The sequence below is a fragment of the Streptomyces sp. NPDC090022 genome (genome assembly GCF_044748145.1).
Taxonomy (GTDB): Bacteria; Actinomycetota; Actinomycetes; order Streptomycetales; family Streptomycetaceae; genus Streptomyces.
Genome location: NZ_JBIVFN010000015.1, coordinates 1 through 112421, shown reverse-complemented (window position 1 = coordinate 112421; position 112421 = coordinate 1). Strand labels below are relative to the sequence as shown.

The window sequence follows — 112421 nt, the reverse complement described above, 5'->3', positions numbered from 1 at the left end:
CGTCCCACACGTCGAGGCCGAGCGCGTACGGCAGGTAGGTGAGCGTGACCACGGCCGACCGCGCGTGCGCGTGCCGTGCGACATTGGCCAGCGCGCCCTGGGCGGCGTGCAGGGCCGCCGCCTCCACCGGCGCCGCCAGCGGCCGCGGATCACCCTCCAAACGGAACCGGACGCTTTCCGTCCGCGAGCCATTCGTCCGCAGGCCTTCCGTCCGTCCGCCCTCCGCCCGTACGCAGAGGGCGTGGACCGCGTCCGCCAGCGTGCCGTGTTCCAGCGCGGGCGGCGCGAGGTCGTGGATGAGCCGGCGTGCCTCGGCGAGGTGCTCGCGCGCCGCCAGCGCGGCCTGCCGCACCAGCAGCCGCGCCTGCCCCGGCGCTTGCGTCCACTGCCGGTCCGCCGCGTCCAGCAGCAGGTGCAGGCCGGTCAGGCCCTGCGCCACGGTGTCGTGGAGTTCGGCGGCCAGCCGGGTGCGCTCCTGGAGCACCCCGGCCGCCACCGCTCGCGTCTGTCCCCCCGGTCGCGCCACTCGTCCCCTCCCCCTCCCCCGGCTCCCCGCTTCCCGTGGGCCCGCCGGACGGGGCCGAGCTTAGGGCGGCGCCTCAGCGCACGCGACAGCCGTCGCCGGGCCGCCGGCCCTCGAAGAGCTCCGCCTGCCGCCCCGGATCGAGGTTGCCGAGGGAGATCAGGTGGGGCGCGTGCGCCAGCGCCTGGGTGCGCGCGGCCTCCTTCGCGGCCCACAGCGCGCGGACGGTGCCCTGGACGGCGGCCGTCGGCTGGCTCGCGAGGATCTCCGCGCACGCCACCGCCGCGGGGAGCGTTTGCGCAGGTGGCGCCAGTTCCGAGACCAGCCCGATCTGGTGGGCGCGGTGGGCGGAGAGCCGCTCGGCGGTGCCCATGAGGGACATCCGCGCGACCTCGCCGAAGGGCATGCGCATCGCCATGTGGATCGCCTCGTACGCGCTCACCATGCCGTAGGTGGTGTGCGGGTCGAAGAAGGTGGCGGTCTCGGAGGCGATCAGGAACTCTGATTCGCCGAGCAGGTAGAACGCGCCCCCGCACGCCATCCCGTTCACGGCGGCGACCACCGGCTTCCACAGGTCGTTCGCCTTGGGCCCGATCGCGATCAGCGGATCGTCGACGGAGTAGGGGGAGGCCGGCTGTGGCACGTGCGCGGCGCGGTCGATGCCGGTGCAGAACGCCCGCTCGCCCGCCCCCGTGATCACCACCGCCCGTACGCCGTCGTCGAAGCGGAACTCCCGCCAGGCGGCGGTGAGGGCGGCCGCCATCTCCAGAGTGATCGCGTTGTGCCTGGCCGCCCGGTCCAGGGTCACCACGGCCACCCCGGTCGCCTTGTCGCGGTCGACCCGGATGCCGTCCCCTTCCCGTTCCACTTCCCCGTCCCCGTCCCCTGCCCGCGTGCCGGTCACGCCTTCTCCAGCAGCCAGCGCGGCACGGTGACCCCGCCCACCTCGGTGAAGGCCACCTGCACGCGCGCCCCGATCCGCAGGCGCGCCGGGTCCACCGAGTCCAGGGGCGCGTCGGGGGCCGCCACCAGGTTGCCCGCCAGCCGGATGCGGGGGGCGTCGGCGAGCTCGACGAGGATCGCGTTGTACGGCGCCATGGCCGCGTACGCCGGCAGCAGCGGCGGGTGGGGCACGACGTACGACCAGATCCGGCCGCGGCCGCTCATCGGCCGCCAGGCGGAGGCGAAGGAGTGGCAGTGCGGGCAGCAGGGGCGCGGCGGGAAGCGCAGCCGGCCGCAGTCCTCGCAGGCCTGGATGCGCAGTTCGCCGCGGGCGGCGTACTCCCAGAAGGGGGCGCCGTCCTCGTCGGGGACGGGGAGCAGGAGGCCGTCGTCGGTGGCAGCTGTGGACATGTGGGTCGACTCCTCAGGCTCGCAGCAGGATCGCGGACGTGGGGACCCCCTCGCCCGCCGTCACCAGGCAGGTCGCGGCGTCCGGCACCTGGGCGGTGGAGATCCCGCGCAGCTGCTTGACGCCCTCGTTGATCAGGTTGAAGCCGTGCACGTACGCCTCGGAGAGGCCGCCGCCCCCGGTGTTGATGGGCAGCCGGCCGCCGATCTCCAGCGCGCCGCCCTCGGTGAAGGCCGCGCCCTCGCCGCGCCCGCAGAAGCCGTAGCCCTCCAGAGAGAGCGGGATCAGGGGGGTGAAGGCGTCGTAGATCTGGGCCACGTCCACGTCGGCGGGGCCGAAGTCGGCCTGCTTCCACAGGTGCCGGGCAGCCGTCCAGGCGGGACCGGAGAGCGGGTCGTCGTTCCAGTAGTTGACCATGCCGTGGTGCTGGGCGGGCAGGCCCTGGGCGACGGAGTGGACGTAGACGGGCTTGTGGCGGCAGTCGCGGGCCCGCTCGGCGCTGACGATCACGCAGGCCAGCGCGCCGTCGGTCTCCAGGCAGTTGTCGAACAGGCAGAGCGGCTCGCTGATCCAGCGTGCGGTCATGTACATCTCGCGGGTCAGCGGGCGTTCGTACATCATCGCGGCCGGGTTCTGGTTGGCGCGGTTGCGGCAGGCCAGGGCCACGTTGAAGAGGTGGTCGCGGGTGGCGCCGTACTCGTGCATGTAGCGGCGGGCCAGCATGCCGATCTCGTCGGCGGGGCGGAGCAGGCCGAAGGGGCGGGTCCACTGGCCGGGGGTGGGCAGCTGCACGGCGGTGTTCTTCCAGGGCCGGGGCCCGCTGCCGCGTTTGCGCGAGCGCCAGGCGACGCCGACGGAGGCCTGGCCGGTGGCGATAGCGGCGGCGAGGTGGCCGACGGTGGCACAGGAACCGCCGCCTCCGTAGCCGACCTTGGAGAAGAACGTGACGTCACCGGCCCCGATGGCCTTGGCGACCTCGACCTCGTCGGTCTCCTCCATGGTGTACGAGGCGAACGCGTCGACCTCGGAGGGCTCGATTCCTGCGTCCGCGAGGGCATCGAGGATGGCCCGGCAGGCCAATTCCTTCTCGCTTCGGGGCAGTTGTCTGGCGAAGGGGGTCTGGCCGATTCCCGCTATCGCTGTAGCGTCCTTGAGCGTCGCCGCCATCGCCACCTCCGGGGTGCGTGCACCAGTGCTGACAGCGGCGAAGGCTACAGCTAATCTGACGGATAGTCAGCTAGTCGGCTGGTCGGCTCGTGGTGGTTCCGGGCTCGCGGAGAGGGGCGTGCGATGGTCGAGGGCGGTCGCGTGGACGGCGATGCGGTGACGGGCGCGGTGGCCGATGCGGTGGCCGATGCGGTGGCCGATGCGGTGCCGGGCGCGGGGGAGGAGGACGTCCGGGGGGACCTGCGCTGGGGCAGCGTCCCCGGCCTGGTCCGCGCCGCGGCCGACCGGTACGCCACCCGCGAGGCGGTCGTCGACGGCCGCGTCCGCATCACCTACGCGCAGCTCGGGAGGCGCGTCGAGCGGGCCGCCGCCGCCTGCATCGCGGCCGGCGTCGAGGCGGGCGACCGGGTCGCCGTCTGGGCGCCCAACACCCTGGACTGGATCGTCTCCGCCCTCGGCGCGGTCTCGGCCGGGGCGGTGCTGGTCCCGCTCAACACCCGTTTCAAGGGCGCGGAGGCGGCGTACGTGCTGGGCCGCAGCCGGGCGCGGCTGCTGTTCGTCACCGGCACCTTCCTGGGCACCTCGTACGTCGCCTCACTGCGCCGCGCGGCCGCCGAGGGCACCGGCGCGGGCCCGCTGCCCGGCCTGCCGCACCTGCGCGAGGTCGTGGTCCTCGCCGAGGACGCGCCGGAGTCCTTCCGTACGTGGAAGGACTTCCTGGCGGGCGGCGACCACGTCACGGCGGCGGCCGTGCGCGAGCGCGCCGACGCCGTACGCCCCGACCAGCCCTCGGACATCATCTTCACCTCGGGCACCACCGGCAGCCCCAAGGGGGCCGTCATCACGCACGCGCAGACGCTGCGCTGCTACGACGTGTGGAGCGAGCTCGCCGGGCTGCGCGAGGGCGACCGCTACCTGATCGTGAACCCCTTCTTCCACACCTTCGGCTACAAGGCGGGCGTCATCGCCTGCCTGATGCGCGGCGCGACGATGGTGCCGCAGCCGGTCTTCAACGTCGACACGGTCCTCGCCAACATCGCCGCCGAGCGGATCTCGGTCCTGCCCGGGCCGCCCACCCTGCACCAGTCGCTCCTGGACCACCCGGCCCGCGCCCAGCACGACCTGTCCGCGCTGCGGCTGGTCGTCACCGGCGCGGCCGTGGTCCCGCTGCGGCTGGTGGAGCGGCTGCGCGGCGAGCTGCGGATCACGACCGTGCTGACGGCGTACGGCCTGTCGGAGGCGAGCGGCATCGTCACCATGTGCCGCCGCGGCGACCCGGCCGAGATCGTCTCGGCCACCTCGGGCCGCGCCATCCCGGGCACGGAGGTCCGGATCACGGCCCCGGACGGCAGCCCCCTGGCCCCCGGCGAGGCGGGCGAGATCCTCGTCCGCGGCCACCACGTGATGCGCGGCTACTACGAGGACCCGGAGGAGACGGCGCGCGCGATCACGCCGGAGGGCTGGCTGCGTACGGGCGACATCGGCGTCCTGGACGAGGCGGGCAACCTGCGGATCACGGACCGGATCAAGGACATGTTCATCGTCGGCGGCTTCAATGCCTACCCGGCCGAGATCGAACGCCTGCTGGGCCTGCACCCGGACATCGCGGACGTCGCGGTGGTCGGCGTCCCCGACCCGCGCCTGGGCGAGGTCGGCAAGGCCTACGCGGTCCGCCGCCCCGGCTCCACCCTGACGGCGGACGACCTGATCGCCTGGTCCCGCCGCGAGATGGCCAACTACAAGGTCCCGCGCGAGGTCGAGTTCGTCCCGGACCTCCCGCGCAACGCGAGCGGCAAGGTCCTGAAGACCCAGCTGCGGGCGCGGGGGGCGGCGGGCTGACGGACCCCGGGCGGCACCCGGCCCCTGCGGCGCCGCCCCGATCAGGCCGGCGTACCCGGGACGATGAACCCCCGCCCGGGCCGCCGCAACCGGGCGACGGCCGCGGCTTCGAGCGTGTCGGCGGTGCCCGTGCGTGACGAGGCCCCCGGTGAGGGCTTCGATCACGTCGTCGTCGGGTTTCAGGTTGTAGGAGACGAGGGTCCGGCCGATCAGCCGGGTGACCTCGTCCGGATCGCTGTTCATCGGCCGCATGCCGGTGCTCCCTACCGTCGTCAGCGGGTGGTGGGACGACGGTAGGGGCGGTCTGCGGGCGGCAGGGGTACAGAACGTACCCCCACCCTCAGGTCGTCAGCAGGCCTATGCGCTGGGCGAGTTCCGAGGCGCGGCGGCGCCGGGCCGGGCTCTTGGACTCGGTCTCCTCCAGGACGATCCGCTTCGCGTACCCGTTGTACTGGACGGTTTCCGGTGCGGCCGCGTACGCCTGGGCGAGCGTCGCCAGCGCCGCGTCGGGCTGGGCGTCGAGGTGATAGCCGCGGGCCTGCTCGATCCGGTGCCGGGCCCGGCGCGGCCGCGACGGGATCGCTTCGGCCTCAGCGCGGGCTGCCTGCCGCGCGGACTCGGGGCCGGCGTGCAGCTCGACCGCCACGGTGACCGCGTGAGCGCCGATGACCGCGCGCGAGAACGAGGTGACCGGGTGGAAGTACCCGGCGGGCAGGCCCTCGGCCAGGCCGCGGGCCTCGTCCCAGTACCGCCAGGCCGTGCCGGTCTCGCCACGGCGAGCGGCCGTCAGTCCGGCCTCGACCGTGAGAGCACCGGCCACCGCCCGGACGTCGGGGCCGGCGTCCGGGAGGAGCGCTTCCAGATAGCGGAGCGTCTCCAGGGTCACGGCGTCCGCCGCGTCGAGATGGGCGCTGTCGCGGTGCGCCTGGACGGTGAGCCACGCGGCGAGGCCGATCGCGTGCGGATCCTCGGAGTCCTGGGCCGCCATCATGCCGCGCTCCGCGACGCGCCAGACGAGCGAGGCGTCAGGCTGGTAGGCGCAGAAGAACTGGGCCAGGAAGTACACCTCGGCCAGCCGGGCCTGGGCGGCCTTGCGGTCGGCGATCGTCCCGGCGTGCCGCACGGCGGCCTGGGCGTCCCGGATCAGGTCCGGCAGCAGCGCACCGACCACCTCGCGGTGGTTCGGGGCGGAGTGCCTGGCCGACCACGCCCGCGCCAGGCGCGCCGAGAAGTGCGCGGCCGGGGGGGCCTCCCGGTCCCCGGCGAGGTGAGGCGAGTTGACGGCCTCGCGGACCGCGGCGAACCGCGGGTGCCCCGGGCCGGTGAACAGCGCGACGCGCATGGACTGATCGCCCGTGAGGTCGGACAGGTCCCGGACGCGCAGCACCTCCGCGACACGGAGGATCATCTCCAGCTTCGGCACCCTGAGGCGGCCTGTCTCAACTGCCTTGACCCACTCGCCGGACCGGCCGACGAGGCCGCCGAGCTGGATGCGGGTAAGACCTCGGCGTGTGCGGAGGATCTGCATTCTCTGGCCGAACACCAGCGGGTCCGTGTACGGGTCCGGGGTAGCATCAGGTGACATGGGCCTTGCCCCTCTCCTTGCAGCTCGACACTGCCAGGGTATGGGGCGGGGCCAGGCGACGCAGCGGCTCAAGACCTGTCGACTGGCCTCAGGTTTGCGTCAGTTGACTTCGACTGGTCGCCCGGTGTCGCCTCGCGGCTGTCCGGACTTCTGTCAGGGCGCGCTCACGGTCGACCGGTGGAGGCTGGAACCGGCCCGGCGCCAGCCGGACGTGTTCCTGCCAGGAGTCCTGCCAGAACTCGACGGTCCAGCCGGGCCATCGCTTGGGCATCTCGTATGCCTCGGCCGACGCCCCGAGCACCCACCAGCCGACCCGGCGCCGCGACGCATCGATGTGGATGCCGGCATCGGCGGACACTCGGCACGTTCCGTGTTCGGGGCCGCCCGACAGCCGGTCGAGCAGGGCAGCCCCCTCCCGGATCGGGTGGTCGGCGATGTTCGCCACCACGTAGCAGCGGTCCGAGCCGACGGTCACCACTGCGGCCATCGGCTCGGGGTCGGCCAGCTCCTCGTCCTCCGGTTCCAGCAACGGTCCGAGGGAAGTGCCGCGCCCGCGATCACGCACGTACTCCGGGTCCAGTCCCAGGTAGGTCCGCAGCTCGGCGGGGCCGTCGTACGCCCACCGCAGGTCCCACCCCGGCCAGGCCTCCCGCAGCAGTTCCAGAGTCGCGGCCCGGTACCGCATCACGGTGCTCGGCCCCTCCCAGGCGAACAGCAGCAGCACCTTCCGGCCGAGGTCGATCAGGGCCGCTCCCTGGCAGTACACGTCGTCGAGCCACCGGTCGACCGCTTCGAGGCGCTGGATCACGGAGAGCGTTTCGGCAGGTCCCGCCAGCAGGTCGAGGTCGAGGCCCACCGCGCCCCAGCGGGAGAGGTACAGCTCGTACTCGCCGCTCTCGCGGACAACGATGAAGTTCGCACGATCGGCCACGCGGCCAGAATGGCGGGCGCCGGCAGCCGGACGCCACCCAAATTGACACCCTCGGTGGGTGCTACTCGTTCTCGCTGCCCTTGTGGCGGGCGGCGCGGCGGTGGGCGGAGGCGCGGTGGTTGCCGGGGTGGCAGTCCGGGTGGGCGTGGGCGTCCGGGCGGGCGGCGGAGGCCGAGTGGATCGTGATCCGGGTTGCCGCGACGGCGGGCACGGGCTGGTCGCAGTGGAGGCAGTATGCGACGGCGCTCATCCGCCGGGGTGCCTGTCCGCCCGGAAGCCCACGGTTCCGGTCAGGACGCGGTCGGGCCGGGACGGGGGGAGGGCCGGGTCGAGGCAGACGCCGATGTGGGCGGCGCGGTACGTCTGTGTACGAAGGGCCCAGGCGGGCGGCGGTTCGGGGAGCCTGAGGAGGGTGTCGGGGTGGCCGTAGTCGAGGGCCCACGTCCCCCGGGCGTGGTAGAGGAGGTGCTGGGTGGGTGGGTAGGTCTCGCCCTGGTGCAGCCCGAGGCCGGCGGCGATCCCGCGCAGGTGGCGCTCGACGCTGGTGGCGCGCCGGGCGTGGGCCTCGGGGTGGCCCAGCATCGCGTACGCGCGGCCGTCGGTTCCGAGGGCGTACGACACGGCCACCTCGGCGAGGAACGCGGGCCCGGGGGTGACGGCGCGGGGCAGGAGGATCGTCACGCCGTCACCGCCACCCGGGCCTCGTGGAGGGTGCGCAGGACGCGGGCGAGGGAACGGGCGTGGTTCCACCGCGCCAGCGGCTCGGGGCCGGGGCCGCGGGTGGTCAGCGAGTCCCAGTCGGCGAGGGCGTGCGCAACCCGGGGGGTTGCGGCCTCCGCCCGGCGGGCCATGGCCACGTACCGCTGCCCGTGCGCGACGAGGCCCTCGGTGAGGGCTTCGATCACGTCGTCGTCGGGTTTCAGGTTGTAGGAGACGAGGGTCCGGCCGATCAGCCTCGTGATCTCGTCCGTCGCGTCGTCCGTCGGCCGCATGCCGGTGCTCCCTACCGTCGTCAGCGGGTGGAGTACTCAGCATGGTGGCCTCCGAGGGCCGGAACACTCACAGATTTGTGAGTGCTACATACCGATCCAACGGGCCATGCTGGCCAGGCCGTCCGGCGCTCGCCGCGACATGTGCACGAGTCCACGGACCGTCGCTCGGGTACCCGGCAGGTGGCGGGTCTGCTCCGGTGCCGCCCGCCGCGCTCGTATCAGATACTTCAGAGACGTCTCCGGACTACCGGCCTCCATCTCCACCAGCGCCCTGTCCACCATGTACCGGGCCCGCCGGGAGGTCACCGTCGAGTCCGGCATCTTCAGCGCGCGGGCCTGGACGAGTGCCTCGTCGTAGCTGCGTAGGGTGACGGCCGCACCCAGCTCGTGAAGTGCCACATTCACCATGCCGAACGACAGCCAGTGAACGTCTCCGGCTTCTCCGTTGACACGGGCCGCCAGCTCGCGAGCTGCGGCGATGTGCGTTTCGACGCCCGCACTGTCGTTGCGACGCGCGGCCACGGTAGCGGCGCCGAGGTGAAGCTGCCCGGCCACGGCGAGTCCCTCCCGAGTTGCGTCGCCGGCCAGCAGGCTGTGACCGGACTCGATCAGTCGCAGGCTCGTCGCGCTGCGCAGCAGGATGGCCCGCTTGTACCGCTGAACCGCGCTAAGGCCCGGGTCGGAGGCGCCGCGCGCCGCCCACTCCATCCGGTCCAGTGCGACGCGCGACAGGTCGGGATGCCCTAGCTTCAGCGCCACGTCGTGCGCGGTCCGGTACGCCGAAGCGAGGGCCTGCCACACTGCTGTTGTCGGGGCCGTGGAAGCGATCTGCGTCAGTTCGACGATCAGATCGGGAAGGGCTTCGGCGGCCGCGCGCAAGTGCGTGGCCCGCACCTGTCGGCACACCGTGTCGGCCGCCGAGACCAGCGCAGGTGCGGGGCGACACGCAACGAGATCGGGATTTGTGCCAAGGTCGTAGACGTCGAGGGCCTCCCGGATCGGGACGACCAGCGCACTCAGCCGGTCGGGGGGAAGGGCGTTCAGGGACGTCGGTCCCGTCAGCTTGGACGTGTCCACCCGCAGCACGCGCGCTGCCGCCGCCACCAGGCCCGCACTCGCGGGGCGGGCCCCGCACTCGACCTGGCTCAGCAGGCTGAGGCTGTACCCGGTCTGCTCGGCCAGCGCCCGCTGCGAAAGGTGGGCGAGGCGCCGCTGTTCGCGGATCCGGGCACCCGTGTGATCATCGTCAGGTCGCGGCACGCTGTCCTCCGTCTCCGACTCCTCGATCTGGACGGTACCCGAGGGCGGCGGTTCCGGGCCCCAACCGCCCATGACTTCACACGGATCAGGGGCCGTTGCATAGGCTCGGATGCCATGACGACGAGGACGCTCTACCTGCTCTGCTCGGCCGCCCCGCCCGTGTTCGACGTGGCGCGCGTGATCGAGGACGCACAGGCCCGCGGCTGGGACGTCTGCCTGGGGCTCACGCCGACGGCGGCCGAGTGGCTGGAGGAGAGCCTGCCGGGACTGGCCGCGCTGACCGGTCACCCGGTTCGGTCACGGTACAAGCGGCCGGGACAGCCGGACGTCTGGCCGGCGGCGGACGCCGTTCTCGTCGCCCCGGCGACGACGAACACGATCAACCGGTGGGCGCTGGGGATCACCGACACGTTCGTCGTCGGGTTCGTGGCCGAGGCGCTCGGCAAGGCCATTCCGCTGACGGTGATGCCATGCGTGAACGCGGCCTACGCCCAGCACCCGCAGCTGCCGTTGTCGCTGGAGACGCTGCGGGGTGCCGGGGTGCGTGTCCTGTACGGCGAGGGCGGCTTCGTACCGAACCCTCCCGGCGAGAAACGGCCCTACCCCTGGGCGCTGGCGCTCGACGCGGTGGACGGGCTCGCTCCGTAAGCGAAGGGCTGACCGCTACCGCCGGTGGGCCAGGAGGAGGCGCCAGCGGGGGGTGCCGTCGTGGCGGTGGCCGAAGGTGGGGAGGGGGAGCGTTTCGACCTCGAAGCCCGCTGCCGTCAGGTCGGCGCGGACGCCGGGGAGCGGGAACGTGCGGTAGTACATGACGAACGGGGGGCGCCACACCGCGTTGCGGACGCGCATCGCCGTGTCGAAGCCCGCCGTCAGCCACCAGGCCGCCGAGGTCAGCGGCAGCGGGGCGCCGATCGGGAAGGCGAAGATCCCGCCGGGGCGCAGGGCGCGGTGGACCCCCGCGAAGAGCGCCGGGCGTTCGGCGGGGAGGAAGTGGCCGAACGCGCCGAAGCTCACCGTCAGGTCGTAGGAAGAGGAAAGGGCGGGTGGGAGGGTGCGGGCGTCCGACTGGATGAAGTCCACCGGGGGAGTGGCGGCGCGGTGCGCGGCCGCCGCCTGCGCCAGCATGCCCGCGCTGAGGTCGACGCCCGTCACCCGGTCCCGGCAGCGCCTGGTCAGGAGGGGGATCGCGGCGCCCGTGCCGCAGCACAGGTCCAGGCCGGCGCCCACCGGGCCGGGGAGGTACTGGGCCAGGGCCTCCTCGACCGCGTCCAGCATCCGGTCCGGGGTGCGGAACGGCGTGTGGTCGAACTTCGGCGCCAGCAGGTCGTAGCCGCGCTCGACGGACGACAGGGCCTGGACGGCCAGCTCGCGGACGGTGGGTCCCTCGGAGGTGAACACGGCATCCAGCCTAGTGACCCGTGGGCACGGGCGGCGGAGAAATGGGGCGGGACATGACAAAGAGACGGTCGCGGTGGCACCCCCTCCGGGCCACCGCGACCGTCTTCCCCCTTGCCCCTCGGGTCCCCCCGGACCCTCGTGGCGTTCCCCCGTGGTTCTCCCCCCGGGGTCCCCGTGACTGGGTTCCCCTCGTGCTTCCCCCGTACGTCCCGCGTGGTCGTCACGTCCCCCGTGGCCCCGCGGGTCCCCCGTACGTCCCCCCGTACGTCCCCCCGTGCGTCCCGCGCCGCCTTCACGTCCCCCGTGGCCGGCTCGGGTCCCCCGTACGTTCTCCGGGCCTGCGGTCCTTACGGACGCGGGCCCGTCGCGTGGTTGTCCATCGGCTTGATCTCATCGCCAGGAGCGACCGGGGCGACCGGGGCGGTCGGCTTGGCCGGGTTGGCCGGGGCCGTGCCCGTGCCCGACAGGTCCGGACCGTTCATCGGCTGGCCCGTCGCGTGGTTGTCCATCGACCTGATGTCGACGCCCGTGGCGTGGTTGTCGAACGGCTTGATGTCACCGTCGTCGGACGGGATCTGGGCAGCGCTGTCGGTCGTCATCGTCACTCCTGAAGGTGGCCGGGCCCGTTCGGCGATTCCCCCGCGGACCGCCGAACGGGTCGATGCGTCCATGGTTGCGCGGGACGATAAACGAACGATGAACGTCCCGTTCAGCAGCCGAGGTCCGCGGAACGCCGCAGCTCAGGCGGCGATCTCGGATGCTAGCAAGCCCCGCGCCTCGGCGAGTTCGTGGGAACCCAGCTGCGCGAAGACCGCCTCCGCGTCCCGCCAGCACGCCCGCGCCCGGTCGGTCTGCCCCAGCCGGTGCAGCGCCCGCCCCAGCACCATCACCACGCACGCCCGCCGCCACTCGCCGCCCATCACCCGCAGGGCGATGGCCTGTTCGGCGTGTGAGGCCGCCAGCGCCGCCCGCCCCGCGGCCAGCTGCGACTCCGCCAGCCGGTAGTGGGTGATGCCCTCCCACAGCGGCTGCCGGTTGTCGCGGAACAGCGACAGCGCCTCCGTCAGCTGCTCCTGCGCCTCCCGCAGCCGGCCCGCCTGGGCCAGTACGGTGCCCAGCGCGTACCGCCCGTTGGCCAGCCGCAGCGAGAGCCCCATCCGGTCGTAGATGGCGATGCCCTGCTCCGCCAGCTCGATCGCGGACGGCAGCCGGCCCAACTGGGCCTGGATCCGGGAGAGGTTGCAGAGCGCGCTGGCCTCGCCGACGTTGTTGCCGTCCGCGCGGAAGCTGTCGATGGCCTCCATCAGATAGCGCTCGCCGTCGGTGTAGCGGCTCTCGTAGAGGGCGATGATGCCCCGGTCGTTGGGCGCCCAGCACAGCGGCAGCGGATCCCCGGCCGCCCGCGCCAGCGCGGTGGCCTGCCGGGCCTCGTCGTCGGCCTGCGCGAACCGGCCCGCGACCAGGTGCACGTTGGTCAGCGTGGTGCGCGCCCGGCCCTCGGCGTGCGGGTCGCCCGACGCCTGGGCCGCGTCCCGCAGCGCGATGGCCGCCGACTCGTACTGCTTGGAGTTGGCGCCGGACTCCAGCAGGTCCTTCGCCGCCCACAGCAGGTCCACGGCCCGCCGCAGGACGCCCACCGACGCGTCCGCGCGGGCCGACGCCTGCCGTACGCACGCCTGCCGTACGCACGCCTGCCGTACGCACGCCAGCAGCGGGTCCGCCTCGGCGTAGATCCAGTCCAGTGCGGCGTGCCGGTCGGCGAAGACCAGCCCGGGGTAGCTGGTGGCCGCCAGGTGCGCGGGCAGCCGGTCGCCGGGGCGCTCCAGCGAGTACACCCGGGCCGCGGTGGCCAGGTAGAAGTCCAGCAGCCGCGACATCGCGTGGTCGCGCTCGCTCGGCGGCAGCTCGTCGCGCTCGGCGCAGGCACGCGCGTAGAGCCGTACGAGGTCGTGGAAGCGGTAGCGGCCGGGAGCCGCCGATTCCAGCAGGGAGCAGTCGACGAGTGCCTCCAGGAGGTCCTCGGTGTCGTGCTCGGGGAGGTCCAGTACGGCGGCCGCGGCCGCCAGGGAGATGTCCGGGCCGTCGGCGAGGCCGAGGAGGCGGAAGGCGCGCTGCTGGGCGGGCTCCAGCTGGCCGTAGCCGAGCTCGAAGGTGGCCTTGACGGCGAGGTCGCCGGCCTGGAGCTCGTCCAGCCGGCGCCGCTCGTCGGCGAGCTTGGCGGCGAGGACGGAGACGGTCCAGGTCCGCCGGGCGGCCAGGCGGGACGCGGCGATACGGATGGCCAGCGGCAGGAAGCCGCAGGCGCCGACCACGTCGAGGGCGGCCTGCCGTTCGGCGCCCACCCGTTCCTCGCCGACGATCCGGGTGAACAGCTGAAGGGCCTCCTCGGGGCTCATCACGTCGAGATCGACCAGATGGGCCCCGGCGAGGCCCGCCATGCGGACCCGGCTGGTGACGAGGGCCGCGCAGCCTGCCGTACCGGGCAGCAGCGGGCGGACCTGGGCGGCGTCGCGGGCGTTGTCCAGGAGGACCAGGACGCGGCGCCCGTCGAGGGTGGAACGGTAGAGCGCGGCCCGCTCGGCGGGGGAGTCGGGGATGGCCGAGTCGGGGGTGCCCAGGGCGCGCAGGAACGAGCCGAGGACGGCCTCGGGCTCGGCGGGCCGGGCCTCGGTGCCCTGGAGGTCGACGTACAGCTGGCCGTCGGGGAAGTGCGGGCGGGCGGCGTGCGCGACGTGCACGGCGAGCGTGGTCTTGCCGACGCCGCCGATGCCGGCGAGCGCGGAGACGGCCATGACCTGGCCCTCGGCGCCCGCGAGCACCTCGCCGAGCTCGGTGACGAAGGCCGCCCGGCCGGTGAAGTCCGGGACGGTCGCCGGGAGCTGGGCGGGGCGCACCTGGACGGCGGCGGCGGCCGGGGCCGGCGCCTCGGACAGCGCGAGCTCGGCGTCCGCGCGCAGGATCCGCTGCTGGAGGGCGGCGAGTTCGGGCCGCGGGTCGACGCCGAGTTCGTCGGCGAGCAGGCGGCGGGTGTCGGCGTACACGGCGAGGGCCTCGGCCTGCCGGCCGCTGCGGTAGAGGGCGAGCATGAGCAGCTCGCGCAGCCGTTCGCGCAGCGGGTGGGCGGCGGTCAGCGCGGTGAGCTCGGAGACCGCCTCGGCGTGGTGGCCGATCTCCAGGTCGAGGTCGAGGCGGGTCTCCACCAGCTGCAGGCGCCATTCGGCGAGCCGGGTCCGCTCGGTCTCGGCGTACGGTCCGGGGACGCCGGCCAGCGGCTCGCCGTCCCACAGGTCCAGGGCGCGGCCCAGCAGCGTACGGGCGAGGGCGCGGTCGCCGGACTCGCGGGCCTGCTCGGCGTCGGCGGCCAGGGTGCGGGCGATGCCGAGGTCGAGGTGGGTGGGGCGGGTGCGGATGGCGTACCCGCCGGCGTCGCTGACCAGCAGCCCGGGGTCGAGGACCTTGCGCAGCCGGGAGGCGTACGTGCGGATGGTGGCCAGGGCCTGCTGGGGCGGGTCCTCGCCCCAGATCGCGTCGATCAGCTCGGGCGCGGTGGCGGTACGGCCGTCGCGCAGCAGCAGGGCGGCGAGCAGGGCGCGCTGCTGGGGGCTGCCGGAGGCGAGCGGCTCACTGCCGCGCCAGGCGCGGATGGGCCCGAGTACGGCGAACCGCGCGCCGCCGGGGGCGGCCGCGCCCGGGGTCGTGTGCGGGGCCGCAGCCGGGGCCCTGTCCGGGGTCGCGTTCCGCTTCCCGCCGGGCGCCGCCGGGTCCGGGGTCTCGGCGCGGGGTCCGGCCGGGGCCGGGAGGCGGTCGGCGCCGTCCGTCCGTCCGGCTTCGGAGCCGGTTGCTCCGGATGGTGCCGCCCCGGGGTGGTTCCGCTGGTGCGGGATGGCCGGTATGCCGTCCATCTGTCGTCCCCCCTGCCTTCGGTCGGTGTAGTGGCCAGTCTGCCCTGTCTTGCGCGGAGACGTCAGCCCGCGGCCGTGCGTGGCTGGTTGATCACCTCCCAACTAGCTGACGGTTCGTCAGATCAACGCTACCGTGGAGGGCATGGAGACCTTCCCGAAGATCATCTCGGTGGACGACCACACGGTGGAGCCTCCCCACGTCTGGCGGGACCGGCTCCCGTCCAGGTACCGGGACTCCGGCCCCCGCATCGTCCGGGCCCCCCTGAAGGAAATGACCTTCATGGGAGGCAAGTTCGCGCCCGTCATGGGCGCCCCCGGCACCGACGGCCCGATCGGGGACTGGTGGGTCTACGAAGACCTGCACCGCCCCCTCACCCGCCTCGACACCGCCGTCGGATACGACCGCGACGAGATCCGCCTGGAAGTCATCACGTACGAGCAGATGCGCCCCGGCTCCTTCTCGGTTCCGGAGCGATTGGCCGACATGGACGTCAACCACGTCCAGTCCGCCCTGTGCTTCCCCACGTTCCCGCGCTTCTGCGGCCAGACCTTCACCGAGGCCAAGGACCGCGAACTCGGGCTGCTGGGTGTACGGGCGTACAACGACTGGATGGTGGAGGAGTGGTGCGGCCCCGAGGCCCACGGCCGCCTCATCCCGCTCACGCTCATCCCGCTGTGGGACGCGGAGCTGGCCGCCGCCGAGGTCCGGCGCAACGCCGCCCGGGGCGTGCGCGCGGTCGCCTTCTCCGAGATCCCGCCGCACCTCGGGCTGCCCTCGATCCACACGGACGCGTGGGACCCGTTCCTGAGGGCGTGCGACGAGACCGGCACGGTCATCGCCATGCACATCGGGTCCTCCTCGCGGATGCCCTCCACCTCGGCGGACGCCCCGCCAGCGGTCGGCTCCACGATCACCTTCGCCAACTGCTGCTTCTCGATGGTCGACTGGCTGATGAGCGGCAAGTTCGAGCGGTTCCCGAACCTGCGGATCATGTACGCCGAGGGCCAGATCGGCTGGATCCCGTACATCCTGGAGCGCGCGGACGTCGTCTGGGAGGAGAACCGCGCCTGGGGCGGGGTCGCCGACAAGGTCACCCGGCCGCCGTCGGAGCTGTTCGCCGGGCACGTCTACGGCTGCTTCTTCGACGACGCCTTCGGGCTGAAGAACCTGGACGCGATCGGCGTCGGCAACGTCCTGTACGAGACGGACTACCCGCACTCGGACTCGACCTGGCCCAAGTCCCGGGAGGTGGGCGAGGCGCAGATGGGCCACCTGGCGCCGGACGTGGTGGACCGCATCGTCCGCCGCAACGCGATCGACCTGCTGGGCCTGACCCCCGACGGCCTGTGGGCGGGCGCCTGACGGCCACCGCCCCTCCGGCGCCGGGCGGTCCGGCCCGAGGGCGACAATGCCGGCATGGAGCGAGATGCGGGCGGGGCGGTCGAGGCGGGCGAGGCGGTCGAGGTGCACGAGATACACGAGGCCGACGAGGCGGCCGTCGCCGCGGCGGTCGAGGGCGAGCTGCGGCTGATGGACCCGGCGGTGCGGGTCTCCCGTGAGCTGGCGCGGGAGTTGCTCGATCCCGCGTTCGTGGAGGTCGGCACCTCCGGGCGGCGCTGGACGTACGAGGAGATGCTGTCCGCGCTGCCCGCGCTGGCGGGCGGGGCCGCCGACGGGCCCCGGTACGAGCCGTCGGGGATGACCGGCGTCCGGCTGGCCGCCGACCTCGTGCACCTCACCTACGAGACGGTCATCAGCGGGGTGCGCGCCCGGCGCAGCTCGCTGTGGCGGCGCGGGCCGGACGGGGCCCGGTGGCGGATGTACTACCACCAGGCGACCCCGGTCCCGCGGGACCTCCCGTAGCCGCCGGGCCCTACCGGCGGGCGGGGGCGAGGCCGTACTCCGGGAGTTCGATGTTCTCGGCCTTGGCGAACTGCGCGGCCAGGACGTTCTTCATCGGCCAGCGGCTCATGCAGCGCCTCCTCGACGGGCTCGCCGTCCACCTGGGAGAAGCCCCCGCCCCACCGCCGACCACCATGGGGGGTAGCACACCGGGCCTGGCAGCCCTCAGCCCGCGGTGAAGCGCGTCGCCGCGAACGCCGAGAGGTCGAGGTCCGTACGGCCGTCCAGCGCGAGCTGGGCCAGGCACGCGCCGATCGCCGGGGCGAACTTGAACCCGTGCCCCGAGCAGGCGGCCGCGTAGACGACGCGGGGCATGGTGCGCAGCCGGTCGACGATGAAGCTGCCGTCCGGGGTCATCGTGTAGAGGCAGGTCCGCGCCCGGACCGGCTCCGGAGACAGGCCCGTCAGGAAGCGCGCGGCCGCCCCGGCCAGCTCCGCCGCGTCCGCGTCGGAGACCGCGCCCGCCGCCGGGGCGGCCGGATCCGCCGTGGCCCGCTGCCGGTTGTGGAAGCCGACCTTCACCTCCCGGCCCCCGCGCCCCCACTCGGGACAGCCGTAGACGATGTCGCCGCCCGCCGACTCGTGAACGAACGAGGGCCACCCCTCGTTCCCCTCCGGCGCCAGCGTCCGGAACCAGTACACCGCGACCCGCTGCGGCCGCAGCACCCCCGGCAGTTCGTCCCCCACGAAGTCGTTCAGCCACGGCCCCGCCGTCACCACGACCGCGCCGCACGCCACCGTCTCCCCGGACGCCAGGCGTACGACGGCGCCCGCGCCCCCGCCGACGACGTCCAGCGCCCGTTCGCCGTACCGCAGCACCGCACCGTCGCGCACGGCCGCGTCGGCGAGCGCGAACCGGGCCCGGTCGGCGAGCAGGGTGTACGCGCCCGGCTCGTACAGGACCACCGTGTCCTTGGCCGGCGCCAGCCACGGGTAGCGCTCGCCCGCCCGCTCCGCGTCCCACACCTCGTGCGGGATCCCGCCCGCCGCCGCCGTCCGCCGGCACCCCTCGACCAGCCCGTCCCGCTCGCTGCCGATGAACAGGGCGCCGGTGCGCCGCGCGAGCACATCGCCGTGGCCGTCCTCCAGCTCGCTCCACAGCGCGTCCGCCCGCTCCAGGAGCGGCAGATAGGCCGCACCCTCCCAGTAGGCGCGCCGGAAGATCCGGCTCTCGCCGTGCGAGGACCCGTAGCGGTGCGTCGGCCCGTGCGCGTCGACGGCCAGGACGCGTACGCCGCGGGCCGCCAGCGCGCGGGCGGCGGCGCAGCCGTGCACGCCCAGGCCGATGACGACGACGTCGTAGCGGTTCAACACCACTCACTTCCTCCCTGTCAGCCCGTCAGCCCGTCAGCCGTCGGTTCGTACAGTCCGTCAGTCGGCGCGGGGCACTGTGACCGCCCCTCCCTCCAGGGTGGGCGCCCGCCGGTGGCCCGGCCATCACGCGCGCCGGTGTCGTCCGGAATCCGCCGCTGCCGCCCGTGCGCCGGGCCGCGGCCTTGCGGCCGCCCCCGCGCGCAAGGCATGCTTCGCCGCAGCAAAGCGAGAGGGGTGGGGCCTGTGGTGGACCGGCAGCAGGTGGTGACGGGAGTGCTGTGCGCCGTGGCGGCCGTCGCCGCGTCCGCCGTCGTGGCCACACTCGCACCGCCGCCCGAGGCGCAGGCCGGTGGCCGGCCCGCGGCCGCGCACGCCTCCGCCACGCCGAAGTCCTCGGCCCCGACGGCCGGTTCGTCTTCGCGGCCGCAACTCAACGGCGGGGCCGCGCAGCAGAGCCCGGGCCAGCTCCCGAGCCGGCCCGGCCCGAGCCCGAGCCAGTCGCCCGGCCGCCCGGCCGGCTCTCCGGCCCCCGGCGCCGGACCGGCCGCCGCACCCGTCGCGGGTGTGCTGTTCCAGGGTGCCGACCCCGGCAGCCACTTCTGCACGGCCACCGTGGTGCACAGCGCCGGGCGGAACCTGATCGTCACCGCCGGGCACTGCCTGGCCGACAGCCTGTCCGGGGCGGACGGTGCGTACTTCGCACCCGCATACGCCCATGGCGTCGCGCCGTACGGTTCGTGGCGGCTCGAGCAGGTCTTCGAGGACAACCGCTGGGCCGACGACGGCGACGACGACTACGACCTGGCCTTCGCCCGCCTCGCGCCCAACGCGGCCGGAGTGAACGTCGAGTCCGCGGTCGGCGGCGCCCCGCTCGACACCACCGGCCGGTCCGACGAGGACGTCACCATCACCGGCTTCCCCTCGGGCCGCGAGGAGCCCCGCGTGTGCACCTCGCGCGCCGTGCGCGAGAGCCCCACCCTGCAGCGCTTCGACTGCGCGGACTTCCCCGGCGGGACCAGCGGCAGCGCCTGGATCGGCAAGGACGGCAAGATCATCGGAGTCCTGACGGGCGGCGACACCGACGACGTCTCCACCAGCACCGTGCTGGACACGTACGCCGCCGAGCTCTACCGCAAGGCCTCGGGCCTGGTCCGCTGATACGCGGTCCGGCGGCCCGCCGCCCCCCGGACCCTCGGCCCTCGATCCCCGCGGGCCCTCAGGTCACCAGACCCAGGTCCACCGGCGCGGCCTGCGGACCGCCCGCCAGCAGGTCGTGGAGCCGCGGCGGCCACACCGGCTCGCCCAGCCGCCCCAGGTCCACGGGGGACAGCCAGCGCCAGTGCGCGTCCGCGGACTCCGGGACCGGATCGCGCTCGGGGCCGCGGGTGACGTAGATGTGCTCGTGCTGGCGGACCGGCACGCCCTGGTGCGTGAAGTCGTGCTCCCACGTGCACAGCAGGCGCTGCGGCGCGAGATCCGTCCAGCCGGTCTCCTCGCGCAGCTCGCGCCGCACGCACTCCTCGGGCGTCTCGCCGGGGTCGATCCCGCCGCCGGGCGGCAGCCAGTGGACGCCCACCTCCACGTTGTTCTCGCGGAAGAGGAACACCGATCCGGCGGGGGACACGATCACGACGCGCGCCGCCCGTCGCGGGGTACGGGCGGCACCGGTCCGGCTGCTTCGTCTGAGTCCACGGATGCGCATCCGGCCAGGTTACGGCGTCCAACTCGGCCCGTGCTCGGGAGTTTTGCAGCAGGGCGAGCGGCCGGCGGCGACCGGTGATCAGAGCGCCAGGGCCCGCAGCGCCTCGGCGGATCGGATCGGGCCCTGCTCCCGCAGATGGACGTCCAGGGGCCGGCCGTCCAGCAGCTCCATGACCAGGTACGGCCGTCGGCCGTCCACCCCGCCGTCGAGCACCCGGGCGTTGTGGGCACCGGGGACCATGCCCAGCTCCTCCGCCTCACGCTCGAAGCGGCGCAGGAGTTCGGCGTTGCCGAGCAGTTCGAGGTTGATGGTCTTCAGCGCCACGGTGACGATGAAGATCAGGCCGACCAGGACCGCCAGAAGGACCGGCTCCATGCGGCCCACCCTGGGGCGTTTGCGGCAACTCCCGCCAGGCGTACGCCAGTGCCCCGGCGGTGCGGCGGGAGGAAGCCGGCGCACCGCCGGACGCGCCACGCGCCCTCAGTGGGCCGCGCGGCAGGCCCCGCCCGAGATGTCGGCGGAGAGGCCGACCGCCTCCAGGCTCGAGACGCAGCTGGTCTGGTTGCCGATCGAACCCTGGTAGCAGGCCTGCGTGACGCCCTCCGTGACCTGCTTTCCGTGCTTGACGATGTACTGCTGGCAGTCCTGGATGCTGGTGGGGGCGGCGGCGGTGGCGGCCGGGGCGGCGATGAGGGTGCTGCCGGCGGCGAGGACCAGGCCGGCCAGGATGCTGGGGATACGGGCCGACGGACGCATGCGGATGCACCTGCTCTCTCGGTCGGTCACGCGATCCGCGGGTGCGCCGGACCGCGGGCGCAGGGCGGCGCACTCTCGCGGGCGACCTGCTCGCGCGGTGCCCACCCCCGCCCTTTCGACGCTAGAGCACCCCACCGCCGCCCGCACCTCCGCCCGCCCCGGCCCCACCACCCCGAACCCGCGCCCACCCCGGCCCCACCACCCCGCACCCGCGCCGACTCCGAGCCCGCGCGCACCCCGACACCGGACGGGCCGTCACCCTCCGCTGCCCGCGTGACACCGCACCCAGGGAGGTTCATACCTGAACGACCCGAAACATCCACTGATGTACGGTCGGTCCAATGAGCAAGCACGCCCGGAGCACGCCCGCCCGCTTCCGCTTCCGCACGCCCCGGTGCCTGGCCCTCACGGCGGGCATCGGCCTGCTGACGTTCACTGCCGGCTGGATCTACGCCGCCCAGGAACCGGCGGGGACCCCCTCCGTACAGGCCGCGCGCGACGACCGGCCGCCCGCGCAGCCCGCCGCGCCCCACGCCGGGCGCGGCGAGCACCGCGACCCGGCCCGGGGCCTGGCGGGCGTCAGCGAGCACACCCGGGCCAGGATCCCGGCCGACTCCCGCCAGCTCGTCCTCGTCGCGGGCACGGACCGGACGTCCTCGGAGAGCGTCGCGACCCTCTACACGCGCCCCGGCCCGGACGCCGACTGGCGTCCGGTCGGCAGCTGGCCCGCCCGCAACGGCGCCCGGGGCTGGACCGACGCGGCCCGCCGCTCGTACGGCGACCTGACCTCCCCCGAGGGGGTCTTCTCGCTGACCGACGCGGGCGGCCTGCTGCCCGAACCGCCGGGCACCAGGCTTCCGTACGACCGTGACGACCTGTTCGTCCCCTCGGGCCGCGGGGTGAACGGCGAGTCCCTGCGGGGCTCCTTCGACTACGTCGTGGCCATCGACTTCAACCGCAGGCCCGGCACCTCCCCGCTCGACCCCGCCAAGCCCGAGGGCGCGGAGCGGGGCGGCAACATCTGGCTGCACGTGGACCACGACGGTCCCTCCCAGGGCTGCGTGGGCATCCCGAGGGAAGCCATGAAAACGGTCCTGCAGACCCTGGACCCGGCGGCGAAGCCGGTCATCGTGATGGGCCCGAAGGGCTTCTGACGGCGCCGGCGCCCCGCCCCCGCCCACCGCCTCCGCCCCGCTGGCGGGTGCCCGTACCCGGTGGCAGCCTGGGAGGGATGCCCTCGCCGGACGTACGGCGGCCCGTTCCCGTACGGCGTCCGGCGTCCGTCCGTCTGCGGGAGGTGGAACCTCCGTGAGAAGACAACCCCGGCACGCCTCGCGCACCCCGCGCACCCCGCATGCTCCGCACCGCACGGCCCTCGTGGGCCTCGCCATGGCCGGCGTCCTGTCGGCCGGCCTCATTCCCGTCACCGCCTCCACGGCCGCGGCCGACCCGCAGGCGCGGGACGCCGTGATCCGCCTCATCAACGCCGAGCGCACCCAGCGCGGGCTGCCCGCCCTCACCGTCAACGCGTCCCTGACGGCCGCCGCGCAGCGGCACGCCATGGACGCCGTACGGCTGAAGTGGTGGGGGCCGGGCAAGGACTCGCACACCAACCCGCAGACCGGCTCGACACCGCAGAGCCGGATCATGGCCGCGGGCTACTGCCCCAACCCCCGTTCCTGGAGCGTCGCCGAGATCACCTACACCGGCTGGGGCGGCTCGGGGACCCCGAAGGCGGCCGTCAACTGGTGGACGAACGTCAGCACCTACGGCCACCGGCAGCGGGTCCTCGACCCCGCCATGCGCGAGATCGGCGCCGCGGCCGTGGCCGGTGCCGCCGACCGGGCGGGCGCCGGTGCGAGCGGCGCCGGTACGTACGTCGTGACCTTCGGACGCTGCGTGCGCTGATCCGAGGTCGCCCCGCCCCCTGAACCGAGGTCGCCCCGCTCCGCCTCTTGCCTGACGGACCGTCAGCCAAGACGATGTCCCCGCATCGATATGACGGTTCGTCAGACGAAGGCGGGGCGGTGTCGCTATGGCGCGCGTGTTCGAGGAGGGCCGACTGGCCTACGGGATGCAGCTCCCGGTCCAGTCGCAGAGCACCATCTACGCCGAACCCTGGGAGGCCGCGGCCGGCGTCGCGGACCTCGTGGCGGTGGCCCGGGCCGCCGACCGGGCCGGTTTCGGGTACCTGGCGACCTGCGACCACGTCGCCATCCCGCGCCGCCTCGCCGGACCCATGGGCACCGTCTGGTACGACCCGGTGGCCACCCTCGCCCACCTGGCGGCCGTCACCGAGCACGTCCGGCTGCTGAGCCACGTCGCCATCGTGGCACTGCGCCACCCGCTGCTGAGCGCCAAGCAGTACGCGACCCTCGACCACCTCAGCGGCGGCCGCCTGATCCTCGGGGTCGGGGCCGGCCACGTCACCGAGGAGTTCGAGGCCCTCGGTGTGGACTTCGCGCGCCGCGGAGCCCTGCTCGACGAGACCCTCGACGCCCTGCGCGCGGCCCTCGGGCCCGAGGAGTACCCGGAGTTCGAGGGCGAGCACGTCCGCTTCCGGGACCTCGGCCAGCTGCCGCGCCCCGCCCAGGAGCGGATCCCGGTCTGGGTCGGCGGCTCCTCGCCCGCCGCCGTGCGCCGCGCCGCGCTGCGCGGGGACGGCTGGCTCCCGCAGGGCGACCCGCGCGAGAAGCTGCCCGCCCAGATCGCCCGGCTGCGCGAGCTGCGCGAGGCCGCCGGGGTCACCGGCCCGCTGGAGATCGGTGCCATCACCGAGGCCCTGTACGTCGGCGAGCCCGCCTGGGACACCGGCCGGCGGACCCTCACCGGCAAGCCCGAGGCGCTCGCCGAGTCGCTGCGCGCCTACAGGGAGATCGGCGTCGACCAGATCCAGGTCCGCTTCCGCAGCCGCGACCGGGCCGAACTCGTGGACCAGATCACCGCATTCGGGGCCGAAGTGGCCCCCCACCTCGACGAGGCGTGACATGACGGCACGCGAAGGAGTACAGGGCATGGGGAAGCTGGACGGGCGGGTCGTCATCATCACCGGGGCGGCACGCGGCCAGGGCGAGCAGGAGGCCCGGCTCTTCGCCGCCGAGGGCGCGAAGGTGCTGCTGGGCGACGTACTGGACGAACAGGGCGAGGCGGTCGCCAAGGAGCTGGGCGGCGACCGCGCCCGCTACGTGCACATGGACGTCGGCCGGGAGGAGGACTGGGCCGCGGCCGTCGCCGCCGCCAAGGAGTCCTTCGGCCCCGTCGACGGGCTGGTCAACAACGCCGGCATCCTGCGCTTCAACGAGCTCACCGCGACCCCGCTGGCGGAGTTCCAGCAGCTCGTGCAGGTCAACCAGATCGGCGCCTTCCTGGGCATCAAGCACGTCGCCCCGGAGATCGAGGCGGCCGGCGGCGGCACGATCGTCAACACCTCCTCGTACACGGGGCTGACGGGGATGGCCTTCGTCGGCGCGTACGCGGCCACCAAGGCCGCCATCGTCGGGCTGACCCGGGTCGCGGCCCTGGAGCTGGCGGCCAAACGGATCCGGGTCAACGCGATGTGCCCGGGCGCCGTGGACACGCCCATGGCCAACCCGGCGCTGCTGGATCCGGCCGGTCCCTCGCCGGAGGCCACCGAGGCGATGGACGAGCTCTACCGGCGGGTGGTGCCGCTGGGCCGGGCCGGGCTGCCGGCCGAGGTCGCGCGCCTGGCCCTGTTCCTGACCAGCGAGGACTCCTCGTACATCACCGGCCAGCCGTTCGTGATCGACGGCGGCTGGATGGCGGGCGTCAGCATTCTCTGACGCATCGTCAGGTATTGACGTCGCACGGCACCGGTGGAACAGTCGGACGCATCGATCGATCTGACGATGTGTCAGAAATCAGAGGACGGTGAACCCCCTTGGAATTCGGGCTCTTCGTGCAGGGATACGTGCCCAAGGCGCGTTCCGAGGTCGACCCCGAGGCAGAGCACAAGGCGCTGATCGAGGAGACCGAATACGTCATCCAGGCCGACCGGTCGGGCTTCAAGTACGCCTGGGCCTCGGAGCACCACTTCCTGGAGGAGTACTCGCACCTGTCGGCGAACGAGGTCTTCCTCGGGTACCTCGCCCACGCCACCGAGCGCATCCACCTCGGCTCGGGCATCTTCAACCCGCTCGCTCCCGTGAACCACCCGGTCAAGGTGGCCGAGAAGGTCACGATGCTGGACCACCTCTCCAAGGGGCGCTTCGAGTTCGGCACCGGGCGCGGTGCCGGCAGCCACGAGATCCTCGGGTTCATGCCCGGCATCGAGGACATGAACCACACCAAGGAGATCTGGGAGGAGACCATCGCGGAATTCCCCAAGATGTTCCTCCAGGAGGAGTACGAGGGGTTCCAGGGCAAGCACTGGTCGCTGCCGCCGCGCAAGGTCTTCCCCAAGCCGTACGGCAAGGCCCACCCGGCGATGTGGTACGCCGCCGGCTCGCCCTCCTCGTACGCCATGGCGGCGAAGAAGGGCCTGGGCGTCCTCGGCTTCAGTGTCCAGAAGGTCTCGGACATGGAGTGGGTCCTGGAGCAGTACAAGACGGCCATCCAGGAGGCGAAGGCCATCGGCGCCTTCGTCAACGACAACGTGATGGTCACCTCCACCGCCATCTGCGCCGAGACCCACGACAAGGCCGTGGAGATCGCCGTCAACGGCGGCCTCAACCGCCTGCAGTCGCTGGTCTTCCGCTACCACGACACCTTCCCGCGGCCCGAGGGCATCCCCGAGTGGCCCGAACTCCTCCCCGAGTACAGCGCCGAGATCATCGAGCTGCTGATCGCGGAGGAGCTGATGATCTGCGGCGACCCCTCGGAGGTCCTGGCCCAGTGCAAGCGCTGGGAACAGGCCGGCGCCGACCAGCTGTCGTTCGGGCTGCCGATCGGGGTGCCGTACGAGGACACGATGAACACGATCAAGCTGATCGGCGAGCACGTGATCCCGAAGATCGACACCGATCCGGTGCACCGCACGACGCGGTTCCGCGAGGCGTCGTAGCCGGTGGGCGGACCTGGGCGGCGTCTTCCCGGACCGCCGCCCCGGCCGGGGCCCCGGCCCCGCGAGCGGCCGGCCGGAGCGGTGGGGCGGCGGCCCACCCCGCCCTCCGGCCGCCGCCCCTCCACCCCGTGCGGGGCCCGGGACCACCCGCGGCCCCCGCGGACGCCCTCCCCGGCCCCCGGCCCCCGGCCCTCGGCCGGGCCGGGCCGGCACGTACGTCAACGGAAGAAGGGACGCCATGCTCGACCACCTGATCAAGGGCGCCACCGTCGTGGACGGGACCGGTGCCCCCGCGTACGTCGCCGACGTGGGGCTGCGCGACGGCCGCATCGCCGTCATCGCCGCCCCCGGCACCGTCACCGAGGCGGCCCGCACCGCCGAGGACGCCACCGGCCTCGTCCTGACCCCCGGCTTCGTCGACCCGCACACGCACTACGACGCCCAGCTGTTCTGGGACCCGTACGCGACCCCCTCCATGAACCACGGCGTCACCACGGTCGCCGGCGGCAACTGCGGCTTCACCCTCGCACCCCTGAACCCCGCCCGCCCCGAGGACGCCGACTACACGCGCCGCATGATGAGCAAGGTCGAGGGCATGGCCCTGAAGGCCCTCGAGGAAGGCGTCGACTGGTCCTGGTCCACCTTCGGCGAGTACCTCGACGCCCTCGAGGGCCGCATCGCCGTCAACGCCGGCTTCATGGTCGGCCACTGCGCGCTGCGCCGCCACGTCATGGGCGAGGCGGCCGTCGGCGGGCAGCCCACCCCCGAGCAGCTCCAGCAGATGCTCGACCTCTTCCACGAGGCCATGGACGCCGGCGCCTGGGGCCTGTCCACCACCCAGTCCGCCACCCACTCCGACGGCGACGGCGCCCCCGTCGCCTCCCGCCACGCCACCCCCGCCGAGCTGATCGCGCTGTCGAAGGCCGTCGCCGACCACGAGGGCACCCAGCTCGAGGCGATCGTGGCCGGCTGCCTGGACCAGTTCTCCGACGACGAGATCGACCTCTTCGTCGAGATGAGCGCCGCCGCCGGGCGGCCGCTGAACTGGAACGTCCTCACCATCGACGCCGCCGTCCCCGAACGGGTGCCGCGCCAGCTGATCCCCAGCGAGCGCGCCCGCAAGGCAGGCGGCCGGATCGTGGCCCTGACCATGCCGATCCTCACCCCCATGAACATGTCGCTGGGCACCTTCTGCGCGCTCAACCTGATCCCCGGCTGGGGCGAGGTCCTGGGCCTGCCCGTCCCCGAACGCATCGAGCGGCTGCGCGACGCCGGCGTCCGCGCCGAGATGCTGCGCCGCGCCGACAGCAAGGAGGCCGGCGTCTTCCGGCGGCTGGCCAACTTCGGGCGCTACGTCATCGGCGACACGTACAGCGCGGCGAACGCGGGCCTGTCCGGCCGGGTGGTGGGCGACATCGCCGCCGAGCGCGGCCAGGACCCCTTCCACTGCCTGGTCGAGATCTGCGCCAACGACGACCTGCGCACCGTCCTGTGGCCCATGCCCACCGACAACGACCCGGCGAGCTGGGCGCTGCGCGCCGAGACCTGGCAGCACGAGGACGTCCTGCTCGGCGGCTCCGACGCCGGCGCGCACCTGGACCGGATGTGCGGGGCGCCGTACACCACGCGCTTCCTCGGCGACTGCCTGCGCGGGCGCAAGCTGGTCCCGCTGGAGCAGGCGGTACGGATGCTCACCGACGACCCGGCCCAGCTGTTCGGCCTGCGCGAGCGCGGCCGGATCGCCGAGGGCTTCCACGCCGACCTCGTCCTCTTCGACCCCGAGCGCATCGAGGCGGGCCCGGCGACCCTGGTCCACGACCTGCCCGGCGACAGCCCGCGGCTGGACTCGCGGGCGATCGGGATCGTCTCCGTGCGGGTCAACGGCGTCGAGACCATCCGCGACGACGAGGTGACCGGCGCCGTACCGGGGACCGTGCTGCGCTCGGGCCGCGACACCAGGACGGTGAGCACCCGGTGAGCGACGAGGCGGCGAAGCTGTACATCGGCGGCGAGTGGGTCGAGCCGGCCGGCGGCCACTACGAGGTGGTCGACCCGGCGGACGAGTCGGTGGTGGGCCTGGCCCCGGAGGCCTCGCGCGCGCAGGTCGAGGACGCCGCGCGGGCGGCCCGCGAGGCGTTCGCCACCTGGTCGCGGACCGCCCCGGAGGAACGCGCGGCGATCCTGGACCGGGCCGCGGACATCATGCAGCGCGAGTTCGAGCCGTGGACGGCGCTGGCGCAGGCGGAGACGGGCGCCCCGGTGCCGATCGCGCGCGGCATGCAGGTCGGCGTGGGCGTGGCCCGCTTCCGCCGGTACGCGCGCGGGGCCCTCGAACCCGTCGAGCGCGGCCTGCCCCCGCAGGTCACCGAGGCCGGACCGATGGGCGCGGCGAGCGTGCTGGGCGCCCTGGAGGTACGCCAGCCGGTGGGCGTGGTCACCTGCATCACCTCGTACAACAACCCGTGGGCCAACCCGGCGGGCAAGGTCGCCCCGGCGCTGGCGATGGGCAACACGGTGGTGGTCAAACCGGCCCCGCAGGATCCGCTGTCGGTGTTCAAGATGGCGGCGGCGCTCGCGGAGGCGGGCGCCCCGGCGGGCGTGGTGAACGTCGTGAGCGGCCGGTCGGTGGAGGTCGGGGAGGCGGCCGTCGACTCGCCGGACGTCGACATGGTCTCCTTCACCGGCTCCACGGCGGTCGGCCAGCGGATCGCCGAGGTCTGCGGCCGCTCGATGAAGCGCCAGCTGATGGAGCTGGGCGGCAAGGGCGCGGCGATCGTCTTCGACGACGCGGACCTCGACGCGGCGATGACGGGCATCGGCACCACCTTCTCCTTCTACAGCGGCCAGATCTGCACGGCGCCCACCCGGGTGCTGGTGCACCGGCCGGTGCACGACGCCCTGCTGGCGAAACTGACCGGCTACCTCTCGTACCTGAAGGTCGGCGACCCGGCGGAGCGGGGCACGGTGGTCGGCCCGGTGATCTCCGCGGCCCACCGGGACCGGGTGGAGTCGTACGTCGAGCTGGGCCGCAAGGAGGGCGCCCGGATCGTCGCGGGCGGCGAGCGGCCGGCGGTCCGCGCGGACGGCAAGGGCTTCTACGTGGCCCCGACGCTGCTCGCGGACTGCACCAACGACATGCGGGTCGTGCGCGAGGAGATCTTCGGCCCGGTCGTCGTGGTGGTCCCCTTCGACACGGAGGAGGAGGCGGTGGCGCTGGCCAACGACAGCGACTACGGCCTGCTCAGCTACGTCTGGTCGGGCGACGTCGCCCGCGCCTTCCGGGTGGCCCGGGGGCTGCGGGCGGGCGGGGTCGGGGTCAACACGATCGGCCGCAACATGGAGGCGCCGTTCGGCGGCTTCAAGAAGTCGGGCGTCGGCCGCGACGTCGGCTCGTACGCCCTGCACGCGTACAGCGAGATCCAGTCGATCGTCTGGACGACGTGACGGCTGGACGTGGGCGGTCCGGTATCCGCGGAGCGCGGCCCCGGCGGTGGTGCGCCGGGGCCGGAGTGACCGGCGGCGCCCGCTTTGGGGTGGCGTGAAAAAATCGCATGGGAAAGTTTTGAATGGGACAAAACGGGCATGGCTGCGGTTTCCGCATCCCGGAACCCTCGCCGCGCCTCCACTGAAACCCCGACTGAATCCCCCGTGAACCTTTCATTGCGAGAGTGTCAAGTCTCCCGGCCTCAATGTTCCAAGGGATTTGGGTCCAGATGGATCCGGACTGAAGCCCTCCGGATATGGAAACCGCAGCATCTAACGTCCTGACCCATGACACAGCTGGACGTTCGGCCCCCGGCCGGAGACACGGTAGGCGGCGTGGCCGGAGGCGACGTCCGAGGCAAGGGACTCGGCAAGGGGTCCGTCGGCCTCGTCGGCAGTGCCGTCATCGGCATCTCCACCGTCGCCCCGGTCTACTGCCTCACCTCGACCCTCGGCTCCACCGCCGGCGAGGTCGGCGTACAGATGCCGGCGGTCTTCCTGGCCGGCTTCCTCCCGATGCTCCTGGTCGCCTTCGCGTACCGCGAGCTCAACAAGGTCATGCCGGACTGCGGCACCTCCTTCACCTGGACCGTGAAGGCCTTCGGGCCCCGCATCGGCTGGATGTGCGGCTGGGGCCTGGTGATCGCCACGATCATCGTGCTCTCCAACCTCGCCGGTGTCGCGACCTCCTACTTCTGGCTGCTGGCCGGAGAGATCAGCGGAAGTCCCTCCGTCGCGGCCCTCGACGACAACAAGCTCGTCCACATCCTCACGTGCCTCACCCTGATCGCCGTCGCCACCGCGATCAGCTACCGCGGCATGACGGCCACCAAGGGCGTCCAGTACGCGCTCGTCGGCCTCCAGCTCGCCGTCCTCGCCATCTTCGTGGCCATGGCCTTCCAGAAGGCGTCCGCCGGCACCTTCGACACCGGCCTGGACTTCTCCTGGTCCTGGATGAACCCCTTCGCGGTCGAGTCCTTCGCGGCCTTCACCGCCGGCCTCTCCCTGTCGATCTTCATGTACTGGGGCTGGGACGCCTGCCTGGCCACGAACGAGGAGACCACCGGCTCCACCAGGACCCCCGGCCGTGCCGCGCTCGTCGCGATGGTCGTCCTGGTCGGCTCCTACCTCGCCACCGGCATCGCCGCGCAGATGGCCGTCGGCTCCGGCGGCGAAGGCCTGGGCCTGGCCAACGAGGAGACCTCCGACAACGTCTTCGCCGCCCTCGCCGGCCCGGTCATGGGCCCGGTCCTCGGCATCCTGCTCTTCGTCGCCGTCCTCGCCTCCGCGGCGGCCTCCCTGCAGACCACCTTCATCCCGGTGGCCCGTACGGTCCTGGCGATGTCGACGTACGAGGCGCTGCCGCCCTCGTACGCCAAGGTCCACCCGCGCTTCAAGACCCCGGGCCGCGCGACGGTCATGGCGGGTGCCGCCACCGGCGCGTTCTACACGATCATGACCCTGCTCAGCGAGAACGTCCTCACGGACACGATCTTCGCCCTCGGTCTGATGATCTGCTTCTACTACTCGCTGACGGCCTTCGCCTGCGCCTGGTACTTCCGCAAGGAGCTCCGCTCCTCCGGCCGCGACCTGCTCTTCAAGGGCGTCTTCCCGCTCCTGGGCGGCCTGCTGCTGGCCACCGTCTTCGTCAAGACCCTGATCGACATGGTGGACCCGTCCTACGGTTCCGGAGCCACCGTCTTCGGCGTCGGCACGGTGTTCGTCATCGGCGTCGGCCTGCTGGTCCTGGGCCTGGTCATCATGGTGATCACCGAACGCCGCAGCCCGGCCTTCTTCCGCGGCGAGATCCTCACCAAGTCCACCCCGTCCCTGGTGGTCAAGGACTGACCCACCCCCCCGAACAACCCCGCTGTGTCACCCCGCGGCCCCGGATCACCCTCCTCCCGATCCGGGGCCGCGGCGTACCCCGTCCGGGGCGGGGGAGGGGGCTGGGGTGACCGGTCGGGGGCGGGGTCGTTGGGGAGGGCATGAATGCCATGAAGCGCACCCTCGCGGCCCTCGTGCTCTCCGGCGGCGCGGCCGCCGTCCTGACCCCCGTCGCCGCCCACGCCGACGGCATGCCGGAGGCGCCGCCGCTGACCAAGCGGCTCGGCACGATCGCCGAGAACCCCCAGCAGACCGTCGAGGAGACCCGTACCGCTCTCGGCGTGGCCGCCGCCACCACCGGCGGGGCCACGCAGTCCACCCTCGCCGGTACGACCGGCGCCCTCGGCGGCGGCCTGCCGCACGCCCCCAGCGTGGGCTGACCGCCCCCGCGCCCCCGCCCCCGTCCGGCCGGGCCGCCGCGCGCACCGCGCGCCGACCCTGCCGCGACGCCTCGCCGGGGCACCGGCGCCCCCGGCCCCGTCCTCAGAGGTACTGCGCGAAGTCGTCCAGGACCCGCAGGATCTCCGCCTCCGGTGCCGACGGCAGCTGCGCCACGACCTCCTCGATCCCGAGGGAGGCGAAGTGCGCCAGCTTCCCCGGGGTCGGGTGCACGGCGTACGGCACCACCTGGAGCGCCTTCGGATCGCGGCCGGCGGTCTCCCACACCGCGCGCAGCACCGGCAGGGACTCCGTCAGGCCGCCGCCGCCGATCGGCATCCAGCCGTCCGCGTGGTCGGCGACGGCGGCGAACAGCTTCGGCCCGGCCGCGCCCCCGATCAGGGTCCGCGGCCCGTGCAGCGGGACCCCGGCGGCCAGTTCCCGGGGTGCCTGCACCGGCTTGGGGTACGCCGAGCTGGCCCGCACCGAGCAGAACTGGCCGACGTACGCCGTCGGCTGCGGCGCCCACAGCGCCCGCATCAGAGCCATCCGGTCGCGCACCAGCTCCCGCCGCGTGGCCCACTCGACACCGTGGTCGGCGGCCTCCTCGACGTTCCAGCCGTACCCCAGGCCCAGCGTGAACCGCCCGCCGCTGAGGTGGTCGAGGGTCGCGACCTGCTTGGCCAGCCCGATCGGATCGTGCTGCGCCACCAGGGTGATCCCCGTCCCCAGGTGCAGCCGCTCGGTGACGGCGGCGGCCTGCCCGAGCGCGACGAACGGATCGAGCGTGCGCCCGTACATCTCGGGCAGCTCCCCGCCCATCGGCGCGGGGGTGTCCCGGTCGACGGGGATATGGGTGTGCTCGGGCAGGTAGAGCCCCCCGAACCCACGCTCCTCCAGGGCCCGGGCGAGCCGGACGGGCGTGACCGTCCGGTCGGTCAGGAAGATGGTTGTGGCGATCCGCATATGCGCTGACACCTCCGTCACGTAGGGGGCACACGGTAGGGCCTGTGGCCTAAGGGCGGCAGGGGGCGCCGACGTCGAGATCGCTCAGATAGCGGTCGTACTCGTTTTGGGGGAGTGGGTCGGGGACGAGGGCGCAGAGGGCTGTGCGCCAGTTCGCCACGTCGATCGATCGATGGGTCAGGGCCGCGCCTGGCTCGAAAGCCAGGACGCCTCCGCCGGAACTCGCCACGATTCGGATGGGCCCTTCGTCCTCGGCCCGGCTCACGTCCGGGGAGCCGGTCTTCCCGGTGCCGATCGGCCAGCTGCCGAGCGCGTCCCCGGTCGTGGTGTCCCAGAACTGCAGGCGAGTTCCGGTCACCCGGCGGACGGCGTGCACAAGGTGCCGGGCGTCCGGGCTGAAGACGAGGTCGTTCTCCGAGGTCGGGACAGCCACGGAATGTGTGGTGAGCCGACCCGTGTCCACCTGAAGGATCGAGACGCGCCGATTGCGGTCCATTACACCGACTCTCGATCCCTCGGGACTTACCGCGAGCGTCATTGTGACCTCCGGCTGAGCCGCTCTCCGTACTCGTTCGAGCCGGCCGTTTCCGGCCCATCGCCATACGGTGAGGTCTTCGCCGACGGTTCCCGCGACGGCCAAAGTGCTGAGGTCCTCGCTCACCGTACCGAGCATGACCTGGCCGTCGGACGGCAGGATGGTCTGGCGTACCTCACCTGTCCGGATGTCGATGAGTAGCAGGCCGCGTTCCCAGCCACCGACGACGTGGAAGCCGTCACCGACGAACATCAGCGGGCCCCGTCCGATACCACCGTCGTACCGGTGCGGACCACTGGTCCGCTGTCCCGTGCGGGGGTCCCACAACGAGAGCTCGCCCTCGTGGATCAGAGCGATGCGGCTGCCGTCCTTCGATGCGGCGACGCTGTCCCATTCGCGGTCGACGGCCACGGGGATCCGCCCCAGCTGACGAGGCCCCGTCCGTGCGTCCGCCACCACCCACACAACGGTGCCCTCCGGCCCCGTCCTAAGACCGAGCCGACCGTCCGGGGTGAGCTCTCCGCTCTTCAACCGGTCACCATTGGGGACCGTCGCGCCGCCGGGGTCCCGCGTGAGGAACACGGATACGGCCCCGTCCTGCGACGCGGCGGCCACCCACTTTCCGTCGTCCGAGACGGCCATGCTGTGGACGGGCCAGCTGAAGGAGCCCAGAGTCTGCAGCTTGCGCAGGGCGGGGTCGTACAGCGAGATCCTTTCCTCCTCAGCGCCGACGATCAGCTCGGTGTTGTCCCGGGGGAAAACGACCGTGCCCGGCTGACCCGCCACCGCGGCGACGGCGGTTCGCCGGCCCTGCGAGATGCTCCATAATTCGGCCTTCTGCGAGCCGCGACCGCCGACGAAGAGCCGGTCGGCGGAGAGCGTCGCAGAGCGTTCCCCGAACGGGTAGGCGGACAATTGACGCCGGGCGCTCCACGCCTTGGTCCCCGGAGTGAAAGTGCGCGTCTCGCCCGTGTCCGTGGCGAGGGCGGTCAGCCGGTTAGTGGTGTCGAAGGAGAGCGTGATGCTCTCGGGGGCGAAGCCGCCCTCGGTGTGCACCGGTGTTCCGCTGGTCAGGTCCCATACGGTCAGGCGCATCCCTTCCTCTTGCGGAACGTAGAAGGTCGCGGCGAGCCAGTGCCCGTCGCGGGACAGCGCGGTGGCGTCCAGCCCCGTGCGGGCGTTGCTCAATTGACGGGCGTCACTGGCGACCAGCGACCTGATGACCCGGCCGCTGCGCACGTCCCAAACGTCGATCTGATTGAAGGCGGTCTCCACGACGAGCAGGCCGCCGTCGGAGCTGATCTGGAGCATGCCGGTCTGGGCCCAACTACGGCTGATGAGGGTTCGTAGGGGTGTGCCCGTGCGCACGTCGAAGAGATGAATGTGGCGGCCGTCCGGCGGTCCCGGGAATTCGGCGTCTGGGACATCGGCGTCGAATTCCGAGTAGTAGGCGAGCACGCTGCCGTCCCCACTCAGAGCGACGCGTGTCTCGGGCTCATGACTGGCGCCGACGTACTGGCCGAACCGTTCGGCGCCCTTCTGCACGTGCCGGAACACGCTTTCGTTGGCCAGCACCGCTGCCGCCAGGCCTTGCGACGCCTCACTCGTGGACCGGACCTGCTCGGCGTAGAGGGCGAACTGGGCCGCCTTGCGGGGGTCGGTGTCGGCCATCTCCAGGGCACGGGCCGCCAAGGCCTGGGACGCTGAGGTGCGGGCGCGGGCGAGGGCCTCGTCGCGCTGTCGCACGGCGAGGAGGCCCGCTACCAGTGCGACGATCAGGGCAACGGCGAGGCCGGCCGCGAGCCCCCGGAAGATGCGTGCGGCTTTCCGCTGCCGCCGGAGATCCTCGCTGTCCAGGGTGTCCTTGCTGACGCCGTGGATCGCGGCGGCAAGGGTGACGATCCTGTCGCGAAACTCACCCGGGTCCATTGAGTGGTGCGAGGCGTCGCGGTGTGCCCGCAGGTCCACCCACAGGGGCTCGGCGGTGAAGGCGCCGACGAGTCCTTCCGGTAGGGCGGTCGTACGGTCCCAGTCGAAATCGTCGCGGTCCTCGTCCCAGACGATCTCGCCGGCGGCCAGCGCGATAAGGAAGTGATCCATGGAGTGGTTGTCACGCCAGAACGCGATCTCCTCGCGGACCCAGCGAGACGCTGCCGCCTCGGGGGAAGCCAAGTAGACGAAGTACCGCGAGCTCCCGAGAGCTGCCTTGATGGCGCTGCCGAGGTCGCTGTTAGCGGCGAGGCTGGTCGTGTCCCGGAACACCTTGAGCGCGGGCCGGCGCGTCCACGGCTGGGCCAGCCGGGTCAGTGCCCGCTCCAGCGCCTGTGCGAGCAGGACGTCACGACGGTGGCTGTAGGAGATGAAGGCGTCGCGCTCCACGGACTCATCCTTTGCTGTCGCGGCGACACGGTGGGGAAACATTCAAGCCGCTGAGATAGCGGACGTACTCGGACCTGGGCAGTTCCCCCGGCGCGAGTTGGCAGAGGAGGGTCCGCCAGGCGGTCACGTCGACGGTCCGGCGCACGAGAGCGCCGTCCATGGCCAGCGCGAGGATGCTTCCGTCGTCGCCCTCGAAGAGGTGCGTGATCGCACTGTCCTTGCCCGACCCGCTGATCGGCAGCGCCCAACTGCCACGGGACTCGCCGGTGGCGGGATCCCAGAACTGCAAGGCGGGTTCCTGGCCGGAGCCGGAGGACTGGACGAGCAAGGACGCGTCGCTGCTGAACGCGAGGGCCGGCCCGCCGGTCGACGCGTAGGTGCTGTGCACGATCCGCCCGGTGGTGACGTCCAGTATCGAGAGGAGCCCGTCGAAATTGAGCACGGCCACCTGCCTCCCGTCAGCACTGACGGTGACACTGTGGCCGTACACGGTCCAGACGGGCTTCAGAGATACCGTGCGCTCCTGCTGAAGGACGTTCTTCGCGGTCCACTCCCAGACGGCCAACTGCTCCTCATGCACCAAGGCGAGGGTGGAGCCGTCCGCACTGATCCCGACTGCGTCCGGAGGCGCCGCGCCGTACGGTACGGACTGCCGGACCTCCCAGGTGCGGCTGTCGACGACCTGAACCGCCTCGCCCGTGGTGCCCACCACATGGTGACCGTCGGGAAGGAAGGACATCGGAGCGAAGGCGGCGCCGCCCGACATGGGACCGTTCACGCCGGTTCCCGAACGCAGGTCCCAGAGCGACACTTTGCCGTCCTGCGCCACCACGGCACGGCTGCCATCGGGGGACGCGATCACGGTGTCGACGCGCAGTCCGGACCTGACGAGCTGGAGGGGAACACGCCCCAGTGACCGGACGCCCTTGCCGGTGACGGTCCACACGTCCGTGCCGGTGTCGCCGCTACGGAAGGCGGTCCGCTTGTCGTCAGCCAGGGCGGCAGACTTGAACTGCTCATCGATGGGCAGGGGCGTCCCGCCCCGGTAGCTGGTGGTCGAGAAGAGGGACACGGCTCCGTCCTGTGAACCGGCGGCCACCCAGCGGCCGTCACCGGATGCCGAGACGCTGCGGACCGGCCAGGTGAAGGTGCCGAGGACGCGCCCGCGGCGCAGCGATGTGTCGAGGACGGACACGGCCTTGTCATCGGCTGCGAATACGGTGCCGTCCATACCACCGGGCAGGGTCACTGCCATGGAGCCCTGGCCTACGGCCTTGCCCAGCCGACGGCCCTCGACCAGGTCCCAGAGTTCGTTCGTGCCCTCGCCGAGATATGCCTTCGTCCCGTCGTCGGACAGCTTTACCTGGATCCGCTCCTGCCGGGGGAAGCCGGGGATCGTGCGCTTCGCGCTCCAGGAGGTGGCCTCGCGGGCGAGAGTGCGGACAGTGCCGGCCTGATGGTCGAGGGCGTGGAGGCGGTTCGCGGTGTCGAATCCCAGGGTGAGGCTGTCCGCAGCGGCAGGTGACTTGCTTATCTCCCGCCCGGTTGCCGTCTCCCAGACGGCGACGTAGTAGTCGCTTCCGGCGGCGGTGGGAGAGTGGAAGGCAGCTGCCAGCCGCTGCCCGTCCGAGGAGAAGGCGAAGGAGCGCAGCCGCTTGAAGGCGCCGGCCAGGTTCTCCCCGTCGCTCGCTGTGATCGTCCTGAGAACCTTCTGACGGGGCACGTCCCAGATCTCGACCTGGTTGAAGGGGGTTTCCACCGCGAGAATCGTGCCATCCGCGCTGAACGCCATTCCCCCGCCGTCCTGCGGCCAGGCTTTGCCCTTGAGGTGCGGAAGGGCTTTGCCCGCCCTGATGTCGTAGAGGTGGATGTGGCCGTCCGTGTCGATGTCGTGGTCGGGGTCGAAGTCCGAGTAGTACGCGAGCATGCCGCCGTCCCGGCTGATCGCCACTTGTGTCGCGTTCACGTGACCGAGGCCGCGGAAGTTGTTCACTTCCTCGTTTCCAACCTGGAGGTGACGCGACACGCCGTCATTGGCCACGACCGCTTGTGCGAGCGCCTGCGTGGCCTCGCTCGTGGGCTTGACGGCGTACGCGTACAAGGCGAACTGGGCTGCCTTGCGCGCGTCCTTGCCGGCGGTGTCCATGGCTCGGGCGGCGAGTGCCTGGGAGGCGGAGGTGCGGGCACGGGCCAGGGCCTCGTCGCGCTGTGCGGCTGCGTAGAAGCCGGCGGTGGTGGCGGCAAGGCTCGTGAGGGCGAGCAGGGCCAGGACGACGTTCTTGACGCGGCTCGCCTTACGGTGCTGGCGCAGGTCCTCGCTGTCCAGCTCGTCCTTGGTGCAGCCGTGCACGGCTGCCGCGAGGGCCGTCGTCCGGTCGCGGAACTCGCCGCCGTCCAAGGTGCGCTCGGCCGGATCGCAGGTGCGGAACTGGCGTAAGTCCACCCACAGCGGTTCCGTCCGGAACACTCCGCGCAGCACCTCTTGGGGGATGGCGGTGGTACGGGTCCAGTCGAAATCGCCGGCCGCCTCGTCCCAGTGGATTTCACCGTCGCTCAGCGCGATCAGGAAACGGTCACTGGCATCCCCCTCAGGGTGGTCCCGCCAGAACGCGAGTTCTTCGCGGACCCAGCGGGAAGCGGCGGCCTCCGGGGAGGCGATGTAGATGAAGTGAGTGGACCGCTTCAGCTCCTTGAGGATCGAGCCCGCCAGATCGGGACTGGCGCCGAGGCTCTCGGTGTCCCGGAACACGTTCAGTGCACGGAGCTTGCGCCAGTTGCGGCCGATGCGGTGCAGACCCCTGTGAACCGCCTGGGCCAGAGGGACATCCATCTTGTGGCTGTACGAGATGAAGGCGTCGCGTTGCACGTACTCATTCCTTGACGTTGCGGGTGCACGGCGGAGAGATCTCCATGCCCGTGAGGTAGCGGTCGTATTCGCTCGCCGGAAGAGGATCGGGGACGAGCCCGCACAGGATGCTGCGCCAGCTGCTCAGATCGGTGGTCCGGCGCACGAGGGACCCGTCGGCGCCGAAGGCCAGGACGGAGCCGTCGGCCGTGGCCAGGAGCTCCACGTCGGGAACGCTCCACGACGAGGGATCTCCGTTGTTCTGTCCTTCCAGGGCCCAGCTGCCACGCGCTTCGCCCGTCGTGGAGTCCCAGAACTGGAGGGAGGCCTCACGCCCGCTGCCGACGACCTGGACGACGAACCGGGCGTCCTGACTGAAGAGCACGCTCTTGCCCCCCTTGGACTGCACGGCCGTGCTGCTGGCGGTACGGCCGGTAGTGACGTCGACCAGGGAGATCCGGCCGTCGGCATTGATCGCGGCAGCTTTCTCACCGTGGACGCTGATCGCAGGGAACATGTAGATCGTGCGCTCGACGGGAGCCGTCCGTACAAGCCGAAGGCGCATGTCGGAGGTCCAGCGCCAGACGGCGAGCCCGTCGTCGACGAGCGAGGCAACGGCGGTACGGTCCGCACTCACGACCGGGTAGCTGCCGATCGGGCCTGCATGCTGGACCGATTGGTGGATCTCCCAGGTTCGGGTGTCGATGACCTGGAGCACCTTTTCAGTGGCGACCAGGACATGGACGTCGTCGGGCGCGAAGGACAGGGGAACGACTCGGGCCTCCGCCGTCAGCGGGGATCCCACCTGGGTACCGCTTGTCAGGTTCCACACTGAAAGGTGCCCCTTTTGCCCGGTCACCGCACGGGCTCCGTCCCGGCTGACGACCACGACGTCGGACTCGTCAGCGTTGCTGGAGTGCGCGAGCTGCACCGGAAGCCGCCCCAGGGGCTGGACCCCCTTCGGGGTGACGGACCACAGGTCCGTTCCGGCTCCGCCGCTGCGGAACGCTGTTCGCCGGTCCAGGCTGAGCTCGGCGGCCTTCACCTGCTGCTCGTTGGGCACGGGAGTGCCGCCCTGCACGCTGGTGGTGGAGAACAACGACACCGCTCCGTCGTCCGATGCCGCTGCCACCCAGCGGCCGTCGGCCGATGCCGACAGGCTCCGCACCGGCCAGCTGAAGGAACCCAGGGTTCTTTGCCGTCGCAGCGCAGCGTCGTACACGACCAATTCCTTGCCGACGCCGGCGAACCAGGTGCCGCCGGCTGCCGAGGGCATGATTGGCGAACCCAAGGCGGACACGCCGGTGTTCACCCGCTCGCCCTTCACAAGGTCCCAGACCTCGAACGTGCCGCCTTGCGGTTCCTTCTGGAGGTAGGCCTTGGTACCGTCGTCCGACAAGGTGGCGTACGCGAAGTCAGCCCGGGGCAGGCCGGGCACCTGGCGCGGAACGCCCCAGGATCCGGGGACCCCTGCGAAGGTGCGCAGCGTGCGGTTGTCTTTGTCGAAGACTTGCAGCCGGTTTTCCTTGTCGAAGGCCAGTGCCACGCCGTCGGCTTCGGTGGGCTCCATGCTCAGTACCCGGCCCGTAGCCGTGTCCCATACCGCGAGGTGGAACGTGGCCGTACCACTCGCTCCGGCAGAGTCAGGAGCGTAGAAGGCGGCGGCCACCCGCTGTCCGTCCCCCGAGAAGGCGAAGGCACGCAGCCCCATCAGCGCATTGGCGAGCTGCAAACCGTTGCTGGCGGTGAAACTCCGGATCCGTTCCTGCCGACGGACGTCCCACAGTTCGATGTTGTGTGTCGCGGTCTCGACGGCGAGCGTGCGGCCGTCCGCGCTGAGGGCGAATCCTCCGCCACGCGGCGGCCAGTGCGCCCCCGTGATCGACGGCAGGACGGTGCCGGATCGGATGTCGTAGAGGTGGATCAGTGGGCCGCGCTCGTCGTCGGCGCGTCGTTGTGAGTCGAACGCGGAGTAGTAGGCCAGTGTGCCGCCGTCCGCGCTGACCGTGACCTGGGTGGGGGCGTTGCTTCCGGAGCCTAAATAGTCGGCCAGAACCTCGCTGCCTGCCTGGAAGTGCTTGGTCACGTTGTCGTTCGCCGCGACGGCTCTGGCCAGGGCCTGCGCCGACTCACCGGTCCGCTGCACCGAATCGGCGTACAGGGCAAACTGGGCCGCCTTGCGCGGGTCGCTGGCCGCCGTCTCCAGGGCACGGGCGGCCAGTGCCTGGGAGGCCGAGGTGCGGGCCTGCGTCAGGGCCTCGCCGCGCTGCTGCCAGGCAAGGAAGCCGGCGATCAGGGAGGTGACCAGGAGGACGGACAGGGCGGTGACGGCGCCGCGCAGTACGCGTACGGCCGTGCGCCGCTGGCGCAGGTCCTCGCTGTCGACCGCGTCCTTGCTCAGGCCGCGGAGGCGGGCCAGCAGGGTGGCGACGGCGTCGCGGAACGGCGCGTCGCGCAGCGAGAACTGCTCCGCCGCGCGGACGGCGGTGAGGTCGACCCACAGTGGTTCGCGCGCGAACTTGCGCCGGAGCACCGCCGGGAGGCACGTCGTACGGTCCCAGTCCCAGTCGTTGATTCGCGGGTCCCACGCGATGGTGCCGTCGCTGACCGCGATGAGGAAGCGGTCCATCGGGCGGTGCTCGATCCAGAACTCGATTTCTTCGCGCACCCACCGGGACTGGGCGGCCGCGGGCGAGGCAACGTAGATGAAGTACCGGGCGCCGCCGAGCTCCTGGAGCAGATCGCCGCCCAGGTCGCTGCTGGCCGCCAGACTGGTGGTGTCCCGGAAGACGTTGACCGTCTGACGTCGCGTCCACGGGCGCGCCAGGCGGTGCAGGCCCCGTTGAAGAGCGGCGGCGAGCGGGACGTCTTGCTTGTGGCTGTACGAGATGAAGGCGTCGCGTCTGTACGGGCGTTCGTCGTCCACGGCCAACTCCCCCCCGGATTCCTGGCTGCATTCACGTCATCACGATCAACTCGTAGGGTGGCATGCACAGTTCCAATGAGGGGAAGGTTTGGGGGATGGGTTTGCGACAGCGGTGGGCGCGTCGGCGTGGTGGCGGAGGGTTCGCGCCGCAGGAGATCACGGTCAAGCTCTCCATCCCCTTCGTCGGGGAGATCAGCGGGGTGTGGGAGCCCATGGACGTCGAGCGGGAGGCCGCGTGGGAGCTCTATGTCGAACTGGCCACCCGCGTTTCGGTCGTTGAGCTCGAAGAAGACGAAGGGCTGCTCCGGGAGGCGCTGTCCTCTCTCTACACGGTGTTCGCCACGACCCGGGAGATCCTGCGCCGGTACGGCCCCGCCGTCGCACCGCGGGTGGCGCCGGGCAAGGTGACGTTCGGCGTGCTGGCGGTGAATGTCCTGAACCTTTCCATCAGGCCCCTGCTCAGCCGCTGGCACCCCTTGCTCACCGCCCACGAGGCAGCCCGCAGCGAGGGCGTGGACCCCGTCGCGCACGAACGGCGCTGGGCGCGCGCCGGGGAGCTGCGCGAGGAGATCGAGGCGGTGCGCAAGGTGCTCCTGGCCCTGGCGCTGGCGCTGAACGAGGTGGCCGGGGTCGGTGACCTGATCACGGTGCGGGTGCCCAGGCAGGCCCCGGTGGAGGAGACCTCCTAGCCCGCCGGCCGGTCCGTCAGGCCCGGGGGTAGCGGGTCAGCCAGGCCGGGGAGGACTGGGTCGGGCCGTGGAGGGCCGGGCCCTGGGTCATCTCCAGGGCGAAGTCGTCGGCGAGGGCGAGCAGGGTGGGGCGGCCCTCCAGTTCGGCCAGCCAGGCCGCCGGGAGCGCGGTCTCCCCGTGCAGGGCGCCGAGCAGGGCGCCGCACAGCGCGCCGGTGGCGGGGGAGTCGCCGCCGTGGTGGACGGCCAGGCGCAGACCGTGGGCCACGTCCTCGGCGACGTACGCGCAGTAGACGGCCACGGCCAGGGCGTCCTCGGCGCCGGTGTCGGGGCCCGCGGCGAGCGAGTCGACCGTCGCGGCCGACGGCACGCCCCCGGTCACCGCGGCCAGCCCGCGCCGCAGGGCGTCGGTCACCGGCTCGTGCCCCGGGCGGGAGCCCAGCAGGGCGAGGGCGCGCTGGACGGCCGGGTCGAGGGCGTCGCCGCGGGCCAGCCCGTGGACGATGACGGCGAAGGCACCGGCGGAGAGGTACGCCGTGGGGTGGCCGTGGCTCTGGGCGGCGCACTCGACGGCGAGCTGGAGGACGAGCGCGGGCTCCCACCCGACGAGCAGGCCGAACGGCGCGGACCGGGTGGTGGCGGCCGCGTCCCGGGCGGCGGGGTTCTTGGGCCGGTCCAGGGTGCCGAGTACGTCGTCGCCGAACCCGGTCAGGCAGGCGCGGCCGGGTCCGCGCCGGGTGTAGAGCCACTCCTCGTGCGCGAGCCAGCCGTTGTCCTCACGGCGCTCGTCGGGGCCCCAGTCGTGCTGGGTGGCCGCCCAGCGCAGGTACGCCCGGTGGAGGTCGGTCGGCGGGTGCCAGGTGCCGGTGTCCCGCCGGACGTGGGCGCGTATCAGGCCGTCGACGGTGAACAGCGTCAGCTGCGTGGCCGCGGTCACCGCGCCGCGCCGGCCGTACGCGGGGGCGGGCCCGGCGAGACCGTCGGGCCCGTGGGCCGCGCGGACGGCGTCGAGGGTCAGCCCGGCCAGCGGGGCGCCGAGGGCGTCCCCGAGGGCGCCGCCGAGCAGGGTGCCGCGGACCCGGCTGCGGAAGTCCTGCTGCTCGGCCCGGCCCCACAGGCCGGTCCGCAGGACGGCGGCCCCGGCGGTACGCGCCCCGGCGGCACGCTCTGCGGCGCGCTCTGCGGCGTGCGTTGTGGGGTTCTCTGTGGCGTGCGCCGTGGGATGCGCCGTGGGATGCGCTGTGGGGTTCGCGTCCGCGTTCGCGCGCTCGTCCGGGCCTGCGCCTGCGCCTGCGGCGTGGCGGGCGGTGGCCCGGTGGGCGGGTACGGCGTGGAGGGCGGTGGCCCGGTGGGCGGGTACCGCCTGGAGGGCGTTGGCTCGTGGGGCGCCCGGCGCACCGGCCGAGGCAGGCGCCGCCGGCGTCCTCCCGGTGTCCGGGTCCGCCGCCGCACCCGGGTGCGGCACCGCTCCCGTTCCCCGGCCCGCGCCCGGCTCGTGGCCCGGCGATGTGCCCTGCTGCCGGCCCTGTCCCGTAGCTGTCCCGTCCATGCCGCTCCCCCGCGCGTGAACTGTGCGCCTGGCGCGCACTGTAGTGGACAGGATCGGTCGCATTCGGAAGCGGCGGGCCGGGCGGCGGGTAAGTGGGCGCAGAACGGCCGGAATGCGGATGGGTTCCGGCCGGGTCGCCGGGCCCGGTCCCGGCCGCGTTCCTGGTCGGGATGACGGGCGCGGGCCCGGCCGCCCGGCGCCGCGCCCCCGACCAAGATCGGCACGGAACGTCCAGGTGGCACGTTTTGCCACTCGATGGCAGGGGGGCGGTTCCCAGCCATACCTCGTTCATGCCACGTTCGCCGGGGGCCCAGAGCCTCGACGCCATGAAGAAGGCACTCCTCACCGCGACCGCCGTCGCCTCCGCATGCGCGCTCTCCCTCGCCCTCGCCCCCACCGCCAGCGCCCACTGGGGCTGGGGCCAGGATCGGGACCGGGACCGGGACCACCGGTCCATTCCGTTCACCGCCGCCACCGTCACCGCCGGGGCCGACGGCTCCTACACCCTCAAGTGGGCCGCCCAGGGCGCCAAGCGGGTCGAGATCAAGGCCAACGGCAAGGTCGTCGCCAAGGGCGGCGCCCAGGGCGAGGCCGTCGTCACGGGCCTGCCCGCCGCCGACCGCCAGTGGTTCGACTTCAAGGCCGACCGCGGCCGGGGCCTCCGCCTCGCCGACCGCCTGATCAAGCTCGACGGCACCGTCAACTTCCGTGACGCGGGCGGCTACCGCACCGCCAACGGCCAGTGGGTCAAGATGGGCGAGGTCTACCGCTCCGACGCCCTGAACAAGCTCACCGAGGGCGACCTCGCCAAGCTCCAGCGCCTGCGCGTCAAGACGGTCTTCGACCTGCGCATGGCCGACGAGCGCAGCAAGGACGCCGACAAGGTCCCGGCCGGCGCCACGTACGTCGTCGCCGACGTCCTCGGCGGCTCCGGCTCCTTCACGACCATGCCGCGCACGCCCGACGAGGCCGTCAAGGCCATGGTCGACGCCGAGAAGGTCATGGTGAGCTCCGCGCCCGCCAAGGCCGCCTACACCCAGGTCTTCGACGGCATGCGCCGCGACGACCGGCGCTCGGTCCTCTTCCACTGCACCGCCGGCAAGGACCGCACCGGCTGGGCCGACGCGGCCCTGCTCACCGCCCTCGGCGTGCCGCGCGAGACCGTCATGGCCGACTACCTGGCCAGCAACGACTACCGCAAGGCCGCCAACGACGCGATCCTCTCCCACCTGCCGGCCCAGCAGGCCGCCGTCTACAAGCCGATGCTCGACGTCCGTCCCGAGTACCTCAACTCCGGCTACGACGAGGTCAAGGCCCGCTACGGCTCCTTCGACCGCTACCTCAAGGACGGCCTCGGCATCGACGCGCGCGAGCTGAAGGACCTGAAGAAGGACCTCCTGGTCGGCTGACGGCCGGCACACACCGGCCGGCACACACCGGCCGGCACGCACCGCCGGCACGCACCGGCCGGTACGCACCGGCCGGCACGCACCGCCGGCACGCACCGGCCGGTACGCACCGGCCGGTACGCACCGCCGGCACGCACCGGCCGGTACGCACCGCCGGCACGCACCGCCGGCACGCACCGACCGCTCCCGCCGCGCCCGTCAGTCGACCAGCGGCAGCAGCTCCGGAAGGTGGCCGTCGGACGCGGCGGCCGCCTCCCGGCGCTCCCGCGGCACCTCCCCGTACAGCGTCGTACGGGGCCGTGCCGGCCGCCCGGCGGCCTCGGCGATCGCCTCCAGGTCCCGCACGGCCTTGTACGAGCCGTAACTCGACCCCGCCATCCGCGAGATCGTCTCCTCCATCAGCGTCCCGCCCAGGTCGTTCGCCCCGGACCGCAGCATCTCCGCCGCACCCTCCGCGCCCAGCTTCACCCAGCTGGTCTGGATGTTGGTGATGTGCGGGTGCAGCAGGAGCCGGGCCATCGCCGTCACCGCCCGGTTGTCGCGCACCGTCGGCCCGGGCCGGGCGATGCCCGCCAGGTACACCGGCGCGTTGGTGTGGATGAAGGGCAGTGTCACGAACTCCGTGAAGCCGCCCGTCCGTTCCTGGATCCGCGCCAGCGTCCGGAAGTGGCCCAGCCAGTGCCGCGGCTGGTCCACGTGCCCGTACATCATCGTCGAGGACGAGCGGATGCCCAGCTCGTGCGCCGTCGTGACGACGTCGATCCAGTCGGCGGCCGGCAGCTTGCCCTTCGTCAGCACCCACCGGACCTCGTCGTCCAGGATCTCCGCCGCCGTGCCCGGAATGGAGTCCAGGCCGGCCTCCTTGGCCGCCGTCAGCCACTCCCGCACCGGCATGCCCGTCCGCGTCGCGCCGTTGACGACCTCCATCGGCGAGAACGCGTGCACGTGGATGCCCGGCACCCGCTCCTTCACCGCCCGCGCGATGTCGAAGTACGCCGTCCCCGGCAGGTCCGGGTGGATCCCGCCCTGCATGCACACCTCGACCGCGCCGACGTCCCAGGCCTGCGCCGCCCGGTCGGCGACCTGCTCCAGGGACAGGGTGTAGGCGTCGGCGTCCGTACGGCGCTGCGCGAACGCGCAGAACCGGCAGCCGGTGTAGCAGACGTTGGTGAAGTTGATGTTCCGCGTGACGATGTACGTCACGTCCTCGCCGACCACCGACTTGCGCAGGTCGTCCGCGACCCGGCACAGCGCGTCCAGCGCCGGGCCGTCCGCGTGCAGCAGGGCGAGGGCCTGCTCGTCGGTCAGCTTCGTCGGGTCGTCGGCGGCCCGCGCCAGCGCCGCCCGTACGTCCGTGTCGATCCGCTCGGGCACCATGCCCGGCGCCGCCGCCTCGCGCAGGGCCTCCCAGTCGCCGTAGACGTGGTCGAAGTCCTCCCGCCGGTCGCCGGTGCGGCCCTCGGTGTCGATGGCGGTGTGCAGGTCCGTGCGCCCGGCGGAGGTGAAGGCCTCCTCCGGCTCCTGCCACGGGCGGCCCGTGACCTCGGCCGCCTCGTTCGCCAGCCCCGTCTCCGGATCGGCCAGCGCCCGTACGTGCGGCAGCAGCCGCGGGTCCAGCCACGGCTCGCCGCGCACCACGAACTCCGGGTACACGCACAGACGCTCGCGCAGCGCGAAGCCCGCCGCCGCCGACCGCTCGGCCAGCAGGTCGATCTGGGGCCAGGGGCGCTCGGGGTTGACGTGGTCCGGGGTCAGCGGGGAGACCCCGCCCCAGTCGTCGATCCCGGCGCCGATCAGGCGGGCGTACTCCCCGTCGACCAGGTTCGGCGGGGCCTGCAGGCAGCCCGAGGGGCCCATGATGTGCCGGGCGACCGCGATGGTCGCCACGAGGTCGTCCAGCTCGGCGTCCGGCATGCCGCGCATGGCCGTGTCCGGCTTGGCGCGGAAGTTCTGGATGATCAGCTCCTGGATGCCGTGGTACGCCCGCGCGATCCGCCGCAGCGCGAACAGCGACTCCGCGCGCTCCTCGTACGTCTCCCCGATCCCGATCAGCAGACCGGAGGTGAACGGCACGGACGAGCGCCCGGCGTCCTCCAGCACCCGCAGCCGTACGGCGGGTTCCTTGTCGGGGGAGCCGTGGTGCGGGCCGCCCGGCTCGGACCACAGGCGCTCGGCCGTGGTCTCCAGCATCATGCCCATGCTGGGCGCGACGGGCTTGAGCCGCTGGAAGTCCGCCCAGGACATCACGCCCGGGTTGAGGTGCGGCAGCAGCCCGGTCTCCTCCAGGATCCGGACGGAGATGGCCCGCACGTACGAGATCGTGTCGTCGTAGCCGTGCGCCTCCAGCCACTCGCGCGCCTCGGGCCAGCGGTCCTCGGGCTTGTCGCCGAGGGTGATGAGCGCTTCCTTGCAGCCCAGCTCGGCGCCGCGGCGGGCGATGTCGAGCACCTCGTCCGGGGACATGAACATCCCGTGCCCGGCCCGCCGGAGCTTGCCGGGGACGGTGGCGAACGTGCAGTAGTGGCACTTGTCGCGGCACAGCCGGGTGAGGGGGATGAACACGCTCTTCGAGTACGTGATCACCCCCGGCCGGCCCGCCGCCGCCAGTCCCGCGTCACGCACGCGCGCGGCGGAGGCGGCCAGGTCGTCCAGGTCCGCTCCGCGCGCCTGGAGCAGGACCGCGGCCTCGGTGACGTCGAGGGCGACTCCGTCACGGGCCCGCCGCAGCGCGCGGCGCATGGCGTTGTCGGTCGGGGCGGCGGCGTTGCCAGGAGTGGTCATGCTGTGAGGATACGATCCGCCGATCGGCGGGTGGAGGGCGTCATCGCATCAGCTCACCGGCGTTGACCAGCAGCGACTGGCCGGTTATCGCCCGCGCCCGGTCGGAGGCGAGGAAGGCGGCGGCGTCGGCGACGTCCCCGTCGGTGGCCAGTTCGGGCAGGGCCATGCGCTCGGTGAGCCGCCCCAGCACCTCTTCCTCGGGCACCTGCTCGCCGTGGGCGGTGAAGGTGACGTACGCCTGCACGGGCGGGCCCCACATCCAGCCCGGGAGCACCGTGTTGACGCGGATGCGGTGCGGGCCGAGCTCGCGGGCCATGGAGTACATGGCCGAGGTCAGGGCGCCCTTGGAGGCGGCGTACGCGGCCTGCTGGACCTGCGAGGGGGCGGCGACGGCGGACTGGGTGCCGATGATGACGACCGAACCGCCGCGCTCCTTGAGCGCGGGCAGACAGGCCCGGGTCATCCGGAGGGTGCCCAGCAGGTTCACGTCGAGGATCTGCTGCCAGGTGCCGAAGTCGGCGTCCTCGAGGCCGCCGAAGTACGAGTCCCAGGCGGCGACGTGCACGACGGCGTCGATCCGGCCGAAGCGCTCGAGGGCGAGGTCGGCCAGCGCCGCGCACTGGCCCTCGTCGGTGATGTCGGTGGTCCGGTACGCGGTGTGCGCGCCGTCGGGATCGATCTCGGCGGCGGACTTCGCCAGGTTCGCCTCGGTCCGCGCCCCGAGCACGGCGTTCCCCCCGTCCCGCACGACGGTGGCGGCAACCTGATGCCCGAGCCCGGCGCCGACGCCGGAAACGATGACGGTCTTCCCTTGGAGCAACATGAGACGAGCCTCCCGGGCAGGCGGAACAACGGACACCGACGGGACCTTGGCTGACGATGCGTCAGATTACGGGGGCAGGCGACGCGAGGGAAGGGGCGAACGCCGGGCGTTGCGGACGTTTGTCCGCTGCCCGTTGGGCGTTGTGGGGGTTCCGGGGTCATCCCGCCCGGCGTTACCGGTCCAGCGCCCGGCCCAGCCGCTCGACCCCCACGGCGATCTCCTGCGCCGTGTGGGTCGTGAACGACAGGCGCAGGGTGCGCGGGTCCGGGGTGCCCGTGTAGAAGGGGGCGCCCGGGACGAATGCCACGTCATGGGCCACCGCCGACTTCAGGAGGGCCGTGGCGTCGTGGCCCTCCGGGAGGCGGGCCCAGATGAACATGCCGCCCTCCGGGCGGTTCCAGGTCGAGCCCTGCGGCAGGGCCTCCCGCAGACCGGCGAGCAGGGCGTCCCGCCGCACCCGGTAGGCGGCGCGCACGGCGGCCACGTGGTCGTCGAGGTCGGCCGCCGCCAGGTAGTGGGCGGCCGCGAGCTGGTCGACGGTCGAGGTGTGCAGGTCCGCCGCCTGCTTCGCGACCACGGCGGCCCGCCGCAGCCCGGCCGGCGCGCGCAGCCAGCCGAGACGCAGGCCCGGCGCCATGACCTTGGAGAAGCTGCCCAGCAGAGCCGTACGGTCCTCCGCCCCCGCGTGCGCGGCGAGCCAGGGCAGGTGCCGGCCCTCGTAGCGCAGGTCGCTGTACGGATCGTCCTCGACCAGCCACAGCCCCAGCCGCCCCGCGATCTCGGCCACCGCCGCGCGCCGCGCGGCCGGCAGGGTGCGGCCGGTGGGGTTCTGGAACGTGGGAACGGTGTAGAGGAGCTTGGGCCGTTCGCGCGTGATGATGTCCGCGAGCGCGTCCGGGAGCAGGCCGTCCTCGTCGCAGGGCACCGGGACCACGCGCGCCCCCGCCAGGCCGAAGGCCTGGAGGGCCGCGAGGTACGTCGGGTTCTCGACGAGGACCACGTCCCCCGGCTCGACCAGGGTGGACGTGATGAGGCTCAGGGCCTGCTGCGAGCCCGTCGTGATCAGGACGTCGTCCGCGTCGGTGGCCAGCCCGCGGGCCGTGACCCGGGCCGCTGTCGCGGCGCGCAGCTCCGGCGCGCCCTCGGTGGTCGAGTACTGCAGCGCCCGCGCCGCGGATGCCGCGAACGCGGCGTCGTACGCGGCCCGCAGGCCCTCGGTGTCGAACAGCTCCGGCGCCGGCAGCCCGCCCGCGAAGGAGATCACGCCGGGCCGTTCGGTCAGCGCGAGGATCTCGCGTACGGGCGAGCCGCCGACCGAGGTCGCACGGGCGGCGAAGGCGGGGGGATGCGCGCTCATGGGGGCTCCTTCAGTGGCCGGATGTGTGCGCAGCAGCCTAGCGAGGAAGGTGCATATGGCACTTAGTTGTCCACGTGCTGAACCGGCACGGATCTCGTTCACCCTCTCGCAAACTGACACCGCATCAGCTAGACCCGTCCCATGGCGAATCAGCAGCGAGAGCAGAGAGAGCAGCGAGACACCGAGCCCCCCACCGGCACCCGTGCCGACGTCTACGGCGAGCTGGCGGCCGTCGGCCCCTACGGCGTGCGTCCCGGTCACGCCCTCATCACCATGGTGGAGCCGCATCCGGGCCACGAGTACGCCTACAACCGCTGGTACGAGGACGACCACTACTACGCGGGCGCGATGGCGATGCCCTGGATGTACGCGGGCCGGCGCTGGGTGGCCACCCGTGAGCTGCAGGAGCTGCGCTACCCCGAGAAGTCGGCCATCGCCCAGCCCGTGACCGCCGGCTGCTACATCTCGACGTACTGGATCACCGACGGCCGTTACGACGAGCACATGAAGTGGACCGTCGGCATCAACAAGCGGCTGAACCGGGACGCCCGCGTCTACCAGGACCGGACGCACGTCTTCACGTCGTTCCAGGACCACGAGGCGACCGTCTACCGCGACGGGGCTGCCGGTCCCCGCGACTTCCACGCGCTGGACCACCCGTACGCCGGTCTCGTGGTCCAGGTGATCGACGCGGACGGTCCGCAGCAGCGGGCCGAACTGCTGGAGTGGCTGCGCTCGCGCGCCCTGCCGAAGCGACTGCACGGTTCGCCGGCGGCGATGGTGACCGTCTTCCGGCCGACGCCGCTGCCCGGTGACCGGATGACGTACGTCAAGCAGGTCGAGGGGGTCGACACCCGGCTCACGCTGCTGTGGTTCCTGGAGGCCGACCCGCGGACCTGCTGGGACCGCTTCCAGGGGCTGGACGCCGAGGTCGAGGGGGCCGGGCTGGGGCGGGTGGAACTGGTGGCGCCGTTCATCCCGACGGTGCCGGGGACGGACCGGTACGTCGACCAGCTCCGCTGACCCCGGCCCGGCTTGGGGGACATGGTCCGGGACATGGCCGAGCCCCCTCGGCTGAGACGGCGGACCAGTCGAGAGGGCTTCAGTCAGTTGTTGTGCGGTGGTGCGGTGGCGCAGTGGTGCGATCGCCGGGGGCGGTTCTCAGACGAGGTGCCCCAGCCGGCCCTCGGTCACCTCGGTGACGAAGGAGCTCCAGGAGCCCGGCGCGAAGGTGAGGGACGGGCCCTGCTGCACCTTCGAGTCGCGGACGGCGATGGCCTCGGTGACGGGGGACTTGACTTCGACGCACGCGCCGTTTCCGCCGGAGTAGGAGGACTTGGTCCAGTTTTCCGTCGCGCCCAGTCGAATAGCCATGTTTTTCTCCGGTTCAGCGAGTTGTTTCGATGGGGGGCGCCGACCGGATGAATTCCCGGTTTCCCAGGGCTTTTCCGGCCGACGTGATCGACGCTACCGGCACCGCTCGACGGCTGAAGAGAGCATTCACCCATCTGGATGGCATATTCCGGCCGGGTCTTCCGTGGCCGGGTGTTGCCGGTGTACCGTACGGGCCCCCTTGTCACCTGCCCGGTTTCCTCCGCTTTTACTTCCCCTTGCCCGCATAGTTGCCGATGATGTCCGAGATGAACTCGCGGGTCTGCTCCACATTGAGAGCCTGGGCCCGCAAGTGCTCGTACATGACGCTGTACCGCTGAACGTCGTTGGCCTTCTCCAGGTACAAATCGCTCGTGACGCCCTCGATGTAGACGACGGTCGAGTCGGAAGTGTCCGGGAATTCGAGAATGGCGTACTGGCCGTTCACGCCGGGGTGCGCGCCCATCGAGAAGGGCATCACCTGCACGGTGATGTGCGGGTGCTCGGACTGCTCTATCAGGTGCTCCAGCTGGCGGATCATCAGCTGGGCGTCGCCCACGCACCGCCGCAGCGCGGCCTCGTCGATGACCGCCCACAGGCGCAGCGGACCGAGGTCCGGGTTGTTGTTGTCGGTTTCGGAGAGCCGCAGCTGGCGGCGCATCCGCACCTGGACCCGCTTGTCGATGTCGGCGGGCGCGGTCTCGGGCAGGGCGCCGCGGATCAGCGCGTTGGCGTACTCCGGGGTCTGGAGCAGACCGGGGACGACCTGGGGTTCGTACGTGCGGAGACTGGCCGCGTCCGTCTCCAGGCCGATGTAGACGCTGTACGGGATGTCGCCGAACGCGTGCCACCAGCCCTGCTGGCGGGAGTCCTTGGCCATCTGCATCAGGGAGTCGACGAGCCGCCGGTCCTCGACCTCGTACACGTCGCACAGGTCACGGACGTCACGCTGGCTGATGGACCGCCGGCCGTTCTCCAGGCGGCTGATCTTGGACTGGGAGACCAGGAGGCGTTCGGCGACCTGCTCGGCCGTCATGCCCTTGTCCTCGCGGAGCTTGCGCAACTCCATGCCCAGTCGGCGGCGTCGGACGGTGGGATTGACATTGGACGCCACGGGAACGGCACCTCCGCTTGCTCAGGTCTTCGCTGTCTCTGCGTATCTGATGGTGAGCAGACTGCCACCGAAGCCCGTCCCTGCGCTGGGGAACTGGGGGAATGCAGACGCGCGGGGTGGCGAGACCGGTCGAAACGGCCCTCGCCACCCCGCGCGCCGGCGGCTCCCGAAGGTGGTTCTGGTGGATCTGATGGATCGGGTGGATCAGGTGGATCGGTCGTGCTGGTCCGTCCGCCGGCCCGTGGGTCAGCGTGCGGCTACGCGGGCCATCGCACCCGTGCGGCGCGGCTGCATCGGTACGCCACCCGCCGTCGCCGCCGCGTGCGCCGGAACGGACGCCGCGCCCGACACCGACACCGACGCCGATGCCGTCGCCCGCTCGCGGCGTGGCTGAGCGGCCACTCCGTTCTGGACGTCCATCACGGCGTGCGCCACGAGGCCGCCCATCGGGTCGTGCCGGATCAGGTCCCGCAGCCTGGAGCGGGATGACCGCCCCTCGTTACCGGGGTACAGATGCTTGCCGAGTCCGACCGCGTGGGCCAGCGCGGCAAGCGCCGCGGTCCGCGGGTCCGGCGGTACGCCGGTGCGGATCGCACTGTCCAGCCGGGCACGGATCTCCCGGCTGATCGCCGTGTCGGTCGCCTGGTAGCGAGTCGTCGGCAGCACCCCGCACATCTGCCCCGCCACGGCATGGACCATGCCGCACCGTTCGAGATGCGAGAGATACGTCTGGCGGAGCCCCAACCGGGGTCCACCGATCCAGTGGACGGCCCGTACCGGACTGCCGCGGCGGCGCAGCAGTTCCAGTGCGGAGTCCAAGGTCGGATCTCCTGTCGGCCGTGGCATCACCACGGCGATACGATCCCCGTCAGGGGCTATCCGTCCCGCCAGAGCCAGCTCCACTAGCTGGGCCCCGGCAAGGCCGAGGTCGAGCGACTGCGGCTGCGCCGTGGTTCCCGTGGTCGGGTCCAAGGCGAGCAGCAGAAGCTCCTCCGGAATTGTTCTGCGGCTCCTGCCCATCCATGCCTCCCCGCGTGGATGAATGACAGGGTGACGCCTCTCACATTCATCTGTCGAGAGTGCCTGGTCGCTTTGTGGGGGAACCAGCAGCTATGTCGTTCTCGTCTAGCACGGGGGCGATGCCCCCGAGACGGGACACTGTTAGACGGTTCGGACAGCCGGACGGCGATCGAGGAGGAACTGGTGGCGGGCGAGTCCCCCGACAAGTCGGTAGAGCAAGGTGAGTCGTCTGGGGAGCGCGGCGAGGAGCGCGACCCGCGGCTGTCGGTGCTGCGTCCGCGTGACCCCGAGCCGGAGCCGGATGCGCTGACGGCGGCGGTGGCTGCCTGGGTCGCGACTACCGGCGACGACGCCGGATCCGGCCCCGCCGGGGCGGAGTCCGAGGAGGCCGACGAGGCCGAGGACAGGGGCGCGGTCAAGGTCGAGGCGAAGACGGAGACGAAGGCGGGCGGGGAGACGGAGGCGGAGGCTGTCCGCACGGACGACGCGAAGTCGCCCGGACGGGTGGACTCCCCGAAGGACGCAGATGACGAGCCGTCCGGTTCCGAGACCGCGCCGGCCGCGTCGACGAAGACCGCCGAGCGGTCGGCCGAGCGGTCCACCCAGTCCTCTGCCGACGATTCCGCTTCGGGTCCGGCCGAGAAGGCCGACGCGCTGGCGGACAGCGAGCGTACGGCGGTCTTCCGGGCGCCCCGCATCGAGACCGAGACCGGGGCCGGGACCGGTGCGGATGCCAAGGCCGCCGCCAAGGCCGGCGACGCCCCCGCGGAGGCCGCCGAGGAGCCGGCGGACAGCGAGCGTACGGCCGTGTTCCGGATGCCCCGCACCGACGCCGGGCCGAAGAACGGCCAGGCGCCTGCCAAGGATTCCGCTTCCACGTCCGGAGCCCAGGGTGACCGCAAGGCCGACGGGGCCGAGAAGTCCGGCTCCGGGCAGGGGACCTCGGTCGATCCGCGTGCCGCGGTCGCCGAGGACAAGCCGGCGGGCGGTTCCGCCAAGGATTCCGCTGCTGGCTCCGCCGGTGAGGACAAAGGTTCCGCCGCCCCGCGTTCCATGTTCGAGCCGCGCGTACGTCCGAAGCCCGCGGGCGAGCCCGCGGACAGTGAGCGTACGGCCGTCTTCCGCGTGCCCAAGGCCGATGGCGGGCCGGTGAAGTCCGAGGGTGCGACCGCCCCGCGTGCCGCCGGCGGCGATGAGCCGGCCGACAGCGAGAAGACGGCGGTGTTCCGCGCCATCCGTCCCGCGTCGGATTCCGCTTCCGCGTCGGGTTCCGCGCGGACCGACGAGAAGCCGAAGCCGGCGGGGAAGGGCGCGAAGGCGGAGTCGGACGCGAAGGACGCGCCGTCCGCCGCGCCGAAGCCGGACGCGAACGACGCCAAGGGTGCGGGCGACGCCAAGGGTGCGGGCGACGCCAAGGGTGCGGGCGACGCCAAGGGTGCGGGCGACGCCAAGGGTGCGGGCGACGCCCGGCGCGCCGAGGGCGCCAAGGGGGCGACCGGCGCCTCCGGCGACTCCGGGCGTTCGTTCTTCGAGCCGCGCCAGCGTGCCGCCGCGGCCCCCGCCGAGCCCGCCGACAGCGAGACGACCACCGTGTTCCGGGCCGTGCGGCCCGACGCGAAGCCGGCCGGGGACAAGCCGAAGGCCGAGGGTGAGGCAGAGGGCAGGGCCGAGGGTGAAGGCCGCCGCGCCAGCACCTTCGTGCCGCTGCGCACCGACGACGGCCGCCCCCGTCCCAGCGGCCCGGCCGGCCAGGGCACCAAGGCCGACCAGGGCAGCAAGGGCGACGGCGGCGACAAGAAGGACGCCGCCGCGGCCCCCGAGGGCGGCAACGCCGGCAAGGACGGCAACGCCGGCAAGGGTGGCACGGCCGCCGATGGTGGCCCCAGGCCCGCCTCGCAGGGCGTCCGGGTGGGCAAGGACGCCCGGCCCGCGGGCGCCGCCAAGCCCGCCGCTCCGGCCGCAGGGACCGCCGCCCCGGCCGCCGGGAAGGCTCCGGCCGCCCCGGGCGCCAAGCCCGCCACCCCCGCCGCCGGGCCCGCGGCCCCCGCCGGGAAGGCCCCCGCCACCCCCGCCGCCAAGCCCCCCGCCCCCGGTGGGAAGACCCTGGCTCCGGCCGGGATGTCCACCGCTGGGGCGCCGCCCGCCGCCACGCACAAGCCGCCGGTCGAGTACCGGGGTGCCGAGCGCACCACCCAGCAGCCCATGCCCCCGCGGCCGCCGCTGGACATGCTCGCCGAGCTGACCAACAACCCGCCCCCGCCGCCCAGCGCGATGCGCACCACCGTGCGGCGGGTCAAGATCTACACACCGCTGGTCGCGCTGCTCGTGCTGATCCTCGGCGTCGTGCAGCTGTTCCGCCCGCTGCCCGCCCCGAAGCTGACGATGACCGCCAAGTCCTCGCACACCTTCGGCGGCGACAAGCCGAACCTGCCCTGGCCCACCGAGGGCCAGGCGTCCGTCTACGCGTCCGGGCTCGGCACCCTCGGGACCTCCGGCGAGCAGAAGCCCGTACCGATCGCGAGCGTCACCAAGTCGATGACGGCGTACATCATCCTGCGCGACCACCCCATCAAGAAGGGGGAAAAGGGTCCGATGATCGACGTCGACAAGACCGCCGAGACCGAGGGCAAGAAGAACGACTCGGTCAACAACGAGTCCACCCTCGACACGGTGAAGGAGGGCGACAAGATCTCCGAGTACGACGCGATCGCCGCCCTCATGATCCCGTCGGCCAACAACATCGCGCGGCTGCTCGCCCGCTGGGACACCAACGGCAACCCCGAGGCGTTCGTCAAGAAGATGAACGACACCGCCAAGGAACTCGGCATGACCAACACCACGTACACGGATCCCTCGGGTCTGGACGCGACGACGGTCAGCACCGCCGAGGACCAGGTCAAGCTGGGTCTGAAGCTCGTCGAGATCGAGACGCTGCTCGACATCACCAAGAAGCCGAAGTGGACCGACCCCTCCGGCAAGACCTGGGACAACTGGAACAAGCTCGTCCCGTACAACGACTCGCTCGGCATCAAGACCGGCACCACGAGCAAGGCCGGCGGCAACCTCCTGTGGGCGGCCCAGAAGAAGGTCGGCAACACCAACCAGCTGATCGTCGGCGCGACCCTCGCCCAGCACAAGCCGCCGATCATCGACAGCGTCGTCGCGGCGAGCAAGCAGCTGATGCTCGCCTCCCAGAAGACCCTGACCGGTGAGACGGTGGTCAAGAAGGGCCAGGTCGTCGGGCACGTCGACGACGGTCTCGGCGGCCGGACCCCGGTGGTCGCCACCGCCGACGTCCAGGCGGTCGGGTGGCCCTCGCTGACCGTGGCGATCCAGCTCGGCGACGGCGGGAAGAAGATCCCGGAGTCCGCGAAGGCGGGCACCGAGGTCGGAGTCCTGACCGTGGGTGAGGGCGCCAGCCAGGTCAGGGTCCCCGTGGCCCTCAAGACCGATCTGGACACGCCGGGCATCGGCAGCAGGCTGATCCGCATCGCGTGACGGCCTTCCGGCGCCCCGGGCAACCCCGGGGCGCCGGAGCGCGTCTTGGGAGCGGGACCGATGTTGGGGAGTACGGCAGTGACCACCACCGCTGAGCAGACCGCCGAGACCGCGGGCGGTGACACCGGTATACGGCCGCCCGGACAGGGCCCGCTGCGGGCCGGCGGGCCCCGTGCCGCGGGGCGTGCGGTGCTCGGTGCGGCCGAGCGGCACCCGGCGGTCGCCGCGGCCGCCGTCGCCGCCGTGCTGCACGTGGTCTGGTTCTACGTCTTCGCCAACAGCGGCGGCGACCTCGCGGCCCAGGACGCCTGGGCCGAGTTCGTCGGCCGCCACCCGGACTCCGCGTACAACCTCGCCTGGTACGGCGGCATGCACCCGGTGTCGTACAGCGTCGTCTCCCCGTACCTGATGCACGTCCTGGGCGTGCGGACGACGATGATGATCGCCGGGACGGTCTCGGCGGCCCTGTGCGCGCTGATCCTCAGCCGCTGCCGCGGCGCCGTCCGCGAACCGCTGTGGCCGGCCCTGGCCGGGGTGTACGGGCTCTTCTGCAACGCGCTGTCGGGCCGGGTGACCTTCGGGCTGGGCGTGATGTTCGCGCTCGGCGCGGTCGCGGCCGCGTTCTGCTGGCCGCGCAAGTGGGCCCACCGGCGCTGGTCCAAGGCCGCCGTGGCGGCCCTCCTGGCGGGTACGGCCACGGCCTCCAGCCCGGTGGCCGGGCTGTTCCTGGGCGTGGTGGCCGCGGCGCTGTTCCTGAGCGGGCGGCGGCCCGGGGCCTACGCCCTGGGACTGGCGCCGGCCGCGGTGGTCGGGCTGTCGGCGTGGCTGTTCCCGTTCTCCGGCACCCAGCCCATGAAGATCGGCTCGGCGTGGCTGCCGTTCATCTTCGCCCTGGCGATCCTGTTCCTCGTCCCCCAACGGTGGCGGACGGTCCGGATCGCGTCGGGCGTCTACGCGCTCGGCGTCTTCCTGACCTGGGCGATCGACTCGCAGGTGGGCTCGAACGTCACCCGGATGGTCATGCTCTTCGGCGGCGCCGTGCTGGTGGCGGCCCTCCCGTACGCGGTGGCGCGCTCGCGCCACTGGTACGCGGTGGTGGCGGCGATCGTCGGGCTGAACGTCTGGATCACCACCAACAGCATCACGGACATCGTCCGCACCACCCCGAAGGCCGCCTGGAGCCGTGAGCTGGCGCCGCTGGTCGACCAGCTGCAGAAGGCGGGGGCCGAGCGCGGCCGCGTCGAGGTGGTCCCGGCCAGCAGCCACCGCGAGTCCTCGGTCTTCCCGTCGTACGTCAATCTGGCGCGCGGCTGGAACCGGCAGGCCGACCTGGAGCGCAACCCGCTCTTCTACGACGACACGCTCACCGAGGACAGCTACCGGGCCTGGCTGGAGCGCTGGGCCGTGCACTACGTGGTGCTGCCCGCCGACAAACCCGATTCGGGGGGCGTGAGCGAGGCGAAGCTGGTGCGAGCGGGGCTGCCGTACCTCCAGCAGGTGTGGGGCGACGCGAACTGGCAGCTGTTCAAGGTGCACGAGCCGACCCAGCTGGTGAGCGGGCCCGCGACGGTGGTGCGGGCGGGCGCGGACCGTATGGTCGTCGACGTCAAGGCGGCCGGCCGGGTGATGGTGCGGATCCCGCACTCGCCGTGGCTGGGGCTGGTCGACGCCGAGGGCCGGGGGGTGCCGGGGCCGCAGGAGAGCGCCGAGTCCAAGCGGCGGGGTGCGGCGCCGAAGGCGTACGTGAACACGGCCGGGTGCCTGTTCAAGGCGGCCCCGGACGCGGAGGGCGACGTGTGGACGGAGCTGCTGGCGCCGGCGCCGGGGGAGTACCGGATCGCGTCGCCGTACCAGCTGCCGCGCGGCACGGGGTGCCCGGAGGAGCTGATCGACCAGGTGCTGGGCCCGCCGGCGCGCCCGTCGGGCTACCGGCCGTGACGACCCCCTCGCGGACCCCCTCGCGGACCCCCTCGCGGGCCCCGTCACGGACCTCTCACGGACGCCCAAAGGGTGCATTTGTCCGATTGTCCGCATACGATCCCAGTAGTCCGATTGGATGCTTCCCGAGGGAGTGACGACGGGATGAGCGAAGAGCAGAGGCAGGAATTCCGCGACGCCTTCCGGGCCCAGCAGCCGGACCGTGCGCCGCGTCCGGCGGGCCACGGGTTCGACGGCCCGGTGCGGAGCAAGATCAAGGGCGGGGTCCACACGAAGGCGGAGCTGAAGCGCGCCGGAACCCCACAGGGCGACCGCATCGGCGAACGCAGCAAAGGGCTGAGCTGAACCGCACGGCTGTCATACGCATCGTCCCGCCCTTCCGGCTCCTGGCCGGGAGGGCGCTTTTCGTGCGCCCGGCGGAAAACCGGCTCCCGTCGTGACACCTTCGCGCCCGCACATCCGCGCCATCGTTACGTTCTCTACGTACAGCCCCGACGTGACCCCCGTAGCGTCGTCCGTACGAAGCGACCGCCGACACGAAGGGAACCCACTCATGCGTCCCACGTTCCGTACCGGCCCGCGTACCGTCCTGCGCAACGCGGCCGTCGTCGCGGGTGCCGTCGTCGCGCTCGCCCTCCCGGGCGGCGCCGCCCTCGCCGCCGACACGCAGCCCGCCACCGCCAGCGGCACGGCCACCGTCTCGGCCGCGCAGGATCCCGCGGGCGAGACGGTCCGGACGATCCCGGACGCGGGCGGCGTCGTCCACGGCAGCGGGCCGCTGATGGCGGGCGCCGCCGGCATGGCCGCCGCCGGCGCCGCGGGCCTCACCTTCGCCCTCCTCCGCCACGGCCGCACCGACCCCTGACCACGTTCGCCCTCCTCCGCCACGGCCGCACCGACCCCTGACCACGGCGGACCCGGGCCACGGCACTAGGGAGCGCCCAGCGCCCGCAGGACGGGCAGCAACTGCTCCTCCTCCCGGTCCAGATGCCCCTCCAGCTCCCGGCTCATCACCTCCAGCCGCTCGACGATCCCGGCCCCGGCCCCTTCCCCTTCCCCGACCTGGTCGAGCAACTGCACGATCTCCTCCTGGAGCCCCGACACGACCCGGTGCTCCCGCGCCAACCGCTCGAAGAACGCGGCGAGATGGGGATGCTGCGACGCCAGGTACGGGAAGAGGCCCGCGTCCTCGCTCGTGTGGTGGAACTCCAGCGACTGGCAGAACGCCAGGCAGTGCTGGCGCAGCTGGAGCCCGAGCGGAGCCGGTCCGCCCCCGCCGGCGGCGACGTGGTCGCGCGCCTCCCGCCGTACGTGCCCCAGCTGCGCCCGCAGCCAGCCGTGCACCTCCAGCAGCTTCCCGGCGACCCCGTCCTCCCCGCTCGCCGTCTCGTGGGTGCGCTGGAGCACGACGACGGGAATCTCCCGCTCCGTCCGCTGCTGGTACTCCCCGTACCCCGGCTCCTGCCGTACGACGTGGGCGAACAGCTCCGCGCGGCGCGCCCCGGCCGCGGGCATGGCCACGGCCCCGTACTCCTCGGTGCCGGTCTCGACGCGTACGAGCGGGTGCGCGAGCAGATTGTGGAACCAGGCGGGATGCCGGTCGGCCCCGGCGGCGGACGCGACGACGAGCAGCTGCTCCCCGTCCGGCTCCCGCACGAACCCGAGCGGCACGGTGTGCTCCTGCCCCGACCGTGCCCCGGTGGTGGTGAGCAGGACGAGCCCGGCCCCTTCGAAGGGCCCGCCGACCTTGCCGGCGTTGGCACGGAACTCTTCTATGACAGCTTCATTGAACGACTGGACCGACACGAGAGGTGTCTCCTTCACGGTGTGTACGCGTACGACGGTGCGTCTACAGCCCGTGAAGATCAGCCGAAGCCGGTGGGATACGCGCCCATGTGGCGCTCCTCGACTCCCAGGTGTCTGCCCGATCGCCGCCCGGCCCACTTCTCAGTAGGCGGCGCCACGCAGCACACGCCCATGAAAGCACGAAGATCCCCCGGCCGCCATGGCCGAAGGATCTTGTGTGGGTGCCCCCGGCAGGATTCGAACCTGCGACACCGGCTTTAGGAGAGCCGTGCTCTATCCCCTGAGCTACGAAGGCGAGGGACTGACCGCTGACAGCCTAGCGGATAGGGCTCACGGTGGTCGCCCCCCTAGGGCGAGACGACGGCGGTGCCGTCGGGCTGCCCCTCTGACCTGGGGTCGATTCATCCCGTGGGTGACGGTGGCGAGACTGCGTGATCAAGGCACTGGCCCCGCGGAGGTGAGCTGTGATGTCCGTTCCGACCTGTGCACGGTCACTGTCCCTGAGCCGCGCTCGTTCGGGCGGGGGACCTGACGGGGACGGGGTTGTCGTCCTGACGTTCGAGGGGGGTGTGGGTAGGGTGGCGGGCAGGGCAACAACAGTGGCGAAGGGGGAGCTGGTGTCGTTCGACCAGGAGTGGGCTCAGGTCCGGGAGGACGCGGCCTTACGCCAGGACTCCGCGATGAGGCTGAACTCCGCGGCGGCTTCCCCCGGGGGTGGTTCGGGGCAGCCGGATCTCCGGACGAACGATCCGGGGAAGGCCGCGGCGGTGAAGGCTCTGGAGACGCGTCTGCAGCCCGGCACGCAGAAGTAACGGAACCGATGCTGACGTACCAGGATGTCGTCACGATCGATCTCGCGCCGTTGACCACGGCCGCGGGTCAGTGGGACGCGATGGCGACGAGCTTCCACACGTTGGAGACCGACTACAAGGATGCGGTGCAGTCCGTCGCCGAGGACGGTGTCTGGCTCGGGCTGAGCGCGAACTCCGCTTCGGGCCAGTTCGCCGGAACCCGTAAGCAGTACGCGGCCGCGCAGGTGGAGGCCAAGGCGATCGCCTCGCTGCTCCGGGACGCGCACACCCAGTTCGTGACGCTGGTCAAGGCGGTCAAGGACCTCGTCACCCAGGCGCAGGCCGACGAGATGATCGTCGACGGCCAGGGCAAGGCCACGTGGGACTCCTCCAAGTACAAGACCTCCCGGAACGATCCGGACTATCCGGAGTTCCAGCGCAAGCGCTACGAGGCGGCCACCGAGTGGACGCGACGGATCGACGCCGCTGTGAAGGCCGTGGACGACGCCGACCAGGGGGCGAAACTGGCCCTGACCCAGGCGGCCGGCGGGAACAAGGGCGTCATCCCGGGTCTGCCCAACCAGCAGTACGGCTTCAACGGCACCGCGGTCGGTGACATCGAGCTGTACGAGGCGCAGAAGGCCCGGGACATCGCCACCCGCATCAACAGTGGCGAGAAGGTGTCCGCCGCCGACTACGCCGAGTTGAACCGTTCCTTCCGCGACAACGCCGGCAACAAGGCGTTCAGTCAGACGTTCCTCGCGGGCCTGGGCACCGACGGCACGATCAAGCTCTCCGGCAAGCTGAACTCCAAGGAGCACCAGGACCTGGAACGCGGCCTCGCCAACACGGTCGCCGGAGCGACCCAGGTGCCGGGCAAGACCTCCGAGATGCCCCCGGGGTCGAAGAAGTTCAACGAGTGGCTCGACAGCCCGGACGGCAAGTTCTACAAGGAGTGGACCGAGAGCCTCGACACGTCCGGCACGAAGAACTTCGGCTCCAACACCCAGCCGCTCCACGGCTACCAGGCGTTCGTCAGCATGATGCAGCACGCCGACGCCGACTACGACGACCAGTTCCTCTACCAGCTCGGTGACGACCTGATCGCCGCCGAGAAGGAACACGAGGGCATCTTCACCTTGATGGACGCCTGGGGAGGCACGCGCGGCATCCAGGGGAGCGAGGCGCACGAGCACGCCAAGGGCGAGGCGCAGCAGAGCTTCATCACCGGCCGCGAAGATGCCTACTCCGCCCTGCGAACGAGGAAGTGAGATGACAGGAGGCAGCGGCCGGGCAGCTCCGGGGCGGAAGGTCATCGCTTCCGTCCTGGCAACCGGCGTCCTGGCGGTCGGCGTCCATCTGTGGCTGAACACCAACCTCTTCGCCGACGACGAGGTCTGCGGTGGGCTGGTGCCCACCGACTCGGCCGCCGCCGTCTTCCCGTCGTCCGGCCGCGTCTCCGACCGCAACGGTCCGGACTCCCGGCCGCGTGACCGACTCGCCTTCACCTGCACCGTCGTGAGCTCGTCGTTCCTGCCGGGCTCGGACACCGCGTACATGCGCATCTCGGGAACCCGTGAGCGCGGAGACTTCCCCTTCACCGACGACGGCCGCTGGCCGAACCCGGCCACCACGTCGTTCTTCACCGGCGGCGCCACGGGCGCGGTCGGAGAGGATCACGGCTGGGTCCTGCTGCCGGGCACCTGCACGACGCAGGACGGGCCCGCCATCGTCGAGGGATACGCGCCCGAGGGATCCGATCCCCTGCAACTCGCCCGGCTCCTGACGGATGTCGCCAACAAGGCGGCCGAACGGGCCGGCTGCCTCGACAAGGGGAACCTCAAAGCTCCCACCGCTCTCACAGCGTCCCCGGGGCCACGGCCGGTCGACGAGGCGGCGGTGTGCGGTCTCCCGGGACTCACGTTCCCCGGACCGGACGTGCGGACCGGGGTGAAGGAGGCCGTGCAGGAGAGCGCCCGGCCCACCTGGGTCTGCGAGGTCGCCGGGTACGCCACCTACGCCGTGACCCAGGAACCGCGAATCGTCGAGGCCATCCGCTCCTCGCCCGGCTTCAAGGAGCAGCCTCGGGTGGCCGGCCGCCAGGTCTCGGGTTTCGACCCCCGGCACGTCGTAGCCGACTGCGCAGGTGTTCCGACGTACTTCTCCCTGGAGTTCGGCCGGAGCTACCAGGATGCCGTCGGCGCGCCCGGTACCCCCCGCAGGCAGGACCTGTTCGACGGTTTCGTCGCAGCCGCCGGCAAGCGGCTCGGCTGCTCCGCCCCGACCTCCTGAGGACACGACACGTGACACGCGGACGACACCGACCGCTGATCGCGGCCGCCCTGGCGGCGGCGACCCTGGCGACCGGCTGCCAGAGCGATGCCGGAGGCGCCGGAGGTGGTGCGGCGCCGCTGAGCCTGAGCGGACTGACCAAGACCGCCGACGGGATGCCCGACGACGGGGCCGGCACCTGCCCGCTGCCCTACGACGTGGCCGAGGCGGCGAAGGCCGCGGGCCTGGACGGGGCGGCCGCAGCCGGACCCGTACGGGACAGCGGCGATCCCGTCGCCACGGCCGAGGGCGGCAAGCGGGCCAGGCCCGGGGAACCGTTGGCCGAGAACCCGGGTGCCCTGGTGAGCTGCACCTTCCACATCGGCGCGGACGACGTGCAGGTCCACACCGTCGCCACCCGCACGCCTCAGGCCATCGCCCCGCTGGCACCGGTGATCCAGAGGATGTCCGGATCGTCCGTCGACGAGCTGGTCGGCTACACGAAGAAGGCCGGCGACGCCAAGGCCGGAGACGCCGTCGTCACCGACAGCGGCAACGTCGCCGCCGTACGGCTGAAGCTGGACGGCGACGGCGACGCCTTCCTGCTCGTGTGCCTCGGGGAGGCGGGGACCGGGTCCCCGGACCGGAAACGACAGGTCGGCGACCTCGCCGAGGCATTCGCGGGCCAGGTGCAGTGAGGAAGGGCAGGCATCGCGCAGCCTTCCGGAGTCCGTGCGCGTTCGTGCGCGCTGGTGCGGCCCAGGACTACGGGCGGGCTGTGGCGGCGGTACGGGAAGCAGGACGCCGACCGAGCAGCCCTTGCGGCCGCGACGGACTTCGCACGGGATCCCGCCGCGTACCACCGTCTGCTGGCGCAGCTGACGCGGCCCGCGTCCTCGGTCCCTCCGCCGACTTCGTCTCCCCGCCGAAGGCGACGAAGGCGGGGCAGGGCCCGCCACGTGCGGCGGCCCAGGGGCGGCGTAGCGGATCGGTGTGCCGCTCCGCGGCTGCGCTGGGCGGGGACCACCGTGCCCCGGGGGCGGCCTGGGCGGCCGGTCCCCGGGGCACGGTGGCGGTGGTGCGGTGCGTCAGTTCTGGTCGTACAGGCCGAACATGTCGATCACCAGGTCGGTCGGGTGCCAGCTGCCGTTGAAGAAGTCGACGATGCCGGTCTTGCCGGTGCTCGCCTGGACCAGGTTCGGGACGGTGGCGTCCTTCGACCAGTTCAGGTTGGAGGAGTTCGGCGCGACCGGCGGCTTGGCGGTGCCGTTCTCGTACTGCTCCATGGTGTTCGGGTCCGGGAACACCGTGAGGTGGCCGCTGCCGCGGGTGTCGGTGACCGTCGCGTTCAGCGCGTAGGCCTTGATCGACGGCTCGTCGAAGGACAGCGGCAGCGGGAGGATCTCCCGGCCCGGCATCTGGCCGACGCCCAGCTCCCGGGTGTCCAGCAGACGGGTCGGCGCGACGGGCAGGTACGCGGCCTTGCTGTCGGTGCTGTAGTAGCCGACGACGTCCACGATCACGTCGGTCGCGGCCCAGGCGCCGTTGCGGACGTTGATCTTGCCGTCCGGGCCGACCGGAACGATCACGGAGTTGGCGACCGTCAGGCCGGCCGTGAAGTTCAGGTTCGACGTGATCGGCGCCTGCTGCCCGCCCGGGTAGACGGTCAGGTGGCCCGCGCTCTTCGGGTCGGTGACGGTGACGTTGAGCGCCACCGCCTTCACGCCGCCGGCCGGGACCCCGGCCTTGCCGGTGATCTGGACGCCGAACGACTCCTGACCGTTGATCTGGCGCTTGGCGGGCGTGCCCTGGCCCTCGCGGCTGTCGACGATACGGACGGGGTCCAGCGAGGTGTAGCCGCTGGCGGCGGTGCTGGTGAAGTACCCGGTGACGTCCGCGATCAGGTCCGCCTGGCCGCCGCTGCGGTTGTACAGCTCGACGTAGCCGTCCTCGCCGACCGGCACGATCGACATGTTGGGCACGGTCTGGCCCGCGACGAAGTTGACGTTCGACGTGGTCGGCCGCTCCTCGCCCGAGGGGTAGGCCGTGATGTGGCCGCCGGAGGCGGTGTTGGTGACGGTGAGGTTGAGGGCCACGGCGGAAACACCGGCCGGGATACCGGAGTTGCCGCCGACCTTCACGCGGACCGTGCCGAACGGGGCGACGGCGGCGGCGCTGGCCGCGCCGGTGCCGTCCCGGGTGTCCAGCAGGCGGGTCGGCGCGTGCGGGGTGAACTCGGTACCGGCGGTGGTGATGGCGAGCTGGTTCACCTCGGCCACGTTGTTGGTCGTGTCCGTGACGGTGACCTTGACCGTGTAGGTGCCGACCTCGGAGTAGACGTGCTGCTTGATCACGTCCGCGGTGTGGGTGACCCACTCGGTGGTGGTCTGACCGTCGCCCCACTGGATGTCGACGCGGATCTGCGCGGTCACGCTGCTGGTGACGTACGACTCCAGCTGGATGCCGTGCGCGCTGGTGCCGAAGGCGTAGAGGCCCACGCCGAGGTCGGGGTTGTCGACCGTGGCCACGGTCGGCGCGGCGGCGGCGCCGCTCACGGCGGACGGCGCGGACTTCGCGGCCGGGGCCTTGGGCGCGGCCGGCGCGGCCGTGCGGACGGACCGCTCGGCGGGGCTGCTGAAGGTGGCCGACTTCGCGGCGGACGACACCGCGGACTTCGAGAGGTCGGTCTTGGCGGCGGTCGCGGCCAGGACGCGGTCGGACGGGCCGTCCGCCTGCGCGACGCTCGGTACCAGCCCCATGGCCGCCGCGACGACGGCGGCGGAAATCATGACTCGGCGACGGTGCACCGGTCCCCCCAGGTGTCTTGAACTGGAATGTCTTGAACTGGTTCACATCGATGAAGCGTCCACAGCGTACACATGTTCGGCGCCGCTGATCGGGGGGGTTCGGCAGGCTCTTCCCGGAAGGCGCTCGTCCGCCCGTCGGCGCGGCTGCGGGTGGCCGGAAACCCGGCACCCGGTCCCGGGCGTCACCATGGTCATGACCGGAAAAGTGATCGACCGACGGCGGCGGCGCGGGGTGGGTACCGCCGTGGCCGCCGGGGGCGTCGCTCTCGTCCTGCTCGCGCACGGCTGGATACCCGACCGGCCCGGGAACCTGGGGAGTCTCGTCGAGACCCTCCTGCCCTGGGCCGGCGCCGCCGTGCCGCCGCTGGCCGTCCTCGCGCTCGTACGGCGCTCGCGCACCGCGCTCGTCGCCGTGCTGGTCCCCGCCGTGACCTGGGGTTTCCTGTACGGCGGCACGCTCACCGGCAAGCAGCGGCCCGGCGAAGGCGATCTCACGGTCGTCACGCACAACGTCGACGACGCCAACCCCGACCCCGCCGCCACCGCCCGCGCACTCGCCGCGACCGGCGCGCAGCTGATCGCGCTGGAGGAGCTGGTCGAGCCCGCCACGGCCACGTACGAGCGGGCGTTCGCCGGCCGCTACCCGTACCACGAGGTCCGGGGCACCGTCGGCCTCTGGAGTGCCTTCCCCCTCCGCGACACCCGGGCGGTGCCGATCATGCCGTTCACCCGCGCCCTGCGCACGACCGTCGACACGCCGAAGGGCCCGCTGACGGTGTACGTCGCCCACCTCGCCTCGGTGCGGCTGAGCCCGTCGGCCGGTTTCACCACCGCCCGCCGCGACGCGGCCGCGGGCCGGCTGGCCGAGGCGGTCCGCGGCGGCCCGGCCGGGCCCACCCTGGTCGTCGGGGACCTCAACGGCACCGTCGACGACGGCGCGCTCGCCCCGCTGATGTCGGGCCTGCGCGAGGCCCAGGACGCGGCGGGCGAGGGCTTCGGGTTCAGCTGGCCGAAGGGGCTGCCGTTCGCCCGCATCGACCACATCCTCGTACGCGACCTGACACCGGTGGCCTCGTGGACCCTTCCGGCGACGGCCAGCGACCACCTGCCCGTCGCCGCGTCGGTCAGGTTCTGAGCACGTGACCCGGGGTCACACGGCCATCGGCGTGTGCAGCTCCACGACGATCTCGACCTCCACCGGCGCGTCCAGCGGCAGGACGGCCACCCCCACCGCGCTGCGCGCGTGGATCCCGGGGTCGCCGAACGCCGTGGCCAGCAGCCCGCTCGCCCCGTCGACCACCTCCGGCTGACCGGTGAAGTCCGGGGCGCTCGCCACGTAGCCGGTCACCTTCACGACACGCTTCACGGCGGAGAGGTCACCGGCGACCGAGACCACCGCAGCCAGCGCGTTCAGCGCGCACCGCTGCGCCAGTTCGGCGGCCCGGCCGGCGTCGACCTCCGCGCCGACCTTGCCGGTCACCGGCAGCGCGCCGTCGACCATCGGCAGCTGGCCGGAGGTGTGGACGTAACTGCCGCTGCGTACGGCCGGCACGTAGACGGCGACGGGCGCGGGCGCCGGCGGGAGCGGCAGCCCCGCCGCGGCGAGCCGGTCCTCGGGGGTGGTGGTCATGCCCCTATCCCTTACCGCTTCGTCCCGCCGCCGGGGTCCGCGCCACGCCCGGGCCGGGGGCGGCGGGTCACGGACGGGTGACGCGGACCTGGTAGCTGCCGCCCCGCGTCTCGCCCACGACGGCGATGGAGATGCCCGCCGCCTCGTCGGTGAAGGTCTCGCCGGGCCGGAAGGGCGCGTCGGAGAGCTCGGCGTGGACGTTGGGACGGCGGGTGCAGCCGCCGCTGGTGTCCGAGCTGTCGTGCACGGTGACCGGGCCCTGTCCGGTGTCCACGGAGGAGTCCACCTTGTAGATGAGGACGCCGGGCCGGCACACGGACTCGTCGTTGCCGGCCTGGGTGCGGACCTCGACCGCGTAGCCGGAGCTCTCCGAGAGCGGGACGAAGGCCAGTTTGGTGCCGCCCGTGACCGCCAGCGGGGACAGGACGTGGTCGCTGGTGCCGGACTTGGCGGCGCAGCTGATCTGGGAGCTGTCGAGCCAGCCGAGCTTCCACTTGTGCCAGCCGAGGAGGTCGTTGTTGGCGCCCCAGTCCTCGCTCATGATGTCCCAGTGGCCGACCGCGCCGCCGCCGTCGGCGGTGTAGAGGTCGGGCAGTCCGAAGACGTGGCCGTTCTCGTGGGGGAGCACCCGGTAGCCGGTCTCCCGGTAGGTGCCGGAGCCGTCGTCCTGGCGGCTGTAGACGAAGGACGTGTTGGCCAGCGGCACGCCGTCGGCGACGGGCGCCTCGGCGTTGCCGGAGAAGGTCACCGACAGGACGGTGTCGAGGGCGGAGGGCCCGGCGTTCGGCGTGACCAGGATGTTGACCAGGTCGTACCGGGAGAAATTGACCTCGGCGTCGGCGGCCTTCACGATGTGCTCGACCAGCTGGCGGTAGCCGGGCTCGTAGGGGGAGCCGCGCTCGATCCCGTACGCCGCGAACGGCATCGGCATCCGCAGCCAGGACCTTATGGGCGCCTCGGGCTGGTAGGCCAGCCGGCCGTAGGAGCTGGTGCGGAACCAGTCGGACGTCTGGGGGAAGAACTCCGCCAGCCGGTCGAGGGCCGTCCCCTCGCCGGCCGCGTCGGGGAAGTCGATCATCAGGTTCAGGGCCCGGACCTCGCCCGTGGACCGGGAGTACCCGGGCGGGGTCGGCAGTCCCTCGGACATCTGCACGCCCATGGTGCCGGCGATCCGGCAGGGCGCTAGGGCGGACTCGGTACTGGCGGCGACCGGGCCGGCGGCGGTGTGGGTCCGAGTGGACAGCCCGGTGCTCGCGGTCGCCGCGATCCCCAGGGCCAGGGCGGTCAGACCGACGAGGGCGCTGGTGCGGCGGTGTGTGCGTATCCGGCGGCGGGTCTGCGGCATGGCGGTCGCCTTCGGGTCCGCGGCAGCCGGCCGGGCCCGGTCTGCGCTCTGTGCGTTTCACCCTCCGACGCGCCGGGCGGGGCCGCGCGCCGGGTGCGTCCGAACGGGAACCCGAATGTGGCCCGGCTCACACGGAGGGGTGAAATAACCGGGGACGGAATCCCCGTTTGAACCTGTGTCCCGCACAAGCGGGGACCGGCTCCCCGTTTCGGGGTGGCCGTACGCGAGGCGGGAGGGCCGGAGTGAGGCGATCGACCAGCGCGACCGGCGCGACGAGTGCGACGGGTGTGGCGGGTGGCACCAGCGCGACCGGTGCGACCGGTGCGGCCGCCGTGACCCGTGTGACCGCCGCGGCCCCCGCCCCCGGGTGCCAGGTGCCCAAGCCGCGCGCCGACGCCGTACGCAACCGCGAGCGCATCCTCGCGGCCGCCCGCGAGATGCTCGTCGAGCACGGGGCGCACGTGCCCTTCGACGAGATCGCGCGCCGGGCCGGCGTCGGCAATGCCACCCTCTACCGGCACTTCCCCGACCGGGTCACCCTCGTCCACCAGGTCGTCCTGTACGTCATGGACCGGGTCACCGCCCTGGCCGAGGACGCCCTCGCCGAGGAGCCGGACGCCTTCGCCGCGCTGTGCCGCTTCGCGCACGCCGCCGCCGACGAGCGCATCGGCGCCCTGTGCCCCATGCTGTCCGACGACTTCGACCACGAAGACCCCGAACTCCTCGCGGCGAGCGCCGCGTTGAACGAGGTCAGCGAGCGGCTGATGGCCACCGGCCAGCAGGCCGGAGTGCTGCGCGCGGACGTCGCCGTCGGGGACCTGATGATCGCCCTGTCCCAGCTCAGCCGTCCGCTGCCGGGTACCGCGTGCCTGGACGCGGCCCCCTTCGTCCACCGCCACCTCCAGCTCTTCCTGGACGGGCTGCGGGCCCCGGCCCGCTCCGAACTGCCCGGCGCGCCCGTCACGTTCGACGACCTGAAGCAGAAAACCATGTGACGTCGCGGGACGCTCCCGCTAGCGTCGACAAGTCATCCCACATATCCCCGCACCATCCCTTTCTGGCGCTTTCCCGCCATACGCACCGAGAAGTGGGTACCCCCATGTCCAAAACGGCCGCGTCCGCATCGCCGGCTGCCGTCCCCGACGCCGATCCCAGCCGCTGGAAGGCGCTGGTCTTCATAGCCCTGGCCCAGCTGATGGTCGTCCTCGACGCGACCATCGTGAACATCGCGCTGCCGTCCGCGCAGCAGGACCTCGGCATCTCCGACGGCAACCGCCAGTGGGTCATCACCGCCTACGCGCTGGCCTTCGGCGGACTCCTGCTCTTCGGCGGCCGCATCGCCGACCTGTGGGGCCGTAAGAACGCCTTCGTCGTCGGTCTCGTGGGCTTCGCCGCGGCCTCCGCGCTGGGCGGCGCCGCGACCGGCGAGGCCATGATGCTCGGCGCCCGCGCCCTCCAGGGTGCCTTCGGCGCGCTGCTCGCGCCCGCCGCGCTCTCGCTGCTGGCCGTCATGTTCACCGACGCCAAGGAGCGGGCCAAGGCCTTCGGCATCTACGGTGCGATCGCCGGCGGCGGTGGCGCGGTCGGCCTGATCCTCGGCGGGTTCCTCACCGAATACCTCGACTGGCGCTGGACGTTCTTCGTCAACATCCCCTTCGCCGTGGTCGCCGCCGTCGGCGCGTACCTCGTCATCCGCGAGCCGGCCGCCGCGCGCGGCCGCGCGTCGCTGGACATCCCCGGCGTGGTGCTCTCCACCCTGGGTCTGGTCGCGCTCGTCTACGCCTTCACGCGCGCCGAGTCCGACGGCTGGACGGACGCCACGACGACCGCGCTGTTCGCCGGTTCCGTGGTCCTGCTGGCCGCGTTCGTGCTGGTCGAGTCGCGGGTGAAGTCCCCGCTGCTGCCGCTGCGCGTCCTGATGGAGCGCAACCGCGGTGGCGTGTACCTCTCGCTGGGTCTGGCCGTCATCGCGATGTTCGGCCTGTTCCTCTTCCTCACCTACTACCTCCAGGTGGTCAAGGGTTTCTCGCCGGTCAAGACCGGCTTCGCCTTCCTGCCGATGATCGCGGGCATGATCACGGGCTCCACGCAGATCGGTGCCCGTCTGATGACCCGCGTCCCGCCGCGACTGCTGATGGGTCCCGGCTTCCTGCTCGCCGCGCTCGGCATGCTGATGCTGACGCAGCTGGAGGTCGGCTCGTCCTACGCGGCGCTGATCCTGCCGGCGCAGCTGCTGCTGGGCCTCGGCATGGGTACGGCGTTCATGCCGGCGATGTCCCTGGCCACGCACGGGGTCGACCCGGCCGACGCCGGTGTGGCCTCGGCCATGGTCAACACCTCGCAGCAGGTGGGCGGCGCCATCGGTACGGCGCTGCTGAACACGATCGCCGCGTCCGCCACCACCGCGTACCTGACCGACCACGCGGCCGCGGCGGCCGCGGGCGGCCCCGCGGCGCAGCTGGTCCAGGCCGAGGCGATGGTGCACGGCTACTCCTCCGCCATCTGGTGGGCGGTCGGCATCCTCGTCGCCAGCTCGGCCATCGCGCTGGCCCTGATCAACACCGGCCGCCCCTCGGCGGGCGGGGCCGTGGCCGCGGGTTCGGGCCAGGACGCGGACGTAAAGGTTCCGGTGATCGCCCACTGAGCCGGGCCGCAGCCCGCGGCCCGGTGCGTGGCGCCGTGGCGGGTGCGAGGGAATAAGTGCCGACCCCCCTTGGTTAAAATTTGAACCAGGGGGGTTGGCCTTTCCCCGTCGGACGAATCCCGAGGGAGCGCACCGTGACCACGACCACCCGTATGCCGGCCCTGTACCTCAGCCACGGCGCGCCCCCGCTGGCCGACGACCCGGTCTGGCCCGGCGAGCTCGCCGCCTGGTCCGCGGACCTGCCCCGGCCGGCCGCGATCCTCATGGTCTCCGCCCACTGGGAGGAAGCGCCGCTGGCCCTCGGCGCCACGGAGCGGGTCCCGCTCGTGTACGACTTCTGGGGCTTCCCCGAGCATTACTACCGGGTCCGCTACGACGCCCCGGGCGCCCCGGCGCTCGCGGAGTCCGTCCGGGGGCTCCTGCGCGGCCCCGGCACCCCGGTCCAGGACATTCCCGACCGCGGGCTGGACCACGGCGCGTACGTCCCGCTGGTGGAGATGTACCCGGACGCCGACATACCGGTCCTCCAGATATCCCTGCCCACCCTGGACCCGCGCCGCCTCATGGACGTGGGCCGCAAGCTCGCCCCGCTGCGCGACGAGGGCGTGCTGATCGTCGGCAGCGGCTTCTTCACCCACAACCTGGCGGCCCTGCGGCACCCGGGCGGCGGCGTCCCCTCCTGGTCGGCGGAGTTCGACGCCTGGGGCCACGAGGCCCTGGCCGCGGCCGACGTGGACGCCCTGCTGGACTTCGAGGCCACGTCCCCGGCCGGCGCCCTGGCCCACCCCCGCACCGAACACTTCGCCCCCCTGTTCGTCACCCTCGGCGCCGCGGACGCCACCGGCGACCTCACCTCCCGCCGCGACCCGGTGACGGGCTTCTGGATGGGCCTGTCGAAGCGCTCGCTCCAGTTCGGCTGAGGGCGGCGGAGCCGCGGCTGCGGTCGCACATCCGGCGCTGGTCGCGTATCCGGCAAATCGGTCGGGTCGGGCGGGCAACCCGATGGGCGGGAGTGACGTCTTCCAGGGGGAAGCGCGGCCGAATGCGCGGCGAGCGGGTGTGACGGGCGTCTCGCCGGGGGAGGGGCGGCGCGGCTCCGGATCGACCGTGATCAGGGGCCTGACCTGCGCGTCCGTGGGTCTCGTGGCATCCCGTTCCGGGCGGTGGCGGCGCAGGATACTGCAAGATCTCGGAAATGGGGACGGAGTGTGGGAATTCTGTCCCGATTCCAGTCGTTGTTTCCTTTCGGATGCGGGTACTCGGGACAGTGTTCGGGAGCCGCAGCCAGACGCAAGACGCACAGCAGCCGCACCGCGACCGAACCTTTGCAAGGGAGCACGCATGGCAACCCGCGCCGTCGCCCGTCGTCAGTCCGACACGGCCTCCAGCGTCCGCGCCGTCGGCGGCGAGATAGCCGACCGCGACCTGGTCGGCATGTACCTGGACGAGATCGCGCGCACCCCGCTGCTCGACGCCGCCAAGGAAGTGGAGCTCTCCCAGATCATCGAGGCGGGCGTGTTCGCCCGGCAGATCCTCGACGGTGAGATCGACGCCGCCAAGGGGGGCGCCGCCACACGTGAGGAGCTGGAGGCGCTCGCCGCCGAGGGCGAGCGCGCCAAGGAGGTCTTCATCCGGTCCAACCTCCGCCTCGTCGTCGCCGTCGCCCGCCGCTACCCGCGCAGCGGTCTGCCCCTGCTCGACCTGATCCAGGAGGGCAACGCGGGCCTGGTGCGCGCGGTGGAGAAGTTCGACTACGCCAAGGGCTTCAAGTTCTCGACGTACGCCACGTGGTGGATCCGCCAGGCCATCACGCGTTCGATCGCCGACCAGTCCCGCACCATCCGGCTGCCCGTCCACCTCGTCGAGGAGCTCGGCCGGATCCGCCGGGTGCAGCGCGAGTTCAACCGCGAGCACGGCCGCGACCCGGAGCACGCGGAGATCGCCGCCGAGCTGGCCTCCACCGAGCAGCGCGTCGGAGACGTCCTGGACTGGGCCCGGGACCCGGTCAGCCTGAACATGTCCGTGGACGACGAGGGCGAGACGCAGTTCGGCGACCTGCTGGAGGACACGTCCGCGATCTCCCCCGAGCAGTCCGTCCTCTCCCTGCTGCGCAGCGAGGAGCTGGAGGACCTGATCGGCAAGCTCGACCAGCGCACGGCGTCGATCATCAAGATGCGGTACGGCATCGACGACGGCCGCGAGCGCACGCTGACCGAGGTCGGCAAGCAGCACGGACTGACGCGCGAGCGGATCCGCCAGATCGAGAAGCACGCGCTGCTGGAGCTGAAGCGGATGGCCCGCGACACCGGCTTCGACGCGGTCGCCTGACCCGGCCGGCCCCCACAGACCGCCCCGGCACCTATCCCCCCCCAGGTGCCGGGGCTTCCCCGTACCCGGCCTCGTCCCGGCCCCGTCCCGGACCCGGCCGGACCCGGCCGGACCCGGCCGGCCCCGGGGCCGCCCACCCTCAGGCCGTCCGGGCGGCCCCGCCCGCCGCGCGGGCCAGCCGGCCCGCCATCAGCTCCACGCACTCCGCCAGCGCCGCCGGCTCGCGCACGGTGAAGTCCGGCCCCGCCGTCGCCAGCCGCATCGCCACCCACTCCACGTCGCCGCGCGCGGTGAAGCTCACCCGGCACGTCCCGGCGGTCAGCTCGACCGGTTCCCCCAGCCAAGCCGGCAGCGTCTCCGCCAGCTCCGAGGCGGGCGCCGCGAAATCCACGACCACCCGGTACGCCTCCCGCTCGCCGCCGCCCGGGTACACCGCCCCCGCGAGGTCCGGCAGCTCCCGCGCCGTGAACCGCGCCCCCGTCGCGAACGGCTCCGTCACGCGGTCCACGCGGAAGGTCCGCCAGGCGTCCCGCTCCAGGTCGTAGGCGATGAGATACCACCGCCGCCCCGTACTGACCAGGCGGTACGGCTCGACCAGCCGTCGCGAGTCGGCGCCGTCCCTCGCCCGGTAGGCGAACCGCAGCCGCTCCTGCCCCGCCGTCGCCGACGCCATCACCGTCAGCGTCTCGGGGGCGATCGACGCGCCGTCGCCCCGGGTCACCGCCACCGTCGCCGACTGCAGCGCGCTCACCCGGTGCCGCAGCCTGGAGGGCAGCACCTGCTCCAGCTTGGCCAGCGCCCGTACGGAGGCCTCCTCGATCCCCTCGATCGCGTGCCCGGCCCCGGCCCGCAGCCCCACCGCGATGGCCACGGCCTCCTCGTCGTCCAGGGTCAGCGGGGGCAGCGCGGCCCCCGCCACCAGCCGGTATCCGCCCTCGGCGCCCAGGCTGGCCTCGACCGGGTACCCCAGGTCCCGCAGCCGCTCGATGTCCCTGCGGATCGTCCGCCGGCTCACTCCGAGCCGGGTGGCGAGCTCGCTGCCCGGCCACTCGCGGGGTGTCTGCAGCAGGGACAGCAGACTCAGAAGTCGTGCGGGTGTGTCCGTCATGTCATCAGGCTGCCAGCCAAATAGGACACGAACCGACCTACACGCGGTCTAGGTTCTTTCCATGACCACCGAGACGTCCCTCACCCCGCCCGGGAACGAGACCGGGCCCACCGAACCGGCCACCCCCGCCGACCGCCGCCGCTGGCTCGCCCTCGCCATCGTGATGACCGCGGCCTTCATGGACCTGGTCGATGTCACGATCGTCAACATAGCCATCCCCAGCATGAGCGCCGACCTGCACACCTCCACCAGCGCCATCCAGTGGATCACCGCCGGTTACGCGCTCGCCTTCGCCGCCGGCCTGATCACCGGCGGCCGCCTCGGCGACATCTACGGCCGCAAGCGCGTCTTCCTCCTCGGTATCGCCGGTTTCACGGCCGCCTCGCTGCTCTGCGGAATCGCCGCCAACCCCGGCATGCTCGTCGCCTCCCGCCTCCTCCAGGGGGCCATGGCCGCCCTGATGGTCCCCCAGGTCCTGGCGATCATCCACGTCACCTTCCCGCCGCACGAGCGCGGCAAGGTCTTCGGCCTGTTCGGCGCGATGCTCGGCCTCGGCGCCGTCTCCGGCCCGATGCTCGGCGCGCTGCTCACCGAGTGGAACCTCTTCGGCCTCGAATGGCGCCCGATCTTCCTGATCAACCTGCCGATCGGCATCGCCGGCCTGATCCTGGGCCGCATGTTCATCACCGAGTCCAAGGCCCCGCGCGCGCTGCGGCTCGACCTGGTCGGCGTCGTCATCGCCACCCTCGGCATGGTCATGCTGATCTACCCCCTCACCCAGGGCCGCGAGAACGACTGGCCGCTGTGGGGCTTCGTGTGCATGGGCGCGGTCCCGCTGGTGATCGCCGGCTTCGTCGCGTACGAGAAGTACAAGATCAAGAAGGATGGCTCCCCGCTCGTCGAGCTCTCCCTGTTCAAGGTCAAGAGCTTCGCCGCCGGCATCGGCGTCCAGCTCACCTTCGGCATCGCGACCGGCATCTTCTTCCTGACCTGGACGCTCATGATGCAGATGGGTCTGGGCTGGAGCGCCCTGCGCGCGGGCCTGACGGGCATCCCCTTCTCCATCTCGGTCTCCTTCGCCGCCGCCATCTCCGTCCAGAAGCTGGTGCCCCGCTTCGGCCGCAAGGTTCTCCAGGCGGGCGCGCTGACCATGGCCGCGGGCCTGGTCCTCTACATCTGGGCGTCCGGGCACTACGGCCTGGACATCGCCCCCTGGCAGATGGCCGCCCCGCTGGTGCTCATGGGTCTGGGCATGGGCCTGATCGTGGCCCCGCTCACCGAGACCGTGCTCTCCGAGGTGCCGCGCGAGCACGCCGGCTCCGCCTCGGGCCTGATCAACAGCACCGGTCAGATGGGCAACGCCCTCGGCCTCGGCCTCACCTCGGTCGTCTACTTCGGTGCCATCGAGAACGAGCACATCGTCGGCCCGCAGTACGTCGAGGCCTTCCGCGGCGCGCTGTGGTGGGTCGTCGCCGTCCTGGTCGTGATCTTCGCGGTGATGTTCCTGCTGCCGCGCCAGGCTCCCGCCCCGGGCTCGGGCTTCGAGGCGGAGGCCGGCGCCGTTCCCGCCGACGAGCCCCTCGCCGACGACGGTGACGACGTCACCCCGCGCAAGGTCCCGGTGGCGTAGCCGCCGGGCCCCGGCGCCCCACCCCCTTCACGGACATGTCCGCCCTCGCGGCGGGCATGTCCGTTTTTGTTAGGCTCCGCCCCTTTCGCGGCGTACGGTGGAGGAAATCCGCCGGAATCCACAGACCCGGACACCGAGCGGACCCGAACGGACCCGAACGGACACCCTCATGTACGCACCGGAGCGCCAGCAGGAGATCCTCCGCCTCACCCGCGACGCGGGCCGGGTCGACGTGCTCTCCCTCGCCGACGCGTTCCAGGTCACCGCCGAGACCGTCCGCCGCGACCTCAAGGCCCTCGACCGGGCCGGCCTGGTCCGCCGGGTGCACGGCGGCGCCATACCGGCCGGCCGCCTCGACTTCGAGCCCGGCCCCGCCGGGCGCACGCCGGCCGGACCCGACGAGAAGGACCGCATCGCGGCCGCCGCCCTCGCGCAGCTCCCCGCCGACGGCAGCGTCATCCTCGACGCGGGCCCGATCACCGCACGGCTGGCCGCGATCCTCCCCCCGGACACCGCGCTCACCGTGGTCACCCACGCCCTGCCCGTCGCCGCCCGGCTCGCCGGCCACCCCGCGGTCGACCTCCACCTCGTCGGCGGCCGGGTCCGCCCCCGGACCCGGGCCGCCGTCGACGCCTGGGCGCTGCGCGCGTACGGGGAGATCCGCGCCGACGTGCTCTTCCTCGCCACCCTCGGCTTCACTCCCGGCGGCGGGCTCACCACCACCGACCTGGCGGAGGCCGCCGTCAAGCGCGCCGCCGTCGCCGCCGCCCGCCGGGTGGTCCTGCTCGCGGACTCCGCCCAGTGCGGCCAGGAGCACTTCGCGCGCTTCGCCGCCTTCACGGACGTCGACCTGCTCATCACCGACGCGGGGCTGGACCCCGCCGACAGGGCGGCCGTCGAGGCCGCCGGGACGGAAGTCACGCTCGCATGATCCTCACCGTCACGCCCAACCCCTCCCTCGACCGCACCTACGAGATCTCCTCACTGGTCCGCGGCGAGGTCCTGCGCGCCGCCGAGGACCGGGTCGAACCCGGGGGCAAGGGCGTCAACGTCGCCCGCGCCGTGGCCGCCGCGGGCGTGCGCACCACGGCGGTGCTGCCGCTCGGCGGCCCGCCCGGCACGCTGATCGCCGAACTCCTCGGCGCGCAGGGCGTGGACGTCACGGTGGTCGCGATCGCGAGCCGCACCCGCTCCAACGTCTCCCTCGCCGAACCCGACGGCACCGTCACCAAGATCAACACTGCGGGCCCCGCCCTCTCCCCGTCGGAGTCCCTCCTGCTGCTGGAGTCGGCCGGCGCCGGCGCGGCCACGGCGAGCTGGGTCACCGGCTGCGGCAGCCTCCCGCCCGGCCTGCCCCAGCGGTGGTACGCCGAACTCGTCGCCCGCGTCCGCGCGGCGGGCGCGCGCTCCGCCCTGGACGCGGCCGCCCCGGTGCTGCGGGCCGCGCTCGCGGCCGAGCCGGACCTGGTCAAGCTGGACACGACGGAACTCGCGGCGGCGGTCTCCCGGCCGCTCGCCACCCTGGGCGACGTGGTCACGGCGGTCCGGGAGCTGCGCTCCCTGGGCGCGGGTGCGGTGCTGGCCACCCTCGGCCCGGACGGCCAGCTGCTGTCCGACGCCACCGGCACCTACTACGGCACCGCCCCGGCCGCCGTCGTCCGCAGCAACGTCGGCGCGGGCGACGCCGCGCTCGCGGGCCTGCTGATCGCGGGCGGCTCGGGTCCGCGGGCCCTCGCCTCCGCCGTGGCCCACGCGACGGCCGCGGTCCAGCTCCCCGGCACGGCCATGCCCACCCCGGAGGACCTGCGGCCCGCCGAGGTCCGCATCACCGAGGACCTGCCCCTCACCCTCCGCCTCACCCGCCCGGCGGGCTGAGCACCGCCGGCCCGCCCGGGTCGGCTGCCGGGTCGGCCGGGTCGGCCGGGTCGGCCGGGTCGCCCGGGTCAGCGCACCCGGGCGGCGCGCAGCTCCATGGCGCCGCGCGCGGCGGCCTCGCTCTCGTACACCTCGCACATGTGGCGCCCGTCCGGCGTCGCCGTGTGCTCGACCTCCCAGAGGCTGTACTCGCTCCCGTCCAGCAGCACGAACGCGTGCTCGTACAGGCTGAATCCCGCGTCCCGGCCGTCCGCCAGGCACTGGCGGGTGCCGAACGCCTGGGTGATCTGGTGGGCGTATGCCGACCGCAGCAGCGCCGCCACCCCCTCGCCCGGCCGGTCCCGGTTCTCGGCGCGGCGCAGCACCCGCCGGGCGTGGTCGGCGGACTGCTCCACCGCGTACTCGCGGCGCCGCGCGACCGGCGCCGCGGACGCCGCGAACAGGGCGCCGAGCACCGCCGCGTCGCCCGACAGCTCGTCCTCGCCGGCCGTCAGCGTGAAGTCCAGCACCGCCGCCGGCTCCTCGCCGAACAGCCGGGTCGCCGCCAGGCAGGCCTCCGCCTTGGACGTGAAGACCTCGTGCCGGGTCGCCCGGTCGCCCTGCTGCCGGTAGGCCAGCTCCCACAGCGACACCGAAGCGCCGTCCGCCAGCAGGTAGGTGTGCCGGTGGGTCTCGCGCCACACGCCCGACGCGGGGCTGTGGTGCGTGGTGTACAGCGAGGAACTGTGGGCGAGCGCGGTGGCCAGCCGCTCGACCAGCGGGTCGGGCAGGTCGAAGGAGTTGAGGGCGCGGCCCAGGAGTCGGCCGAGGTGCGCCTCAGTTGTCTCGTACGGATCGATGTGATCCTTCGGGTCGCTCAACGTGGGTCTCCAGGCCGTCGCAGCTTGTCACTTCGCGGAAGCTCAACGTAACCCCTCGCTCTGACATCACGTCCGGGGTTCGGTAAAACGTCCGGGAAGGATCCACGGTTCCCGCACCCCTTCCGGTCAACTTGCGTACGGATACGCATGATTCACCATGATCCGTGGGGCAATGCGGGACTATGGGCCGCATGGCAACGAATACAGTGGGCGTTCCCCGTCAGCAGGGCCGGCCCCGCAGTCGACCCGAGGACGAACCGGCCGCGCCCCCCAGGGGGTTGGCCTGGCTGCTGGTGCTCACCGGGGCCGCCGGGCTGCTGGCCTCCTGGGTGATCACGCTCGACAAGTTCCTGCTGCTGGAGGACCCGGACTTCAAGCCGGCCTGCAGCCTCAACCCGGTCGTCTCCTGCGGCAGCGTCATGCAGAGCGAGCAGGCGGCGGCCTTCGGCTTCCCCAACCCGATGCTGGGTCTGGTCGCGTACGGCGTCGTGGTCTGCGCCGGCGCGGGCCTGCTCGCCGGAGCCGGCTACCGCGGCTGGTTCTGGCTGGGACTGAACGCCGGCACCGTCTTCGGAGTGGGCTTCTGCACCTGGCTGATGGTCCAGTCGCTCTACGAGATCAACGCGCTGTGCCTGTGGTGCGCTCTGGCCTGGGTGGCCACGCTGGTGATGTTCTGGGCCGTCACCGCGCACAACGTCCGCACCGGCGTCCTGCCGGCCCCGGGCCCGCTGCGGCTGTTCCTCACCGAGTTCGCGTGGGTTCCGCCCGTCCTGCACACCGGGATCATCGGGATGCTGGTCCTGACCCGGTGGTGGGAGTTCTGGACCGGCTGAGCCGCCCGTACGGCGGTACGCGAGGGCCCCGGCAGCAGGAGGCTGCCGGGGCCCTCGTCAGGTGCTCCCGGGGCGCCCGTCGAGCGGGCCGGAACGAGGAGCGGTGATCAGCTGCCGGCGGAGACGTTGCCGGAGAGGACCGGGATGTTGCTCAGGATGTGCGAGAGGGACTCGTCGCCCTTGGCCTGGGTGGAGTTCTCGGCGCACTGCTGGTTCATCGGGTTGCTGAGGACGTTGATGTCCTGGACGCCGATGTTGAGGAGCGCCGCGACCGACTGGACGTTGAGCTTCGCCGGCAGGCCGATGCAGGGCTTGTTCAGGGTGCCCTGGACCAGGCTGAGCTGCGGGCTCATGGGGCCTTCGGTCTTCTGGTTGCCGTAGATCTGCTGGGCGCCGTTGCCGTTGACGGTGTTGATGCCGTTGTCGTTCCCGATGGCCATGGCCGGGGCGGCCACGGCGGCGCCCGCGCCGATCACAGCGGCAGTGGCTGCGGCGGTGGCCATAATCTTCTTGAGCATCTTGGTCCTTTTGTCGCATGAGTGCCCGCTGATGGAGCGCCCTGGACAACCGGCCCGCCGAGGGTTTGGTTCCGGTGCTTCACTCGAACGGCGTGCGCGGGCCCGGCTCTTCCCCGGCCGGGTGAGCCGCGTGCGGATGCCTGCGCGAGGCCCGTACGCGGCCCGCGGCCGTCCAAGATCGTGTTGCGCTCCGTGAAAGGCGTTCGCACGGTGGGTGAGGAAGCGGATCACCGTGGTCCGCTCTCCTGTGCGACCACCGAAGGAATGCCCATGCACCGCACGAAGGCGTCCCGCTTCCTTGTCCCCTCGGCCCTTGTCGCCGTCATAGTCTTCGGCGCGGCCGCCCCGGCGAGCGCCCTCGTCCGCGAGGAGTCCGGCGGCGGCCGGCAGCAGCAGCTCGAACGGCTGGAGCGGCAACTGGAGGAGCGCCTGGAGCAGCGGGCGGCGGCCGGCCCCATCGACGACCTCGTCAAGAGCATCCTGGACGCCATCAAGGGCCTGCTGCCGGCGGGTGTCTCGCTGCCGGAGATCACCATCCCGGAGATCAAGCTGCCCGAGATCCAGCTCCCGCAGATCCCGGGCGTGAACCTGCCGGCGATCCCCGGGGTGACGCTCCCCAATATCCAGCTGCCGCCGGTGCAGTTGCCCGCGACCGGGACCGTCCCGGCGGTTCCGGCCGTCCCGGCCGTCCCGGCCGTCCCCGCGATCCCGGAGGTCCCCGAGATCCCGGACGTCCCGAATTGGCCCGAACTGCCGTAGCACTATTGGGCTGAACAGGTCTGATCGTGCATGGACCCGTGTCGTTGGGGGAGAGTGGACCGTTTTGCTCGGTGTGAGCCCCGGATCGGGGCAGTACATCGAACAGAAGGTGCACTTCCCATGAACACTGCCAAGAAGGCCGCCGTTGTCCTGGCCGGCGCTGGTCTCGCCGTCGCGGGTGCCGCGGGTGCCGCTCTCGCCGACTCCTCGGCCGAGGGCGCGGCTGTGGGCTCCCCGGGTGTCCTCTCCGGCAACCTGGTCCAGGTCCCGGTGCACGTCCCGGTGAACGTCTGCGGCAACACGGTGAACATCATCGCCCTCCTGAACCCGGCGTTCGGCAACGTCTGCGTCAACGACTGACGTTCGACGGCACACGCGACTGTGGGCGCCACCGGCATCGGCCGGTGGCGCCCACAGTTCTAGGGCCGCGGTTCTAGGGCCGGGGCGGAGCGGCTCAGCCCTTGCCGCCGTTGAGGTGGATGCCGCCGAGCATCGGGGTCACCTGGGTGGCCGTGTTGGCCAGGCCGAGCACCTCGCCCGGGGCGTTGTTGCGGACCTGGTTCACGCCCTGGGCCGCGCCCGCGACCTTGTCGAGGGTGGCCCCCTGCTCGGCCAGGCCGTTGCCGACGGTCTGCGGCAGGGCCTCGGAGACCGGGTTGGCGGCGTTCAGGACCTCGGTCACCCCGCCCGTCACGCTCATGGGGGGCATGGCGGAGGTGTCCGCGAAGGCGGGGGCGGCGGCGCCCAGGGCGGCGACGGAACCCGCGAGCACGGCGGCGACCTTCGTGTACTTCATTCTTTTGCATCCTTTTCCAGCGGCGACCGACGCGCCGCTTTCGACCTGCGTAACGATTCCGTGCGGGTACGGAAACCCTGTGGCCGGTTCTTTTCGCACGTCGGCCGGAGAACCCGACAAGGGATTCTCCGGCCGATATTTCTTCCGATATTCCGTCAGGCGGCGCGCGACCTCCGGTACAGGATCGCCCCGCCGAGGATCAGGGCCGTGGCGAGCGCGGCCGCGGCGGCCGGCTGCCCGGCCCCGGTCTCGGCCAGCATCGGGCCGGTCACCCGGGCGACCGGGGCGGCGGGCACCACCGGGGCGTCCGCGGCGGGAGGCGCCTCGGGGGCGGCCGGTGCCGGTGCCGGGAGCGGGGCCGGGGGCAGGTGGATCGGGCGGTCACCCTCGGGGCTCGCGGGCGGCTGGTCGACCTGCGGTGCCTGCGGCGCCTGCGGTGCGGGGGCCGGGGCGGGGGCCACCGGAGGTACGGAGACCGAGCTGCCGTGGTGCGGCGGCGCCGGCGCGGGGAGCGTCGTCGGGGGCTCCTCCTCGACGGGCTTCGGGAGAGGCGCCGGCGCCTCCTCCTGGACCGGGCTGGGCGGTACGGGCGCGGGGGCCGGCGCCGGGGCGGGCTGCGCCTCGGGCGCGGGTACCGGGGCCGGCAGCGGCTTGGGCAGCGGTGCCGGCTTCACCTCGGGCCCGGGAGCGGGCTTCGGTTCCGGCCTGGGCTGGGGCTTGGGGGGCGCGGGGTGCGGAGCCGGGGGGTGGGGCGCGGGGTGGTCGTCGCACTCCTCCTCGGCGTCGCCGCCGTATCCGCCGCCGTGCCGGGCCGCGTGCCGCGGCTCGTGCCGGGCCTCGTCACGGGTCTCGTGCGGTACGGGGGCCGGCGCCGGCGCCGCGTGCCGCGGCTTGGCGTGCCGGGGCGCGGGCCGGGGCGGCTCCGTGCGGTGCTCGGGCCGGGCCTCGTCGTCGGCCCGCGGGGCGGTGTGCCGCTGGTCGTCGAAGTAGCGGTCGATGGCCTCGGCCTGCTGGGGGCTGAGGTAGCGCCGGTAGTCGTGACCACCGTCGTCGCCGGAGTCGCGGTGGCCGGAGGCGCCGTGGCCGCCGTGGCCGGAGTGGCCGTGGCCGGAGGCGCTGCCGCAGGTGTTGCCGAAGGCCGGGTTCAGTCCCGCCGCCGCGTCCACGCTGTTGCCGCACACGTTGGGGGACAGCGTGATCGGTACCGAGACGCTGTTGCCCGCCAGCACGCCCGGCGAGTGCGAGGCCTCCGCCGTCGCCCCCGCCGCGTAGGCCGCGCCGCCGGCGATCGACAGCAGACTCGATGCCGCGGCGGCCGTGAGCACCCCCTTGCCCAGTACCTGTCGGCTCAGTACCTGTCGCATGGGTCCTTCCCTGTCTACCGGCTCCGGGGCCGGTCGTGAATCGGAGGTGGCCCCGGAGTGCACCGCCGTGCACTCCGAGGCCACTTTCGAGGAGGTGTGCCCGCGCGGGCACGGACGCTTGGTGGCGCGCTGGGTCAGTTGTTGACGCAGACCGTGCCGAAGGCCGGGTTCAGAACGCCGACGAGGTTCGCGCTGTTGCCGCAGATGTTGACCGGGATGTTCACCGGGACCTGGACGAGGTTGCCGGAGAGCACGCCGGGGGAGTCCGAGGCCTTGCCCACGGCGTCGGCGTCGGCCAGGGCGGGGGAGGCAGCACCGGCGGCCATCAGAGCGCCGGCGGCGAGGACCACTGCCTTCTTGTACGTCATTTTCTTTTCGTTCCTTCCCGCAGCGGGGTATCCACTGCAGAATTAACAACGAGCGGTCACGGGAAAAGAAACCGCATATTTCGCGGACGGGCCGGGCCTGGCCCGGGCCATATTCTCCGGAATTCGGAGAAATCGGGGCCGGACACGCGGCGAGGCCGCCGCGTCCCGAAGGTGCGGCGGCCTCGGCTGCGGGGTGACCGGGCGGATCAGCTGCCCGAGGAGACGTTGCCCGACAGGATCGGGATGTTGTCCAGGATGTGCGAGAGCGGCTCGTCGCCCTTGGCCTGCGTGGAGTTCTCGACGCACTGCTGGTTCATCGGGTTCGACAGGATGGGGATGTCCTGGACGCCGACGTTGACCGCGGCGAGCAGCGACTGGGCGTTGAGCTTCGCCGGCAGCGCGATGCAGGGCTTGTTGAAGGAGCCCTGGATCAGCGCCATCTGCGGGCTCATGTGGCCGTAGGTGGCCTGGTTGCCGTAGATCTGGGCGGCGCCGTTGCCGTTCACGGTGTTGATGCCGTTGTCGTTGCCGATCGCCATCGCCTGCGGAGCCATGGCCGCGCCCATGCCCGTGACGGAGGCGGCGACAGCGGCCGCGGCCATCATCTTCTTGATCACTGTTGTTCCTTTTCTGCAAGATTGCCCGGTACAGGAGCAACCGGCTCAACTCCCGTGCTGCGGCCAGGGTTGCGCCGCTTCACCCGGATGCCGACGTTTCGGTCCGCGCGGTTGACGGTCGCGTCCTCGTGCAACCGCTCAACGACCCGCCCTCCGTGAGGGTGCGTGCGATCGCCCAAAAGGCCGTACGAGCGAGTCCGGCGTGATTTCCAGCTCGATTTCTGACAAAGTTCACTCCTGTTTTGTCGCCTTGATCGAAAATGGAGACAGGGTCACATGGGTTCCACCCGCAGAATCCTCGGTGCGCTCGCCCCCCTGCTGTCCTGCCTCGTCCTTTCGGGTAACGCGCCGAACGCCCTGGCAGCCGCTCCGGCCCCAAAGGAAATGCCCCGGATCCCGTTCACGCAGCGTTATCAGGCCGTGCAGCACGGCGGGCTGGTCCGGGCCTCGAACTCCGGCATCAGCTGCCGCAAGGAGCGGGCCGCGGGAGCCGAGCCGTGCGGCGAGGTCAAGCAGGGTGCGGCCGGGGTCAACAGCGACTACGAGATGTTCTACAGCGAGGTCGACAAGGACCCCGACACCTACAACTCCACCCGCGCAGAGCTGAAGGTGCCCGCGGGCGCGAAGGTCTCGTACGCGCGGCTGTACTGGGGCGGCAACCTGCGGGTCGGTGAGCAGAAGCCGCCGCAGGACAACGGCCGGGTGCTGGTCGCCGAGCCCGGCGGCGCGTACTCGGAGGTGCTGGCGGACACCCGGATCGGGCACCGCACCGACGACGGCAGCGACGCCTACCAGGCCTCTGCCGACGTCACCCCGCTGGTGCGCCGCGGCGGCGCGGGGATGTGGACCGTCTCCCAGCTCAACATCGCCATGGGGCACTCGGGCGTGGGTGCCTGGGGCGGCTGGACGCTGGTCGTCGCCTACGAGAAGGCGGACGAGCCGCTGCGCCGGATCTCGGTGTGGGACGGCTTCGCGGCGCTGTGGGCGGGAGGCGGCCAGGAGGCCCTGGAGACGGTGGACGTCGAGGGGCTGGACGTGCCGGCGGGCGGGACCGGGCGGGTCGGCGTGGTCGCGTACGACGGGGACCGCGGGACGCTCGGGGACTCACTCACCGTGACCGCCGACAGTGGTCGCCGGGTCCAGCTCAGCGACCCCGAAAACCCGTTCAATGATGTGATGAATTCTACTATCACAGAATTCGGACGTCCCTCGTTCAGGCGACAGCCCGAACATATGAATAATCTCGGATATGACGCGGACGTGTTCGATCTGAGTCCCGCCCTGTCCGGTGGTGCCCGCAGCCTGACATTCCAGTTCGCGGGCGAGAATCAGGGTCATTTCCTCGGCGTGCTCTTCGTGCAGACAGACGCGCGCCGCTGAACGCAGGAGACCACTCCACGTGCCGTCAGAACATGTGTCAGAACACGTGACCGTCTTCCATCTCGTCCAGCCCGTGGAGGGCGGTGTCGCCCGGGTCGTCGTCGATCTCGTCCGCGCCCAGTCCGCCGCGGGCCTGCGCCCCGTCGTGGGCTGCCCGCCCGGCGGGCAGCTCGCCGAGGCGGCCCGCGCCGCCGGGGCCGAGGTGCTCACCTGGCGGGCGTCGCGCGCGCCGGGCCCGGGGCTGGCCGCCGAGACGGTCGCCGCCGCCCGCCTGGTGCGCCGGGTCCGCCCCGACGTGCTGCACGCCCACAGCGCCAAGGCCGGCCTCGCCGGCCGCCTGGCCGTACGCGGCGCGGTGCCCACCGTCTTCCAGCCGCACGCCTGGTCCTTCGACGCGGTCGGCGGTACCACGGCCGCACTGGCCCTCAGATGGGAACGGTTCGGGGCCCGTTGGGCCGACCGGGTGCTCTGTGTCAGCGAGGCCGAACGCAGCGCGGGCGAGTCCGAGGGGATCACGGCCCACTGGTCGGTGATCCGCAACGGGGTCGACCTCGGCCACTTCCGCCCCGGCGGCCCCGACCCCGTCCACGACAAGGCACGGGCCCGCGCCGGGCTCCCGTTGCCCGCCGGGTTCCGGGGCGAGGGGCCGCTGGCCGTGTGTGTCGGACGGTTGTGCCAGCAGAAGGGCCAGGACGTCCTGCTGCGGGCCTGGCCCGAGCTGCTCGCGACGGTCCCCGGGGCCCGGCTCGCCCTGGTGGGGGACGGTCCGGACGCCGAACGACTGCGGCGTACGGCCCCGCCGGGCGTGTTCTTCGTGGGCGCCGCCGCCGACATCCGACCGTGGCTTCGGGCCGCCGATCTCGTTGTACTGCCGTCGCGGTGGGAAGGCATGGCGCTCGCCCCGCTGGAAGCCATGGCCTGCGGCCGCCCGGTCCTGGTCTCCGACGTCAGCGGTGCCAGGGAGAGCCTGCCGCCCGGCCACGGCCGGCTCTGCCTGGTGCCGCCCGAGGACCCGGGCGCGCTGGCCAAGGCGCTGGGCGTGCTGCTCGCCGACCCGCGGCTGCTCGCCGAGCTCGGGGAGCAGGCCGGGCAGCACGCCCGGACCGACTTCGACGTACGGCGGACCACGGACGCGGTCACCGGCCTGTACCACGAACTGCTGGGCAGGCCCTCCCCCAGGCTGCGCCGCGGGGATCCCCAGCCCTTGAACCAGGAGCGCATCAGCCGATGACGATGGACAGCGCACACGCACCCCACGCCGGGCGGGGCGGCGGCTCACCCGCCGCCGGACCCGCCGCGGGTCCTGCCTCCACCACCGCCGTCCGCCGCTCGGTGACCGCCATCCACCCCCCGCGCGGGCCCCGGGCCGACGCCGCCCGTATGGCCGTACGGCCGCGGCGCGTCCGCCGCCGCGAGAGCGCCGTCCCGCTGCTGGCCACCGACGCGCTGGCCGCCGTACTGACCACGGCGGCCGTGCCCGGCCTGGACCTGCCGCGCGAGGCCGCCGCGCCCGTCGCGGTCCTGCTGGCCGTGCTGCACGCCCAGGCCGGGCTGTACCGGCCGCGGCTGGCGCCCTCCGCACTGCTCGAACTGCCCGCGCTGGCCGGCCGGTCCGCCGTCCTGTGGTGCGTGACCGCGGCCGTCGTGGCCGCCGTCGACCCGCGCCAGGCCCTCGGCTGGGGCGCGCTGGCCACCGCCGCCTGCCTCCAGCTCGTCCTCGCCTGCTCCGGGCGCGGCCTGGTCCACCTGCTGCGCCGCCGCTCCGCCGTCCGCCGGCCCGCCTCCGCCCTCGTGGTCGGACCCGGGGCCGGGGCGAGCGCGGTGGCCGCCGCCCTGCACCAGCGCCGCGAGTACGGTCTGCGCCCGGTCGGCCTCGCCGACACCGGGCCCGCCACCGGCGAGGACTCGGCGGTCGTGCCGGTGCTCGCCTCCCACGAGGACATCCGGCGGGCCGTCATCCAGAACTCGGTGCGGCACGCGGTGTTCACCCGGCCGCCCGAGGCCGACGAGCACACCGCGTCGCTGGTCCGGCTCTTCCACGACCACGGCTGCCGGCTCTGGCTCGCCGACCCCGTCGGCACCGCGAAGATCACCGGGATGCGGGTGGCGCAGCCCGCCGACCACCTGTGGGGCTTCGCCGTCCAGCCGCTGCTGCCGCGCCCGGCGCGGCCGGCGGAGCGCTGGGTCAAGCGGGGCATCGACTCGGCCCTGGCCGCGCTCGCCCTGCTCGCGGCCGCGCCCGTGATGGGGGCGTGCGCCCTGGCGGTACGGGTCTCCGACGGCCCCGGGGTGATCTTCCGTCAGGAGCGGGTCGGGCTCTACGGGCGGCCGTTCACGCTGTTGAAGTTCCGTACGCTGCGCGCCGACGAGCACGAGTCCGCCACCCGGTGGACGGTGGCCGGCGACCGCCGGATGAGCGCGGTCGGCTCCTTCCTGCGCAAGTCCTCCCTCGACGAGCTGCCGCAGCTGTGGAACGTGGTGCGCGGGGACATGAGCCTGGTCGGACCGCGGCCCGAACGGCCCTTCTTCGTCGCGAAGTTCTCCTCGATCCACCCCGGCTACGAGGCCCGGCACCGGATGCCGGTGGGGATCACCGGCCTCGCGCAGATCAACGGGCTGCGCGGGGACACCTCGATCGAGGACCGGGCCCGCTTCGACAACCACTACATCGACACCTGGTCGCTGTGGCAGGACCTGTGGATCCTGGCCCGCACCGCGGCCTCCTTCTTCCGCTTCCGGCTGGGAGGCAGCTGATCATGGCCCTTGCCCTCTCAGGCGCCTACCCGCCCCCGCCGGTCCCCGGCCGCGGCGGGGCGGGCCCGCTGCGCCGCCACTGGCCGCTGCTCCCGCTCGTCGCGACCGTCCTGCTGCTCCTCGCACCGCTCCCGGCCGGTGACGCCACCGCGTCGGGCAAGGTGACGCCGGCCGACGCGGCCTCGCTGCTGCTGGTGTTCGTCTGCGCCGTACGGGCGCTGCGGGGCGAGGTGCGCCGGCTGACCCCGGTGGGCGCGGCCGTCCTGGGGGTGCCGGCGCTCGGGCTGGCGGTCGCCACCGTCACCGCGGCGGACCCGTACGCGGCGCTGCCCGGCTTCGTGCGCTACCTCCAGGTGTTCGTGCTCGTCCCGGCGGCCGTGGTGCTGCTGGTGCGCGACGCGCGGGAGTTCCGGCTGGCGGCCGGGTGCTTCGTGGTCCTGGCCCTGGTCCAGGGCGCGGTGGGGGTCGTGCAGTACGCGACGCACACCGGCGCCTCGTACCAGGGCGAGGACATCCGGGCCGTGGGCACCTTCGGTCCCGGCGACGTCATGGGCATGGCCACCGTCGTCGCGTACGGACTGGTCGTGGCGACGGCGGTGGCGCTGGCGCCGGGGACCGGCGTGCGCACCCGGCGCGTGGCCGGGGCGTGCGCGCTCGTCCTCGTCCTCCCGCTGGTCCTCTCCTTCAGCCGGGGCGCGTGGATCGCGACCTTCGGCGCGGCGCTGGTGGTCATGCTGATGGCGGGCGTGCGGCGGGCGCTGAAGGTGCTCTGCGCGCTGGTCGCGGCCGGCGTGGTGCTCGTCGGCGGCCTCGGCGTCGGTTCGGACATGGTCGCCGAGCGGCTCACCTCCATCACCCAGGTCGGTTCGGCGCCCGACCAGTCGGTCACCGACCGGTACACCATGTGGGCGGCCGCCTCCTCGATGTGGAGCGAGCACCCGGCGGTGGGCGTGGGCCTCAAGGGCTTCCCGGCGCACCGGGACGGGCACTCCTCGCTGGGGCTGTCCTCGGGCAGCGACACGGCGGGCGCGGGCCAGGCGTACATCCGCCAGCCGCTGCTCTCCCCGCACAACATGTACCTGCTGATCCTCAGCGAGCAGGGGCTGGTCGGCCTGATGGCCCTGGCGGGCGGCTGGGCGGTGCTGCTGGCCGCGGGCCTGCGCCGGGCCCTGCGCCCGGACCCGGCGGCGCGGCGCATGCGCGACTGCGGTCTGATCGCGGCGGGGCTGTTCATCTGGCAGCTGACCGACTTCCTGTACGCCGACATCGGCGGCCCCTCGACGGTCCTCACCGGAGTGATCATCGGCATGGCCGCGTGGTGGGCCCTGACGGGGCCCGGTGACGGCGGACGTGAGGGCGGACGTGAGGGCGCCGTCCCGGTGGGCGGCCGGCGGGCCCGTGAGGGCGCGGCCACCCGGTGACCGATACGACGCCCCTCACGGGCGCCCGGCGGCCCGGCCCCGGCCATCAGGCCGGGCCGGGCCCCGCCCGCGTTCAGGCCACCGCCGTCGCCCCGGCGGACCGCCCGCGTACGCCGCCCGCCCGCCCGTCCGTGACCGGGGCCCGCGGGGTGGCGTCCGGGGGCGGTGGCCGTGAGAGTGGAGTGCGTGCGGCGGGATCCGGGGGCGGGGCCCCCGCGGCGGCGCCCGTGACCGGGGCCCGTGCGGGCCGGGCCGCGGGGGGCGGGGCCGCGCCGCTGGGGCGGTTCCTGGCCAAGGCTGCGGCCGTCACCGCCGGACTGACCGCCGCCGGCGCCGTGTTCGGGCTGGTGCGCGACCAGACCATCGCCCACCTGTTCGGCGCCGGGCACGACAGCGACGCCTTCCTCATCGCGTGGACCGTCCCGGAGATGGCCTCCACGCTGCTCATCGAGGACGCCATGGCGCTGCTGATGGTGCCCGCCTTCAGCCACGCCCTCGCCCGGCGGGCGGCCAGCAGGGCCGGGCTGACCCGCAAGGAGGCGCGGGTCCAGGACCCGGTGCGGCTGTTGGTCGGGGCCACGCTGCCGCGCCTGATGGTGTTCCTGGCGGCCGTGGCCTCCGTCCTGGTCGTCGCCGCCCCCCTCGTCGTCGGGGTGCTGGCCCCGGGGCTGCCGGATCCCGGGCTCGCCGTCCAGTGCACCCGGCTGACCGCCCTCACCGTCCTGACCTTCGGCATCGCCGGGTACTTCAGCGCCGCGCTGCGCGCCCACCGGTCGTTCCTGCCCCCGGCGGCGATCTACGTCTCGTACAACGTCGGGATCATCGGCACGATGATCGCCCTGCACGCCGTGTGGGGGGTGCGGGCGGCCGCCGCCGGGGTGGCGTGCGGCGGGCTGCTGATGGTCCTCGTCCAACTGCCCGCCTTCGTCCGGCACGTGGGCTTCGGGCCGTCGCGGACCCGGGGGGCCAGCCGCCGCCAGCGCGACCGGGACCGGCCCACGCTCCTGGCGCTCGGGATGATCGCGCCGGTCATCTTCTTCGCCGTCTTCCGGCAGTCGCAGGTCCTCGTCGAACGCTTCCTGGCCGCCTCGCTGCCGCCCGGCGCCATCTCGCACCTCAACTACGCGCAGAAGGTCGCGCAGATGCCGATGGTGCTGTCCCTGATGATCTGCACCGTCACCTTCCCCGTCGTCGCCCAGGCCATGGCCGGCGGCGAGCGCGAGAAGGCCCGGCGGCGGGTCGAGCAGGACCTGGCGCTGGCCTCCCTCGCCGTCCTCATGGGCACAGCCCTCGTCATCGGCTACGCCCCGCAGATCATCCAGGTCCTGTTCGAACGCGGGGCGTTCACCCACGCCGACACCCTCACCACGGCCTCCGTGATGCGCGTCTACGCGATCGGCCTGCTCGGCCACTGCCTGGTCGGGGCGCTGTCCCGGCCCTTCTTCTCCACCGCCCGCCCCACCTGGTTCCCGGCCCTGGCCATGGGCTGCGGACTGCTCGTCAACATCGTGGCGGGGGCCTTCGCGGTGGGCTGGTGGGGCACGTACGGCATCGCCGCCGCCAACGCCGCCGGCATCTCCACCTCGGCCGTGCTGCTGCTCACCGGGCTCGGCTCGCGGATCATCGCGATCCAGGTCCGCCGGGTCGCCATCAGCCTCGGCCGGCTCTCCGTCGCCGCCGTCACGGCCTGCGCCACCGGCTGGATCGCCGGACCCATGATCCCCGACCCGCTGCTCAGCGCCGCGCTCGGCTGCCTGCTGGTCCCGGCCATGTTCGGGGCCTCCGGCATGGCCATACGGGCGCTCGAGGTCACCGCCCTGCCCACCCTGATCACCCAGAGGTTCCGCAATGTCCGCTGACACCGACATGGCGTACGCCACCGCCGCGTCGCAGGCCCCCTCCGCCCGCCGCCGGGCCGCGGCCCCGTGGGTCCTCATGTACCACTCGGTCGCCGAGTTCACCGACCCCTCCGAGGACCCGTACGGCATCACCGTCACCCCCGCGGCCCTGGAGGCGCAGCTGCTGTGGCTGCGCGCCCGCGGGCTGCGCGGGGTCTCCGTCGGTGAACTGCGCGCCGCCCGCGCGGCCGGGCGCGGCGCCGGGCTGGTCGGGCTGACCTTCGACGACGGCTACACCGACTTCCTCGCCGAGGCGCTGCCGCTGCTGCGCCGGCACGGCTGCACCGCCACCCTGTTCGTGCTGCCCGGCCGGCTCGGCGTGGACAACGTGTGGGACCCGCTGGGTCCGCGCAAGGCGCTGCTGACCGCCGAGGGCATCCGCGCGGTCGCCGCCGCCGGGCAGGAGATCGGCTCGCACGGGCTGCTCCACCAGCACCTGAGCGGCCTGCCCGACGACGTGCTCCAGCAGGAGCTGCGCGGCAGCCGCGAACTGCTCCGGGAGATCACCGGCCGGCTGCCCGAGGGCTTCTGCTACCCGTACGGCACCCTCGACGCCCGGGTCGTCGAAGCCACCCGCGCGGCCGGGTACGGCTACGCCTGCGCCATCGACCCCGGGCGGCTCGCCGGCCCGCACGCCATGCCGCGCACCCACATCAGCCAGGCCGACGGGCCGGGCCGGCTGCGGATCAAGCGGCTGCGCCACCAGGTGCACGCGCTGCGCCGGGCGGTGCGGCGGTGACCGCGCCGGCCGCCCCGGGGGCCCCGGACGCGCCTGCCGCCTCCGACGCGACCGCCGCCTCCGCCGTGCCCGCCGCGTCCGCCGTGCCCGCCGCGTCCGCCGTGCCCGCCGCGTCCGGGCCGGACGTGAAAGCGCTGCACATCATCACCGGGCTCGGCGTCGGCGGGGCCGAGCAGCAGCTGCGGCTGCTGCTGCGCCACCTGCCGATGCGCTGCGACGTGCTGACCCTGACCAACCCCGGGCCGGTCGCCGAGGGGCTGCGCGCCGACGGCGTGCGGGTGGTGCACCTCGGGATGCGGGGCAACCGGGACCTGGGCGCCCTGCCGAAGCTGGTGAGGTTCATCCGGCGCGGCCGGTACGACCTGGTGCACACCCATCTGTACCGGGCCTGCGTGTACGGGCGGCTCGCCGCCCGGCTCGCCGGGGTCGGGGCGACCGTCGCCACCGAACACTCCCTGGGCGAGGGCGAGATCGAGGGCCGGCCGCTGTCGGGCGGGGTCCGCGCGCTGTACCTGGCCAGCGAGCGGCTGGGCGCGGCCACCGTCGCCGTGTCCGACACCGTGGCCGCGCGGCTGCGCGGCTGGGGCGTGCCCGCCGCGCGCGTGCACGTCGTACCCAACGGGATCGAGGCCGTCCGCTTCCGTTTCGACGCGGGCGTGCGCCGGGCCACCCGGATGCGCACCGGGCTGCCCGAACGGGCCTTCGTGGTCGGCGGGGTCGGCCGGCTGGTCCCCGGCAAACGGTTCGACGTCCTCGTACGGGCCGTCGCGGCGCTCCCCGGCGCGCACCTGCTGCTCGTCGGGGACGGGCCCGAGCGGGCGGCGCTGCGCCGGCTGGCCGCCGAGCTCGGCGCGCAGAGCCGGATCCACCTGCTGGGCGAACGCGACCCGCTGGGCGACAGCGCCGACGGCCGTACCCCGGGCATTCCGGCGCTGCTCGCCGCGATGGACGTGTTCGTCTCGCCCTCCCGCGAGGAGGCCTTCGGCCTCGCGGTGGTCGAGGCGCTCGCCGCCGGGCTGCCGGTCCTGCACGTCACCTGCCCCGCCATCGACGACCTGCCCGCCGCCCAGGCCCCCGGCGCCCGCCGGATCGGCACCGGCACCGAGGAACTCGTCGCCGCCCTGCGCGGCCACATGGAGGCGGGCGCCACCCGGCTGCCCCCGCCACCGGTGGTGCGCCACTACGACATCGCGCGCAGCGCCGAGCAGTTGCTCGGCGTGTACGCCCGGGCCCTCGGGCCGTCCCGGCCCGCACCGGACCTGCCGCGTCCGGCGGACCCGGCCGGCCGGGCCTGACCGCGCGGCCGCCGCCCCCGACGGTCCGGCACCGCAGATCGCCCCAGAACTGCCCCCGCGGGGGCGCCGAACGAGACGAACCCCTCCACGAGGAAGAGATCACGCACATGGCCGACACCGCCGACCGCAAGAGCACGGATCGCACGAGCGCGGACCGCACGAGCACGGACCGCACGAGCACGGATCGTCAGAGCACCGAGGACACGAGTACGGAGCAGAAGAAGGCCGACATCACCGGGCCGGGGTCCGAGCCGCGGGAGGAGTCCGGGGACGCGGCGCGCGCCGAGGCGAAGCGGGGCGAGGGACGCGGCGAGCGGCGTGCCGGGCGCCGGGCCGAGCGGCGCGCGGAGCGGCGTGCCGAGCGCGCCGAGGAGGGCCGCGCCCGGTCCGCCGGCGGCGGACTGCGGGGCCGGCTGCGGCTGCCCGCGTGGTGGCCGCTGCCCGCCTGCGCCGTGCTCGGGCTCGCGCTGGGCGGGACGTACGGGGTGCTCAAGGCCCCCGAGTACGCCGCCACCAGCTACGTCGTCGCCGTCCCCGACGAGACCACCGAACCGGCCACCGCCCTCGGATTCGCGCAGGCGTACGCCCGGATCGCGACCAGCAGCTCCACGCTCGCGTACGCCCAGCCGCGCGCCGGGCTCCCCGAGCGGCAGCTGCGCGCGCAGGTGCGGGCGGAGACCTCGCCCGAGTCCCCGATGATCGCCATCACCGGCACCTCCGGGCGCCCGGCCCAGGCCGCCGACATCGCCAACGCGGTCGCCGACGCGCTCTCCCTGAGCAGCAATCAGGCCGCCAAGAACACCGGTGTGCAGCTGCTGCTGTTCAACCAGGCCGTCACCCCGACCGACCCCGCCTCCCCGTCCGCCCCGATCAGCGCCGCCGTCGGCCTGTGCGCGGGCGGCCTGATCGGGGGCCTGTGGCTGCTGGTCGGGCCCGGCCGGGGCCGCCGCCGGGACGGGCGGCAGGAGCTGGAGCAGGAGCGGGGGCCGGTGCGCGAGCAGGAGCGCGAGCGCGAGCGCGAGCGGGTGCGTGAGCAGGAGCCGGTTGTGGAGTTCGTGACCTCGCTGCCCGCCCAGGGCGACCACGGCGACGCGGCCGTGGGCTCCGTGAAGGAGAAGGAGTCCGTGCGATGAGCGGGGGTGCCGCCGGTGCCCTGTCGGTGACGCTGTGCCGCGACCCGCGCCAGTTCGCCGCCCTGGAGGAACCCTGGAACCGGCTCGTGCGGGCCTGCCCCACGGCCACCCCCTTCCAGAGCCACGCCTGGCTGCACTCCTGGTGGCTGAGTTACGGCCGCGAGGGCCGGCTGCGGCTCGTCCTCGTGCGGCGTGGCGGCGTACTGGTCGGTGCGGCCGCGCTGATGCTCGTCCACCGGCCGCTGCCCCGGCTCGTCCCGCTCGGCGGGGGCATCACCGACTACTTCGACGTCCTGGTGGACCAGGAGCACGGGGAGCAGGTCGTCGCCGCCCTCGCCAGGGGGCTGCACCGGGCCGCCCGGCGGGCCGTCGTCGACCTGCGCGAGGTGCGGCCGGGGGCGGCCGCCGAGGGGCTGTACCGGCACTGGCCGGGTGTCCGGCGCCGGCTCACCGACTCCACGTGCATGGAGCTGCCCACGCTGCCCTTCGACGAGCTGGTCAAGCGGATGCCGACGGCCGGCGCCCAGCGGGTGCGGGCCAAGCTGCGCAAGACCGACGCGGCGGGCCTTCAGGAGCACGAGGTCACCGAGCAGGAGGTGCCGCGCGCGGTACGGACGCTGCTGCGGCTGCACGAGAAGCAGTGGCGCGGGCGCGGGGTGACCCCCGAGCACCTCAAGCCGCGGTTCGCGGAGCACCTGACCCGGGCCACCCGGCGGATGGTGCGCAACGGTGACGGCCGGCTGACCGAGTTCCGGCTGGAGGGGAAGGTCGTCGCGGCCAACGTCACCCTGCTGTCGGCCGGGCTGAGCGGCGGCTACCTGTACGGCGCCGACCCGGAGCTGCGGGAGCGGAAGGTGGACGTCGCCACGCTGCTGCTGCGGTACGAGGCGGGGCGGGCGCTGGCCGAGGGCCGGCCGGTGGTGAGCTTCCTGCGCGGCAACGAGCCGTACAAGAACCACTGGCGGCCCGAGACGGTGGTCAACCAGCGCTTCCTGCTGGCGACGGCCGCGCTCGCACCCCTGCTGCGGCTGCACGAGTCGCAGGTGGCGGGGCGCGAGCGGGCGGTGGGCGCGCTGCGGGAGGCGCTGCCGGCCGCCAGGGACTGGCGGGCGCGGCTGGCCGAGCTGCGGGTGCGATGACCCTGCTAGAACGGCCAGAGGCTGTCCTTGCCGAGGTCGAAGCCGACGTCGAACCTGATACAGACGGACTGCTTGCCGAGCAGCTTGGACAGCCACTCGCCGAAGTTGACCGGGACGCACCACTGCCGGCTGTTGGGGACGGGTGTGGTCGGGGCCGGTTCCGGCGTCGGCAGGGTGCTGGGCGTCGGACCCGGCGTCGGACTCTGCGTGGGGGCCGGGGTGGGCGCCGGGGCCGGGGCCTCGGTCGCCGGGCCCGGGGTGGGCTGCGCCACGTCGGAGGGTGTGGGCGCGGGTGTGGGAGTGGGGGTGGGGGCCGGCGTGGGGGTCGCGGCCGGCTCCGGCGTCGGGTCCACGGGGGTGGGCGTGGGCGTCGGGGCCGGGGCCGGCTCCGGAACCTCGGGGCTCGGGAGCACCTCGGTGGGGGTCGGGATCGGGGCCGGGACCACGGGGGCGGGTGTCGGGGTCGGGGTCGGCACCGGGGCCGGGACCACGGGTGCGGGGACCGGTGTCGGGGTCGGCGCCGGGATGCTCGGGGTCGGGATGCTCGGGGTCGGGATGCTCGGGGTCGGGATCTGGGGCGTGGGGATCTGGGGCGTCGGCACCACCGGGGTGGGCACGCTCGGGGTCGGGACCTGCGGCGTCGGCCGCGGCAGCGGCGCGGGCCGCAGCGCTTCCCGGAACACCTGCGACGAGCGCGGGTTCTGCTTGCACTGCCACACGCCGTGCGGGCAGTAGTCGGTGATGGTGTGGTAGAGCGGCTGGTGCTGCTCGATCCACCGCAGCATGCGCCGTACGTACTCCGGGTTGTCGCCCCGCCGGTACAGCCCCCACTCCGGGTACGAGATCTCTTTGCCGTGCGTCTTCGCGAAGTCGACGTGCGCCTGGAGTCCGTACGGCTGGTCCACCTGGTCGTCGAACGTGTCGCCGGGCGCCTGGTCGTAGGAGTCCATCCCGATGATGTCGACGACGTCGTCGCCGGGGTAGCACTGGGTCCAGCCGATGGCGTCCTTGCCGCGGTTGGGCGCGAAGTCGAACTTGAAGTCCTGGTCCTCCACCGACCGCATGGTGGCGACGATCCGCCGCCAGTACGCCTTCCAGTTCTCCGGGTCCGGCGCGCAGCGGTGGGTGTAGGTGACGCCGTTCATCTCCCAGCCCAGGACGATGACCGTGTCCTCGACCCCCAGGTCCACCAGCCGCTCGGCGAGCGTGCGGAAGTGGTGGTCGAAGCGGCCCTCGGCGCCGGCCCGGATCAGCCGCGCGACCTCGTGGTCGGGGACCCGGCCCTCGTTGCGTTCCTGCATGGGCACGTTGAGGACGAACATCCGGTCGGCCTTGGCCTGCCGCCAGCGCGCCCAGTCCTCCAGGAAGTCCGGCGCGCCCTCGATGTTCGACCAGAGGTCCCCGGGCAGATACGTGTGCCCGACCCGGATCTCCCGGCCGCCCAGCCAGCTCGACAGGTACGGGATCCGGGCCACGCCGGCGGGCCCATAGTCGAGGTAGGCGCCCATCGCGATGTCGGAGGCCGTGGAGGCGTCTTCGTCCGGGGTCGCGAGCGCGGCGCCCGTGACCAGCAGTCCGGCCGCGACCGTGCCGATGCAGGTGCTCGTCAGTCTGCGGCGTGGTCTGGGCATGGCGTCTCCTCCCGGGCCTCCCGAATCGGGGTGCTCCTGAACGACGTTAGGCATCAGATCTGATGAATGGCCTGTCCGGCCGCCGCTGCGTAGGCCATTCGCAGCTGCACACACACTCCGCTTGGTCCGACTAGGTGAAAGACAGCGTTCCCATGCACGCGTATGCCAGTCCCACGCCCGCCGTTCTGCTCAGACTCGACCGCAATCCGTTCCACCACGGAACCCTCGGCGCCGTCAGATCCCTTGGGCGCAAGGGCGTGGAGGTCCATGCCGTCGTCGAGGCCGGGGGAGGTCCCATGGGGCGATCGCGGTACCTGCGCGCCGTGCACGCCGGTCCCGCGGGCGGGCTGGACCCCGAACAGCCCGAGGTGCTGCTGGAATGCCTGACCGGGGTCTCGGAGCGGATCGGGCGGCCGGCGGTGCTCATCGCGATGGACGACCTGAGCGCGATCACGGTGGCCCGGCTCGGCCCCGTCCTGGACGGCAGGTTCCGCATCCCCCGGCAACCGGACCGGCTGCCGGAGCGGGTGGCGGACAAGGCGGAACTGGCGCGGCTGTGCGCGCGTTGGGACATTCCGCACCCGGAGACGGTGGTGCCCGGCGGCGCGGCGGAGGCGGCCGAGACGGTGTGGCGGCTGGGGCTGCCGGTGGTGGCCAAGTGGAGCCGGCCCTGGCTGCTGCCGCCCGGCCGCGGGCTGCGCAGCACCACGCTGGTGCACTCGGCCGCCGAGGCGCGCCGGCTCTACGAGCGGTCGGCGGAGGCGGGCAGCGCGCTGCTGCTCCAGCGGTTCCTGCCGGCCGGGCCCGACACCGACTGGTTCTTCCACGGCTGCTTCACCGGCGGCGGGCGCCCGCTGCTGGCCGGGTCCGGCCGCAAGGAGCTGTCCTGGCCGGTCCGTACGGGACTGACGGCGGTCGGCCGGTGGCTGCCCGACCCGGCGGTGGAGGAGGCCGGACTGCGGCTGGCCGCGCGGCTGGGCTATGAGGGGATCCTCGACCTCGACTTCCGCCGCGACGAGGACGGCTGCTTCCGGCTGGTGGACTTCAACCCCCGGCCGGGCGCCCAGTTCCGGCTGTTCACCGACGCCGACGGGCTGGACGTCGTCCAGGCCCTGTACCTGGACCTGACGGACCAGCACGTGCCCGCCCCCTCCGGCGGCCCCGGCCGGGTCTTCGTGGCGGAGAACTACGCCCTGCTGTCCGCGGTGCGCGGCGGGCTGCCGGCGCGCCGGCCGGCCCGGGGCGCGCCCGGTGCCGGGGCACCGCGGGCTCGGGGTGGCGCAGAACGGGAATCGGGGGCGGTCCGGGGCGCGCGGCGCGCGGAGCGGGGGCGCATCGAGGCGGCGTGGTTTGCGGCGGATGATCTGTGGCCATTCATCGCGATGATCGCCGCCTTCCTCGGGCGCGGGGCGCGCAAAGGGGCGCGTGCGGTGTGGAGCGCCGTGCGCGGATTTCCCTCGCGCGGGCGCCGCACGGCGCGCGCGGTGGTGCGCGCGCCCCGGCAGCGCGGCCGGGACCTGACATCTCCGGCGGCCGAGCCGGACGAGCTGGTGGCCCGATGACCTGGTCCGTCCCCTGAGCGGGACGGCCACCGAGACCTGGAGGAGGACCCCGTGAGGCGCACGGACGATCTCGTCGTGGTCGGCGCCGGCCCGTACGGTCTGTCGATCGCCGCGCACGCGGCGGCGGCCGGGCTGGAGGTCCGCGTGCTGGGGCGTCCGATGGCCTCCTGGCGGGACCACATGCCCGAGGGGATGTTCCTCAAGTCCGAGCCGTGGGCCTCGAACCTGTCCGCACCCGACGGCCGCCACGGCCTCCACGCGTACTGCCGCACCGTGGGGACGGCCGCCGAGCACGGTCGGCCGCTGCCGATCGGCGCGTTCAGCGACTACGGGCTCTGGTTCGCCCGCCGGGCCTGCCCCGCGGTGGAGGAGGTGACGGTCACTCACGTCTCGCCGCAGGGGGAGGGGTTCCGGATCACCACCGACCAGGGCCCGCCCCTGCTGGCGCGCGCCGTCGCGCTCGCCGTGGGCGTGATGCCCTTCGTCAACCACCCCGAGGCCCTGCGCGGCCTGCCGCCGGACCACTTCTCGCACAGCAGCGGCCACCGGGACCTGGGCCGGTTCGCCGGCCAGGACGTCGCCGTGCTCGGCGCCGGGCAGGCGGCGCTGGAGACCGCCGCCCTGCTCGCCGAGTCCGGCGCCCGGCCCTGCCTGGTCGCGCGGCGCGCCAGGCTCAACTGGAACACCGTTCCGCAGCCTCTGGACCGCCCCCTGCGGCGCGCCCTGCGCTCGCCGCACAGCGGTCTGGGGACCGGCTGGCGCAGCTGGGCGTGGGCGGAGCTGCCCTGGGCGGTGCGCCGGCTGCCGACGGCGACCAGGGAGCGGATCGCGGCCACCGCGCTCGGCCCGGCCGGCGCCTGGTGGCTGCGGGAGCGGTTCGAACACCGGGTACCGGCCCTGCTCGGGCACAAGCTGCACCGGGCGGTGCCCGCCGGCGACCGGACCAGGCTGGGGCTGACCAGTCCCGCCGGGGAATCCGTGGTCCTCGACGTCGCCCATGTCATCGCGGCCACCGGCTTCACCCCCGACCTGGAGCGCCTGGGCCTGCTCGACGCCGGGCTGCGGGCCGCGCTGCGGACGGTCGGGGGCAGCCGTACGCCGGAGCTGAGCCCCTGGTTCGAGTCGTCCTGGCCGGGACTGTTCTTCGCCGGGCTGTTGACGGCTCCCTCATTCGGCCCTTCCATGCGATTCGTACACGGTGCGGGCTTCGCGGCGGGGAGACTGGTGAGAGGAGTCCGAAGGCGCCTGGGCGCGAGGGGCCCGCTCGCGGGCTCCACCGGCGCCGGTGCCGTCCCGCGGGGCGGTGGCCCGGTCGCCGGGCGGCCGACGACGTATCTGCGGTGAGAGGGGTCCGCGATGAGCTCGGAGCGAGCACAGGGCCGGGGCTGGGTGCGCATTCCCGCCAGCCGCGCGGAGGCGCCGCCGGCGGCTCCGGCACCACCGCACGGCGGGCCGGGACCGCACGGCGGGCCGGGACCGTACGGCGGGCCCGGTGAGTACGGTCGGCAGGACCCGTACGAGCAGCAGGACCAGTACGGCCGGCCGGCCCCGTACCCGTACGGAGGGCCCGGTCCCTACGGAAACCAGGCGCCCCCGTCGGATCAGCCGTCCCCGCGCCCGTCCCCGCGCCCGCCGTACGCGGCTCCGCAGGCCCCGTACGCCGCCCGGCCGCCGTACGCAGCACCGGCCCCGCCCGCCCCGTACGCCGATCCGGCCCCGATCTACCTGTCCCTCGTCACGCGCTGGCGGGAGGCCGGACGCACCCTCCCCGGGCATCCTGACGAGGAGTGGGAGCGGCTGGTCTCCCGGCCGTGCTGGCCCGGCCGTTAGGTGGTGAGGCGCGTGGAAGAGGATCCCGGAGCGCGCGGCGCGCCCCGGGCGACCGGTCCCGGGGAGCGTCTCGCGCTGAACGGCATGGGCTCCTTCGAGTGGGACCTGGACGCCGGCACCCTCGACATCGACCCGGCCGGCATGGTGGTCTTCGACCTGGAGCCGCAGGAGTTCGACGGCACCCCCGAAGGGCTGGGCCTGCGCGTGCCGGCGGAGGACACCGTACGGCTGAGCGAGACGGTGCTGGCGGCGCTGGACGCGGGCGAGGACACCTTCGGCTCGTACTTCACGGTGCGCCGGCGCGACGGCAAGGAGCAGTGGACCCACGCCCAGGGCCGGATCCTGCGCGACCAGCAGGCCCGGCGGCGGCGGATCGTGGGGATCGTGCGGGACGCGACCGCCGAGCTGGCCCACTCGACCCTGCTGCGCAAGCTGGAGGCGGCCCGCGCCAAGCAGACCACCATCGTGCAGCGGACCACGGAGGCGCTCTCGCGGGCCGTGACGGTCGACGACGTGACCGCCGCCCTGACGGGCGCGGGCGCGCTGGAGCGGCTGGGCGCGGACGGGCTGGCGCTGGGCCTGGTCGAGAACGGCACCATGAAGATCATCGCGCTGAGCGGGGAGTCGCTGGAGATCCTCAGCGAGCGCAAGTTCACGCGGATGGACGGCTCGCTGCCGCTCTCCCACGCGGTCATCACCCGCACGGCCCGCTTCACCACCTCGCTGCGGGCGCTCGCCGACGAATTCCCGCTGCTGGGCCCGTACCTGAGGCGGATCCGCTTCGACGCGGCCGCCTACCTGCCGCTGATCGCGCAGGCGCAGGCGATCGGCGGGCTGGTGCTCTTCTACCGGCGGCGCACCGAGTTCAGCCCGGAGGAGCGCAACCTGTGTCTGGGCCTGGCGGGCATCGTGGCGCAGTCGCTCCAGCGGGCGCTGCTGTTCGACCAGGAACGGGAGTTCGCGACCGGCCTGCAGGCCGCGATGCTGCCCCGCCGGATCCCGGACATCACCGGTGGTGAGATCGCGGTCCGCTACCACTCGGCGTGGAGTGGCCGGGAGGTCGGCGGGGACTGGTACGACGTGATCGCGCTGCCCAGGGACCGGGTGGGCATCGTGGTCGGCGACGTCCAGGGCCACGACACCCACGCGGCGGCGATCATGGGCCAGTTGCGGATCGCGCTGCGCGCGTACGCGGGCGAGGGGCACCCGCCCTCGACGGTGCTGGCGCGGGCCTCGCGCTTCCTGGCGGAGCTGGACACCGAACGATTCGCCACCTGCACGTACGCCCAGGTCGACCTGGAGACGGGCGGGGTACGGGCGGTGCGCGCGGGGCACCTGGGGCCGCTGATCCGGCACACGGACGGCCGAACCGGCTGGCCGAACCTGCGCGGCGGCCTGCCGCTGGGGCTGGCCTCGGCCTTCGAGCAGGAGGACTTCCCCGAGACCCGGCTGGACCTGGTGCCGGGCGAGACGCTCGTGCTGTGCACGGACGGGCTCGTGGAGGAACCGGCGGCCTCGATCACGGCGGGCATGGAGGCGCTGGCCCACGCGGTGCGCAGCGGCCCCCAGGAGGCGGGCGCGCTCGCCGACCACCTGCTGGACCGGCTCTGGGAGCGCTGGGGCTCCGGTGACGACGTGGCCCTGCTGGTGCTGCGGCGCGCCCCGGACCCGGGCACCCACCGCGCGCCGCGCATCCACCAGTACATCCATCAGGCCGACCCCGAGGGGCTCTCCGAGGCGCGGTTCGCGCTGCGTCAGGCGCTGCGCGACTGGGGCGTGCCGGAGCTCGCCGACGACGTCGAGCTGGCGGCCGGCGAACTCCTGGTCAACGCCCTGCTGCACACCGACGGCGGCGCGGTGCTGACCATGGAGGTGCTGCCCGAACCGGTCCGCCGGATCAGACTGTGGGTCAAGGACCGCTCCAGCGTGTGGCCGCGCCGGCGCTCCCCGGGCGAGGCGGCGACCACGGGCCGCGGGCTGCTGCTGGTGGACGCGCTGGCCTCGCACTGGGGCGTGGAGTCGCGTGGTGACGGCAAGGCGGTGTGGTGCGAGTTCAACGCGCCCGCGGAGGGCGCGGGCCCGGGGTTCGAGTAGCCGTTCGCGCACATCGGGCTCATGATGCGGCGTATGAAACGGAATCAGCCGTGCGGGGGCTGAGCAAGGGAGCCGTGACCGGGCTCCTCGCTCTTCTGCTGCTGGCCGCCGGCGTGCCGACGGTCGTGGACTGGACGACCGGGCGCCCGCACACCGACCCCGGGTGCCAGACGGTGGCGTTCATGTCGGTGGTCGGTGTGGCGCCGGAGTGCCGGTAGCGGCGGCTACCGTCACGCGGGGGACGACGGGTGCGCGATGCGCGGCCCGGTCGGTGGTGTCCCGGTCGGTGGCGTCCCGGTCAGTGGCGTCCCGGTCAGTGGTGGACGGGCTTCAGCACGATGTTGCGGTGCTGCTCCGCGAGGTAGGAGACGCGGACGTTGAAGGGGGAGCTGCCCAGCGTCGCGCGCTGCAGGCGCACCTCGGCGCCGGCCGGCCCGGGCTGGATGCCCTGGGCCCACTTCAGCGAGCCCGTCGCCGACCACTTGCGCTGGTTGCCGTCGCAGACGGCCTCCTCGCCGCCGAAGCCGAGGCGGGTGCCGTCCTGGGCGAGGGTGGCCTGGATCTGTACCCCATGGGGTGACACCGGGTCGCAGCGGTAGGTGCCGTAGAGGGTGACGGTGCCTTCGTCCGAGATATGGCCGTACGGCAGTACGGCAATCTCATTGCCAAAGGCGCCGGCGCCCGCGGGAGAGCTGAATACCGTGGCCGCGGCCAGCGCGGACAGCGCTGTCACCATCAGCCGGCGGGGGGAAATGCGCATGAATCCTCCGGGGGTGCGGTGGCGGTGGAAATCCGCCGGAACGAATTGTGCTGGTCATCCGGCGGTATCTCGATGTGCGCGCTCGTGTCGTTGGGTGCAATTGCCCGCTCGGCCGCGTGAGACTGGCCGGAATCTGTCCCCCTGAAGGGATCCGTCATGAGCCAGTCCGCCGCCCACCCCGCTCCCGCCGCCCACCCCGCTCCCGCCGCTCCCGCCGCTCTCCCGGTCCGTCCCTCTCCCGCCGGCCCCCGTCGCACCGGCCGCGCCGGGGGTCCCGTGCTCCCCGCCCGGCTCCGCCGCGGGCTCGGTCTGGCCCTGGTGCCGCTGCTGCTGCTCGGCGCCGCCGCCTGCTCCGACGCCTCCGAGGGCGCGGCCCTCGCCCCCGCCGCCGTGCCGGCCGTACCGGTCGACGACGGGGCGCCCGGCGCGGACGACGAACCGGTACGGGCCGGCGGCGCGGCGAAGGACGCCCATGTGGGCGAGGTCGTACGGGTGCACGGCGCCCAGGTGGGGCGGCATCTGCAGGTCCTGCTGAGCGCGTACGTCGACCCGGCGGTCAGCCTGGACAAGGACTACGCCCCGCCGGCCGGCAAGCGCTGGGTGGGCGCCGGAATGTCGTTCGTCAACGTGGGCGGCGCGACGTACGGCTCCCTCGGGAAGATGTGGGCGCTGGACAGCGAGGGCAAGCGCTACCCCTCGATCGCCACCGGTGAGCTGACGACCGGCAAACCACTTGTCTTCGATTCCCTCTCGGTGGGTGACCGGGCCGAGGGCTGGGTGGTGTTCGAAATTCCGGAAAACGCGTCGATCGTGCGGCTCCAGTATCAGGACGCGAACATGCAGGCGAATTCCGGAGAGGGATTCTGGGCGGTCTAGCCCGCCCGGGTGAAAGGCCGGGAAAGGGCCGGGGGAAAGGCGGCTAGGGTGCGGCGCATGACTTCAACTCACGTCGATTTCGACCTGTCCCGGCTCGGCACCCTTTCGGTGCTCGCCTGGATCGGCGACCCCGAGGACGGGCACGACATCCCGTATCTCCTCGCCTACACCCTCGGTGACGGCTCGCAGGGCCGTGAGGCCGGCGAGGAGGCCGCCTGCGGTCTGCTGGCGGAGCTCGGGCTGCCGATCGGTGACGTGGTCCTCGACGGCACCCGCAACCCCCACGCCTTCCCGGTGAAGGTCCTGGTCGAGGGGGATCAGATCGCGCTCACCCTGCCCGGCCTCAACGCCCGGTGCACCGCCCCGCCGGAGTGGGTGACCGCGGCCGCCGACAGTGAGCAGGTGTACTTCCTCTTCGCCACGCGCGCCTGGCCGGAGGCCGTGCCCGGGCAGCCGGTGAGCGCGGAGGCCCTGCAGGCGTTCGCAGCCGACGAAGAGGTCCTCACCAGCAGCGCCCACGCGGTGCTGGCGGTCCAGCGCCTGCAGAAGTAGCCGTTCCCGCGTCGTGTGCCGTGCGCGCACCGCGCGGATCGCGCCGGGGGACCGCTCCGGCCGCCGGGCTCCCAGCCTGCCCGGTGGCCGGTCCGCCCCGGCCGCTCTCAGGTGAGGGTCACTCGAACGCGAACTTCAGCGAGCGGACCCGGTTGTCGAAGTTCGAGCCCGCCAGGTCCGGCAGGCCCACCGCGCGCAGTTCGCGCGGGCGGGAGAGCAGCTCGCGGAAGAGCGCCTTCATCTCCACCCGGGCCAGGTGCGCGCCCAGGCAGAAGTGCGGGCCGCCGCCCCCGAAGCCCAGGTGCGGGTTCGGGGAGCGGGTGATGTCGAAGGCGTCGGGGTCGGGGAAGACCGCCTCGTCGCGGTTGGCGGAGGCGTAGTAGAGGACCACCTTGTCGCCCGGGACGAAGGTCCGCCCGCCCAGGGTGTGTCCGGCCCGCACCGTCCGGCGGAACTGGATGATCGGCGTCGAGTGCCGGATCATCTCGTCGACCGCGCCGTCCGCGTACGCCTCGAAGTCCGAGAGCAGCAGCTCGCGCTGGTCCGGGTGGTCGGTCAGCAGGGCCAGCCCGTGCGTGATCGCGTTCCGGGTGGTCTCCACGCCCGCCACCATCAGCAGCGCGAAGAACGCGCCGAGCTGGCGGGCCCCCAGCGCCTGGCCGTCCACGTCGGCGGTGACCAGCGCCGAGATCAGGTCGTCGGCGGGGTTGCGGCGCCGCTCGCGCCCGATGCCCGCGACCATCCGCTGCATCCTGGCCAGGGCGCGCAGGCCGCGCCCGGGGATCCGCAGCCGGGCGCCCAGGCCCCGCTCGACGCCGATGTTCTCGGAGGCGTGGTTGACGCGGTCGGCGATCTCGGGCCGGTAGTGCTCCGGGATGCCCATCATGTTGCAGATGACCTCCAGGGGCAGCCGGGAGGCGACCGCGGTGACGAACTCGTCGGGCCGCCGCGCGAGCACGTCGTCGACGATCCGGGCGGCCACCGCGTGGATGTCGGCCTCGGCCGCGGCGAGCAGGCGGGGGGTGAAGGCCCGCTGCACGATCTTGCGCAGCTGGGCGTGGTCGGAGCCGTCGAGGTTGACCATCGAGTCCCCGAACAGGGCCCGCACCCAGCGGGCCGGCTCCGGCGTGGTCACCCCGGGCGCGCTGGCGAAGACCTTCGGGTTGCGGCTGGCCTCCTGGACGTCGGCGTACCGCACCAGGGCCCAGTGCCCGCGCTCGGGCCGGCGCCGGCCCGCGGGGCGCTCACGGAAGTACTGCGGCCCGTCCAGCGCCCGCAGCCGTGCGAAGGCCGCCAGCCGGTCCTCCGGAGGGAGCTGCCAGAACGCCGGGTCGGCGAGGTTCGCGCCCGCGGGGCCGCCGTACCGCTGTGCCGGGAACGTCATGGCCGTACTCCCTCGTGCGTGGTCGCCTGACGAACAGAACGCGTGCGGTGCGTCAAGGTCACGCCCACCGCCACCGTCGCGGCGGCCACCAGCCCCGCCCACAGCACCGCGAGCGACCCGGTCCAGGCGCAGGCCAGGATCACCAGCGACGCCACCGGCAGCACCAGCTGCTGGGCCATGCCCCGCTTGAAGTGGCGGGAGTGCAGCAGCCAGACGAACGCCAGGAACAGCGCGGCGGGCACCGTCACGGACAGGCTCGCCGCCAGCGTCGAGATGTGGGCCTTGCCGACCGCCTGCTCGACCGCGACCTCGATGCCCGCCCCGATGGCCGCCGCCGAGGCGAAGATCACGTAGTGCCCGTAACCCCAGGGGATGGCCTCGCGGTTGCCGCGCAGCCGGTCGTGCACGGGGACGGCGAAGTAGATCCACCAGGCCGCGAAGACCAGCAGCAGCCCGCCCGCCGCGATCGGCAGCAGCAGGTCCAGCGCCTCGTGCTCGTCCAGCGCCGACTGCACGGCGACGGTGCTGGCCGCGATGGTCTCGCCGAGCACGATGATCGTGAACAGCCCGTACCGCTCGGCGATGTGGTGCGGGTGCCACTGCGTCTGGTAGCCGTGCTCGGCGATCACCGGGGCCATCAGCTCGGCCACCACCAGGACCAGGAAGAGCCACCGGCGGCTGCTCTCGGGAGCGGCGAGCAGCGCCACCCAGCCGATCTGGCAGATCACCAGCCCGGCGGCGTACGTCAGGGCGCAGCGCCGGGCGGCGCCCTGCTCCCCGGCGGCCGCCCGCAGCCACTGCGCGGTCAGCGCGAGCCGCATCACCACGTAACCGAGGACCGCGACGGTCCAGTCGTTGTCGTTGAACGCGCGCGGGATCCCCGCCGCGTAGACGAGCACGCCCGCGATCGTCACCAGGGTCGCCAGCCGGTAGGGCACGTCGTCGATGTCGTAGGCGGAGGCGAACCAGGTGAAGTTCATCCACGCCCACCACACGCCGAAGAAGACGAACAAGTAGCCCGTGATGCCAGCGGCCACATGATCCTCGGCGAGCGCGTGCACCAGCTGCCGGCCGGCCTGCGCGACGGCCACCACGAAGCAGAGGTCGAAGAACAGCTCCAGCGGGGTCGCGGCCCGGTGGGCCTCGTCCCGGCTGCGCGCGGTCATCGGTACGTATGCCATACCGCCCAGCAGATCACCGCACCCCGCGAGCGGCGGGGCAGGCGCGCGGCCACCCCGGGCGGGTACCCCCACCGGCGCAGCAGCGACCGGGCGGGGCCGGGCGGGGCGCGGGCCCCCCGGCCGGGGCCGGGCGGGCCGCGCGGGGCCGGGCAGGGCCGCGCGGGGCATGCCGGGCGGGCCGGGCATGCCGGGCGGGGTGGGGCCCGCCGTACCCTGGAGGTATGAGTACCGCCCCCGCCTCCGGTCCGCAGTCGCCGAAGCCCGGCGCCCAGCCGATGCCCAAGCTGGACTTCGGCGACCCGCTGGACCAGCAGTCCGCGGACGACACGGACCGGGGATGGGGCGAGCGGCCGACGGCGACCGGCGACAGCGCCGCCGACCTCGCGCGCTTCCTCGACGAGAAGCCGCCCCACCACCTGTAGAGCCGGACAGGCCCCGGCCCGTCGGGCTAGACCGGGGCGCCGGTGCGGCCGCCGCTCTGCTCGCCGCCCCGCTGGGCCGCCATCAGGTCGCGGATCTCCTTGAGCACCTCCAGCTCGGTGATCACCATGGTCTCCTGCACACCTTCCCTGGCCTTGCGGCGCGCTTCCTGCCGGGCCAGGTACTTCGCCATCGGCAGCACCATCAGGAAGTAGACGACGGCCGCCGTGATCACGAAGGTGAGGGTGGCGCTGAGGACCGAACCCCACAGGATCGGGACGCCGGTGACGACGTCGCCCGCCTCGTTCGTCCGGCAGGGGGCCTTCAGGCAGGACTGGTACTTGTTCAGGTCCTTGGTGCCGATGGCGCCGACGAGCGGGCTGATGATGCCCTTCACCAGGGAGTTCACGATGTTCGTGAACGCGGCGCCGATGACGACGGCCACCGCCAGGTCCACCACGTTCCCCCGCATCAGGAACGCCTTGAACCCCGCCAGCACGCTCTCCTTCTTCTCCGTCAACGGTCAGCCTCTCTCTTCGGATCACGGACGTGGAGTCAACGGTTCCGAAAGCTACGGCAGTCCGGGTGCGTGCTGTCCAATCGAGGAACGCGATCAGCTGACTTGACGGGTCGTTCGTGCGAATCAGCACAACGCCACCGCCAGCCGGGTCAGGGCTCCCGCGCCCACGAGCGCCCGCGCGGTCTCGCGCGGCACCGACAGCACCACCAGCGCGCCGCCGTCGTCCTCAACTCCCCCGTCCGCTCGGGGCACTTCGGCCACCCGGGCCGCCGCGGCCACCACGCGCGGCGGTCCGTCCCGCTCCGCCGCGACCACGTCGACCCGGTCACCGGGCCGCAGCAGCCGGACCGTCGCCGCGTCCGCGATCCGCACCGGTGCGGACACCAGCCGCTCGGGCGGTGCGGCCCGGACGGCCCGCGGCGCAGGCGGATCGCCCCGCGACGCCTGCGCCTCGGCGCCGCCCACGGCCAGCGCGGCCGCCGCCATCACCATCCCGGCGGCCGCCACCCGCCGCCTGCGCCGCAGCGCCCTGCGCAGCCGCCCGCCGCCGCGCCCCACCCGCAGCGGCGGGAACACCGGCACCACCCGCGCGGGCGGACACGTGGTCGACGACCCTGACGGCCCTGACGGCCCTGACGACATGGACGGAGTCGACGCCGATGACGCCGATGACGCCGACGACGCCGACGGAGTCGACGGCACGTGCTGAGAAGAAGCGTCGAACACTTCCCCCACCCCCCTCGTGAGAACCTCCCGACCTCTTCGGGACGCTCCCCACGATCCGCCGTCCCCCGTGATCCCGCTCGGCCCTGTGGACAATCCCCAGCCTGTGGACAACCTCCCGCCGCCCCCGGGAGGGGGCAGGATGGGTGTCATGACCGAGATCTTCACCCCCCGTCTCCTGCTCCGCCGCTGGCAGGAGGACGACCTCACCCCCCTGTCGGAGATCAACGCCGACCCCGCCGTCATGCGCTGGACCGACGACGGCTCGCCGCGCGACCTGGACCAGACCGCCGAGGACATCGAGCGGTACGAGGAGGAGTGGGACGAGGAGGGCTTCGGCCTGTTCGCGGTGGAACTGCTGGGCACCGGCGAGCTGGTCGGCTTCACCGGTCTGACCGTCCCCGAGTTCCTGCCGGAGGCCGCGCTCGCCTTCCGCCTGGGCCGCGCCTTCTGGGGTCAGGGCTACGCCTCCGAGGCTGCCCACGCCAGCCTGGAGTTCGCCCTCCAGGACCGCGGCCTGGAGCGGGTGATCAGCATCTGCCGCGAGGGCGACTCGGCCGCCGAGAACGTCCTGCACAAGCTGGGGATGACCCTGGACCGGGAGCTGGCCGACCCGGTCCACCGGTATCCGCTGCGGGTCCACGCGATCGACCTCACGGAGTACCAGGGCTGACGGGAGCCGAGCGGCGAAGGCCGAGGGTGCGGCGCGGTGCGCCGCTCAGGCCGCGTCGAGCGGGGAGCCGTCCGGCGGTCCCGGGTCGGGGCCGTCGCCCCGGTGGCGGGTGACGACGTACGACAGGGCCCGGGTGACCAGCTGCCCGCTGGGGAGCCGGACCTGGGAGCGCTCCAGGTGGCCGTACGACTCCAGCTCGTCGAGCGCGGCCGCGATGTTGTGCCGGCCGTCCGGGAAGCGCCGCGCCAGGCCTCTGGCGCTGACGTGCGCGCCGCCCGGCAGCGACCGGATGTGCGCGTCGAGGGTGCGCGCGAGGGGCGAGAGGCCGTCGTCCTGGAAGGAGGCGTCGCCGCGCGCGAGGCCGGGCCGGCCCCCCGCGCGCGCGGGCGTCTGAGGTCGCTGCAGGGCCATGGGGAAGCGGCACTTCCTTGGGGCGGGAGGGGGTGGGTGCCGTGAGCATATGACCCCTTCGGCGCAGGTGATCCCTCCTGCGGCCCTGATGTACCCGTGTGAGTTACGCCGCCGCGGCGCGGCCCCTCACGGCAGCTCGATGCCGAGGTCCCAGCCGTCGTGGGCGTGGGTGCACAGGCAGTCGCGGGCCTCCGTCGCCGGGAGCGCCGCCACCGCCTCGAAGAGCACCTCGCGCAGTCGGCCGACGTTCTCGCCGAAGACCTTGAGGACCTCGGTGTGGGAGACGCCCTCACCGGTCTCGGCACCCGCGTCGAGGTCGGTGACCAGGGCCATCGACGTGTAGCACAGGCCCAGCTCACGGGCGAGGATCGCCTCCGGGTGGCCCGTCATGCCGACCACGGACCAGCCCATCGCCGCGTGCCACTGCGACTCGGCGCGGGTGGAGAAGCGCGGGCCCTCGATGACGACCATCGTGCCGCCGTCGACCGGCTCCCAGGAGCGGGCGCGGGCCGCCGCGACCGCGACGGTGCGGCCCACCGGGCAGTACGGGTCGGCGAAGGTGGTGTGGACGACGTTCGGAACGGTGCCGTCCGGCAGCGGGTAGCCGTCGAAGAAGGTCGCGGTACGGGCCTTCGTACGGTCGACCAGCTGGTCGGGGACGAGCAGCGTGCCGGGGCCGAACTCCGGGCGCAAGCCCCCCACCGCGCAGGGGCCGAGCACCTGGCGCACGCCGAGCGAGCGCAGCGCCCACAGGTTGGCCCGGTAGTTGATCCGGTGCGGGGGCAGGTGGTGGCCGCGGCCGTGGCGGGGGAGGAAGGCGACCTGGCGGCCGGCGAGCTCGCCGACGTACAGGGAGTCGCTGGGAGGCCCGTAGGGCGTCTCCACCTGGATCTCGGAGACGTCTTCCAGGAAGGAGTAGAAGCCCGAACCGCCGATTACGCCGATCTCTGCGTTCACCATGGGTGACACCCTAACCAAGGCATACGGGAAGGCCCCGCCCCCCGGCGAGGGATGCTGTTGGTTTATTCGGGGCCTGGCGTGACGTCGGCCTTCGAGACCCGGTTGTGGTCTTGAGGGCCGACGTTGTCGTATGGGGTGGGGGCG

At 73.1% G+C, this 112421-nt stretch carries 100 protein-coding genes and 1 tRNA gene (1 of these 101 running past the window's edge); 53 read left to right on the top strand and 48 right to left on the bottom strand.

Annotated features, from left to right (window positions below; translation table 11 throughout):
• The 4 genes from ACIPXB_RS24365 to ACIPXB_RS24350 all read right to left on the bottom strand — a co-directional run.
• A protein-coding gene (locus ACIPXB_RS24365; RefSeq protein ID WP_401453274.1) for a sensor histidine kinase crosses the window boundary here: on the bottom strand, positions 1-526 show its 5' portion. 185 nt of this gene lie to the left of the window's left edge; the window shows 526 of its 711 coding nt (coding positions 1-526); its start codon is at positions 524-526; the stop codon falls past the left edge of the window.
• Positions 527-599: 73 nt separating this feature from the next.
• Complete coding sequence (locus ACIPXB_RS24360; RefSeq protein WP_401453272.1) at positions 600-1427, bottom strand: enoyl-CoA hydratase/isomerase family protein; 828 nt, start codon at positions 1425-1427, stop codon at positions 600-602.
• Complete coding sequence (locus tag ACIPXB_RS24355) at positions 1424-1876, bottom strand: Zn-ribbon domain-containing OB-fold protein (RefSeq protein WP_401453270.1); 453 nt, start codon at positions 1874-1876, stop codon at positions 1424-1426. Before ACIPXB_RS24355 ends, ACIPXB_RS24360 begins: the two co-directional genes overlap by 4 nt.
• A gap of 13 nt (positions 1877-1889) precedes the next feature.
• Complete coding sequence (locus tag ACIPXB_RS24350) at positions 1890-3041, bottom strand: lipid-transfer protein (RefSeq protein ID WP_401453268.1); 1152 nt, start codon at positions 3039-3041, stop codon at positions 1890-1892.
• Between the two features lie 123 nt (positions 3042-3164).
• On the opposite strand from ACIPXB_RS24350, the gene ACIPXB_RS24345 reads away from it, so the two are divergent.
• Entirely contained in the window at positions 3165-4880 is a 1716-nt protein-coding gene (locus ACIPXB_RS24345) for a FadD3 family acyl-CoA ligase (protein ID WP_401453266.1), read from the top strand.
• 340 nt (positions 4881-5220) lie between these two features.
• On the opposite strand, the gene ACIPXB_RS24340 is transcribed toward ACIPXB_RS24345, so the two are convergent.
• The 6 genes from ACIPXB_RS24340 to ACIPXB_RS24315 form a co-directional block, all read right to left on the bottom strand.
• Complete coding sequence (locus tag ACIPXB_RS24340; protein WP_401453264.1) at positions 5221-6465, bottom strand: helix-turn-helix domain-containing protein; 1245 nt, start codon at positions 6463-6465, stop codon at positions 5221-5223.
• Between the two features lie 88 nt (positions 6466-6553).
• Entirely contained in the window at positions 6554-7396 is an 843-nt protein-coding gene (locus ACIPXB_RS24335) for a hypothetical protein (RefSeq protein ID WP_401453262.1), read from the bottom strand.
• 61 nt (positions 7397-7457) lie between these two features.
• Positions 7458-7646, bottom strand: a complete 189-nt coding sequence (locus ACIPXB_RS24330) for a hypothetical protein (protein ID WP_401453260.1) — start codon at positions 7644-7646, stop codon at positions 7458-7460.
• Positions 7643-8077 (bottom strand): hypothetical protein, encoded by a 435-nt coding sequence (locus ACIPXB_RS24325; RefSeq protein ID WP_401453258.1) that lies wholly within the window; start codon positions 8075-8077, stop codon positions 7643-7645. Before ACIPXB_RS24325 ends, ACIPXB_RS24330 begins: the two co-directional genes overlap by 4 nt.
• Positions 8074-8388: a DUF6415 family natural product biosynthesis protein gene (locus ACIPXB_RS24320; protein ID WP_401453256.1), complete on the bottom strand. Its 315-nt coding sequence runs from the start codon at positions 8386-8388 to the stop codon at positions 8074-8076. Before ACIPXB_RS24320 ends, ACIPXB_RS24325 begins: the two co-directional genes overlap by 4 nt.
• A gap of 84 nt (positions 8389-8472) precedes the next feature.
• A complete protein-coding gene (locus tag ACIPXB_RS24315; RefSeq protein ID WP_401453254.1) occupies positions 8473-9648 on the bottom strand; it encodes a helix-turn-helix domain-containing protein in 1176 nt (391 codons plus the stop codon).
• 114 nt (positions 9649-9762) lie between these two features.
• On the opposite strand from ACIPXB_RS24315, the gene ACIPXB_RS24310 reads away from it, so the two are divergent.
• A complete protein-coding gene (locus tag ACIPXB_RS24310; protein WP_401453252.1) occupies positions 9763-10296 on the top strand; it encodes a flavoprotein in 534 nt (177 codons plus the stop codon).
• A 15-nt stretch (positions 10297-10311) separates the two neighbouring features.
• On the opposite strand, the gene ACIPXB_RS24305 is transcribed toward ACIPXB_RS24310, so the two are convergent.
• The 3 genes from ACIPXB_RS24305 to ACIPXB_RS24295 form a co-directional block, all read right to left on the bottom strand.
• Positions 10312-11046 carry a class I SAM-dependent methyltransferase gene (locus tag ACIPXB_RS24305; RefSeq protein WP_401453250.1) on the bottom strand — a complete coding sequence of 245 codons (735 nt, stop codon included), beginning with the start codon at positions 11044-11046 and terminating at the stop codon, positions 10312-10314.
• A 347-nt stretch (positions 11047-11393) separates the two neighbouring features.
• Positions 11394-11645, bottom strand: coding sequence for a hypothetical protein (locus ACIPXB_RS24300; RefSeq protein WP_401453249.1), 252 nt, complete (start codon positions 11643-11645; stop codon positions 11394-11396).
• Positions 11646-11786: 141 nt separating this feature from the next.
• Entirely contained in the window at positions 11787-14948 is a 3162-nt protein-coding gene (locus tag ACIPXB_RS24295) for a BTAD domain-containing putative transcriptional regulator (protein ID WP_401453247.1), read from the bottom strand.
• Between the two features lie 142 nt (positions 14949-15090).
• On the opposite strand from ACIPXB_RS24295, the gene ACIPXB_RS24290 reads away from it, so the two are divergent.
• Together ACIPXB_RS24290 and ACIPXB_RS24285 are read left to right on the top strand one after the other, a co-directional pair.
• On the top strand, positions 15091-16311 hold the full coding sequence (locus ACIPXB_RS24290; RefSeq protein WP_401453245.1) for an amidohydrolase family protein: 1221 nt from the start codon (positions 15091-15093) through the stop codon (positions 16309-16311).
• A gap of 168 nt (positions 16312-16479) precedes the next feature.
• Positions 16480-16812, top strand: a complete 333-nt coding sequence (locus tag ACIPXB_RS24285) for a DUF4440 domain-containing protein (RefSeq protein WP_401453401.1) — start codon at positions 16480-16482, stop codon at positions 16810-16812.
• A 204-nt stretch (positions 16813-17016) separates the two neighbouring features.
• Here ACIPXB_RS24285 and solA read toward each other — a convergent pair whose 3' ends face one another.
• Positions 17017-18168 carry an N-methyl-L-tryptophan oxidase gene (gene solA / locus ACIPXB_RS24280; RefSeq protein ID WP_401453243.1) on the bottom strand — a complete coding sequence of 384 codons (1152 nt, stop codon included), beginning with the start codon at positions 18166-18168 and terminating at the stop codon, positions 17017-17019.
• 240 nt (positions 18169-18408) lie between these two features.
• Here solA and ACIPXB_RS24275 point away from each other — a divergent pair, with 240 nt between their 5' ends.
• On the top strand, positions 18409-19323 hold the full coding sequence (locus ACIPXB_RS24275) for a trypsin-like serine peptidase (RefSeq protein ID WP_401453241.1): 915 nt from the start codon (positions 18409-18411) through the stop codon (positions 19321-19323).
• A gap of 58 nt (positions 19324-19381) precedes the next feature.
• Here the strand turns inward: ACIPXB_RS24275 and ACIPXB_RS24270 are convergent, their stop codons facing one another.
• The 3 genes from ACIPXB_RS24270 to ACIPXB_RS24260 form a co-directional block, all read right to left on the bottom strand.
• On the bottom strand, positions 19382-19867 hold the full coding sequence (locus ACIPXB_RS24270) for an NUDIX hydrolase (protein WP_401453239.1): 486 nt from the start codon (positions 19865-19867) through the stop codon (positions 19382-19384).
• Positions 19868-19945: 78 nt separating this feature from the next.
• A complete protein-coding gene (locus ACIPXB_RS24265; protein WP_401453237.1) occupies positions 19946-20242 on the bottom strand; it encodes a hypothetical protein in 297 nt (98 codons plus the stop codon).
• 105 nt (positions 20243-20347) lie between these two features.
• On the bottom strand, positions 20348-20623 hold the full coding sequence (locus tag ACIPXB_RS24260) for a hypothetical protein (protein ID WP_401453235.1): 276 nt from the start codon (positions 20621-20623) through the stop codon (positions 20348-20350).
• A gap of 341 nt (positions 20624-20964) precedes the next feature.
• Here ACIPXB_RS24260 and ACIPXB_RS24255 point away from each other — a divergent pair, with 341 nt between their 5' ends.
• The 9 genes from ACIPXB_RS24255 to ACIPXB_RS24215 all read left to right on the top strand — a co-directional run bounded on the left by ACIPXB_RS24255 (position 20965) and on the right by ACIPXB_RS24215 (position 31393).
• Positions 20965-21777 carry a L,D-transpeptidase family protein gene (locus tag ACIPXB_RS24255; RefSeq protein WP_401453233.1) on the top strand — a complete coding sequence of 271 codons (813 nt, stop codon included), beginning with the start codon at positions 20965-20967 and terminating at the stop codon, positions 21775-21777.
• A 154-nt stretch (positions 21778-21931) separates the two neighbouring features.
• On the top strand, positions 21932-22531 hold the full coding sequence (locus ACIPXB_RS24250) for a CAP domain-containing protein (RefSeq protein WP_401453231.1): 600 nt from the start codon (positions 21932-21934) through the stop codon (positions 22529-22531).
• A 127-nt stretch (positions 22532-22658) separates the two neighbouring features.
• Positions 22659-23609 carry an LLM class F420-dependent oxidoreductase gene (locus ACIPXB_RS24245; RefSeq protein WP_401453229.1) on the top strand — a complete coding sequence of 317 codons (951 nt, stop codon included), beginning with the start codon at positions 22659-22661 and terminating at the stop codon, positions 23607-23609.
• Between the two features lie 28 nt (positions 23610-23637).
• The gene (locus ACIPXB_RS24240) at positions 23638-24423 is read left to right on the top strand and encodes an SDR family NAD(P)-dependent oxidoreductase (RefSeq protein WP_401453227.1); all 786 of its coding nucleotides are present in this window, start codon (positions 23638-23640) and stop codon (positions 24421-24423) included.
• Between the two features lie 98 nt (positions 24424-24521).
• Positions 24522-25643 (top strand): LLM class flavin-dependent oxidoreductase, encoded by a 1122-nt coding sequence (locus tag ACIPXB_RS24235; protein ID WP_401453225.1) that lies wholly within the window; start codon positions 24522-24524, stop codon positions 25641-25643.
• Positions 25644-25881: 238 nt separating this feature from the next.
• Complete coding sequence (locus ACIPXB_RS24230) at positions 25882-27621, top strand: amidohydrolase family protein (protein ID WP_401453223.1); 1740 nt, start codon at positions 25882-25884, stop codon at positions 27619-27621.
• Positions 27618-29087, top strand: coding sequence for an aldehyde dehydrogenase family protein (locus tag ACIPXB_RS24225; RefSeq protein WP_401453221.1), 1470 nt, complete (start codon positions 27618-27620; stop codon positions 29085-29087). The genes ACIPXB_RS24230 and ACIPXB_RS24225 overlap by 4 nt, the downstream gene beginning before the upstream one ends.
• 327 nt (positions 29088-29414) lie before the next feature.
• Positions 29415-30974, top strand: coding sequence for an APC family permease (locus ACIPXB_RS24220; RefSeq protein WP_401453219.1), 1560 nt, complete (start codon positions 29415-29417; stop codon positions 30972-30974).
• 149 nt (positions 30975-31123) lie between these two features.
• Positions 31124-31393: a hypothetical protein gene (locus tag ACIPXB_RS24215; protein WP_401453217.1), complete on the top strand. Its 270-nt coding sequence runs from the start codon at positions 31124-31126 to the stop codon at positions 31391-31393.
• 103 nt (positions 31394-31496) lie between these two features.
• On the opposite strand, the gene ACIPXB_RS24210 is transcribed toward ACIPXB_RS24215, so the two are convergent.
• From ACIPXB_RS24210 to ACIPXB_RS24195, 4 genes are read right to left on the bottom strand one after another with little or no spacing between them, the layout of a single operon-like run.
• On the bottom strand, positions 31497-32357 hold the full coding sequence (locus ACIPXB_RS24210) for a TIGR03619 family F420-dependent LLM class oxidoreductase (RefSeq protein ID WP_401453215.1): 861 nt from the start codon (positions 32355-32357) through the stop codon (positions 31497-31499).
• A gap of 49 nt (positions 32358-32406) precedes the next feature.
• On the bottom strand, positions 32407-35271 hold the full coding sequence (locus tag ACIPXB_RS24205; protein WP_401453213.1) for a toll/interleukin-1 receptor domain-containing protein: 2865 nt from the start codon (positions 35269-35271) through the stop codon (positions 32407-32409).
• Between the two features lie 4 nt (positions 35272-35275).
• A complete protein-coding gene (locus ACIPXB_RS24200; protein ID WP_401453211.1) occupies positions 35276-38137 on the bottom strand; it encodes a hypothetical protein in 2862 nt (953 codons plus the stop codon).
• A 4-nt stretch (positions 38138-38141) separates the two neighbouring features.
• A complete protein-coding gene (locus tag ACIPXB_RS24195; RefSeq protein WP_401453209.1) occupies positions 38142-41042 on the bottom strand; it encodes a hypothetical protein in 2901 nt (966 codons plus the stop codon).
• A gap of 95 nt (positions 41043-41137) precedes the next feature.
• Here ACIPXB_RS24195 and ACIPXB_RS24190 point away from each other — a divergent pair, with 95 nt between their 5' ends.
• Positions 41138-41731: a hypothetical protein gene (locus ACIPXB_RS24190; RefSeq protein WP_401453207.1), complete on the top strand. Its 594-nt coding sequence runs from the start codon at positions 41138-41140 to the stop codon at positions 41729-41731.
• A 16-nt stretch (positions 41732-41747) separates the two neighbouring features.
• Here the strand turns inward: ACIPXB_RS24190 and ACIPXB_RS24185 are convergent, their stop codons facing one another.
• Positions 41748-42860: an ADP-ribosylglycohydrolase family protein gene (locus ACIPXB_RS24185; RefSeq protein WP_401453399.1), complete on the bottom strand. Its 1113-nt coding sequence runs from the start codon at positions 42858-42860 to the stop codon at positions 41748-41750.
• A gap of 746 nt (positions 42861-43606) precedes the next feature.
• Here ACIPXB_RS24185 and ACIPXB_RS24180 point away from each other — a divergent pair.
• A complete protein-coding gene (locus tag ACIPXB_RS24180; RefSeq protein ID WP_401453205.1) occupies positions 43607-44689 on the top strand; it encodes a tyrosine-protein phosphatase in 1083 nt (360 codons plus the stop codon).
• Between the two features lie 198 nt (positions 44690-44887).
• Here the strand turns inward: ACIPXB_RS24180 and ACIPXB_RS24175 are convergent, their stop codons facing one another.
• From ACIPXB_RS24175 to ACIPXB_RS24165, 3 genes are all read right to left on the bottom strand, one after another.
• Positions 44888-47470: a bifunctional FO biosynthesis protein CofGH gene (locus ACIPXB_RS24175; protein ID WP_401453203.1), complete on the bottom strand. Its 2583-nt coding sequence runs from the start codon at positions 47468-47470 to the stop codon at positions 44888-44890.
• Positions 47471-47510: 40 nt separating this feature from the next.
• Entirely contained in the window at positions 47511-48293 is a 783-nt protein-coding gene (locus ACIPXB_RS24170; protein WP_401453201.1) for an SDR family oxidoreductase, read from the bottom strand.
• Between the two features lie 172 nt (positions 48294-48465).
• Positions 48466-49650, bottom strand: coding sequence for a PLP-dependent aminotransferase family protein (locus ACIPXB_RS24165; RefSeq protein WP_401453199.1), 1185 nt, complete (start codon positions 49648-49650; stop codon positions 48466-48468).
• Between the two features lie 141 nt (positions 49651-49791).
• On the opposite strand from ACIPXB_RS24165, the gene ACIPXB_RS24160 reads away from it, so the two are divergent.
• Complete coding sequence (locus ACIPXB_RS24160) at positions 49792-50673, top strand: hypothetical protein (RefSeq protein ID WP_401453197.1); 882 nt, start codon at positions 49792-49794, stop codon at positions 50671-50673.
• Between the two features lie 138 nt (positions 50674-50811).
• Here the strand turns inward: ACIPXB_RS24160 and ACIPXB_RS24155 are convergent, their stop codons facing one another.
• The 3 genes from ACIPXB_RS24155 to ACIPXB_RS24145 form a co-directional block, all read right to left on the bottom strand.
• The gene (locus ACIPXB_RS24155; protein WP_401453195.1) at positions 50812-51024 is read right to left on the bottom strand and encodes a DUF397 domain-containing protein; all 213 of its coding nucleotides are present in this window, start codon (positions 51022-51024) and stop codon (positions 50812-50814) included.
• A gap of 226 nt (positions 51025-51250) precedes the next feature.
• The gene (locus tag ACIPXB_RS24150) at positions 51251-52135 is read right to left on the bottom strand and encodes a helix-turn-helix domain-containing protein (protein ID WP_401453193.1); all 885 of its coding nucleotides are present in this window, start codon (positions 52133-52135) and stop codon (positions 51251-51253) included.
• Positions 52136-52381: 246 nt separating this feature from the next.
• Positions 52382-53155 carry a GPP34 family phosphoprotein gene (locus ACIPXB_RS24145; RefSeq protein WP_401453192.1) on the bottom strand — a complete coding sequence of 258 codons (774 nt, stop codon included), beginning with the start codon at positions 53153-53155 and terminating at the stop codon, positions 52382-52384.
• Between the two features lie 183 nt (positions 53156-53338).
• On the opposite strand from ACIPXB_RS24145, the gene ACIPXB_RS24140 reads away from it, so the two are divergent.
• From ACIPXB_RS24140 to ACIPXB_RS24125, 4 genes are all read left to right on the top strand, one after another.
• Positions 53339-56653: a hypothetical protein gene (locus ACIPXB_RS24140; protein ID WP_401453190.1), complete on the top strand. Its 3315-nt coding sequence runs from the start codon at positions 53339-53341 to the stop codon at positions 56651-56653.
• Positions 56654-56713: 60 nt separating this feature from the next.
• Complete coding sequence (locus ACIPXB_RS24135; RefSeq protein ID WP_401453188.1) at positions 56714-58591, top strand: MFS transporter; 1878 nt, start codon at positions 56714-56716, stop codon at positions 58589-58591.
• A 144-nt stretch (positions 58592-58735) separates the two neighbouring features.
• On the top strand, positions 58736-58936 hold the full coding sequence (locus ACIPXB_RS24130) for a hypothetical protein (protein ID WP_401453186.1): 201 nt from the start codon (positions 58736-58738) through the stop codon (positions 58934-58936).
• Between the two features lie 208 nt (positions 58937-59144).
• A complete protein-coding gene (locus ACIPXB_RS24125) occupies positions 59145-59456 on the top strand; it encodes a hypothetical protein (protein ID WP_401453184.1) in 312 nt (103 codons plus the stop codon).
• Between the two features lie 65 nt (positions 59457-59521).
• Here the strand turns inward: ACIPXB_RS24125 and ACIPXB_RS24120 are convergent, their stop codons facing one another.
• Together ACIPXB_RS24120 and ACIPXB_RS24115 are read right to left on the bottom strand one after the other, a co-directional pair.
• On the bottom strand, positions 59522-60397 hold the full coding sequence (locus ACIPXB_RS24120; protein ID WP_401453182.1) for a nitroreductase/quinone reductase family protein: 876 nt from the start codon (positions 60395-60397) through the stop codon (positions 59522-59524).
• A gap of 222 nt (positions 60398-60619) precedes the next feature.
• A tRNA-Arg gene (locus ACIPXB_RS24115) sits at positions 60620-60692 on the bottom strand.
• Positions 60693-61217: 525 nt separating this feature from the next.
• On the opposite strand from ACIPXB_RS24115, the gene ACIPXB_RS24110 reads away from it, so the two are divergent.
• From ACIPXB_RS24110 to ACIPXB_RS24100, 3 genes are read left to right on the top strand one after another with little or no spacing between them, the layout of a single operon-like run.
• Positions 61218-62459, top strand: a complete 1242-nt coding sequence (locus ACIPXB_RS24110) for a hypothetical protein (protein ID WP_401453180.1) — start codon at positions 61218-61220, stop codon at positions 62457-62459.
• Between the two features lies 1 nt (position 62460).
• Positions 62461-63480 (top strand): hypothetical protein, encoded by a 1020-nt coding sequence (locus ACIPXB_RS24105; RefSeq protein WP_401453178.1) that lies wholly within the window; start codon positions 62461-62463, stop codon positions 63478-63480.
• 11 nt (positions 63481-63491) lie between these two features.
• On the top strand, positions 63492-64157 hold the full coding sequence (locus tag ACIPXB_RS24100) for a hypothetical protein (RefSeq protein WP_401453177.1): 666 nt from the start codon (positions 63492-63494) through the stop codon (positions 64155-64157).
• 390 nt (positions 64158-64547) lie between these two features.
• Here ACIPXB_RS24100 and ACIPXB_RS24095 read toward each other — a convergent pair whose 3' ends face one another.
• Positions 64548-66248: a hypothetical protein gene (locus ACIPXB_RS24095; protein WP_401453175.1), complete on the bottom strand. Its 1701-nt coding sequence runs from the start codon at positions 66246-66248 to the stop codon at positions 64548-64550.
• Between the two features lie 205 nt (positions 66249-66453).
• On the opposite strand from ACIPXB_RS24095, the gene ACIPXB_RS24090 reads away from it, so the two are divergent.
• Positions 66454-67401, top strand: a complete 948-nt coding sequence (locus tag ACIPXB_RS24090) for an endonuclease/exonuclease/phosphatase family protein (protein ID WP_401453173.1) — start codon at positions 66454-66456, stop codon at positions 67399-67401.
• A 15-nt stretch (positions 67402-67416) separates the two neighbouring features.
• Here ACIPXB_RS24090 and ACIPXB_RS24085 read toward each other — a convergent pair whose 3' ends face one another.
• Both ACIPXB_RS24085 and ACIPXB_RS24080 read right to left on the bottom strand, forming a co-directional pair.
• The gene (locus ACIPXB_RS24085) at positions 67417-67896 is read right to left on the bottom strand and encodes a RidA family protein (protein ID WP_401453171.1); all 480 of its coding nucleotides are present in this window, start codon (positions 67894-67896) and stop codon (positions 67417-67419) included.
• 67 nt (positions 67897-67963) lie between these two features.
• A complete protein-coding gene (locus ACIPXB_RS24080) occupies positions 67964-69241 on the bottom strand; it encodes a M6 family metalloprotease domain-containing protein (RefSeq protein ID WP_401453169.1) in 1278 nt (425 codons plus the stop codon).
• A gap of 332 nt (positions 69242-69573) precedes the next feature.
• On the opposite strand from ACIPXB_RS24080, the gene ACIPXB_RS24075 reads away from it, so the two are divergent.
• The 4 genes from ACIPXB_RS24075 (at position 69574) to ACIPXB_RS24060 (ending at position 74213) form a co-directional block, all read left to right on the top strand.
• The gene (locus ACIPXB_RS24075; protein ID WP_401453398.1) at positions 69574-70236 is read left to right on the top strand and encodes a TetR/AcrR family transcriptional regulator; all 663 of its coding nucleotides are present in this window, start codon (positions 69574-69576) and stop codon (positions 70234-70236) included.
• A gap of 104 nt (positions 70237-70340) precedes the next feature.
• A complete protein-coding gene (locus tag ACIPXB_RS24070; protein WP_401453167.1) occupies positions 70341-71885 on the top strand; it encodes an MFS transporter in 1545 nt (514 codons plus the stop codon).
• Between the two features lie 152 nt (positions 71886-72037).
• Complete coding sequence (locus ACIPXB_RS24065) at positions 72038-72805, top strand: dioxygenase (RefSeq protein WP_401453396.1); 768 nt, start codon at positions 72038-72040, stop codon at positions 72803-72805.
• 421 nt (positions 72806-73226) lie between these two features.
• Positions 73227-74213, top strand: a complete 987-nt coding sequence (locus ACIPXB_RS24060) for an RNA polymerase sigma factor RpoD/SigA (RefSeq protein WP_401453165.1) — start codon at positions 73227-73229, stop codon at positions 74211-74213.
• A gap of 139 nt (positions 74214-74352) precedes the next feature.
• Here the strand turns inward: ACIPXB_RS24060 and ACIPXB_RS24055 are convergent, their stop codons facing one another.
• A complete protein-coding gene (locus tag ACIPXB_RS24055; RefSeq protein ID WP_401453163.1) occupies positions 74353-75321 on the bottom strand; it encodes a helix-turn-helix transcriptional regulator in 969 nt (322 codons plus the stop codon).
• 61 nt (positions 75322-75382) lie between these two features.
• Between ACIPXB_RS24055 and ACIPXB_RS24050 the strand changes: the two genes are divergently transcribed.
• The 3 genes from ACIPXB_RS24050 to ACIPXB_RS24040 all read left to right on the top strand — a co-directional run bounded on the left by ACIPXB_RS24050 (position 75383) and on the right by ACIPXB_RS24040 (position 78826).
• Positions 75383-76951 (top strand): MFS transporter, encoded by a 1569-nt coding sequence (locus ACIPXB_RS24050; RefSeq protein ID WP_401453161.1) that lies wholly within the window; start codon positions 75383-75385, stop codon positions 76949-76951.
• Positions 76952-77120: 169 nt separating this feature from the next.
• On the top strand, positions 77121-77882 hold the full coding sequence (locus ACIPXB_RS24045) for a DeoR/GlpR family DNA-binding transcription regulator (RefSeq protein ID WP_401453159.1): 762 nt from the start codon (positions 77121-77123) through the stop codon (positions 77880-77882).
• Positions 77879-78826 (top strand): hexose kinase, encoded by a 948-nt coding sequence (locus ACIPXB_RS24040; protein WP_401453157.1) that lies wholly within the window; start codon positions 77879-77881, stop codon positions 78824-78826. The genes ACIPXB_RS24045 and ACIPXB_RS24040 overlap by 4 nt, the downstream gene beginning before the upstream one ends.
• A 68-nt stretch (positions 78827-78894) precedes the next feature.
• On the opposite strand, the gene ACIPXB_RS24035 is transcribed toward ACIPXB_RS24040, so the two are convergent.
• Complete coding sequence (locus ACIPXB_RS24035) at positions 78895-79686, bottom strand: DUF6227 family protein (RefSeq protein ID WP_401453155.1); 792 nt, start codon at positions 79684-79686, stop codon at positions 78895-78897.
• 191 nt (positions 79687-79877) lie between these two features.
• Here ACIPXB_RS24035 and ACIPXB_RS24030 point away from each other — a divergent pair, with 191 nt between their 5' ends.
• Positions 79878-80519 carry a vitamin K epoxide reductase family protein gene (locus tag ACIPXB_RS24030; protein ID WP_401453153.1) on the top strand — a complete coding sequence of 214 codons (642 nt, stop codon included), beginning with the start codon at positions 79878-79880 and terminating at the stop codon, positions 80517-80519.
• Positions 80520-80626: 107 nt separating this feature from the next.
• Here the strand turns inward: ACIPXB_RS24030 and ACIPXB_RS24025 are convergent, their stop codons facing one another.
• Positions 80627-81037: a rodlin gene (locus ACIPXB_RS24025; protein WP_401453151.1), complete on the bottom strand. Its 411-nt coding sequence runs from the start codon at positions 81035-81037 to the stop codon at positions 80627-80629.
• A gap of 270 nt (positions 81038-81307) precedes the next feature.
• On the opposite strand from ACIPXB_RS24025, the gene ACIPXB_RS24020 reads away from it, so the two are divergent.
• Complete coding sequence (locus tag ACIPXB_RS24020) at positions 81308-81796, top strand: hypothetical protein (RefSeq protein ID WP_401453149.1); 489 nt, start codon at positions 81308-81310, stop codon at positions 81794-81796.
• A gap of 120 nt (positions 81797-81916) precedes the next feature.
• On the top strand, positions 81917-82156 hold the full coding sequence (locus ACIPXB_RS24015; protein ID WP_401453147.1) for a chaplin: 240 nt from the start codon (positions 81917-81919) through the stop codon (positions 82154-82156).
• 94 nt (positions 82157-82250) lie between these two features.
• Here the strand turns inward: ACIPXB_RS24015 and ACIPXB_RS24010 are convergent, their stop codons facing one another.
• The 4 genes from ACIPXB_RS24010 to ACIPXB_RS23995 form a co-directional block, all read right to left on the bottom strand.
• Positions 82251-82592, bottom strand: a complete 342-nt coding sequence (locus tag ACIPXB_RS24010; RefSeq protein ID WP_401453146.1) for a hypothetical protein — start codon at positions 82590-82592, stop codon at positions 82251-82253.
• A gap of 155 nt (positions 82593-82747) precedes the next feature.
• Complete coding sequence (locus ACIPXB_RS24005; protein ID WP_401453145.1) at positions 82748-83956, bottom strand: chaplin; 1209 nt, start codon at positions 83954-83956, stop codon at positions 82748-82750.
• Positions 83957-84090: 134 nt separating this feature from the next.
• Positions 84091-84324, bottom strand: a complete 234-nt coding sequence (locus tag ACIPXB_RS24000; RefSeq protein ID WP_401453143.1) for a chaplin — start codon at positions 84322-84324, stop codon at positions 84091-84093.
• Between the two features lie 206 nt (positions 84325-84530).
• On the bottom strand, positions 84531-84941 hold the full coding sequence (locus ACIPXB_RS23995) for a rodlin (RefSeq protein WP_401453141.1): 411 nt from the start codon (positions 84939-84941) through the stop codon (positions 84531-84533).
• 276 nt (positions 84942-85217) lie between these two features.
• Between ACIPXB_RS23995 and ACIPXB_RS23990 the strand changes: the two genes are divergently transcribed.
• The 9 genes from ACIPXB_RS23990 (at position 85218) to ACIPXB_RS23950 (ending at position 96700) form a co-directional block, all read left to right on the top strand.
• Positions 85218-86321 carry a DUF3344 domain-containing protein gene (locus tag ACIPXB_RS23990; RefSeq protein ID WP_401453139.1) on the top strand — a complete coding sequence of 368 codons (1104 nt, stop codon included), beginning with the start codon at positions 85218-85220 and terminating at the stop codon, positions 86319-86321.
• A gap of 34 nt (positions 86322-86355) precedes the next feature.
• Positions 86356-87552, top strand: coding sequence for a glycosyltransferase (locus ACIPXB_RS23985; protein WP_401453137.1), 1197 nt, complete (start codon positions 86356-86358; stop codon positions 87550-87552).
• Positions 87549-89075, top strand: a complete 1527-nt coding sequence (locus ACIPXB_RS23980) for an exopolysaccharide biosynthesis polyprenyl glycosylphosphotransferase (protein ID WP_401453135.1) — start codon at positions 87549-87551, stop codon at positions 89073-89075. Before ACIPXB_RS23985 ends, ACIPXB_RS23980 begins: the two co-directional genes overlap by 4 nt.
• Positions 89076-89077: 2 nt before the next feature.
• A complete protein-coding gene (locus ACIPXB_RS23975; RefSeq protein WP_401453133.1) occupies positions 89078-90496 on the top strand; it encodes an O-antigen ligase family protein in 1419 nt (472 codons plus the stop codon).
• Between the two features lie 149 nt (positions 90497-90645).
• Entirely contained in the window at positions 90646-92355 is a 1710-nt protein-coding gene (murJ, locus tag ACIPXB_RS23970; RefSeq protein ID WP_401453394.1) for a murein biosynthesis integral membrane protein MurJ, read from the top strand.
• Complete coding sequence (locus tag ACIPXB_RS23965; RefSeq protein ID WP_401453131.1) at positions 92345-93133, top strand: polysaccharide deacetylase family protein; 789 nt, start codon at positions 92345-92347, stop codon at positions 93131-93133. The genes murJ and ACIPXB_RS23965 overlap by 11 nt, the downstream gene beginning before the upstream one ends.
• A 125-nt stretch (positions 93134-93258) precedes the next feature.
• The gene (locus ACIPXB_RS23960; protein ID WP_401453392.1) at positions 93259-94428 is read left to right on the top strand and encodes a glycosyltransferase; all 1170 of its coding nucleotides are present in this window, start codon (positions 93259-93261) and stop codon (positions 94426-94428) included.
• Between the two features lie 107 nt (positions 94429-94535).
• Positions 94536-95561 (top strand): hypothetical protein, encoded by a 1026-nt coding sequence (locus ACIPXB_RS23955; RefSeq protein WP_401453129.1) that lies wholly within the window; start codon positions 94536-94538, stop codon positions 95559-95561.
• Positions 95558-96700, top strand: coding sequence for a GNAT family N-acetyltransferase (locus ACIPXB_RS23950; protein WP_401453127.1), 1143 nt, complete (start codon positions 95558-95560; stop codon positions 96698-96700). Before ACIPXB_RS23955 ends, ACIPXB_RS23950 begins: the two co-directional genes overlap by 4 nt.
• A gap of 5 nt (positions 96701-96705) precedes the next feature.
• On the opposite strand, the gene ACIPXB_RS23945 is transcribed toward ACIPXB_RS23950, so the two are convergent.
• Positions 96706-98331, bottom strand: coding sequence for a glycosyl hydrolase (locus ACIPXB_RS23945; protein ID WP_401453125.1), 1626 nt, complete (start codon positions 98329-98331; stop codon positions 96706-96708).
• Between the two features lie 296 nt (positions 98332-98627).
• Between ACIPXB_RS23945 and ACIPXB_RS23940 the strand changes: the two genes are divergently transcribed.
• From ACIPXB_RS23940 to ACIPXB_RS23920, 5 genes are all read left to right on the top strand, one after another.
• The gene (locus ACIPXB_RS23940; protein WP_401453123.1) at positions 98628-99893 is read left to right on the top strand and encodes an ATP-grasp domain-containing protein; all 1266 of its coding nucleotides are present in this window, start codon (positions 98628-98630) and stop codon (positions 99891-99893) included.
• 51 nt (positions 99894-99944) lie between these two features.
• Positions 99945-101237: an NAD(P)-binding domain-containing protein gene (locus ACIPXB_RS23935; protein WP_401453121.1), complete on the top strand. Its 1293-nt coding sequence runs from the start codon at positions 99945-99947 to the stop codon at positions 101235-101237.
• A gap of 12 nt (positions 101238-101249) precedes the next feature.
• Positions 101250-101723, top strand: coding sequence for a hypothetical protein (locus ACIPXB_RS23930; RefSeq protein ID WP_401453119.1), 474 nt, complete (start codon positions 101250-101252; stop codon positions 101721-101723).
• A gap of 12 nt (positions 101724-101735) precedes the next feature.
• Positions 101736-103817 carry a SpoIIE family protein phosphatase gene (locus ACIPXB_RS23925; RefSeq protein WP_401453117.1) on the top strand — a complete coding sequence of 694 codons (2082 nt, stop codon included), beginning with the start codon at positions 101736-101738 and terminating at the stop codon, positions 103815-103817.
• Positions 103818-103891: 74 nt separating this feature from the next.
• Complete coding sequence (locus ACIPXB_RS23920) at positions 103892-104035, top strand: hypothetical protein (RefSeq protein ID WP_401453115.1); 144 nt, start codon at positions 103892-103894, stop codon at positions 104033-104035.
• Positions 104036-104130: 95 nt separating this feature from the next.
• Here the strand turns inward: ACIPXB_RS23920 and ACIPXB_RS23915 are convergent, their stop codons facing one another.
• A complete protein-coding gene (locus ACIPXB_RS23915; protein WP_401453113.1) occupies positions 104131-104577 on the bottom strand; it encodes a DUF6299 family protein in 447 nt (148 codons plus the stop codon).
• A 156-nt stretch (positions 104578-104733) separates the two neighbouring features.
• On the opposite strand from ACIPXB_RS23915, the gene ACIPXB_RS23910 reads away from it, so the two are divergent.
• Positions 104734-105453, top strand: coding sequence for a hypothetical protein (locus ACIPXB_RS23910; RefSeq protein ID WP_401453111.1), 720 nt, complete (start codon positions 104734-104736; stop codon positions 105451-105453).
• 57 nt (positions 105454-105510) lie between these two features.
• Positions 105511-106005 carry a DUF5949 family protein gene (locus ACIPXB_RS23905; protein ID WP_401453109.1) on the top strand — a complete coding sequence of 165 codons (495 nt, stop codon included), beginning with the start codon at positions 105511-105513 and terminating at the stop codon, positions 106003-106005.
• Between the two features lie 118 nt (positions 106006-106123).
• Here ACIPXB_RS23905 and ACIPXB_RS23900 read toward each other — a convergent pair whose 3' ends face one another.
• Both ACIPXB_RS23900 and ACIPXB_RS23895 read right to left on the bottom strand, forming a co-directional pair.
• The gene (locus tag ACIPXB_RS23900) at positions 106124-107389 is read right to left on the bottom strand and encodes a cytochrome P450 (protein WP_401453107.1); all 1266 of its coding nucleotides are present in this window, start codon (positions 107387-107389) and stop codon (positions 106124-106126) included.
• Entirely contained in the window at positions 107386-108570 is a 1185-nt protein-coding gene (locus tag ACIPXB_RS23895; protein ID WP_401453105.1) for a low temperature requirement protein A, read from the bottom strand. The genes ACIPXB_RS23900 and ACIPXB_RS23895 overlap by 4 nt, the downstream gene beginning before the upstream one ends.
• A gap of 221 nt (positions 108571-108791) precedes the next feature.
• On the opposite strand from ACIPXB_RS23895, the gene ACIPXB_RS23890 reads away from it, so the two are divergent.
• Entirely contained in the window at positions 108792-108992 is a 201-nt protein-coding gene (locus ACIPXB_RS23890) for a hypothetical protein (protein ID WP_401453104.1), read from the top strand.
• A 26-nt stretch (positions 108993-109018) separates the two neighbouring features.
• On the opposite strand, the gene mscL is transcribed toward ACIPXB_RS23890, so the two are convergent.
• Together mscL and ACIPXB_RS23880 are read right to left on the bottom strand one after the other, a co-directional pair.
• A complete protein-coding gene (gene mscL, locus ACIPXB_RS23885) occupies positions 109019-109510 on the bottom strand; it encodes a large conductance mechanosensitive channel protein MscL (protein WP_401453102.1) in 492 nt (163 codons plus the stop codon).
• Positions 109511-109633: 123 nt separating this feature from the next.
• Entirely contained in the window at positions 109634-110086 is a 453-nt protein-coding gene (locus ACIPXB_RS23880) for a hypothetical protein (RefSeq protein ID WP_401453100.1), read from the bottom strand.
• Between the two features lie 298 nt (positions 110087-110384).
• On the opposite strand from ACIPXB_RS23880, the gene ACIPXB_RS23875 reads away from it, so the two are divergent.
• Entirely contained in the window at positions 110385-110906 is a 522-nt protein-coding gene (locus ACIPXB_RS23875) for a GNAT family N-acetyltransferase (RefSeq protein ID WP_401453098.1), read from the top strand.
• Positions 110907-110951: 45 nt separating this feature from the next.
• Here ACIPXB_RS23875 and ACIPXB_RS23870 read toward each other — a convergent pair whose 3' ends face one another.
• On the bottom strand, positions 110952-111317 hold the full coding sequence (locus ACIPXB_RS23870) for a hypothetical protein (protein WP_401453096.1): 366 nt from the start codon (positions 111315-111317) through the stop codon (positions 110952-110954).
• A gap of 126 nt (positions 111318-111443) precedes the next feature.
• Positions 111444-112277 carry an S-methyl-5'-thioadenosine phosphorylase gene (locus ACIPXB_RS23865; protein WP_401453094.1) on the bottom strand — a complete coding sequence of 278 codons (834 nt, stop codon included), beginning with the start codon at positions 112275-112277 and terminating at the stop codon, positions 111444-111446.
• Positions 112278-112421 lie beyond the last annotated feature (144 nt).

What these genes read in the sequence shown, in the direction of transcription:
- ACIPXB_RS24355 (WP_401453270.1), bottom strand. Translation starts at nt 1,876, where the DNA reads ATGTCCACAGCTGCCACCGACGACGGCCTCCTGCTCCCCGTCCCCGAC.
- ACIPXB_RS24350 (WP_401453268.1), bottom strand. Translation starts at nt 3,041, where the DNA reads ATGGCGGCGACGCTCAAGGACGCTACAGCGATAGCGGGAATCGGCCAG.
- ACIPXB_RS24345 (WP_401453266.1), top strand. Translation starts at nt 3,165, where the DNA reads ATGGTCGAGGGCGGTCGCGTGGACGGCGATGCGGTGACGGGCGCGGTG.
- ACIPXB_RS24340 (WP_401453264.1), bottom strand. Translation starts at nt 6,465, where the DNA reads ATGTCACCTGATGCTACCCCGGACCCGTACACGGACCCGCTGGTGTTC.
- ACIPXB_RS24330 (WP_401453260.1), bottom strand. Translation starts at nt 7,646, where the DNA reads ATGAGCGCCGTCGCATACTGCCTCCACTGCGACCAGCCCGTGCCCGCC.
- ACIPXB_RS24320 (WP_401453256.1), bottom strand. Translation starts at nt 8,388, where the DNA reads ATGCGGCCGACGGACGACGCGACGGACGAGATCACGAGGCTGATCGGC.
- ACIPXB_RS24310 (WP_401453252.1), top strand. Translation starts at nt 9,763, where the DNA reads ATGACGACGAGGACGCTCTACCTGCTCTGCTCGGCCGCCCCGCCCGTG.
- ACIPXB_RS24300 (WP_401453249.1), bottom strand. Translation starts at nt 11,645, where the DNA reads ATGACGACCGACAGCGCTGCCCAGATCCCGTCCGACGACGGTGACATC.
- ACIPXB_RS24295 (WP_401453247.1), bottom strand. Translation starts at nt 14,948, where the DNA reads ATGGACGGCATACCGGCCATCCCGCACCAGCGGAACCACCCCGGGGCG.
- ACIPXB_RS24290 (WP_401453245.1), top strand. Translation starts at nt 15,091, where the DNA reads ATGGAGACCTTCCCGAAGATCATCTCGGTGGACGACCACACGGTGGAG.
- ACIPXB_RS24285 (WP_401453401.1), top strand. Translation starts at nt 16,480, where the DNA reads ATGGACCCGGCGGTGCGGGTCTCCCGTGAGCTGGCGCGGGAGTTGCTC.
- ACIPXB_RS24270 (WP_401453239.1), bottom strand. Translation starts at nt 19,867, where the DNA reads ATGCGCATCCGTGGACTCAGACGAAGCAGCCGGACCGGTGCCGCCCGT.
- ACIPXB_RS24265 (WP_401453237.1), bottom strand. Translation starts at nt 20,242, where the DNA reads ATGGAGCCGGTCCTTCTGGCGGTCCTGGTCGGCCTGATCTTCATCGTC.
- ACIPXB_RS24260 (WP_401453235.1), bottom strand. Translation starts at nt 20,623, where the DNA reads ATGCGTCCGTCGGCCCGTATCCCCAGCATCCTGGCCGGCCTGGTCCTC.
- ACIPXB_RS24255 (WP_401453233.1), top strand. Translation starts at nt 20,965, where the DNA reads ATGAGCAAGCACGCCCGGAGCACGCCCGCCCGCTTCCGCTTCCGCACG.
- ACIPXB_RS24245 (WP_401453229.1), top strand. Translation starts at nt 22,659, where the DNA reads ATGGCGCGCGTGTTCGAGGAGGGCCGACTGGCCTACGGGATGCAGCTC.
- ACIPXB_RS24240 (WP_401453227.1), top strand. Translation starts at nt 23,638, where the DNA reads ATGGGGAAGCTGGACGGGCGGGTCGTCATCATCACCGGGGCGGCACGC.
- ACIPXB_RS24230 (WP_401453223.1), top strand. Translation starts at nt 25,882, where the DNA reads ATGCTCGACCACCTGATCAAGGGCGCCACCGTCGTGGACGGGACCGGT.
- ACIPXB_RS24220 (WP_401453219.1), top strand. Translation starts at nt 29,415, where the DNA reads ATGACACAGCTGGACGTTCGGCCCCCGGCCGGAGACACGGTAGGCGGC.
- ACIPXB_RS24215 (WP_401453217.1), top strand. Translation starts at nt 31,124, where the DNA reads ATGAAGCGCACCCTCGCGGCCCTCGTGCTCTCCGGCGGCGCGGCCGCC.
- ACIPXB_RS24210 (WP_401453215.1), bottom strand. Translation starts at nt 32,357, where the DNA reads ATGCGGATCGCCACAACCATCTTCCTGACCGACCGGACGGTCACGCCC.
- ACIPXB_RS24190 (WP_401453207.1), top strand. Translation starts at nt 41,138, where the DNA reads ATGGGTTTGCGACAGCGGTGGGCGCGTCGGCGTGGTGGCGGAGGGTTC.
- ACIPXB_RS24180 (WP_401453205.1), top strand. Translation starts at nt 43,607, where the DNA reads ATGAAGAAGGCACTCCTCACCGCGACCGCCGTCGCCTCCGCATGCGCG.
- ACIPXB_RS24175 (WP_401453203.1), bottom strand. Translation starts at nt 47,470, where the DNA reads ATGACCACTCCTGGCAACGCCGCCGCCCCGACCGACAACGCCATGCGC.
- ACIPXB_RS24170 (WP_401453201.1), bottom strand. Translation starts at nt 48,293, where the DNA reads ATGTTGCTCCAAGGGAAGACCGTCATCGTTTCCGGCGTCGGCGCCGGG.
- ACIPXB_RS24165 (WP_401453199.1), bottom strand. Translation starts at nt 49,650, where the DNA reads ATGAGCGCGCATCCCCCCGCCTTCGCCGCCCGTGCGACCTCGGTCGGC.
- ACIPXB_RS24160 (WP_401453197.1), top strand. Translation starts at nt 49,792, where the DNA reads ATGGCGAATCAGCAGCGAGAGCAGAGAGAGCAGCGAGACACCGAGCCC.
- ACIPXB_RS24155 (WP_401453195.1), bottom strand. Translation starts at nt 51,024, where the DNA reads ATGGCTATTCGACTGGGCGCGACGGAAAACTGGACCAAGTCCTCCTAC.
- ACIPXB_RS24145 (WP_401453192.1), bottom strand. Translation starts at nt 53,155, where the DNA reads ATGGGCAGGAGCCGCAGAACAATTCCGGAGGAGCTTCTGCTGCTCGCC.
- ACIPXB_RS24135 (WP_401453188.1), top strand. Translation starts at nt 56,714, where the DNA reads ATGTTGGGGAGTACGGCAGTGACCACCACCGCTGAGCAGACCGCCGAG.
- ACIPXB_RS24130 (WP_401453186.1), top strand. Translation starts at nt 58,736, where the DNA reads ATGAGCGAAGAGCAGAGGCAGGAATTCCGCGACGCCTTCCGGGCCCAG.
- ACIPXB_RS24125 (WP_401453184.1), top strand. Translation starts at nt 59,145, where the DNA reads ATGCGTCCCACGTTCCGTACCGGCCCGCGTACCGTCCTGCGCAACGCG.
- ACIPXB_RS24110 (WP_401453180.1), top strand. Translation starts at nt 61,218, where the DNA reads ATGCTGACGTACCAGGATGTCGTCACGATCGATCTCGCGCCGTTGACC.
- ACIPXB_RS24105 (WP_401453178.1), top strand. Translation starts at nt 62,461, where the DNA reads ATGACAGGAGGCAGCGGCCGGGCAGCTCCGGGGCGGAAGGTCATCGCT.
- ACIPXB_RS24095 (WP_401453175.1), bottom strand. Translation starts at nt 66,248, where the DNA reads ATGATTTCCGCCGCCGTCGTCGCGGCGGCCATGGGGCTGGTACCGAGC.
- ACIPXB_RS24090 (WP_401453173.1), top strand. Translation starts at nt 66,454, where the DNA reads ATGGTCATGACCGGAAAAGTGATCGACCGACGGCGGCGGCGCGGGGTG.
- ACIPXB_RS24085 (WP_401453171.1), bottom strand. Translation starts at nt 67,896, where the DNA reads ATGACCACCACCCCCGAGGACCGGCTCGCCGCGGCGGGGCTGCCGCTC.
- ACIPXB_RS24080 (WP_401453169.1), bottom strand. Translation starts at nt 69,241, where the DNA reads ATGCCGCAGACCCGCCGCCGGATACGCACACACCGCCGCACCAGCGCC.
- ACIPXB_RS24070 (WP_401453167.1), top strand. Translation starts at nt 70,341, where the DNA reads ATGTCCAAAACGGCCGCGTCCGCATCGCCGGCTGCCGTCCCCGACGCC.
- ACIPXB_RS24065 (WP_401453396.1), top strand. Translation starts at nt 72,038, where the DNA reads ATGCCGGCCCTGTACCTCAGCCACGGCGCGCCCCCGCTGGCCGACGAC.
- ACIPXB_RS24060 (WP_401453165.1), top strand. Translation starts at nt 73,227, where the DNA reads ATGGCAACCCGCGCCGTCGCCCGTCGTCAGTCCGACACGGCCTCCAGC.
- ACIPXB_RS24055 (WP_401453163.1), bottom strand. Translation starts at nt 75,321, where the DNA reads ATGACGGACACACCCGCACGACTTCTGAGTCTGCTGTCCCTGCTGCAG.
- ACIPXB_RS24050 (WP_401453161.1), top strand. Translation starts at nt 75,383, where the DNA reads ATGACCACCGAGACGTCCCTCACCCCGCCCGGGAACGAGACCGGGCCC.
- ACIPXB_RS24045 (WP_401453159.1), top strand. Translation starts at nt 77,121, where the DNA reads ATGTACGCACCGGAGCGCCAGCAGGAGATCCTCCGCCTCACCCGCGAC.
- ACIPXB_RS24040 (WP_401453157.1), top strand. Translation starts at nt 77,879, where the DNA reads ATGATCCTCACCGTCACGCCCAACCCCTCCCTCGACCGCACCTACGAG.
- ACIPXB_RS24030 (WP_401453153.1), top strand. Translation starts at nt 79,878, where the DNA reads ATGGCAACGAATACAGTGGGCGTTCCCCGTCAGCAGGGCCGGCCCCGC.
- ACIPXB_RS24025 (WP_401453151.1), bottom strand. Translation starts at nt 81,037, where the DNA reads ATGCTCAAGAAGATTATGGCCACCGCCGCAGCCACTGCCGCTGTGATC.
- ACIPXB_RS24020 (WP_401453149.1), top strand. Translation starts at nt 81,308, where the DNA reads ATGCACCGCACGAAGGCGTCCCGCTTCCTTGTCCCCTCGGCCCTTGTC.
- ACIPXB_RS24015 (WP_401453147.1), top strand. Translation starts at nt 81,917, where the DNA reads ATGAACACTGCCAAGAAGGCCGCCGTTGTCCTGGCCGGCGCTGGTCTC.
- ACIPXB_RS24010 (WP_401453146.1), bottom strand. Translation starts at nt 82,592, where the DNA reads ATGAAGTACACGAAGGTCGCCGCCGTGCTCGCGGGTTCCGTCGCCGCC.
- ACIPXB_RS24005 (WP_401453145.1), bottom strand. Translation starts at nt 83,956, where the DNA reads ATGCGACAGGTACTGAGCCGACAGGTACTGGGCAAGGGGGTGCTCACG.
- ACIPXB_RS24000 (WP_401453143.1), bottom strand. Translation starts at nt 84,324, where the DNA reads ATGACGTACAAGAAGGCAGTGGTCCTCGCCGCCGGCGCTCTGATGGCC.
- ACIPXB_RS23990 (WP_401453139.1), top strand. Translation starts at nt 85,218, where the DNA reads ATGGGTTCCACCCGCAGAATCCTCGGTGCGCTCGCCCCCCTGCTGTCC.
- ACIPXB_RS23980 (WP_401453135.1), top strand. Translation starts at nt 87,549, where the DNA reads ATGACGATGGACAGCGCACACGCACCCCACGCCGGGCGGGGCGGCGGC.
- ACIPXB_RS23975 (WP_401453133.1), top strand. Translation starts at nt 89,078, where the DNA reads ATGGCCCTTGCCCTCTCAGGCGCCTACCCGCCCCCGCCGGTCCCCGGC.
- ACIPXB_RS23965 (WP_401453131.1), top strand. Translation starts at nt 92,345, where the DNA reads ATGTCCGCTGACACCGACATGGCGTACGCCACCGCCGCGTCGCAGGCC.
- ACIPXB_RS23955 (WP_401453129.1), top strand. Translation starts at nt 94,536, where the DNA reads ATGGCCGACACCGCCGACCGCAAGAGCACGGATCGCACGAGCGCGGAC.
- ACIPXB_RS23950 (WP_401453127.1), top strand. Translation starts at nt 95,558, where the DNA reads ATGAGCGGGGGTGCCGCCGGTGCCCTGTCGGTGACGCTGTGCCGCGAC.
- ACIPXB_RS23945 (WP_401453125.1), bottom strand. Translation starts at nt 98,331, where the DNA reads ATGCCCAGACCACGCCGCAGACTGACGAGCACCTGCATCGGCACGGTC.
- ACIPXB_RS23940 (WP_401453123.1), top strand. Translation starts at nt 98,628, where the DNA reads ATGGGGCGATCGCGGTACCTGCGCGCCGTGCACGCCGGTCCCGCGGGC.
- ACIPXB_RS23930 (WP_401453119.1), top strand. Translation starts at nt 101,250, where the DNA reads ATGAGCTCGGAGCGAGCACAGGGCCGGGGCTGGGTGCGCATTCCCGCC.
- ACIPXB_RS23915 (WP_401453113.1), bottom strand. Translation starts at nt 104,577, where the DNA reads ATGCGCATTTCCCCCCGCCGGCTGATGGTGACAGCGCTGTCCGCGCTG.
- ACIPXB_RS23910 (WP_401453111.1), top strand. Translation starts at nt 104,734, where the DNA reads ATGAGCCAGTCCGCCGCCCACCCCGCTCCCGCCGCCCACCCCGCTCCC.
- ACIPXB_RS23905 (WP_401453109.1), top strand. Translation starts at nt 105,511, where the DNA reads ATGACTTCAACTCACGTCGATTTCGACCTGTCCCGGCTCGGCACCCTT.
- ACIPXB_RS23900 (WP_401453107.1), bottom strand. Translation starts at nt 107,389, where the DNA reads ATGACGTTCCCGGCACAGCGGTACGGCGGCCCCGCGGGCGCGAACCTC.
- ACIPXB_RS23895 (WP_401453105.1), bottom strand. Translation starts at nt 108,570, where the DNA reads ATGGCATACGTACCGATGACCGCGCGCAGCCGGGACGAGGCCCACCGG.
- ACIPXB_RS23890 (WP_401453104.1), top strand. Translation starts at nt 108,792, where the DNA reads ATGAGTACCGCCCCCGCCTCCGGTCCGCAGTCGCCGAAGCCCGGCGCC.
- ACIPXB_RS23875 (WP_401453098.1), top strand. Translation starts at nt 110,385, where the DNA reads ATGACCGAGATCTTCACCCCCCGTCTCCTGCTCCGCCGCTGGCAGGAG.
- ACIPXB_RS23870 (WP_401453096.1), bottom strand. Translation starts at nt 111,317, where the DNA reads ATGGCCCTGCAGCGACCTCAGACGCCCGCGCGCGCGGGGGGCCGGCCC.
- ACIPXB_RS23865 (WP_401453094.1), bottom strand. Translation starts at nt 112,277, where the DNA reads ATGGTGAACGCAGAGATCGGCGTAATCGGCGGTTCGGGCTTCTACTCC.